The sequence below is a fragment of the Streptomyces sp. NPDC007983 genome, assembly GCF_042958345.1.
Taxonomy (GTDB): Bacteria; Actinomycetota; Actinomycetes; order Streptomycetales; family Streptomycetaceae; genus Streptomyces.
The window spans coordinates 56,576-168,201 of the sequence record NZ_JBIBJI010000012.1; the positions used below are offsets into that span (position 1 = coordinate 56,576).

The following is a 111,626-nucleotide window of genomic DNA, read 5'->3' on the forward strand; positions in this document are numbered from 1 at the left end:
CGGCACTCAGGTCGAGGCCCGCGCCCTGGTCGAGGCCCGGCTGCCGGAGCCGACCGTGCGCCGCTCCCGCGATCCGCTGCTGCGCGCCCTCCACCGGGACGGCGCGGCCGCCACCCCCGCCGGACTGCTCGCCGTCAGCCCCGACGACGCCCGGATCCTGGACCGGAACGGCCGCCCCCACCCGCGCCGCTTCGCGCTCGGCCCGCACACCGACGGCCGCTCCTCCGGCGCCTTCGCCCGGCCCCGTACCAACGCCCCCGCGTTCCGGCAGAACGACGCGACCGCGCGGGCCCTGCTGCTCGCGCTGCGCGACCTGTCCTGTCGCGCCGCGCTCACCGCCTGAGCCCGTACCTCAGCCCCTGAACCCCGCTTCCCCCTTCCTCCAAGGACCTCCCGTGTCTCTGACCTCCGATCCACCTCTCCGCAAAGCGTCCGAACGGGCCGCGCCCGAGGACTACTCCGCGCTCACGGTCGTGCCCGTACGCCACCCCTGGCGCTGGGTCGCCGTCGCCGTGACGGCCGTCCTGGTCGCCCAGTTCGCGCACGGCCTGATCACCAACCCCGGCTGGGAATGGGACGTCTTCGCCGACTTCTTCACCACCGAGACGATCCTCAAGGCCGTCTGGATCACCATCCAGCTGACGTTCTACGGCACCGCGCTCGGCTTCGCCCTCGGCATCGTGCTCGCCTTCATGCGGCTCTCCAGGAGCCCGTTCCTGAAGTCGGTCGCCTTCACCTACATCTGGGCGTTCCGCTCCATCCCGCTCATCGTCCAGCTGCTCTTCTGGTTCAACCTCACCTACCTCTACAAGCGGCTCGACTTCGGCATCCCGTTCGGGCCCGGCTTCTTCTCCTTCGACACCGCCGGACTCGTCGGCGCGATGAGCGCGGCCGTCCTCGGACTCGCCCTGCACCAGGCGGCGTACGCGGCCGAGATCGTGCGCGGCGGTGTCCTCGCCGTCGACGCCGGACAGCTGGAGGCGGCCGCCGCCCTCGGCATCCCCCGGCTGCGGCAACTGCGCCGCGTGGTGCTGCCGCAGGCGATGCGCTCGATCCTGCCGAACGCCGCGAACGAGGTCATCTCCCTCTTCAAGGGCACCTCGATCGTCTCCGTCATGGCGATCGGCGAACTCTTCTACCAGGTGCAGGTCGTCTACGGGCGCAACGGCCGCGTCGTGCCGCTCCTGATGGTCGCGACCGTCTGGTACATCATCCTGACCACGCTGCTCTCGATCGCCCAGTACTACGTCGAGCGCCACTTCTCCCGGGGAGCCACCCGATGACCGCCATGGTCGACGTCCGTTCCGTCCACAAGAGCTTCGGGTCGCTGGAGGTGCTGCGCGGCATCGACCTGGAGGTGCGCGCCGGGGAAGTGGCCGTCGTGCTCGGCCCGTCCGGTTCCGGCAAGTCCACGCTGCTGCGTGCCATCAACCACCTGGAGAAGGTCGACAGCGGCTGGATCAGCGTCGCCGGTTCGCTGGTCGGCTACCGCAAGCGGCACGACAAGCTGTACGAGCTGCGCGAACGCGACATCCTCAAGCAGCGCACCCGGATCGGCTTCGTCTTCCAGAACTTCAACCTCTTCCCGCATCTGACCGTGCTGGAAAACATCATCGAGGCCCCGATATCCGCCCTGCGCCGTCCCAGGAAGCAGGCGGTGGAGAGCGCGGAGCGGCTGCTCGCCCGGGTCGGCCTCGCGGACAAGGCGTCCGCGTACCCCCGGCAGCTCTCCGGCGGGCAGCAGCAGCGGGTGGCCATCGCCCGCGCGCTGGCCGTGGAGCCGGAGCTGCTGCTGTTCGACGAGCCGACCTCCGCCCTCGACCCGGAGCTGGTCGGTGAGGTCCTCGACGTCATCAAGGACCTGGCCGACCAGGGCACCACGATGATCGTCGTCACCCATGAGATCGGCTTCGCCCGCGAGGTCGCCGACACCGTCGTCTTCATGGACGACGGCCGGATCGTCGAGCAGGGACCGCCCGCCGAAGTGCTCGACCACCCCCGGGAGACACGCACCAAGGCGTTCCTCTCCAAGGTCCTGTGAACAAGGCCGCGTGAAACACCCCATGTACTCAAGGAGCGCCCCCGTGACCAGCCGCCGCACCCTCCTCGCCGCCGCCCTCGCCGCCGTCCCCGCCACCGCCCTGCTCAGCGCCTGCGGCGACGGTGACGCCCAGCAGACGGTGGGCGCCGACGGCAAGAAGGGCGCCGGTTTCAACGTCAGCCCCCAGCAGCACCGGATCAGAGGCACGAAGGTCGACGCGATCGCGGCCAAGGTGCCCGAGGCGATCCGCCGCCGCGGCACGCTGCGCATCGGCGGCAGCGCCGACGCCTCGCCGCCGCTCGGCTTCTACGCGACCGACGACAAGACCCGGATCGGCGTCGAGATCGACCTCGCCACCCTGGTCGCCGACACCCTCGGGCTCAAGGTCGCCTTCGACGCGGTCTCCTGGGAGAACCTCTTCGTCGGCCTGGACAGCTCCAAGTTCGACGCCGTCTTCTCCAACGTCACCGTCACCGAGGAGCGCAAGCAGAAGTACGACTTCGCGACCTACCGGCTGGACAACCTCGCCTTCGAGGCCAAGAAGGGCACCTCGTGGCGGATCAAGGGCTCCAAGGACGTGGCGGGCAGGACCATCTCCGTCTCCTCCGGCACCAACCAGGAGAAGATCCTCGTCGACTGGAGCAAGGAGAACCAGAAGGCGGGCCGCAAGCCCGTGGACATCAAGTACTTCCAGAAGGACACCGACTACTACCTCGCCCTCCAGTCCGGGCGCATCGACGCCTATCTCGGCCCCCACCCCACCGCCGCCTACCACGTGGCCTCGGCCGGTCAGACCCAGATCATCGGCACGCTCTCCGGCGGTGGCGACCTGGTGCAGGGCAAGATCGCGGCCACCACCAAGAAGGGCAGCGGACTGGTCGACGCGTACGCCGCCGCCATCGACCACATCATCCAGGACGGCTCGTACGCCCGGGTGCTGAAGCGCTGGGGGCTCGCCGGCGAGGCCGTGAAGAAGTCCGAGATCAACCCGCGCGGTCTGCCCACGTCGTGAGCATCCCCCGACCGAGGAAGGGCCCCGAACCCATGGCCACACCCACCGGCCCCCTGCATCTGGCCGCCGCCATCGACGGCGCCGGCCAGTACGCGGCGCCGTACTACATCGAGCTGGCGCGGCTCGCCGAGCGCGGCACGCTCGACTTCGTCACCCTGGACGACACGTTCGGCCCGCCGGGGGACGGGCAGGGCAGGCTCGACGCGCTCGCCGTCCTCGCGCGCGTCGCGCCCGCCACCGAGCGGATCGGCCTGGTGCCGACCGTCACCACCACCCACACCGAGCCGTTCCACGTCTCGTCCGCCGTGGCCACTCTGGACTGGGTGAGCCGCGGCCGTGCGGGCTGGACCGTCGAGGTGTCGGCCACCGAGGCGGAGGCGCGGCTGGTGGGCCGCCGCCCCGCCGCCCCCGCCCCCGAACTCTGGGCCGAGGCGGGCGAGGTGGCCGATGTCTCCGCCCGGCTGTGGGACAGCTGGGAGGACGACGCGGAGATCCGCGACACCGCCACCGGCCGCTTCATCGACCGCGACAAGCTGCACTACGTCGACTACGAGGGCGCCGGCTTCCGGGTGCGCGGACCGGCCATCGTGCCCCGGCCGCCGCAGGGCCACCCGGTGGTCGCCGTCGCCGCCACCGACCCGGTGACCTGGGACACCGCGGCCCGCCACGCCGACATCGCCTGGATACGGGCCACCCACCCGGAGGCGGCGGGCCGGGCCCGGGACGAATTGCGCCGCCGCGCGGCGGCGTACGGCCGGGACCCCGCCGCGCTCACCGTGCTCGCCGCCCTCGCGGTGGACCTGGGCGACGGCGAAGCCGACTCCGCCCGGGGCCCGCTGACCGCCCGGGACGGCGCTGCGCCGCTGTACCGCGGGGGCCCGGTCGACCTCGCGGACCTGATCGCCGGATGGCATGACGCCCGGGCCGTGGACGGCTTCCACATCACTCCCGCCGTCCCGCACCGCGACCTGGAGCGATTCGTCAACGGCACGGTCGCGCTGCTCCAGCACCGCGGGCTGTTCCGCACCTTCTATCCCGGTACGACGCTCCGTGAGCACCTGGGGCGGCCGCGCCCGGCCAACCGTTACGCCCTCGCGAGGGAGGCAGCCCGGTGAACGATCGACAGCAGCCCCGGCAGCTCCATCTGGCCGCGCATTTCCCCGGCGTCAACAACACCACGGTGTGGACGGATCCGAGGTCCGGCAGCCAGATCGACTTCAGCTCCTTCGACCATCTGGCGCGCACCGCCGAGCGCGGTCTGTTCGACTTCTTCTTCCTCGCCGAGGGGCTGCGGCTGCGCGAGCACGGCGGCCGCGTCCACGACCTCGACGTGGTCGGCAGGCCCGAGTCGATCACCGTGCTGAACGCGCTCGCCGCCGTCACCGACCGGCTCGGCCTGGCCGCCACCGTCAACGCGACCTTCAACGAGCCGTACGAACTCGCCCGCCGCCTCGCCTCGCTCGACCACCTCAGCGGGGGCCGCGCGGCCTGGAACGTCGTCACCTCCTCCGACGCGTTCACCGGCGAGAACTTCCGGCGCGGCGGCTACCTCGACCGGGCCGACCGCTACACCCGGGCCGCCGAGTTCGTCGCCGCCGCGCGCGAGCTGTGGGACTCCTGGCCGGAGGGCGGTTCGCCGCGCCCGTTCGCGCACCGGGGCGAGCAGTTCGACATCGAGGGCCGGTTCGGCGTACCGCGCTCCCCGCAGGGCCATCCGGTGGTGATCCAGGCCGGGGACTCCGACGAGGGCCGGGAGTTCGCGGCCTCCGCCGCCGACATCATCTTCACCCGGCACGGCACCCTGGAGGCGGGCCGCGCCTTCTACGCCGACGTCAAGCGGCGGCTGGCGGCGTACGGCCGGGCGCCCGGCGATCTGAAGATCATGCCCGGGGTGACCTTCGTCATCGGCGACACCGCCGCCGACGCCCAGGAGAAGGCCGCCGCGATCCGGCGGCAGCAGGTCTCGCCGCAGAACGCGATTCTCGCCCTGGAGCAGGTCTGGGGCGTCGACCTGTCCGGATACGACCCGGATGGTCCCCTTCCGGAGATCGACCCGGACCCCGGCTCCCAGCTCGTCCAGGGCCGGGTGCGGCACGCCGATCCACTGGCGCTCGCCGCCAAGTGGCGGGCGCTGTCGGAGGAGAAGGGGCTCTCCATCCGGGAGACCGTCATCGAGACGACCGGACGGCAGTCGTTCATCGGCACCCCGGATGCGGTTGCCGGGGAGATGGCGCGTTTTGTACGGGACGAGGCCGCCGACGGCTTCATCCTGGTGCCGCATCTGACCCCCGGCGGGCTCGACGAGTTCGTGGACCGGGTGGTTCCGCTGCTCCAGGAACGGGGCGTCTTCCGCACCGCGTACACCGGCCGCACCCTCCGCGACCATCTGGGGCTTTCCCGTCCGGACGCCCCGGAATAAGCGGTACCGGAGCCGGTCGTACGGGGGCGGGGCCACCGGAGCGGGGCCGAAGTGGAACCCGGCCGCCGTCGCGCTCGTCTCACCACGTGCCCGAGGGGACGGGCGCACCGCCCCAGCGGCCGAAAGGCGCCGGGGCCATGTGGCGTGTGCCCGGTGGTTTTCCGAATTGTCCTCTTGCCCTTTCCGGCCGTGGCCGCGAATACTTCCGGGCAGCGCTTGTCAGGAGCACGTCGGAATAGCCGTCCGGTGTGCTCGCTGACTGCGCCTCACGGGCCTGCCCACCCAAGCAGACCCCCGATTCCCTCGGAGGAAGAGTTGAGGATCAAGCGCACCACTACCCCCCACGGCACCCGGGCGAGACGCATCGCACTCCTCGCCGCCACGTCGGCTCTGGTGACCGGGGCGGCGCTCGCCGCTCCCGCCGCCTACGCGGGGAACGACGCGACCCGCACCTTCAGCACGGCCGAGACCAAGTCGGCGAGCGCGGCCGTGCTGAACGCCGATGTCGCGGGCACCGCCTGGTATGTCGACAAGGCGACGGGCGGCCTGGTCGTCACCGCCGACAGCACCGTCTCCCAGAGCGAGATAGCCAAGATCAAGGACGCGGCGGGCACCAACGCCGACGCGATCGAGGTCAAGCGCACCCCGGGCAAGATCCAGAAGCTGATCTCCGGCGGCGACGCCATCTACGCGAGTAGCTGGCGCTGCTCGCTCGGCTTCAACGTACGCAACAGCAGCGGGGCGAACTACTTCGTCACCGCGGGTCACTGCACCGACGGCGCGGGCACCTGGTGGTCGAACTCCGGGCACTCCACCACCATCGGCCCGACGTCCGGCTCCAGCTTCCCGACCAACGACTACGGCCTGGTCCGGTACAGCGGCTCGGTCACCCCGCAGGGCACGGTCGGCAGCCAGGACATCACCAGTGCCGCCAACCCGACCGTGGGCCAGACGGTCACCCGGCGCGGCAGCACCACCGGCATCCACAGTGGCCGGGTCACCGCGCTGAACGCCACCGTCAACTACGGCAACGGCGACATCGTGTACGGCATGATCCAGACCACCGTCTGCGCCGAGCCCGGCGACAGCGGCGGCCCCCTCTACGCCGGTTCCACCGCCCTCGGTCTCACCTCCGGTGGCAGCGGTGACTGCTCCTCCGGTGGCACCACGTTCTTCCAGCCGGTCGTCGAGGCGCTGAACGCGTACGGCGTGAGCGTCTACTAAAGACATACGGACACGGCTGTCGCACCACCTGACGCGCGCCCCCGCCCGGGCATTCCGGGCGGGGGCTGCCGGGTTGTCCGCCGCCCTCCTGGGCCGGGCGGAGTAGGGCTATCGTGGACATTGATACCCCAGGTGGGGCATCGTTCGCGATACGGACGGCAGGTGGCCGTGATGCTCGATGCACTCGTGACAGTGGTGGTGATCCTGGCCTGTATCGGTGTCGTCTGCGCCATGGCGGCGGCCCGCGTGGTCAAGCAGTACGAGCGGGGGGTGGTCTTCCGGCTCGGAAGGCTCCGTCAGGATATCCGGGGGCCCGGCTTCACCATGATCGCTCCGGCCTTCGACCGGCTCCGCAAGGTGAACATGCAGATCGTGACGATGCCCGTGCCCGGGCAGGAGGGGATCACCCGCGACAATGTGACCGTGCGGGTCGACGCGGTCGTCTACTTCAAGGTCGTGGACCCGGCCGAGGCGATCATCGCGGTCGAGGACTACCGCTTCGCGGTCTCCCAGATGGCCCAGACCTCGCTGCGTTCGATCATCGGCAAGAGCGATCTGGACGATCTGCTCTCCAACCGGGAGAAGCTCAACCAGGGGCTGGAGCTGATGATCGACAGCCCGGCCGTCGGCTGGGGCGTCCACATCGACCGCGTCGAGATCAAGGACGTGTCGCTGCCGGAGACCATGAAGCGGTCGATGGCCCGCCAGGCGGAGGCCGACCGGGAGCGCCGGGCCCGGGTGATCAACGCGGACGCGGAGCTGCAGGCGTCGAAGAAGCTCTCCGAGGCCGCCGCGCAGATGTCCGCGACCCCGTCCGCCCTCCAGCTGCGGCTGCTGCAGACGGTGATGGCGGTCGCCGCCGAGAAGAACTCCACGCTGGTCCTGCCGATACCGGTGGAGCTGCTGCGCTTCCTGGAGCGGGGCCAGCAGCCCCAGGAGGCGGCCCGGGCGGACGGCGGCGCCAAGAAGCAGAAGGAGCAGAAGGAGCAGGCCGGCGCCGCCGAGGAGCCGGAGCCCGCCGGGCCGGAGATCCCGCCCGCCATCAGGGAGGAGGCGGCGGCCCCGGCCGCTCCGGGCGTCCCCACGCTGACGGAGCGCGAACCGGGCCGTGCCGTGGAGCGGTGACCCGCTGATCCCATCAGCCCGTGCCCGCGTGCCCGTTTGGGGTGCGCGGGCACCGTCATGTCCGGATATGAGGATCGACGCTCTCTAAATTTCACGCAGATGACGTGAACGCGGTCTTGTGCGCCCCGGCGGCGCTGGGAATACTCGGCGGCGCAATTTGGCATGGACGCGCTCCCGCACGGGCAGGCGCGCCCCGTGCCGTACGCCCTCCGGGCCGGGCACCCCACTGCCTCACGGCCCAACCCCCCACTGGAGGACCGAGAGTTGAAGCACCGCCGCATACCCAAGCGCCGTGCCGCCATCGCCGGGACCGGAGCCGTGGCTCTGGTCGCCGCCGCCCTCACCCTGCAGAACGCCAACGCCGCCCCCGCCGAGCCGCAGCCCCACACGCTGTCGGTGAACGCCGCGGGCAAGCTCGCGAACACCCTCGCCTCGGCGCTCAAGAGCGACTCGGCCGGTTCGTACTACGACGCCAAGGCCAAGAAGCTCGTGGTCAACGTGGTGAACAAGGCCGCCGCCGAGCGGGTCCGCGACGCGGGCGCCGAGGCCAAGGTGGTCGAGCACACGCTGGCCCAGCTGAGGCAGGCGAGTTCCACCCTGAAGGACAAGGCGACCATTCCCGGCACCTCGTGGTCGGTCGACCCCAGAGCCAACAAGGTCGTCGTCACCGCGGACAGCAGCGTCAAGGGCAGCCGGATGGCCACCCTCGGCAAGGTCGCCAAGAGCCTGGGCGACAAGGTCGAGGTGAAGCGCTCGGCCGGTAAGTTCTCCACCTTCCTCGCGGGCGGCGACGCCATCTGGGGCGGCGGCGGGCGCTGCTCGCTGGGGTTCAACGTGGTCAAGGACGGTCAGCCGTACTTCCTGACCGCCGGGCACTGCACCGAGTCCATCAAGAGCTGGTCCGACTCGCAGGACGGTGACGAGATCGGGGCCAACGAGAGTAGCGACTTCCCCGGCAACGACTACGGCCTGGTCAAGTACACCAAGGACGTGCCGCATCCGAGCGCGGTGGACCTCTACGACGGCGACACCCAGGCCATCTCCAAGGCCGGTGAGGCCACCGTCGGCCAGAAGGTGACCCGCAGCGGCTCCACCACCCAGGTGCACGACGGCGAGGTCACCGGCCTCGACGCGACCGTCAACTACCAGGAGGGCTCGGTCAGCGGGCTGATCCAGACCAACGTCTGCGCCGAGCCCGGCGACAGCGGCGGCGCGCTCTTCGCGGGCGGCACGGCGCTCGGTCTGACCTCCGGCGGCAGCGGTGACTGCTCCTCGGGCGGCGAGACGTTCTTCCAGCCGGTGCCGGAGGCGCTGAAGGCGTACGGCGCCGAGATCGGCTGACGTACCGGCGGATCCGTCCGCGCAGGGACAGGCCCCCGGACACCCGTGGACGGTGTCCGGGGGCCTTCTTCGCTCGGCCCGCCCGGTGTGCGCGGCCCGCTCAGAACTCGAAGAGCTGGGTCACGGCCGCGTTCTTGGCGCAGTTGTTGGCGAAGGTGTGCTCGTACGTCACCCGCTGACCGTCCCAGACGCCCTCCGCGGTGACGGTGATCGGCCGCCACTCCTTGGTGCACATCCGGCCGGACTCGGTGGACTCGGTCAGGGTGGAGAACTCGCCGTTCGCGGCGCGCAGTTCGGCGCAGGCACGGGCGGGCGCCGGGTGGGTACCCGTGGGGGTGGGCTGACAGCTCAGCGTCACCGCGCGCTGCACGGCCAGTGAGGACGCGTCGTCCCCGTAGCCGACGCTGAGGACCAGCGCGGACGGCGGATACAGGCTCTTCGGCGTCGCGGGTTCGGCGTGTGCCGTGCCGCTCGCCCCCAGCCCGAGCGCGGCGCTCATGGCCAGCGCGGCACCGAGACCGGCGATCGCCCCTGTCGACTTCCGCATATCGAACACTCCCTTGCTCGTGCTTGCAGATACCGGACGGAGTTCTACGCCCCGGGGGTCGGGAACGCACATTGATCGAGCACTTCCGGTCGCTACAAGTAGTCGTTCGGTGGCTCATTGTCGCGTGTGCACGGTGTGGCCCAGGGGAACGCCGCGTGTCGACCGGGTGCGGGCTGATGTGCGGACCGGGGGAGTGCGGGGCGGGCGGCCGCCTCGTCGAACGACAGTTCAGCGCAGCTCGAATCGATTCAGGAGCGCTCGGCCGAGAGGTGTGCCGGGGGTCGCGGTGCGTGAGTGAAACCGGAGCGAGAATCTGCCAGGGCAAGCCGACCGTATCGGGACGAAGCCGGTGGCCTCTTACGGCGCCGGGCGCGCCGGGTCAGTCGAGCGCGCCGCTGAGCGGTCCGGTGTGGCGGCCCCAGCCGTACGCGTGGCCGACCCGCAGCCGCACCACCAGCCGGCGGTCGGCCACCATCGCGGCGCGGAACTCCTCCCAGTCCGGGTGGTCGCCCTGGATGGCGCGGTAGACCTCGACCAGCTCAACGGCGGTGGCGTCATGGGGGTCGGTCGTCACCGGGGTCAGCTCGGCGTCGCCCTCGGCCACCAGATAGGAGAAGCGGTCGCCGCTGGTGACGTAGAAGCTCGCGCGCGGATCGCGGCGCAGATTGCGGGTCTTGGCGCGGTCGTCGGTGACCGAGACGCGGATGAGGCGCTCGGCCGGGTCGTAGCTGTAGGCGACGTTGGACAGCTGGGGGCGGCCGTCGCGCTTGAGGGTGACGAGCGCGCCGGTGCGCTGTTCCCGTAGCAGGTCGAGCAGGGTCGGCTCCGTCATGGTGATCAGAATACGTGTGCCGATGGCCGGTTCCCTGGGGTACGACACGCGGAATGAAGAGGCGATTTGCACCCTTATGGTGGATAGGTGAAGTGGAGTGAGGAGTGTGCGATGTCGCTCGCACGCTTGTTCGAGAATGGGGTTAAGGTGGGGGCCGGGGAGGACGAGCAGAGCAGGATCGGCCAGGGGGTGTGAGCAGTGGGAGGTGCGGATGCCAGGCTTCACGCATCTGCACACCGCCTCCGGGTTCTCCATGCGGTACGGCGCCGCGCACCCGGAGCGGCTGGCGGCGCGCGCCGCCGAGCGCGGCATGGACGCCGTCGCGCTGACCGACCGCGACAGCCTCGCCGGAGCGGTGCGGTTCGCCCGGGCGAGTGAGGCCGCGGGGGTCAGGCCGCTCTTCGGGGTGGACCTCGCCGTCCAGGCGGAACCCCCGGACCCGGGGCGCACGGCCCGGCGGCGCACACCGGTGCGCGGCGGGGCGTTCATCGACGAGTCCACGCCCCGGGCGGTCTTCCTCGCCCGGGACGGCGCCGTCGGCTGGGCCGCCCTGTGCGGGCTGGTCTCCGCCGCCCACACCGGGCTCGCCCATCCCGGCTCCGCCCGCACAGGCGGCGACGGGCCGCCCCTGCTGCACTGGCGCGACCTGGTGAGCATCCCCGGGGCGCTCGCCCCCGTGACCGCGCTCCTCGGCCCGGACTCCGACGTCGGCCGCGCCCTGGCCGCCGGGCGCCCCGACCGGGCCGCACGGCTGATCGCCCCCTGGCGTGAGCTGTTCGGTGACGCGCTGCGGCTGGAGGCCGTATGGCACGGCCGCGCCGGCACCGGGCCCGGTTCGCTGCGGCTGGCCGCCCGTACCGTCGGCTTCGCCGCCGACCAGGGCGTCCGGGCCGTCCTCAGCAACGCCGTCCGCTACGCCGACCCCGGCGAGGGCCCGGTCGCCGACGTCCTGGACTCCGCCCGCCGCCTGGTCCCCATCGACCCGCGCAACCCCGCCTCGCTCGACAGCGGCGAGCGCTGGCTCAAGGGGCCGCGCGACATGGCGCGCGCCGCCGAGCGCATCGCGGAGGCGGCCGGGCTGCGGCGGGACGGCGCGCACCGGCTGCTGGAGGAGACGGCGCGCACCGCCGCCGCGTGCCTGGTCGACCCCGAGGACCACATCGGCCTCGGCACCGTCCACTTCCCCGAACCGGGCCTGGTCGGCGCCGGGCGGCGGAGCGCGGAGCGGGTGCTGCGGTCGCGCTGTGCCGCCGCCATGGTGCTGCGGGGTTACGACCGCGACCGGGTGCGCTGGGAGCGTCTCGAGGACGAGCTGCGCACCATCGAACGGCTCGGCTTCGCCTCGTACTTCCTCACCGTCGCCCGGGTCGTGGACGACACCCGCGCGCTCGGGGTGCGGGTGGCCGCCCGGGGCTCCGGCGCGGGCTCGTTCGTCAACCATCTGCTCGGCATCGCCCACGCCGACCCCGTGGCCTGCGGTCTGCTGATGGAGCGCTTCCTGTCGGTGCGGCGGGCCGCGCTGCCCGACATCGACATCGACGTGGAGTCGGCGCGCCGCCTCGACGTCTACCGCGCGATCTTCGACCGCTTCGGGGCGGAGCGGGTCGCGACCGTCTCGATGCCCGAGACCTACCGGGTGCGGCACGCCGTACGGGACGTGGGCGCGGCCCTCGGCATGGACCCGGCCGAGGTGGACCGGCTCGCCAAGTCCTTCCCGCACATCCGCGCCCGCGACGCGCGCGCGGCGCTCGCCGAACTGCCGGAGCTGAAGGAACTGCGAGAGGCGACGGCGGAGCAGGAACGGTTCGGCAAGTTCTGGGGGCTGGTCGAGGCGCTCGACGGCCTGCCCCGTGGCATCGCCATGCACCCCTGCGGGGTCCTGCTCTCGGACGCCGGGTTGCTCGCCCGCACCCCCATCGTGCCGACCAGCGGCGAGGGCTTCCCCATGTCGCAGTTCGACAAGGACGACGTCGAGGAGCTGGGGCTGCTCAAGCTCGACGTCCTCGGCGTACGCATGCAGTCCGCGATGGCGCACGCGGTCGCCGAGATCCGGCGGGCCACGGGCAGGACCGTCGACCTCGACGACCCCTCGCAGGTCCGGCCCGGTGATCCGGCGACCTACGACCTGATCCGCTCCACCGAGACGCTCGGCTGCTTCCAGATCGAGTCGCCCGGCCAGCGCGATCTCCTCGGCCGGCTCCAGCCCACCTCCTTCCACGACCTCGTGGTCGACATATCGCTCTTCCGGCCGGGCCCGGTCGCCGCCGACATGGTGCGCCCCTTCATCGACGCCCGGCACGGCCGCCACCCCGCCCGCTATCCGCATCCGGACCTGGAGGACGCGCTGCGCGAGACCTACGGGGTCGTCGTCTTCCACGAGCAGATCATCAAGATTCTGTCGATCATGACCGGATGCGAACGGGACCTCGCCGACGAGGCGCGCCGCGCGCTCTCCGACCCCGAACGGCAGGGCCGGGTGCGGGCCTGGTTCCACGCCGAGGCGGGGCGGCGGGGGTACGCGGCGGAGGTGCTGGGCCGTACCTGGGAGATCGTCGAGGCGTTCGGTTCGTACGGCTTCTGCAAGGCGCACGCGGTCGCCTTCGCGGTCCCCACGTACCAGTCCGCCTGGCTCAAGGCGCACCATCCGGCGGCCTTCTACGCGGGACTGCTCACCCATGACCCCGGGATGTACCCGAAGCGGCTGCTGCTGGCGGACGCGCGGCGGCGGGGCGTGCCGATCCTTCCGCTCGACGTGAACCGGTCGGGTCCCGACTATCGAATCGAACTGATGTCCGGGGATGGTGATGTGGGCGTCCGGCTGGCGCTGAGCGACGTCCACGGCATCAGCGAGGCCGAGACCCGGCGGATCGCCGCCGGACAGCCCTACTCCTCGCTCCAGGACCTGTGGCTGCGCGCCCACCCCGGACGGCCCGTCGCCGAACGGCTCGCCCAGGTCGGGGCGTTGGACGCGTTCGGCACGGGCCGCCGCGACCTGCTGCTGCACATCGCCGAACTGCACCGGCAGCGGGGCGGGGCCCACGACGAGGGCCAGCTCCCGCTGGCCGAAACCGGCCCGCCCGCCCCCGCCGGACTGCCCGACCTCGACGAGGGCGAACGCCTCGGCGCCGAACTCGGCATCCTCGGCATGGACGTCTCCCGCCATCTCATGGCCGACCACCGGGTCTTCCTGGACGAGCTGGGCGCGATGCCGGCGAAGCGGCTGCGGTCGGCCCGGCACGGGGAGACGGTGCTCGTCGCGGGCGCCAAGGCCGCCACCCAGACCCCGCCGATCCGCTCCGGCCGCCGGGTCATCTTCACCACCCTGGACGACGGTACGGGCCTGGTCGACTGCGCCTTCTTCGACGACAGCCACGCCGCGTGCGCGCACACCGTCTTCCACTCCTGGCTGCTGCTGGTGCGCGGCGTCGTCCAGCGCCGCGGCCCGCGCAGCCTCAGCGTCGTCGGCTCGGCCGTGTGGAACCTCGCCGAACTGGCCCGGCTGCGGAGCGAAGGCGGCCTGGAGGCGGTGGCCGCCGAGCTGGCGGGCGCGGGCGCGGGTCCGGGCGCGGGCGTGGACGCGGCCGACCCCGAATCCGGCCGCCGCATCCAGCTGTCCACCGGCTACGCCATGCACCCCTGGGCCGACCTCCAGCCCGCGGGCGACCAGTCCGCCACCGGCCGCAAGCTGTGGCACGCGAGCCCGGGGAGCGCGGGATGACCACCGAAAACCGCCACGAGCCCCACGAGCCCGGCCAGCCGGCCGACGGGCCCCCCGGCGGCGCGCCCTCTCCGGCCGCCCGTGCCGAACCTCCGGCGGACCCCAACGCGCCGGGGCGTGAGGCCGACGCGCGTTCGGCCGCGGCTGGGTCCGACGACACCGCCCGGCCCGACGCCCCGGACGACGTGCGGGCCTCCGCGCCCGCGGCACGCGATGGGACCGAGTCGGGGGAGGGTGGCGCGGCGCCCCCGGCTGCCGCTGCCGATGCCCCGGGCCCCGGCGTCGCGGCCGATGCCGCCTCGGCGGGCCGGGGCGGGGGGCCGGGTGTGGGTGGGGTGGCGCATGTGCTGTACGTGCGGTTCCAGGGGGAGGGCGTGCTCGCCGAGGACGTCTACCAGGGGCTGCTCGCGCTGCTCGGCGAGGTGACGCCCGTCGTGGAGGCGTTGCCGCCCGATGCCGCGCTCGCCGACGTCCGGGGTGCGCTGCGGTACTTCGGGCGGGACGCGGCGGGGCTCGCGGAGATCGTGCGGGTACGGGCGCTCGCCCGGTACGGCGTCGACTGCACCGTGGGCGTCGCCGCCAACCCCATGCTCGCCCGCATGGCCGCCCACGACAGCCCGCCGAACACGCCCGGCACGGTCCGTACCGTCCCCGACGACCCCGACGCCGTCGCCGGGTTCCTGGCCCGTAAGCCGCCCATAGCCCTGCCCGGCGTGGGCGCCGCGACGGCCAGGGCCCTGTGTGCGTACGGGCTCGACAGCACCGAGCGGATCGCCGCCGCGCCGCTGTCCACGCTGCAGCGGATCCTCGGCGCGGCGGCCGCGCGCCGGGTGCACGCGTGGGCGCACGGCATCGACCCCGCGCCCGTCACCCCGAACGCCCCCGCCCGCGCCATGGGGGCCGAACACCGCTTCGACCGCGATGAGCTGGACCCGGTCCGGCGGCGCCGGGCGCTGCTGACGCTCGCCGACGAACTCGGCATCCGGCTGCGGACGAGCGGGCAGATCGCGGCCCGGCTCAGCCTCACCGTCCGGTACGCCGACCGCTCCTCGACGACCCGTTCCCGGACCCTGACCGAGCCGACCGGCCACACCCCGGTGCTGACCGCCACCGCGTACGCGCTGCACGACGCGCTCGGGCTGCAGCGGGCCCGGGTGCGGTCCGTCAGCCTGCGGGCCGAGGGTCTGATGAGCGCCGAACTCGCCTCCCACCAGCTGTCCTTCGACGCCGCGGAGGACAAGGCCCGCCGCGCGGAGGCCGCCGCCGACCGGGCGCGGGCCCGCTTCGGCGTGTCCGCGGTCCGGCCCGCCGGATTCCTGGACGTCGCGTGATTCCTGGACGTCGCGTAAGGGCCGCGTGAATGTTTTTTCACCGGCGCATGGCTGGATCTCTCTGCTACTCACGCGTAATTTGATCCCCGCGCCACACGTTTGTGATCCGAGTCACAGGGTGCGCCGTCAGCGCGACTCTCTCACCACCGCGAGGAGTTCATGTGATGCTGCCCTGGAGGCATGTCCGTACCTTACTGCCCGCCCTGGCCCTGGCGGTCGCGGCGGCGACCGCGGCCCCCGCCGCCGCGACCGCCCAGTCGTCGGCGGCCGACCAGTCGTCGCAGGCCGCCAGCAGTGGCTGGAACGACTACTCCTGCAAGCCGTCCGCCCGGCACCCGAGGCCCGTCGTCCTCGTCCACGGCACCCTCGGCAACTCCGTCGACAACTGGCTCGGCCTCGCCCCGTACCTGGTCGACCGCGGCTACTGCGTCTTCTCCCTCGACTACGGCCAACTCCCCGGCGTGCCCCTCTTCTACGGGCTCGGACCCGTCGACCGGTCCGCCGGGCAGCTGTCGTCGTACGTCGACCGAGTGCTCGCCGCCACCGGCACCTCGAAGGTCGACCTGGTCGGCCACTCCCAAGGCGGGATGATGCCCCGCTACTACCTGAAGTTCCTCGGCGGCGCGGCGAAGGTGAACGCCCTGGTGGGCCTCGCCCCGTCCAACCACGGCACGACCCTGTCCGAGCTGACGAAGCTGCTGGACCACTTCCCGGGCCTCGACGACGCCATCGCCAAGGCGGCCCCGGGGCTGATGGACCAGGTGGCGGGGTCGGACTTCCTGAACCGGCTCAACGCGGGCGGCGACACCGTGCCCGGGGTGCGGTACACCGTCATCGCCACCCGGTACGACGAGGTGGTCACGCCGTACCGCAGCCAGTTCCTGACCGGGCCGGGCGTCAAGAACGTCGTGCTCCAGGACCTGTGCGCGTCCGATCTGTCCGAGCACCTGACCATCGGGATGGCCGACCGGCTCGCCTTCCACGAAGCGGCCAACGCCCTCGACCCGGATCACGCCACCCCGACCACCTGCGCTTCGAAGTAGCCGCCGCGGGGGCTACTCGGCGACCAGCTCGACCTCGATGTTGCCCCGCGTCGCCTTCGAGTACGGGCACACCTGGTGCGCCTGCTCGACCAGCTTGCGGCCGGTCTCGTTCTCCAGGTCGCCCGGCAGCTCGACGCGCAGCGTCACCTTGAGGGCGAAGCCGCCGTCCGACTCGTCCTTGCCGATGCCGACCTCGGCGGTGACGGAGATGTCCTTGGTGTCCACCTTGGCCTGGCGGCCGACGAGGCCGAGCGCGCTCGCGAAGCAGGCGGCGTAGCCCGCGGCGAACAGCTGCTCCGGGTTGGTGCCCTGGCCGTCGCCGCCGAGGGCGGGCGGCATGGCGAGGGGCAGGTCGAGCCGGCCGTCGGAGCTGACGGCGCGTCCGTCGCGGCCGTTCGCCGTGGCTACCGCGGTGTAGAGCGCATCCATGAAGACCATCCCTTCGAGTCCCGGGAGCCGGGGGGATCCGGCCGATCCGGCGGTGGCCCAAGTAGAGCACACAATTAAATTGTGCACAACTAAGAGGTACGCTGGTCATATGTCATCTCAGCCCGACCCGCTTCCCGCGCAGAGCGGGGCCGACACGGAGGACGATCCGCTCCGGCTCGATCTGCAGCTCTGCTTCGCCCTGCACGCCGCCTCGCGTGCGTTCGGCGGCATCTACCGACGGGTGCTGCGCGACACGGAGTTGACGTACCCGCAGTACCTGGCCCTGCTGGTGCTGTGGGAACACGGCGAGATGCCGGTCAAGCAGCTGGGCGAGTTCCTGCGGCTGGATTCGGGCACCCTGTCGCCGCTGCTCAAGCGCATGCAGTCGGCCGGACTCGTCGAGCGCGAGCGCAGCGCGCACGACGAGCGCTCGGTGACGGTCCGGCCGACGGCGGAGGGCGTGGCGCTCAAGGAGCGCGCCCGGGAGGTGCCCCTGAAGGTGATCCGGGCGAGCGGCCTGGACAAGGAGGAGCTGGTCGATCTGCGGTCGCGGGTGCAGCGGCTGACGGCGGCGCTCGACGCGGCGCTGGCGGACGAAGAGGCCTGAGCGCGACCCGGCATACGTGCCCTCCGCACCGGCCGCGATCACTCGCGGCCGGTGCGGAGGGGAGAGCGTTGCCACATGCCGGGAATGATTGAGCTGTGCCGGGTGCGTGGAAGGTGTCAGGCATGACCGGAAACCACCCCCGCGCGGGCGCCCGTAAGTCCGCCATCGAACTGGTCGAGACCCTCCTCGACCCCGGCAGCCGGCGCGGCTGGGACGAGCCGGTCGAGATCACGACGACCGACCCCGACTACCGGGCCGACCTGGAGCGGGCCCGCGAGCGCACCGGGCTCGACGAATCGGTGATCACGGGCGAGGGGCGCCTCGAGGGGCGCCGGGTCGCCTATGTGGCCTGCGAATTCCGCTTCCTCGCGGGCTCGATCGGGGTCGCGGCGGGCGAGCGGCTGGTCCGCGCCGTCGAGCGCGCCACGGCGGAACGGCTCCCGCTGCTGGCCGCCCCCGCCTCCGGCGGGACCCGGATGCAGGAGGGCACGGTCGCCTTCCTGCAGATGGTGAAGGTGGCGGCGGCGATAACCGGCCACAAGGCCGCGGGCCTGCCGTACCTGGTGCATGTACGCCATCCCACCACCGGCGGCGTCCTCGCCTCCTGGGGCTCCCTGGGCCATGTCACCGCCGCCGAACCGGGCGCCCTCATCGGCTTCATGGGCCCGCGGGTGCACGAGGCCCTGTACGGCGAGGAGTTCCCGGCGGGCGTGCAGGTCGCCGAGAACCTGATGAATCACGGCCTGATCGACGCGGTGCTCCCGACGAGCCGCCTCGCGGAGGTGGCGGCGAGGGTGCTGCGGGTTCTGTGCGGCGACCAGGACCTGCCGCCCCGGCCCCCCGGGGATGGATTTCGGCCGGCCGCCGACCCTCCGGTGGGGCAGGGCGCCGGAACGTCCGCGCCCGCGGACGGCCCGGCGGGGCCCGGCGCCGGGAGCGTGGGGGCCACGGCGGTGGGGCCCTCGACCGAGGAGTCGATCCGGGCCTCGCGGCGCGGGGACCGGCCCGGGGTGCGGGATCTGTTGCGGGTGGCCGCGGAGGACGTGAGTCCGCTCAGCGGGACGGGTGCGGGGGAGCACGATCCCGGGCTGCTGCTCGCCCTCGCGCGGGTCGGCGGTGTGCCCTGCGTGGTGCTCGGGCACAACCGGGGCGGGCGGCGGGGCGGTGAGCGCGCGTCGGCCCAGGACCAGCCGCTCGGGCCCGCCGGACTGCGTACGGCCCGGCGCGGCATGCACATCGCGGCCGAGCTGGGGCTGCCACTGCTCACCGTCATCGACACCGCCGGGGCGGCGCTCAGCCGCGAGGCCGAGGAGGGCGGGCTGGCGGGGGAGATCGCCCGGTGTCTCGCGGACATGGTGACGCTGCCCGCGCCCACCCTCTGTCTGCTGCTCGGCCAGGGCGCGGGCGGGGCCGCGCTCGCGCTGCTGCCCGCCGACCGGGTCGTGGCGGCGCGGCACGCCTGGCTGTCGCCGCTGCCCCCCGAGGGCGCGTCCGCCATCCTCTACCGCTCCACGGAGCGGGCGTACGAGGTCGCCGACCGGCAGGGGGTGCGCTCCGCCGACCTGCTGGCCAACGGCATCGTCGACCGCGTCGTGGAGGAGGGCGACGGGGAGGGGTTCCTGGAGCGTCTCGGCCACATCCTCGGCGCCGAACTCGCCGCCCTCCGCGCCCAGGACCCCGATGCGCGCATGGCCGCCCGCCGGGCCCGGCACCGCCGCATCGGGGTGCCGGGTTGACGCCGTAACAGGGCCAAACGGGCGCACCAGTCAGCCGAATTGGCAGTCTTAGGCATGCCTAACCTAATCTCGGCTCGTGAACGAGAATGATCTCGACACGGCACCCCGGCCGTCCTCCACCCCTGCCCACCCCGCGCCGATCCACCTGCTCGCCCTCAACCCCACCGACTCCGTTACCGAAGGCTTCCTCTCCGCCGCCGCCCGCCTCGGACTCGCCGTCACCCTCCTCACGGACCAGCCCGAGGCGCACGAGCGCGCGTACGCCCGCCACGCGGCCCGCGGCGGGCGGCTCCCCGCCACGCTCGACATCGCGCCCTGCGACGTACGGGACTTCCGCGAGGTCATCAGCCGGATCGCCGCCGCCCCCGACGGACGGCGGCCCCGGGCGGTCTTCACCAACAGCGACCACCTCCAGACCCAGGCCGCCCTCGCCGCCGCGTACTTCGACCTCCCCGGCAAGGACTGGCGCGCCGCCCTCCGCACCAAGAACAAGGCCGAGCTGCGCCGCGCCCTCGCCGCGACCGGTGCCGACACCATCTGGTCCACCGAACTCGGCACCGGCGACGACCCGTCCGCCCTCGCCGCCCTCGACGCGCCCTTCCCCTGCGTCGTCAAGCCGCGCGAGGGCGTGGCCAGCGAGGACGTCGTCCTCGTCGCCGACGCGGCCGAACTCGTCCGCGGCTGCAAGGGCATACGCGCCCACCGGCCCGGGGCGGCGCTGGTGATCGAGGAGTACCTGGACGGCGAACTGCGCACCCTCGAAACCCTCGGCGACGGCCGCACCCTCCACGTCCTCGGCGCCTTCCGCACCGACGTCTCCCCGCCCCCGCACTTCATCGAGGAACGGCTGCGCCTCCTGCCCGCCCCGCCCCCACAGCCCCACACCGATCAGGTGCTGGCCCAGCTCCGGGCGCTGGGAGTAGGATTCGGCGCTTGCCACACGGAATACGTCGTCCAGGGCGACCGGGCCCGCCTCATCGAGGTCAACTACCGTGCCATCGGCGACCAGTGCGACCTGGTGCTCGCGGAACTCCTCGGCATCCCGCTCTTCGAGCACATCCTCCGCACCCACCTCGGCGAACCGCTCCCGGCCGTCCTCGGCGCCCGCACGGACGGCCGGGTCCGCATGGAGTACGTCACGGCCGACCGTCCCGGCCGCCTCGTCGCCGCCCCGGCGGCGAGCGTGACCGAACGCGACGGCGTACGGCTCGACTACCGCCCGCTGCGCGACATCGGCGAGGAACACCCCCTCTACCGCACCAACCGCGACTTCCTCGGCGTCCTGCGCGCGACCGGCACCGACCAGCGCCGGATCGACGCGGCCGTGACGGAGTTCCTGGCCGCCCACCGTTGGGAGATCGCGTCATGAGCCGTACGGAAGGGGAGGACGCGGAGGAGGAACTTCTCGGCCGGGTGCTGGACACCCTGCTCCGGGAGGACGCGTACCAGCTGCGCAGCCGCGCCCGCACCGTACGCCGCCTGGACGGCGACTGGCTGCGCATCGCGCTGAGGGAGGGCGGAAGCGTGCTGCTGCCGGTGGAACCGGAAGGCTTCCAATGCGACATCCGCGCCCGCCGACCGGCCAGGCTGGAGTGCGAGCAGCCGTGGCCCCCGGCCGGGGGCGTCGTGCTGCGGGGGCTTGGGGCCGTGCTCGGGCGGTTGCGGGGGATCGTGGCGGGCGAGGACCGGGAGTTGTACGACGCCTTCGTCGACGAGTGCCACCAGGCGCTGGACGCCATCCGGCTGCACCACCGCATCCGGCCCGGCGTCGTCCGGGGGCTGGCCGCGCGGTACGGGGAGGCCGGGGGGTGGGCCGGGATGGGCGGGGCCGTCGCGTACGACACGCTGGCCGCCTTCCGCGACCACCCCGTCTACCCGACCAGCCGCGGCCGGTCCGTGTTCGGCGAGGACGCCCTGCGCGCCCACGCCCCCGAGTTCGCGCCCGGCTTCGCGCTGCGCTGGCTCGCGCTCCCGCGCGCGGCGGTCGGCGGCGATCCGGGGCGGCTCCCCGCGTGGTGGCCGAGCCCGGCGGAGCTGGGGCTGCCCGGGCGGCTCGACGCCGACCACCTCGCGTTCCCCGTGCACCCGCTCACCGCCGGCCGTCCCCTCACCGCCGCCCTCGAGACGACCGGGCTGCGCGGGCGGGCGCGGCTCGCCGAGCGGCCGTGGCTGGACGTACGGCCCACGCTGTCGATGCGGACCGTCGCCGTCACCGACGATCCGCTGACCCACCTCAAGCTGCCGCTCACCACCGCGACCCTGGGGCTGCGCAACCGGCGGACCGTCAAACCGGGCACGCTCGTCGACGGCGAGGTGGCGCAGCGCCTGGTGGAGGCGGTGATCGCGCGCGAGCCGCGGTTCGCGGACGCCGTGCTGCCCGCCGACGAGACGACCCACCTCCACGCCGGGCACGAACTGCTGGCCACGCTGATCCGCCGCTATCCGCCGGGTCTGGAGAACGCCCAGGTCGTGCCGCTGGCCGGGCTGCTGGCCCGGACCCCGGACGGCGGGCTCGTGGCGGACGCGCTCGCCGAGCGCCACTACGGCGGGGACCTGTTCGCCCTGCTCGACGCGTACCTCACCCTCCTCTTCGACTTCCACACCACCCTCTTCGCCTACGGCATCGCCCTGGAATCGCATCAGCAGAACACCTCCCTCGTCTTCGACGGCACCGGCGCCCCGGCCGCCACCCCACGGCTGCGGCTGCTCATCAAGGACCACGACGGGCCGCGCGTCCACGCCGTACGGCTCGCCGCGATGATCGGCGGGGCCGACGCCGCGGATCTGTGCGGATTCGACGACCGACGGATCCTGACCGGCGGCGACGGCCCGGTGGCGGACGTGTTCACCACCATCACCGTCCATCTGTGCGCCGCCGCGCTCGCCTTCGAACTGGCCGCCCTCGGCCGCGCGCCCCTGGACGTCCTGCTGCGGCAGCTGCGCGACCGGCTGACCGAGGCCGTCGACCGGCTCGGCGCGGCCTACCCCGGGGCGGCCGCCGCCCTGCTGCGCGCCCGGGTGCTGGAGGCGGACCGGCTGCCGGTCAAGGCGATGGTGACCGCGGGCACGCTGTTCACCAAGGCCCGGTCGGGCGCCGCCGACGTCAACAAGCACTACGTGACCGGGCCCAACTACCTCCTGCGGGGGCGCGGCAGATGACGGCCGCGCCCCCCACCCCCTTATCCCTCCGCCTCTCTCCTCTCCGCACCCGCTGGAGCCGCTCCATGCCAACGACCTCCTCGCCCACCACACCGCTGGTCTCCGCCGACCACGCGACCGCCCACACCCTGCTCAACTGTCTGCTGCGCGAGGTGTCGGGACCGGAACACCAGACCGTCGTGGCCGACGGCCGGTTGCGGCTGCGGCTGCCCCGCAGCGGGGTCCTGCTGCGGGTGGGGCTGCGCCGTACGTCGCTGATCGGCGCGCACCGGTTCACCGGACCGGTCAGCGAACAGCGCGACGGCATCTGGGCCGAGGTCTCCTGGCGCGGCCTGGCCGAACGCATCCACCGGGAACTCCAGCTGCGCACGGGGGTCCGGAACGACGAGTTCCTGGCGCAGGTCGCCTCCAGCCACGCGGGTATGACGGCCGCGCTGGAGGGGCGGGCGGCCCTGGAGGAGCGGGAGAAGGCCACCGGGGGCCCGGCCCCGGACGCCTATCTGGCCTCCGAGCAGTCCCTCTTCTTCGGCCACCGCTTCCACCCCACCCCCAAGGCCCGCACCGGAAGCCCCGCCTCCTGGTCGCTGTTCGCGCCCGAGGCCGGCGCCCGCTTCCCGCTGCACCACCTCGCCGTGCGCCGGGAGTTCGTACGGGAGGAGACCGCGTACGCCGGGGCCCTGGCGCCGCTGGACCGCCGGCGGCCGGTCCCGGACGGCTACCGGCTGCTGCCCGCCCACCCCTGGCAGTACGCCATGCTCCGCGAGCACCGGGTGCTGCGGGCGGCGCTCGACCGCGGCGACGTCCTCGACCTGGGGCCCGGCGGGCCGGACTTCGCGCCGACCGCCTCGGTCCGCACGCTCTACGACGGCCGGGACTTCCTCAAGTTCAGCCTGAACGTGCGCATCACCAACTGCCTCCGCAAGAACGCCGACTACGAGCTGTCCGGCGCCGTCGCCCTGACCCGGCTGCTGGAGCCGGTCGCCGCCGACCTCGCCGCCCGCTTCCCCGGCGCCGACCTGCTGCGCGAACCCGGCTACCGCACCCTCGACCTCGACGACCGCCACCTCTCCGAGGGCTTCGGTGTGATCGTCCGCGAAGGGCTGGCCGCCCGGCTGCGGCCGGGGCTGACCGGGCTGCTGGCGGCGGCCGTCGCCGACGAGTACCCGACGAGCGGCGCCCAGCTCTCCCACCTCCTCGGCGGCGCCGGGCCCGAGCACGCGCTCGCCTGGTGGCAGGCGTATCTCGACCTCCTCGTACCGCCCGTCCTGGCCGCCTACTTCGACCACGGCGTGGTCCTCGAACCCCATCTGCAGAACGTGGTCATCGGCGTGGACACCACCGGCACCCCGCGCCAGGTGCTCTTCCGCGACCTGGAGGGCACCAAGCTGGTCTCCGGCCACCACGCCGCCGCGCTCGCCGCGCTGCCCGAGGCGGTGGCCCGCCCCATGACGTACGGGCGTGAGCGCGGCTGGGACCGGGTGGTGTACTGCCTGCTGGTCAACCACCTCGCCGAGATGGTCGCCGCGCTCGCCGACCGCCACCCCCGCCTGGAGCCCGACCTGTGGTCGGCGGTCCGCCGCGTCCTGTGGACCCGCTCCGCGGCCCACGACGACCCGCCCGCGCTGCGCGCCCTGGTGGCGGGCGTCCCCCTGCCCGCCAAGGCCAACCTGCTGACCCGCTGGGGCCGCAAGGCCGACCGCGACGCCGGTTACGTCCGTATCGCCAGCCCGCTCGCCTCCGACCTGCTGTCCGAGGCGGCCCGCGTCAACGCCCCCGGGAGCGCCCGTTGAACACCCCGCTGACCACCGTCCCTCTCGCCTCTTTCGTCACCGCCCTGACCGGGGACGGCCTCCCCGCGTACGTCTACGACCTCACCGCCCTCGCCGACCACGCCCAGGAGATCCGGGCCGCGCTCCCGCGGGCCGTCGAGCTGTACTACGCGGCGAAGGCCAACCCGGCACCGCCGATCCTGCGCGCCCTCGCCCCGTACGTCACCGGCTTCGAGGTCGCCTCGGGCGGCGAGCTGGCGCACGTCCGCGAGGCCGTCCCCGAACGGCCGCTCGCCTTCGGCGGACCGGGCAAGGCGGAGGCGGAGCTGCGGCGGGCGCTGGAGCTGGGGGCGGAACGGTTCCATGTGGAGAGCGAGCACGAACTGCGGCTGCTGGCGTCCCTCGCGGGCGACCGCCCCGTGGACGTCCTGCTCCGCGTCAACCTCCCCCTGACCGACGAGGCGCTGGGCGGCGCGGCGCTCGCCATGGGCGGCCGCCCCAGCCCCTTCGGCCTCGACCCCGACCGGGTCGAACACTGCCTGCCGCTCCTCACCCCGGACGGCCCGCTCCGCCTGCGCGGCATCCACGCCCACCTCGCGAGCGGCCTCGACGCCCCCGCCCAGACCGCCGTGGCCGCGCGGATCGCCGACTGGACGCGCGAGCTGTCCACCCGCCACGGCCTGGACCTCACCGAGGTCAACGTGGGCGGGGGCATGGGCGTGGACTACACCCGCCCCGGCACCCGCTTCGACTGGAAGGCGTACGGCGAGGGCCTGGCCGATGTCGCCGAGCGGAACCCCGGCCTGACCCTGCGGATCGAGCCGGGCCGGGCGCTGACGGCGTACTGCGGCTGGTACGTCACGGAGGTCCTGGACCTCAAGCACAGCCGCGGTGAGGCGTTCGCGGTCCTCCGCGGCGGCACCCACCACCTCCGCACCCCGGCCGCCAAACAGCACGACCACCCCTTCCAGGTGCTCCCCACCGCCGACTGGGACCGGGACTGGCCCCGCCCCGCCGCCCGCGACGAACCGGTCACCCTGGCCGGCCAGCTGTGCACCCCCAAGGACGTCCTGGCCCGCGGCGTCCCGGTCGCCGAGCTACGGGCCGGCGACCGCGTCGCCTTCGCGCTGGCGGGGGCGTACGCCTGGAACATCTCGCACCACGACTTCCTCATGCACCCCAAGCCGGACTTCCACTACCTGGACGGATGATCCGGCCTCGGCCCCGTGCTGTGGCGGACGACCAGCTCGGTGGGGATGGTCACGCGGACGCCCGGCGCCGGGGAGCGGTCGAGCTGGTCGAGCATCAGGGTCAGGCAGCGGCGGCCGATCTCGGTGAAGTCGGTGCGGATCGTGGTGAGCGGCGGAAGCAGATGGGCGGCTTCGGGGATGTCGTCGTAGCCGACCACGCTGACGTCCTCGGGGACCCGGCGGCCCGCCTCGTGGAGGGCGCGCAGGACGCCGACGGCCATCTGGTCGTTGGAGACGAACAGCGCGGTCAGGCCCGGCTGCCGGGCGACGCGGCGGCCCAGGTCGTAGCCGGAGTCCGCGCTCCAGTCGCCCAGCAGCGGCTCGTGGACCTCGGCGCCCGCGGCCTCGAGGGCGGCGCGCCAGCCGTCGACGCGGGCCTCGGCGGCGATCCAGCCGGTGGGGCCCGCGATATGGCGGACGGTGCGGTGGCCGAGGCCGAGGAGGTGTTCGGTGGCCTGGCGGGCGCCGGAGGCGGAGTCGCCCGCGACGACCGGGATGTGCGCGCCGAAGCTCTTGTCCAGGGTGACCATGGGGACGCCCTGGCCCGCCTCGCCCGCCTCGACCAGGGCCTGGCCGACCGAGCGCTGGGGCGCGATGGCGATGATGCCGTCCGCGCCCTGGCCGAGCAGGCGGTCCACCGCGCCGGTGACGTCGGCCTGGTCGGCGGCGGTGAGGGCGATCGTGCTGACGAGGTAACCGGCCGCCTGCGCCGCCTCGTTGATCCCGGCGAGCGTGGCGGCCGGGCCGAAGCGGGCCGCGTCGAAGGAGATCACGCCGAGGGTGCGGCTGCGGCCGCTGGCCAGGGTGCGGGCGCTGGCCGTGGGCCGGTAGCCCAGCTCGCGCATGGCGGCGCGGACACGTTCGCGGGTCTCGGCGCGGACCCGGGGATGGTCGTTGAGGACACGGGAGACGGTCTGGTCGGAGACCCCGGCCAGCCGGGCGACATCCGCCATGACCACCTTGCCGCCGGTGGTGGGGCGGCGGCGCCTGGTGGGGGCGCGGTGTGGCTCCGCCATGTGGTTTCGGCTCCTTGGTGTGTTCACTCTGGGTGCGGGGCGTGGCCCGCACCCAGGGCTGCGGGGTCAGTCCTTCGCGGTCCAGCCCAGGTCCGGTGCGTCGACGAGGTGGGCCACCCGGGTCGTCGCCGACTGTAGCTCCAGCAGGGTCAGCTCGTTCTCGCCCGCCTTCAGGACCGGCCACGGCACGTACAGCCGCCGCTGCGGGCCGCGCGACCAGTAGCGGCCCAGGCTGAATCCGTTGACCCAGGCCACCCCCTTGGTCCAGCCCGGCAGGGCGAGATACGCGTCGGCGGGGTTCTCCACCGTGAAGGTGCCGCGGTGGAAGCCCGGGCCCGCGACCGGGGTGTCCGTGGTGCGGAAGGGCAGCGCGGGAAGCTCGTCCAGGGGGAGGCGGTGGCAGGTCCAGTTCTCCAGCGGCTCGCCGTCGAGGGTGACCGGGCCGGTGATGCCCTTGGGGTCGCCGATGTGGGTGCCGTAGTTGGCGCGGCCCATGTTCTCGACCAGGACGTCCAGCCGGGCGCCGTATTCGGGGCTGCGTATGTGCAGGCTGTTCTCGTTGCGCTCGCGCTCGACGACACCGGCCGGGGCGCCGTTCACGAACACCTGCGCCCGGTCGCCGACCCCGCCCGTGAAGTGCAGCACGTGGTCGCCGATGGCGGGCAGCTCGGTGCCGTAGAGGACGAAGCCGTAACCCTGGCCCAGCGCCTCCATGGTGGGCGGGTCGGCGAAGTGCTCCGCCGGGGACAGGAACTCGGCGCAGACCAGGGCGTTCGCCGAGGCGGTCAGCCGGACCCCGGTGGGCGGCAGCTTGGGCGACGGCTCCGGAAGCGGTTCGTCCGGTACGGCCGCGTGGCGGGCGATGACCTCACGGAACGCCGCGTACTTGGGGCCCGGGTCGCCGCATTCGGTCAGCACCGCGTCGTAGTCGTAGGAGGTGACGGCGGGAGCGTAGGCGTGATCGTGGTTCGCGCCGCTGGTGAAGGCGAAGTTGGTGCCGCCGTGGAACATGTAGATGTTCACCGACGCCCCCGCCGACAGCAGCGCGTCCAGATCGGCGGCCGCGTCGTCCGCCGCCCGCACATGGTGCGGCTCGCCCCAGTGGTCGAACCAGCCGATCCAGAACTCCGAGCACATCAGCGGCCCGCTCTCCTGGTGGGCGCGCAGCGTCTCCAGCGCGTCGCCGACCCGGCTGCCGAAGGTGCCGGTGGAGAGCACCCCGGGCAGGCTTCCGGCCGCCAGCATGGCCTTGTCGGCCTGGTCGCAGGTGAACAGCAGCTCCTCGACGCCGCGCTTGCGCAGGGCGTCGGCCAGATGCGCGAGATAGGCGCGGTCCTCGCCGTACGCGCCGTACTCGTTCTCCACCTGGACCGCGATGACCGGGCCGCCGGACGCCGCCATGTACGGGGCGAGCGGCGGCAGCAGCAGATCGAGGTACGCGTCCACGGCGCCGGTGAACCGCGGATCGCTGCTGCGCTGCCGGACGTTCGGGTCCGCCGTCAGCCAGAAGGGCAGCCCGCCGCCCTCCCACTCGGCGCAGATGTACGGGCCGGGGCGCAGCAGCACGTACAGTCCCTCGGCTTGGGCGAGTTCCAGGAAGCGGGGGAGGTCGAGCAGGCCGTCGAGGTCGAGCGGGCCGTCCGGGGCGGGCTGGTGCAGATTCCAGGGGACGTACGTCTCGACCGTGTTGAGCCCCAGCAGCCGGGCCTTGCGCAGCCGGTCGGCCCACTGGTCGGGGTGGGTGCGGAAGTAGTGGAAGCCGCCGGAGAGGATCCGGAAGGGCTTGCCGTGGAGCAGGAAGCCGTCATGGGCGAGCGTCAGGGCGGGCATGTGCCGGAAGTCCTTTCGGCCGCACGGGCGGGAGCGGGTGCGGCGGGGGTGGTGTTCGCAGGGGATACGGACGAGGACGTGGCGCGGATCAGCCAGCCGGTGGTGATCAGGCAGACGGCCGATACGCCGCCCAGGACGAGCGGTACGGCACGGATGCCCGACAGCTCGATCGCCTTGCCGAGCACGGGCCCCGCGGCCACCCCGCCGACCATCGAGGCGGCGATCACCAGCGCCCCCGCCCGGCGGGCGCGCGGCGCCGCCTGGCCCAGCCAGGGCAGACCGGTGGGGAAGACCGGCGCGATGAACAGGCCGACGCCCGCGTACGCGTACGGGGCCAGCGCCGGGATCGCGGCGAGCAGCAGACAGACGGTCATGCCCGCACAGCTGACCGCGATGATCACCGGGGCGGGTTGGCGCAGCGCGAGCGGAACGGCCAGGAAGCGGCCGACGGTCATCATCAGCCAGTACACGGAGGTCGCGGAGGCGGCGGCGGTCGCGCCGTACCCGACGGTCTCCAGATGCGTGGGCTCCCAGCCCCCGACCCCGGCCTCGACGCCGACATGGAGGACGTAGAGCAGCACGAACGCGCCCAGGACGGTGACGAGGCCGCGGTTACGGGCGGTCTTGCCGGCGGTGTCCGCCCCGGCGCCGCCGCGCGCCGGTGCCTCGTCCCGTACCCCGGCCAGACACAGCACCAGCGGCAGCGTCAGCGCGGCGAAACCCAGGAACACCACGGTGTAGTGCTCCGCCCCGACCAGGCCGATGAGGGCGGGGCCGAGGATCGCGCCGATGCCGAAATGGGCGTTGAGGACGTTGAGCATGGCGGCGCTGCGCCGCCCGAAGCCGATCGCGAACAGCTGGTTGAGCCCGTAGTCGATACCGCCGAAGCCGAGCCCCGCGACCAGCGCCAGAGCCAACGCGAGCGGCCAATTGGGGGCCAGCGCGAACCCGGCCGCGCCGCCCGCCATCAGCAGATACGAGCAGCCGAGCATCGTGCGGTTGCCGACCCGGCCGAAGAGCCGGTCGAAGCCGAGGACACCCGCGACACCGCCGACGAAGTGCGCGCTCAGGGCCAGCCCGGCAGCCGACGGCGACAGCCCGTAGTCGTCGCGGAAGGCGGGGATCGCCGGGCCGTAGAGGGCCTGCAGCGCGCCGATGAGGATGAAGCCGGCGCACGACGCGACCACCGCGGCCCGGCTGAACAGCGGTGGTCCGGGAGGCGATGGGGCCTGGCCTACGTGCTTGTCCGCAGTGTCCACGAAGGGAGTGTTACCGCTAACATTTCTGCCGTCAAGACAACCGCCGCCGACGTATCCGGCTGATTCAGCCCGCCGCGGCGCCCCACCCCACGACGAGATCCACGACGTACGGCTCGGTGAGCACCCCGTCCGGGAACAGCGCGAGCAGATCCGCCCGCTCCGCGTTCAGCACCGCCTCGGCCTCCCCGGCGTCCATCACCGCCAGATAGGAGTGGCTGTTGAGGGAACGCAGCCGGTCCTCGACGCCGATGCTCCGCGACCAGCGGACGCGACGACCCGCCGTCCGCACCCCGAACGGCGCGAGCCGCCCGGCCACGGTGCCCGGGAAACCCGGCGGCCGGTAGGCCGGGCAGCGGGCGGCGAGCCGCTCCTCCTGCCGCGCCACCCAGGGGACGTCGAGGTCCGGCTGGTTCCACCACATCGCGAGCGCCGCGCCGGGGCGCAGCACCCGCAGCGCCTCGGGGACGGAGCGCCGCGGATCGGTCCAGTGCCAGGACTGGGCGTACGTGATCAGGTCGGCGGCCCCGTCGCGGAAGGGCAGCGCGTCGCCGTCGCCCCGTACGAGCCGGACGTCCGGCGCGGCGGCGCGCAGCTGCGCCGCCATGCCCTCGCCCGGCTCGACGGCGGTGACGCGCGCGCCGCGCGCGGCCAGCAGCCGGGTCGCGATGCCCGTGCCCGCCCCCACGTCCAGCACCTCCGCCCCGGCCAGCGCCCGGCCCGTGACCTCCTCCACCGCCTCGAACAGCGCGGCCGGATACCCGGGGCGGGCCGCCGCGTACTGCGCGGCGACGGCGTTGAACGACGAGGCGAGGGCGGCGTGCGGCGGCGATGACATGCCCCCATGGTCCCCCGCGCGCCGGGCGCTGTCAGCGTGCGCGTCGATCCAGCGGTCGCCGGCGGGCGTTGTCAGTGGGGGATGCGACGATTCGCCGTATGTGCGCCGAGGGATCGACCGCCGGTCAGGGGACCGCCGACTACACCGCCGACTACACCGCCGACTACTGGGACGCCGCCGCGGCCGGATTCGACGACGAGCCCGATCACGGGCTGCGCGATCCGGCCGTGCGGGAGGCGTGGGCCGGGCGATTGCGCGACTGGCTGCCCGAGCACCCCTGCGATGTGCTCGACCTCGGCTGCGGCACGGGCAGCCTGGCCCGCCTCGCGGCCGAGCAGGGCCACCGGGTGACGGGCGTCGACCGGTCGCCCCGGATGGCCGAGCGCGCTCGCGCCAAGCTCGCCGGGACCGACGCCACCGTGCTCGTCGGGGACGCGGCGGCGCCGCCGGTCGGGGAGGGCGGCTTCGACATCGTCCTGGCGCGCCATCTGCTGTGGCTGCTGCCGGATCAGGAGGCGGTGCTGCGGCGGTGGGCCCGGCTGCTGCGGCCGGGCGGGGCGCTGGTGCTGGTCGAGGGGCGGTGGGGCGAGTCGGATCCGGTCGGGCTGACGGCCGGTGACCTGCTGCGCATGGTCGAGCCGCTGGCGTCCCGTACGCATGTCGAACAGCTGGCGGCGGACGCGGCGCTGTGGGGGAAGCCGGTGCGCGACGAGCGCTATGTGCTGCGCGCGCACCCCGCCCCGCCCCGGCGGCACGCCGAGATCGTCGACGTCCATCTGCTGCTGCGGCGCGGCGGCGAGATCCTGCTCACGCGCCGCGCGGGCACGGGATACGCGGACGGGCTGCTGCACGCGCCGTCCGGCCACGTCGAGGACGGCGAGGACGTACGGACCGCGGTGATCCGCGAGGCGGCCGAGGAGATCGGCGTCCGGCTCACCCCGGACGAGGTGCGGGTGGCTCTCGTCATGCAGCACAAGTCGCCCACGGGCACGGCCCGTACGGGCTGGTTCTTCGAGGCGGAGCCGGCGGACGGCGCGCAGCAGCCGGTGAACCGGGAGCCCGACAAGTGCTCGGAGATCGGGTGGTTCGCGCTGGACGCCCTGCCGGAGGACATGGTGGCGTACTGCAGGGCGGGCGTGGAGGCGTACCGGGCGGGGGAGCGGTTCGCCGTGCACTGGCACGAACCGGGGGACGCCATCGCGTTCGCCCCGGACGGCCCGGACCGGCTGGTGGTGCTGGAGGCGTCGGGCTGACGGCTGGTGCGTCCAGGGAGGCGGCGGATGCCGGGCCGCCGACGGGGCTCGGCCGGGCCCGTTCAGCGGCAGCCCGATGACGGCCCGGCGGCCCAGCACCAGGGCGCGCGCCCGGCGGGCCAACGCCACGGTGCGCCCGGAGGCAAGCGGTCAGGGACGCAGCTCGCGTACGTAACGCCGCTCCACACAGGCCCCGGCGTAGCCGAGCCGGGCGTTGATCGCCAGCATCGGGCCGTTCTCGCTGTCGTTGCCTGTGAACGCCTCGGCGCACCCCGCCGCACGCGCCCGGCGCAGCGAATGGGTCTTGGCCAGCCTCGCCAGGCCCCGGCCGCGGTAGGCGCGCAGCGTGCCGGTCATGCCCGACCAGTAGCGGCCGCGGCCGTCCGTATGGGCGAGGCTGAACGCCGCGACCCTGCCGTCCACGACGGCCAGCGAGGTCAGTTCGTGGTCCAGCGCGGGATGGTCCCAGGTCCGGGCCAGCCACTCGGCGTACGGCATCCGGCCCTCCAGCACATCGGCGGGCTCGTCCGCCATCACCGCCACGTCCGTCTCGTACAGCGGACGCGGATCGTCGGCGAGGTCCGCCGCGGTCCGCAGCTCCACGCCGTCCGGCAGGGCGTCCGCGGCCGGCGGCGGCAGGACCGCCCTCGCGAGGTCCAGCCGCTGGATGCGGGACGACCGGCTGCGCCGGTAGCCGCGGCGCTCGGCGAAGGCGAGGGAGGCGGGCTCGTCCAGGGTCCACGCGAACACCTTGGCGGCGCCCAGCCCCGCCGCGTACTCCTCCGCCGCGGTCACCAGCGCCGAACCGGCGCCCCGGCCCCGCGCGTCGGCGCGCACCGAGGTGTTGGCGCAGGCCACATCCGGCCCCTCGCCGTGCGCGTCCGGGAAGAGGCCCAGTTCGCAGGAGCCCACCACCCGGCCGTCCGCCTCGGCGACCAGCAGCCGGTAGCGGCGGGCCTCCGGCGCGCTCGCCACCTCCCACGCCACGGTCCGGGGCGTCGTCACGAGGTAGGGGAAGGCGGAGCGTCGCGCCTCCGCGACGGCGGCCGCGTCGGCGGCCCGGAAATCGCGCACGATCACGGTCATGGGCGCGCAGACTACGGCCTGCCCACCCGGCCCGCCTCCGAATTTCCGGACCGGCCCGGGGCGGCACACAATGGGTGCGACAAAGCCTGTACGCACCCCAGGAGCCCCACGTGGCCTTGCAGATCACCGTCGACCCCGACGCGGCGACCGCCCCCTTCGAGCAGATCCGCGCGCAGATCGCCGAGCAGGCCAGGTCCGGGCGGCTGCCCGTGGGCTACAAGCTGCCGACCGTACGCGGCTTCGCCGAGGAGCTGGGGCTGGCGGCGAACACCGTCGCCAAGGCGTACCGCGCGCTGGAGTCGGACGGGGTGATCGAGACCCGTGGCCGCCACGGCACGTTCGTCGCGGCGGCCGGTGACGCGGCCGGGCGCCAGGCGGCCGAGGCGGCGCAGACGTACGCCCAGCGGGCCCGGCGGCTCGGCCTGGACCGCGCGGCGGCGCTCGCCGCCGTCGAGGAGGCGCTGCGGGCGGCGTACGGTGAGTGACCCGAAAAGAGGGGAAGCCATGACCACCAGCCGCATAGCCCTGGTCCGCCGCCCGAGCCCGCGTCTCGCCGACGGGCTCGTCACGCACATCGACCGCAAGCCGGTCGACGCCGCGCTCGCGCTGCGGCAGTGGGAGGCGTACGTGACCGCCCTGCGGACGCACGGCTGGGAGGCGGTGGAGGCGGATCCGGTCGACGCGTGCCCGGACGGTGTCTTCGTCGAGGACACGATGGTCCTCTACCGGAACGTCGCGCTGATCTCGCGCCCCGGCGCCGAGTCCCGCCGTCCCGAGACCGCGGCCGCCGAGGCGGCCGTGACCGCGCTCGGCTGCTCGGTCAACCGGGTGCGGGAGCCGGGGACGCTGGAGGGCGGCGATGTGCTGAAGATCGGCGACACGGTGTACGTCGGGCGCGGCGGCCGCACGAACGGCGAGGGGGTGCGGCAGGTGCGTGCCGCGTTCGAGCCGCTGGGGGCGCGGGTGGTGGCCGTACCGGTCAGCAAGGTGCTGCATCTGAAGTCGGCGGTCACGGCGTTGCCGGACGGGACCGTGATCGGGTATCCGCCGCTGGTCGACGACCCGGCCGTCTTTCCGCGCTTCCTTCCGGTGCCCGAGGAGCCGGGCGCGCATGTGGTGCTGCTGGGCGGCGGCAGGCTGCTGATGGCGGCGAGCGCGCCGCGCAGCGCGGCGCTCTTCGCCGACCTCGGGTATGAGCCGGTGCCGGTGGACATCGGCGAGTTCGAGAAGATGGAGGGCTGCGTGACCTGCCTGTCGGTGCGGCTGCGGGAGCTGTACGTATAGGGGCGTCTACAGGTACAGCCCCGCGTCCGTCTCGCCCGGCTGGATGGGGACCGAGGCGGGGCGGGTGCCGCGGCGCAGCGCGAACAGCTCCGCGAGCGTCGCGCCGTCCCGGCCGATGCCCTCCTCCGCGCCGAGCCAGTTGACCGCCTCCGTACGGTTCAGCTTGCCGACCTCGATGCGGGCGAGGCAGCGGCCGGGGCGGACCACCGCCGGGTGCAGCCGCTCCAGGTCCTCGTTGGTGGTCACCCCGACCAGGACGTTGCGCCCCTGTCCCAGCAGACCGTCCGTCAGGTTGAGCAGCCGGGACAGCGCCTGGCCCGCGGTGTGCTTGGCCTCGCCGCGGATCAGCTCGTCGCAGTCCTCCAGCAGCAGCAGCCGCCAGCGGCCCTTGGCCGAGCCGTCGTCCTCGCCGATGGCGATGTCCATCAGATAGCCGACGTCGGTGAACAGCCGCTCCGGGTCCAGGACGCAGTCCACCTGGCACCAGTCGCGCCAGGAGCGGGCGAGGGTGCGCAGCGCGGAGGTCTTGCCGGTGCCGGGCGGGCCGTGCAGCAGAAGGAGGCGGCCCGCGATGTCGTCCGGGGTGACCTTCATCAGCCCGTCCATGGCCTCGGCGACCGGCGCCGTGTAGTTGTCGCGGATCTCCTCCCAGGTCCCGGCCGCGATCTGGCGGGTGGTGCGGTGCGGGCCGCGGCGCGGCGAGACGTACCAGAAGCCCATCGACACGTTCTCCGGCTGCGGCTCGGGCTCGTCCTCGGCGCCGTCGACCGCCTGCCGCAGCACCGTTTCGGCAAGGTCGTCCTGGACGGCGGTCACCGTCACGTCCGCGCCCCGGTTCCACCGGGACACCAGCAGAGTCCAGCCGTCGCCCTCGGCGAGCGTGGCGCTGCGGTCGTCGTCGCGGGCCGCGCGCAGCACGGTCGCGGCGGGCGGCAGCAGCGTGGCGCCCGACTTCACCCGGTCGACGGAGTGGCTGCGGGCATACGGCTGCTCTCCGGTCGCGAACCGGCCGAGGAAGAGCGCGTCGACGACATCCGACGGCGAATCGCTGTCATCGACGTTCAGCCGGATCGGAAGGGACTGTTCGGCGGGTGTAGCGGGCAGGGTCTGCCTCCTGAGCGAGCGGTCCGGTGCGGCGGTCGGCGCACCCGGCCCCATGATCCAGCACGAGGGGCGTCGGCGCACCGGGGTTTACGGCCGTTTACCGAGCTGTTCCGCAGAAGCCCACCGGAATGGGGGCGTCCAGGCCCTGGAGACTCGCCGCCGCAGCCCCGGCAGGCGCACGCCACCGTGGGCCCGTCAAACGGAGAATGTGTCGCGAAGTGGCCATGTGGGAGCGCGTGGTTGAGCGCCCACCAAGAGGTGCGCGCGCTGTGCGCGCCAGGCGCGCGCCAGAGACTGCGCGTGGGATTCACCCTTTTGAGTGATCGAAAGATTTTGGACAGCTACACGCATAGATCATGTTTTTCGGCGGCATGACATAGCCATGTCACATCGCCGATATATGCACGGTGGCGTGATTGACGGTTTCGAACGCGAGTGCCCCGCTTCGGGGTGGTCGCGCCTCACATCGGCACAGGAGTGATCCTGCTAGGGAGATTCGAATGAAACTGTCCAGACTCACGGCGGCCTTAGGGTCGTTCGTCGTCGGCGCCGTCCTCGTCCTCACCGGGGCCGGCGCCGCCCACGCCACCGGGCAGAGCGCCGGACCCGCCTATGTGGCGCTCGGCGACTCGTACTCGTCCGGGGTCGGCGCGGGCAGCTACGACAGCGCCAGCGGCGCCTGCAAGCGCAGCACCAAGGCGTACCCCGCGCTCTGGGCCGCCGCCCACTCCCCCTCCAGCTTCGCCTTCACCGCCTGCTCGGGCGCCAAGACCGGGGATGTGCTCAGCGGTCAGCTCGGACCGCTCAACTCGTCCACCGGGCTGGTCAGCATCAGCATCGGCGGCAACGACGCCGGGTTCGCGAGCGTGATGACCACCTGTGCGCTGCAGGGCGAGAGCGCCTGTCTCACCGCCGTGGCCAACGCCCGTACGTACGCCCAGAACACCCTGCCCGGCAAGCTCGACCAGGTGTACGACGCCATCAGCGCCAAGGCCCCGTCCGCCCATGTCGTCGTCCTCGGCTACCCGCGCTTCTACAAGCTGAGCGGCTCCTGCCTCCTGGGCCTCAGCGAGGCCTCGCGCACCGCCATCAACAACGCCGCCGACCTCCTCAACTCCGAGACCGCCAAGCGCGCCGCCGACCACGGCTTCGCCTTCGGTGACGTCACCACGACCTTCACCGGCCACGAAATCTGCTCCGGCAGCCCCTGGCTGAACAGCGTCACCCTCCCCATCGAGGAGTCCTACCACCCGACCGCCGCCGGCCAGTCCGGTGGCTACCTCCCCGTGTTCACCTCCGCTGCTTGATCCGATTGATCCGGCGCATCGGAGGAGGCCCCGTCCGTCGGGGCCTCCTCGCACGTCGTGGCGAAGTCGACGCGCGAGGACGTCACGCCCTTCGGGCCCTTCGTCTCCACGGCGATCCAGTCCTCGTGGCGGCCGCCCGCCTGGTACGACGGCTCGGTGTGGCGCACGGTGTGCGCCGTGCGGCCGCTGCCGAAGCGGGCCGACTTCCAGCCACCGTCCGACACCCGGCCGCTGCCGGTGATCCAGCGGTATTCGACCGTCGCGGGAGCGTGGTTCACGGAGAGGGTCGCGGTGAACGAGGGCGCCTTGTCGGGCGGCGGCGGGCAGGCTCCTTCGTAGGAGTCGCGCTCGGCCTTGATGACGACCGTGATGGTGACCGCGGGCGCGGTGGTCCCGGTGCGGGGGGTGTCACCGGCGGCGTCCGTACGGTGCGTGCCGGTGGCGGTCGTGGCCGTCGTACCGCCGCCGGTGCCGCGGTTCTTGTCGTCCTGGCCGTCGTCGTCCAGCAGCGCCCAGGTCAGCCCGGCCAGCGCCAGCACGCCCAGCAGTGCCCCCGCCGCGACCGCGGCCACCGCCCGCCGGGGAACCTCCGGCCGGGGCTGATCGTCGGCGGGCCCGGTGGGGCCGACGGGGCGGGGAGCGGCCGGATAGCCGCTCGGCGGCGCGGACGCCACCAGGGGCCGCGTGGGCGCCGTGGATGCCGTGGGTGCCGTGCGGCCGGTGTCCGATGGTGGCCGTACGCCGCCGGGCGTGCCGCCCGCGGCCACCAGCCGCAGCTGCCGCTCCGCCTCCGCGGCCGGCGTCCGCTGCCGCGGGTCCTTCCGCAGCAGCCCCTCCAGTACGGGCCTCAGCGGCCCGGCCCAGCGGGGCGGCGGTAACGACGCGTCCACCACGGCCCGCAGCGTCGACAGCGGCGTGTCCTGCCGGAACGGCGAGAAGCCCTCCACCGCCGCGTACAGCATCACGCCCAGCGACCACAGATCCGCCCCCGGGCCCGGCGGCTGCCCGAGCGCCCGCTCCGGGGCGAGGAATTCCGGCGAGCCGATCAGCTCCCCGGTCAGCGTCAGCGCCGCGTCACCCTCCACCAGGGCGATCCCGAAGTCGGAGAGCACCACGCGGCCGTCGTTCCCCAGCAGGACGTTGCCGGGCTTCACGTCCCGGTGCAGAACGCCCACCGCGTGCGCGGCCCGCAGCGCCGCCAGCACCTCGGCGCCCACGGAAGCGGCCCGCGCGGGCGGCACCGAACCCTCCGCCTCCAGCACGTCCGCGAAGGACAGCCCGCGCACCAGCTCCATGACGATCCACGGGCGGCCGCCCTCCATCGCCACGTCGTACACCGTGACCACATTGCGGTGCGAGACCCGCGCCGCCGCCCGGCCCTCCCGCTCCAGCCGGGCGTACAGCCGGTCGATGTCGCGGTCGCCGAGCCCGGCCGGGGCCCGCACCTCCTTGATGGCCACTTCGCGGCCCAGCGCCTCGTCGTACGCCCGCCACACCACGCCCATGCCGCCGCGGCCCAGTTCGCCGAGGAGGCGGTAACGCCCCCCGGCCAGCTGCTCACCCCGTCGGCCGAAACCCTCTTCGCTCATGGCCGAAGCCCTCCCCCCAACCGAGCAATTCGGGCTGAATGTACCTCAACCGAGTGTTGTTGCCGCCCCCCTGAGCACCAATCCGCAGCCGAGCGCGAGGACGACGGCGGCCGTCCCGAACGGCGACGCGCGGTGCAGCGCGCCCAGGAGCTTGTGGCCCCGGCCCGCCCGCTCCCGGCGGGCCATGAGCCGTTCGGCGGCCTCCTGGCCCACGCGTACCGCCGTGAACCCGGCCGCCGTGAGGGTCAGCGCCAGCCCGATCCCGTACGCCACCACCAGTACGACCCCGAACCACGCCTGGCCGAGCGCGGCCGCGCCGACGAGCACGACGACGGCGGAGGGGCTGGGGACCATACCGCCCGCGAAGCCCATCAGGAGGGTGCCGCGGAGGGTGGGGCGGAGCTCATGGGTGTGGGTGTGGCCGTCTCCGTGGTCGTGGGTGTGCCCGTGCCCGTGGGTGTGTCCGTGTTCGTGCTCGTGGTCATGGTGGTGATGGTGCTGGTGGGCCTTCACATGGCGATGCCTGCGCACCGCCTTGCGCAGCAGCCCCGCGCCCGTCAGCGCGACCAGCGCCCCGCTCGCGATGCCCAGCCAGGAGATCACCGAGGGCGCGGCCGCCGAACCCGCCGTCACCAGCAGCCCCAGGGCGAACACCCCCATCGTGTGGGTGACCGTCACCGAAGCGCCCAGCGCCAGCACATCGCGCAGCGCGCTGCGCCCGCCCGCCGCGGCGGCCGCCGCCATCATCGTCTTCCCGTGGCCCGGGGCGAGCGCGTGCATCGCGCCCAGCATGACCGCGATGCCGAAGGCGGTGAGCGCGAAGCCGAAGGTGATGTCGTGCCGTGCCACCATCGAGGTGAGCGCCTGCGTCCAGCGGTCCGCGCCGCGCGGCAGCACCGACGAACCCACCGCGTCGTCCCGGTCGGACGCCGGGGTCGTCGCGGCGAGCGCCGGGCCGCCCGGCTCCACCCGGAGGGTGGCCGTGCGCTGGTCCAGCGGCGAGGAGAGCTGGCCCTTGGGGTAGCTGGTCAGCCGGTGGGAGACCGAGCGGGTGGGGGCGGTCGAGTCGGTGAGCGTCATCCGGTCGCCCCGGGCCGTCAGCTCGCGCCAGCCGGGGCCGGTGCCGACGTCGTGGGGGCGGTAGCCGATGGCCGCCTTCCGCGCGTGCGCCAGCTTCGCCGTCAGCCGGCAGCTCACCCGCAGCGTGGGCAGCCCGGCCTGGCCGGGACGGCTGCGGGCCGCGCTGCTCCGGACACGTACGGCGGTCCTGCGGCCGTCCACGGTCAGCCGGGCCTTGTCCGCGGCGGTCGCGCAGCGGGTCTCGGCCCAGGTGGCCAGCTCGCTCCGGGAGAGCGCGTCGTCGCCGTTCCGGTCGATCTGTGGCTTCGCCTGCGCGGACGGGATCTCGGCCAGGTCCTCGACGTGGTCGACGCGGACGGCGTCCTGCGCGATGACCAGGCCGTCGTAGCGGTTGACGGTGAAGTTGCCGAGCGGATGCGCCTCGGCGCTCCCGGCGGGCACCAGCACCGCCGCCACGGCCCCCACCAACACGCCGGCCGCCGCCAGCCGCCGCCGCAAGCGCCGCCGCGCCGGGGGTGTGGGAGTGGAGCCGCCGTCGTGGGGGGCCGGGGGCTTGCCCACGGTTCGGGAAGGGGCGGGGTGGGGAAAGGTCATCGCACACCACCCAGCCGCTCCAGCGCCGCCTTCGCGTCACGCGCACCCGTCGGCGAGAACCCCGGGTTGAGGTCGAGGGCGTCGGCGAGGTGGCCGCGGGCGGCCTTCTCGTCGCCCAGGGACTTCTCGATCATGCCCCGGTGGTAGAGGAACGCCGCATTGCGGTAGCCCGGTCCGGCGGCCCGCTCGGCGGCGTCCAGGGCCTCGCGGTCCTTGCCGTTGCGGTGCAGCGCCCAGGCCAGCGCGTCGGCGGTGTGCACGGTCTGCCGCCGGTCCCATTCGGCGCGGGCCGCGTTCAGGGCCTCCTTGACGTCGCCGTGGTCGGCCGCCACGAGGGCGCTGTCGAGGTCGGTCGCCACCCCGTTCGCGCGGGCCAGGGTGATCCAGGTGTCGACCACCGCGTACTGCTGCTTCGCCTTCGCCGCGTCGCCACGCGCCTCGTACGCCTCGCCCAGCGCGGCCAGCTGGGCGGGCAGCGGGGAGCGCCGTACGACCTCCTCGAGATCGCGTATACCGGCGCTCACACGGCCCTCCGCGACCGCCGTGCGGCCGCGGTACTCCAGGGCCGGGAGATAGCCGGGTACGGCCCGCAGGGCGGTGCCGAAGGCGCGCCGCGCGGTGTCGTAGCGGCCCTGGCCCCACGCGAGTTGGCCGATCGAGGTGGAGACGTAGGCGATGTCGCTGGGCGAGGTCGCGGACTCCCGCGCGCGCTCCAGGACCTCGCGCGCCCCCTTCGGATCGCCGCGCAGCTCCATGACGTAGGCGAGCCGCGTGAAGACGGGGATGCCGGGCCGCACCGAGTCGGCGTGCTCGGCGGCGGCGTAGGCGTCCTTGTAGCGGCCCAGCTCCACCAGGGCGTCGATCCGGACGGCCATCGCCGCCTGACCGTAGGAGTTGATCTTCAGCGCCTTGTCGGCGTCCCGCAGCGCGCTCGTGAAGTCGTGCCGGGCGGCGGCGAGGGAGGCGCGCCCGGCGAGCGCCTCGTCGTTGTCGCGCGGCTGGACGGCGAGCGAGCGGGCGAAGGTCTTCTCCGCCTGCGGATAGCGGGTGGGGTCGCCGGTGCTGCGGGCCTGTTCGATGTAGGCGGCCCCCAGCCCGGACCAGCCGGAGGCGTCCTTCGGCTGGGCGCGCAGATGCTTCTGCAGGGTGCTGATCCGGCCTGCCAGGCCGTCCGCCGAGGCCTGCTGGAGCGCTGCCGGCGCCCCGGCGGCGCTCAGCGACACCGGTCCGGCGGGCCGGTCGCCCGGCGTCCCGCCGAGTACGGACGAGGCGGCGGTCAGACCCACCGCGAGGGTGCAGACGACGGCCGCCGTGCGGACCGTGCGGGGGAGGGGTGGCCGGAGAGCCATGGTGGACAGCTGCCTTTCGCCGGGACGGTGGAGTTCGCCGGGACGGTGGAGAGGGGGCGCGGTCCACACGGCTGGGAGCGTGCGATGGGGGCGGGACCGCGCCCGCGGGGTGGTGCGAGTGGCGACGGGCGCTGGTCAGTGCCGGCGCGCGCGGGCGGGACGGCGCGACTTGCGCATCCAGAGCAGGCCGAGGCCCAGCAGCAGTACGGCGCCACCGCCGGCCGCCGCGGACCCGGCGAGCATCATCGTGTCCTCGGAGGAGCCACCGATGCCCGAGCCGCCCTCCAGCAGGGACGAACCGGCGCTCTTCGAGACGGCCTTGGCGTCCGAACCGGAGCTGGGCAGCGCGAGGAACGGGAAGGCGCCGTAGAACTCCTGGTCGTTCTTGTCGACCGCGTCGCCCAGGTCGTTCTTCTTGCCCAGCAGTTCGCCCTCCACGGCCTGCAGCGAGATGTCCAGGACGTCGTCGAGCGGCCGCCGCCCGTTGGGGAACCCGGCGTTGTCGCCGTCGAGCACGCCCAGCCGCTTGGGGTCCTTGGCGGGCTCGATGGAGGTGTTGAGCCGCAGCATCTCCGAGGGGCGGACGTGCGGCGGCTGGTTGAGCTTCGGCACACCGGTCAGGAAGACCTGCACGAGGTCGTTACGCGGGGTGTCCGGGGCCTCGATCTTGTAGATCTGCTCGATCAGCTTGGGGAGCTCGGGGTCCTGGACGGCCCCCGCGAACTGCCCGTCGTCCCACGGGGCCGAGGCGTTGAACTTGTCCTTGTCCTTGCGCGGGATGACGACCTCGTTGACCAGCGGGTTGCCGAGCCGGGAGACCTGCGCCCAGCCGCCGCGCGCGGTCTTGCGGTGGACGGTGGACCACACGCCGATCACCGGCTGGTCCTTGGACTCGACCAGCGCCTTGGTCGGCACCTCGAGGGCGAGGGACTGGACGTTGTATCCCTTGAGGGTGTCGTTGCCGATCTCGGACATGTCGCCGCCGTAGAGCAGGTCGAAGACGCGCAGATCGGCGAAGAAGGGGTCGTCGGCCTGACCGGCGAAGCTGGTCGAGCCGCCGCTGTAGCCGATTTCCTGCACGGCCTGGTCGCGGAGCTTCTTGTAGTCGGGCATGGACGCCTTGCCGACGTTCGACGGGGCGACCGGCAGGTCGTCGGCGAGCTTGGCCCGGGCGACGGCCCGCTGGTTCTTCAGCTTGAAGACCTCGAGGTCGTAGCTCTGGGTGAAGTTGAGGTCCGGGTCGTCGAGCGAGTCGACCGGGCCGGTGTTGTAGAGGAACGTGTCCCCGTTCTTCAGGTGGTCCTTGAACGTCCAGCGGAAGAGCAGATCGCCCTGGCCGTCGCCGTCGTTGTCGATGTGCAGGTCGTATCGGGCGTCCGTGCCGAACTTGTAGAAGTTCGGGCCGCCGGCCGGGTCCTGGAACGGCAGGAAGTTCGTTATCAGGGTGGTCTTGTCCGGCTTGTCGGGGCTTTGGAACGCGTACACGTCCGTCGCGTCGTACTGCGGCTGCCCCGAGATCAGTGGTGCCTCGCGGTGGCTGGAGGCTTCGGCCGTCTGCGGCTGCAGCGCCGCCACCCCGGCGGCCGTGAGCGCGCCCGCGGCCAGCGAGCAGCAGACGAGCCCGGCCAAGCTCCTGGTGATTGCGGTCATCGTGTCGGTCCTTCGCACCTTGCCGGATGTTCCTTCATGCGGCTATTCGGGGCGGAGGGCCGAATGGCTTGGCGCGTTCTGTAATTTGTCACGAAACGCAAAGGGGCTCCCACCGGGGCCGATCTTCACTGTATGGGCGTCAACACCCTTGACGTGGTGGTGAATCAGCGACCTGGGATGCGCGGGTGACGGTTCGGGGAGGTAGGGTTACTCTGCCCGGGGCGGGTGCCCTCGTACGGGTGGGGAGTGACAATGGAGCAGATAACGGTACGCAGCAGGCCTCGAGTGCCTGCCATTCATTGCGGGAGCGGAGCGTCCAGCGCGCGCCTCGACCGCCATCTCGCGGTGCTGGGCGGCCCGGCCGTCCCAGAGCGGGAGGCCGAGGGCGCGACGGTGCTGATGCAGGAGCTGATCGCGCGCGATCACGCACGCGCGAAGAACAACCGGGGCGCCCGGGTGTCGCTGTTCGCGCCGCTGCGCCGGCTGCGGCGTTCGCTGTTCGGCAACCACGCCTGACCCACCGCGCCCGACCGCCCCTGCCAGGCGCGTCACACCCGCGCGCCCCAGCGCATCCGCATCCCGGGCAGGCACCGGACGCACCGGCCCGCTCCAGCCGGTGCTCCGTGCTGTGAGGTACGGCACACCGTCGGCTTCCCGGGATGCGCGGCGCCCCGCGTCGTAGCGCTGGTCACAGCAGCGCGAACTGGCCCTCCGGCCCCTCCTCCTGGTGATCCAGCACGGACGCCGGGCGGCGGGCCGCGGCGGGCACCGGCAGCACCCCGGCGGCGCGCAGCTCCTCCGGCCCGACCAGCGGCCCTCCGGCCACCCGGTCGGCCAGCGCCTCCCGGGCCGGGCGCAGCTCGGCGAGCAGCGCCAGCACGGTGATCAGCTCCAGCAGCTCGGAGGTCCAGGCCCGCGGCCACCCGGCCGGTGCGCCGACCGCCTCCAGCGTGCCCGGTTCGGCACCCGCCGTACGCCGCTCGAACCACGCCTCCAGCACCCGCACCCCGCCCGCGTGGGCCTCCCACGCGGCCCGCGGTACGGGGGAGATGCGCCCCGCGCCCAGATACAGGGCCGCCTCGTCCGGGTCGTAACCGATCGTGTCCGGCATCCCGCGCTCGGGCAGCGCGGCGCGCACATACGGGCGCTGGCCGCCCGGCATGCGCGGGCGCTCACCACTGTGCGTCCCGCGCGTGTGCAGCCACAGCGCACGGCGGCCCAGCTCCACGCCCGTCTCCCAGGTTTCGGGATCGGCGGTCAGCGGTACGGCGCACGGCGCGCCCCGGTGCGCGGCGGCGGCCCAGGCGAGGAAGTCCTCGGCGGCGACCGGCCGCCCGAGCCGCTCACCGAGGTGGTCGAGCAGTCCCGGCGCGAGATTGGGCTCGCGTCCGCCGGGACGGCGGTACAGCGGGCGGATGTGCCCGGGGCGCCCGGCGGGGGAGTGGCCGTCCGGCAGCAGCGCCGAGAAGGTGAGCGCCGGGTCGGGGTCGGGCCCGCCCGCCTCCACCACATGGATCTGCCGGTCGTCCGCGACCCGCCACAGCTCGGGGCGCGCGGCGTCGAGCAGCCGGTGATCCGGTATCAGCCACAGCTGGTCGAACGGCCCGTGCGCGATCCGCACCGGCTCCGGACACGGCCCGTCCTCGCGGGCCAGCCGGGTGGTCGAGGTGGCCTGGCCGGGCAGCTGGCTCACGGAGGTGTGCGGCGTACGGGCGCGGCTCGGCCGGAAGAGCGCCGCCCGCTCCGCCTCGTCCCCGGCGCCCACCAGCCGCGCCCAGCGGGCCCGCAGCGCCCCCTCGTCCGGCCCCACGACCCAGCCCCGCCCGAACCGTGGCGGCCGCACGGACCAGGGCATGAGATCCGCCAGCAGCGATGCGTCTCGGGTAGCCGTCACCCTGCCGCCTTTCACCCGGCACGTACGTCGGTCAGCCAACGCATCGTAGCTGTGTCTTCGGGGCTCGGTTCGCCGTGCCGCATGCCGCGGTCAGTCGGCGTGGACCGTCACCGAGAACGAGAAGCGGTCGCCGCGGTAGTGGATGCGGGCCACGTCGACCACGCGGCCCGTGTCGTCGTACGTCACCCCCGTGTAGTGGAGGATCGGGCTGAGCAGCGGGATCTGGAGGAGGCGGGCGGTCTCCGGGTCGGCCAGGCGCGCTTCCACGGTGTCGGTGATGCGGCTGATCCGTACCCCCACCGCGTCCCGCAACACCTTCGTCATCGGCCAGCGCGCCAGGTCGGCGAGGTCGATGCGGGCGGCGAGTTCGGGGCGGACCAGGTTCTCGGCCCAGTTCGTGGGCTCGTCGCCGCGCTCGTCCCGGCGCAGCCTGCGGTAGGAGGCGGCCTCCTCCAGACCGGGGAAGTACCCGGCCAGTTCCGCCGGGACCGGCGCCGGGCCGTGCTCCAGCACCGTGGTCCGCTCGCCGGACTGCTGGGCCACGATCGCGTCCACCGAGCCCAGCAGCCGCACCGGTGTGCCGCGCCGCGCGCTGGGTTCGATGAAGGTGCCGCGCCGCCGGTGGCGGCTGATCAGGCCCTCCGACTCCAGCTCCTTCAGCGCCTGCCGCATGGTGAGGACGCTGACGCCGTAGTGCTCGGCGAGCCGGTCCTCGGTCGGCAGCCGCAGCGGCTCATCGGGCCCGCGGCCGAGTATGGAGGCGCGCAGCGACTGCGAGACCTGGTACCAGAGCGGCAGCTTGCGGTTGAGGGCGAGGGAGTCGGGGGCGAAGGTGGTCACGACGCGGCTCTCCGGTAACGGTCACAGCGGGCCTGACGGCATCACGCGCGGAAGTGGCGCTCCAGACCCTGCCACACCGCGTCATACGCCCCCTGGAGCCGGTCCGACTCCAGCGCCTGCCGGGTGGCCGTCACCGGCCACCGCGTCTCGAACATGAAGGCCAGCCCGTCGTCCAGCTTCCGGGGCGTCAGCTCGGCCGCGCTCGCCGCCTCGAAGGTGTCGTGGTCGGGGCCGTGCGCCGACATCATGTTGTGCAGCGAGCCGCCGCCCGGTACGAAGCCGCCCGGACCGGCCGTCTTGGCGTCGTACGCGCCCTCGATCAGGCCCATGTACTCGCTCATCACATTGCGGTGGAAGTACGGCGGCCGGAAGGTGTCCTCGCCGACCAGCCAGCGCGGCGCGAAGACCACGAAGTCGACGCCCGCGAGCCCGGGGGTGTCGGACGGCGAAGTGAGCACCGTGAAGATGGACGGGTCGGGGTGGTCGTAGCTGATGGTGCCCATGACGTTGAAACGCCGCAGGTCGTACACGTACGGCACATGGTTGCCGTGCCAGGCGACGACGTCGAGCGGGGAGTGGTCGTACGTCGCGGCCCACAGGTTGCCGCAGAACTTGCTGACCACCTCCACCGGCCGCTCCACGTCCTCGTACGCGGCGACCGGGGCCAGGAAGTCGCGGGCGTTGGCCAGCCCGTTGGCGCCGATCGGGCCGAGTTCGGGGAGGACGAAGGGGCGGCCGTAGTTCTCGCAGACGTATCCGCGGACGCACGGATCCAGCGGCTCGACCCGGAACCGCACCCCGCGCGGGATGAGCGCGACATGGCCCGGATCGGCGCGCAGCAGCCCCAGCTCGGTGCGGAGCAGCAGCCCGCCGCGCTCGGGGACGATCAGCAGCTCGCCGTCCGCGTCGCTGAAGACCCGGTCGGTCATGGGCGCGTTGGCGACGTAGAGGTGGATCGCCATGCCGGTGCGCTGCGCGGCGTCCCCGTTGCCGCCCAGCGTCCACAGGCCGGAGAGGAAGTCGGTGGGGGCGGCGGGCTCCGGCAGCGGGTCCCAGCGCAGCCGGTTGGGGTCGGGGGTGGAGTCGGTGAAGGGGGCGCCGCCCAGGGTGCCGTTGTCGACGCGGACGAACGGCGGGTGCGCGGCCGAGGGGCGGATGCGGTACAGCCAGGAGCGGCGGTTGTGGGCGCGCGGCTCGGTGAAGGCGGTGCCGCTCAGCTGCTCCGCGTACAGCCCGAGCGGGGCGCGCTGGGGCGCGTTGCGGCCGACGGGCAGCGCGCCGGGGACCGCCTCGCTGCTGTGCTCGTTGCCGAACCCGGAGGCGTAGAGCAGCTCTTCGGCCGCCTTGCGTGCTCGCTCGATCCCCGTGCCCTCGCCCATGGCGTGCTCCCGACGCTCCGACGAATCCTCTGTCCGACCATAGGAATCGAAGACGGGGTACGTCAATGATCGGGCAGGATGGTGGCGTGCCCATACCGCCTCTCCGCCGCCCACCGGTCCAGCGCCGCAGCGCCGAACGCCTCGGCCGGATCCTCGACGCCTGCGCCGAGCTGCTCGACGAGATGAGCTATGAGCAGCTGAGCACCCGCGCGGTAGCCGAACGCGCCCAGGTGCCCATCGGCTCCGTCTACCGCTTCTTCTCCAACAAACGGGCGATGGCCGAGGCCCTGGCCCACCGCAACCTCGACGAGTACACCGCGCGCATCACCCGCCGGCTGGCCGGGGCCGGGCCGGGCGAGGGCGACTGGCGCGCGGCGATGGACGTCGTCGTGGACGAGTATCTGGAGATGAAGCGCGGCGCGCCGGGCTTCGCGCTCATCGAGTTCGGCAGGCCGGTCCCGGCGACCGGCCTGCCCGACCAGCCCAACCACCTGGTGGCCGACCGGCTCCGCGCCATCCTCGCCGAACCCCTCGGCATCGACGGCACCGCCGAGGCCGACGAGCGCCTGCGGGTCGCCTTCCTGCTCGCGGTCGAGACGGCCGACGCCCTGCTCCGGCTCGCCTTCCGGGTCGACCCGGAGGGCGACCCGGCGGTCGTGGCCGAGACGAAGGAGCTGCTGCGGGCGTATCTGGCGCGCGTGCTGGACTGAGGGGGCGTCCTGCCCGGTGTCCTATCCGGCCGTCTTGGCCCCGGTCGCGCAGGCGGGGTGGCCCCAGCCGTCGGGGTTCTTCGCGATGAGCTCGCCCTTGGCGTACGGCTGGCCGCAGCGGCAGCGGCCGGGGAACTTCGCCTTGATCGAACCACCGCCCGAGCGGGCGGCGGCCCGCGGGCGCGTCGGGCGGCTGCGGCTCGCCGTGCGGGGGGCCGTCTGGGGCTCCGGCGGCGGCAGGGCGGAGCCGAGCGAGGTTCCGGCGGCCTGCTGGGTGCGGGCCGTGTGGCTGGCGGCCGCGTCAGCGGCGGCGTTGAAGGGGTCGCCGTCGACCTGGTGTGCGGGAACGTAGACGAAATCGACGGTGCGGCCGTCCAGCAGTTCGTCGATGCGCACCACGAGGTCCCGGTTGGCCACCGGTGAGCCGGAGGAGGTCTTCCAGCCCTTCCTCCGCCACCCGGGCAGCCAGGTGGTGACGGCCTTCATCGCGTACTGGGAGTCCATCCGCACCTGCAGCGGCGCGGCCGGGTCGGTGGCCTCCAGCAGCTCTCGAAGCGCGGTCAGCTCGGCCACGTTGTTGGTGGCGTTGCCCAGGGGGCCGGCTTCCCAGCGCTCCACCTCGCTTCCGCTCCCGGCGATGACCCATGCCCAGGCCGCGGGCCCGGGGTTCCCCTTCGACGCCCCGTCACACGCGGCGATGATCTGCTCAGCCATGCCCCGATACTGTCATCGCTTCCCTCGTGCTCAGTGCCGCGCCGGCCGCCCACGGGTACTGACCTGGGGTTTTGCGCTTATTGCTCACACGTCAAGACCTTGTTAACGCCAAGTTGCGCCACCTAACGTCGCCCCGACCGCCAAATCTGGGGGAGTTCAAAGGCGAACGTGAGGTAGCCACATGCTGACAATCCTCGGTTTCGTCATGATCGCAACATTCCTTGTTTTGATCATGATGAAAAAGATGTCCCCGATGGGCGCGCTGGTGCTCATCCCGGCGCTCTTCTGCGTCCTCGTCGGGAAGGGGGCGCACCTCGGGGACTACGTCCTCGACGGCGTCGGGGATCTGGCGCCCACCGCGGCCATGCTGATGTTCGCGATCATCTACTTCGGGGTGATGATCGACGTCGGCCTCTTCGACCCGATCGTCCGCGTCATCCTGCGGTTCTGCAAAGCGGACCCGATGCGGGTCGTGGTCGGCACCGCGGTGCTCGCGGCGATCGTCTCCCTCGACGGCGACGGTTCCACCACCTTCATGATCACGGTGTCGGCCATGGTGCCGCTCTACCGGAAGCTGAAGATGAGCCTGGTCGTGATGACCGGTGTCGCCGCCATGGCCAACGGTGTCATGAACACGCTCCCCTGGGGCGGTCCCACCGCCCGCGCCGCCGCCGCGCTCAAGGTCGACGCGAGCGACATCTTCGTCCCGATGATCCCCGCCCTCGCGGTCGGTCTGCTCTTCGTCTTCGCCCTCTCGTACGGCCTCGGGCTGCGCGAGCGCAAGCGCCTCGGCGTGCTGACGCTCGACGAGGTCACCGAGGGCGACCCGGAGACGGTGCTCGTCGGCGCGGGTGCGGGAGCCGAGGGCGCCAAGGGCGCGGGCAAGCGTGTCGGCCTGGGCAAGCGCACCGGCGGTGCCGGTGGCGGTACGGACGCCGAGGCCCCCGCGGGCGGCCCGGCCGAGGCCGACGACGAGTTCAAGGGCCTCGACCCGAACCGCGCCACCCTGCGCCCCAAGCTCTACTGGTTCAACGCGGCGCTCACCGTCACCCTGCTGGCCCTGATGATCACCGAGACGCTGGACATCCCGGTCCTCTTCCTGCTGGCCGCCGCCGTCGCGCTCACCGTCAACTTCCCGCGCATCGCCGACCAGAAGGCCCGGATCGCCGCCCACGCCGAGAACGTCGTCAACGTCTCCGGCATGGTCTTCGCCGCGGCCGTCTTCACCGGCGTCCTCACCGGCACCGGCATGGTCGAGCACATGGCCCGCTGGCTGGTCGACGGCGTCCCCGACGCCATGGGCCCGCAGATGGGCCTGGTCACCGGCGTGCTGTCGATCCCGCTCACGTACTTCATGTCCAACGACGGCTTCTACTTCGGCATCGTGCCGATCCTCGCCGAGGCCGGTCACGCCCACGGCGTCGGCGCACTGGAGATCGCCCGCGCCTCGCTCGTCGGCCAGGCCCTGCACATGTCGAGCCCGCTGGTCCCCGCCGTCTACGTGCTCGTCGGCATGGCCAAGGTCGAATTCGGCGACCACACCCGCTTCACGGTGAAGTGGGCGGTGCTCACCTCCCTGGTGGTGCTGGCCGCCGGACTGGCGTTCGGCATCATCTGACCGTGACGACTTCGGAGCCCGGTAGGGGCTGGCTGCTGCGCCTGGTCATCGCCTTCTCCTTCGCGCAGGGGGCGGTGAACATGGCGAGACCGGCCGTCTCCTACCGGGCTCTCGCGCTGGGCGCCGACGCCCGCGCGGTCGGGGTGATCGCGGGCGTCTACGCGCTGCTGCCGCTGTTCGCCGCCGTACCGCTCGGGCGGCGCACCGACCACGGCCGGTGCGCTCCGCTGCTGCCGGTCGGCGTGGTGCTCATCGCCGCCGGATGCGGACTCAGCGGCACGGCGGACTCGCTGCCCGCCATGGCCGCGTGGAGTGGGGTGATGGGACTTGGTCATCTGTCATTCGTCATCGGTGCGCAGTCACTCGTCGCCCGTCAGAGCGCCCCGGCCGACCAGGACCGCAACTTCGGCCACTTCACCGTCGGCGCCTCGCTCGGCCAGCTCATCGGGCCGATCGCCGCCGGGCAGCTCGTCTCCGGCCACGACGGCGCGCTGGCCCGCACCAGCGCCGCCGCGCTCTTCGTCGCCGCCGTCGTCGCGGCCTGTTCGTTCACCTCGCTGTGGCGGATCGAGCACCGCCCGCCCGAGGGGTGGGCGAAGAAGCCCGCCGAGGCGTCCCCCGGCCGGCGGGTGCCGGTGTTCCGCATCCTGCGCACCCGCGGGGTCGCCTCCGGCATCTTCATCAGCCTCGCCGTGCTGTCCGCCACCGACGTCCTGACCGCCTATCTGCCCGTCGTCGGTGAACAGCGCGCCATCTCGCCCGCCGTCGTCGGCCTGCTGCTCAGCCTGCGCGCCGCCGCCACCGTCGCCTGCCGCCTGGTGATGACCCCGATGATCCGGGTGCTGGGCCGCACCGTGCTGATGGCCGTCAGCTGTCTGGGCGCCGGGCTGCTGTGCGCGGCCGTCGCCCTGCCGGTGCCCGCCTGGGCGCTCGGCGTGCTGCTCGCCGCGCTCGGCTTCTGCCTCGGCGTCGGCCAGCCGCTGTCCATGACCACGGTCGTCCAGGCCGCGCCCGACCAGGCGCGCAGCACCGCCCTCGCGCTGCGGCTCACCGGCAACCGCCTCGGCCAGGTCGCCGCGCCCGCCTCGGCCGGACTGCTCGCCGGACTCGCGGGCACCGCCGCCCCCTTCGTCATGCTCGGCGTGCTGCTGCTCGCCTCGGCGGCGATAGCCGTACGGCCCCTGCGGCGGGCCCCCGGCGCGGTGACCCTCCCGGCGGCGCGCGACCCCCGGCGCGGGCCTGGGGCGGAGCGGAGCGCGGTTTCGGGGAGGTACGGGCCGGGGGAGGAAACCTCGGCCCGCACCGACCCCGAGGAGCCCACACCATGACCCGCGCCGCCGTCCTCCCCTCCCTCCGCACGCCGCTGCGCGTCCAGGACATCGACATCCCCGAGCCCGGACCGGCACACGTGCGGGTGCGGCTCGCCGCGGCCGGGGTGTGCCACTCGGATCTGTCGCTGTCCGACGGAACGCTCCGCCAGCCCGTCCCCGCCGTCCTCGGCCACGAGGGCTCGGGCACCGTCACGGCGGTCGGCGACGGCGTGACGGGGATCGCCCCGGGTGACTCCGTGATCCTCAACTGGGCCCCGTCCTGCGGGAGATGCCACTACTGCGGGCTCGGCGAGCCCTGGCTGTGCGCCAGGGCCGGGGACGCCGCGGCGCTGCCGTACGCCACGCTCACCGCCGACGGCCGCGCGCTGTACCCGGGGCTGGGCACGGCCGCGTTCGCCGAGGAGACCGTCGTACCGGCGCACGCCGTGCTCCCCCTGCCGGACGGCGTACCGCTCACCGACGCCGCGCTGCTGGGGTGCGCGGTGCTCACCGGGTACGGCGCCGTCCACCACAGCGCGCGGGTGCGCCCCGGCGAGTCCGTCGCCGTCTTCGGCGTCGGCGGGGTCGGCCTCGCCGCGCTCCAGGCGGCGCGCATCGCGGGTGCCGGGGCGATCGTCGCGGTGGACGTGTCACCGGAGAAGGAGGCACTGGCCCGGGCGGCGGGCGCGACCGAGTTCGTCGTCACCGGTGACGGTGACGGTGACCGTGACGCCGCCCCGGCCAAGCGGATCCGCGCCCTCACCGGCGGCCATGGCGCCGACGTCGCCGTCGAATGCGTCGGCCGCGCCGACACCATCCGCACCGCCTGGTCCGCCACCCGCCGCGGCGGCCGGACGACCGTCGTCGGCATCGGCGGCAAGGACCAGCAGGTCACCTTCTCGGCGCTGGAGCTGTTCTACTTCGGCCGTACCCTCTCCGGCTGCGTCTACGGCAACAGCGACCCCGCCCGCGACCTCCCCGTCCTGGCCGACCACATCCGCGCGGGACGGCTCGACCTGTCGGCCATGGTGACCGAACGGATCGGCCTGGACGGCATCCCGGCGGCCTTCGACGCGATGCTCGCGGGACGCGGAGGGCGGGCCCTCGTGGTTTTCTAAGCGGCGTGCCCGTCCGCCACCATCGCCAGCCAGGGCCGGTACGCCTCCCCGAACGGTTCGGTGCCGCCCTTGACCGCCTCCATCAGCCACCGCCCGGCCGCCTCCGCCCGCGCGATGACGTCCGCCGGATACCCGTACCGCACCTGGTGCTCCGCGAACTCGTCCTCGTCCACCAGCAGGGTCGCCCCGTCGGCCCGCTTCCGGAGCACGTCCAGATCCAGGTCGACCATGGTGACCTCGTCCGGGGAGACCCACTCCACCGGAGTGGTGATGTCGCAGTACACCTCGGTCGGGCGCGGCGGGGCGTTGAACACGGCCGTCCACCACGTCCCGCGCGGGAAGAGGATCACGTGCGCGCACTCGATGGGCACCTCGGGGCCGTACCCCTTACGCGTCACCGAGTTGGCGGGCAGCCCCAGCCAGACCCCGTGTTCGTCCTCACCCAGCCTGCGCATGCGCATGTTCCAGTGCAGAGATCCGTCGTACTTCCGGTAGTTGACCTGGACCAAAGACGCCATGGGGCGATCCTAGCCTCCGCCGGAACCCCGCCCCGAGCCGTGTCCTAAGCGCTTGCTCACCCTCCGTGTAGGGTGTCCGCCATGGACGTGGAGCGCAAGAACGCCGGGGGACGGGCCGAGGCGTGGGGGGACATTACGCCGGACGCGGCCCGGCGGCTGGTGAGTGCCGCCGTGCACGCCTTCGCCGAGCGGGGCTATCACGCCACCACCACGCGGGACATCGCCGGGCGCGCCGGGATGAGCCCGGCCGCCCTCTACATCCACTACAAGACCAAGGAAGAGCTGCTCTACCAGATCAGCAAGGTCGGCCACCGGCTGGCGCTGGACATCCTGGAGGAGGCGCGGGACGGGGGCGGAACACCCGCCGAGCGGCTGGCCGCCGCGGTGCGGGGATTCGTGCGGTGGCACGCGGAGCACCATACGACCGCGCGGGTCGTGCAGTACGAGCTGGGCGCGCTCGGGGAGGAGCACCACGCCGAGGTCATCGCCATGCGCCGGGACACGGACGCGGCGGTGCGCTCGATCATCGAGGACGGGGTGCGGGCGGGCGACTTCGACGTGCCGGACGTACGCGGCACCACGGTCGCGGTGTTGTCGCTGTGCATCGACGTCGCCCGCTGGTTCAACGCGCGGGGGCGCAGCACCCCCGACGAGGTCGGTGACCTCTACGCCGGGCTGGTGCTGCGCATGGTCGGCGCGGAAGGCGCGGACGGCAGGGGTCAGAGGTAGAAGCGGGACACCGTCTCCGCCACGCAGGCCGGTTTGGCGCCGCCCTCGCTCTCGACGGTGACCGTGAGCGTCAGCTGGATTCCGTCCTTCACCTCGGCCACCTCGGCGATGCGGCCCGTGGCGCGCAGCCGGGAGCCGACCGGGACGGGGGAGGGGAAGCGGACCTTGTTGGTGCCGTAGTTGACGCCCATCCGCACGCCCTCGACGCGCAGCAGCTGCGGGCTGAAGTACGGCAGCAGGGACAGGGTCAGATAGCCGTGGGCGATGGTCGTGCCGAAGGGGCCGGCGGCGGCCTTCTCGGCGTCGACGTGGATCCACTGGTGGTCGCCGGTCGCCTCGGCGAACTGGTCGATCCGCTTCTGGTCGATCTCCAGCCAGTCGCTGGGGCCGAGTTCCTCACCGACCGCGGCGCGCAGTTCGTCGGGTGAGGTGAAGATCCTGGGCTCTGCCATGTGTGCTGCCTCCCGGGCGACTCGCGATGCGGCTAAGCGACTGCTCAGCATGCTCGGGTGGCCAGGCTCCTGTCAACGCGCCGTGCGCGGCCCCCCATGGTGGAGCCACTGTTCGGGGCGCGCCCGCCGGGCACCGGCGAGCGCGCCCCCGGCCCGGGGCCGGGCAGCCTCAGGCCGCCGCGTACCGCGTCACCGTCGCGCAGCCGGCGCGCCGGGAGGCCGCCAGCGCCTCGGTGGTGAGCAGCGGGACCGGCACCACGATGCCGCAGTCCTCGCAGACCGGTCCGGCCGCGGGATAGCGGTCCAGGTCCTCGCGCCAGACCAGCCGTTCCTGGGCGCAGACCGGGCAGGCCGATCCCGGGCCCGCTTCCATGGCGACGATCAGCCGCCGCAGGACGTCGGCGAGGCGGCCGTCGGGGTGGGTCGAGGGAGATTCGCACGGCATGATGTCGCAACCGCCCCAGGTGCGCAGGTGCCAGTCGTCGACGGCGCTGGGCTGCCGGATGCCGTGGTGTTTCTCCAGCCTGCGCCGGGCGGCGAAGTCCGCCTCGTACGCGAGCCACAGGGTGCGGGCCTCCTCGAGTTCTTCGAGTGCCGTGATCAAACGTGTGGGTTCAGGCTGACGGTCCTCCGGGATGATCCCGGTCCTGGCGCACAGATGGTGCCAGGTCGCCCGGTGCCCGTACGGCGCGAACCGTTCCAGGCATTTGCGCAGCGAGGTGCGCCGGGCGGTGACGTGTCTGCGTGGATTGCGAACCTCTCGTGCGAGTGCTCTGAAACCGGCCACTTCTTACCACCTCCGCGAGTGCGGACCCGACTCGTTGTCGAATGGACGTAACGCAGCGCGATCCGGATCCATCGTGTTTCCAGAAACTCGCGAAGCAATCGGAACAAGGAAGTTGACGGCCGCTCATCTTCCGGCGTTGTTGTACCGCCGGTAACCTCCCCCTCAACTGCATCCGGGAGGAGCGGATATGCGTTTCAGAACCGGCAAGCTCACCCGTGTCGCCGTGGCCGCGGCCGCGGTATTGGCGCTCGGCGCCACGTTCGCGGCCCCGCTGCCGCAAGAGGCCCAGGCGGCGCCCGCCGCGCAAGCCCCCACCGACTACTGCGGGGGGCAGTGTTCCGACATCCTGCCGCCCGGCGCGACCGGCAACGCGACACTGGCCGACATCCTCGCCAACCGGGTGTTCGGCACCCACCCCGCGCACAGCGCCGACCAGCTCGGCCCGTACGCCGACCTGGCCCAGGGCTATCCGACGCTCACCGACGACAAGCTGAACACCTTCTTCAACGACTCGTCGTTCGGCGTCCCGGCGGACCAGGTCGAGTCGGTCACCAAGCCCCGCGACGACGTCACGATCACCCGGGACAAGAAGACCGGCGTCCCGCACATCCAGGGCACCACCCGCGAGGGCACCGAATTCGGCGCCGGATACGCCGCCGGCCAGGACCGGCTGTGGCTGATGGACCTGTTCCGGCACGTGGGGCGCGGCGAGCTGACCTCGTTCGCCGGTGGCGCGCCCGCCAACCAGGGCCTGGAGCAGGACTTCTTCCGCCAGGCGCCGTACACCGAGGCGGACTATCAGGCGCAGATCGACTACATCCTGGCCACCGGCGGCGAGCGCGGGAAGCAGGCGCTGGCCGACGCCCAGGCGTACGTCGACGGGATCAACGCCTACGCCAAGAAGGCGAAGGACGCCCGCAACTTCCCCGGCGAGTACGTGCTCACCGGGCACATCGACGCGATCACCAACGCCGGTGAGATCCAGCCGTTCAAGCTCACCGACCTGATAGCCCTGGCCTCCGTCGTCGGCGCGCTCTTCGGCAACGGCGGCGGCGGCGAGGTGGAGGGCGCGCTGTCGATGCTCGCCGCCCAGCAGAAATACGGCCTCGAGGAGGGCACCAAGGTCTGGGAGTCCTTCCGGCAGCGCAACGATCCGGAGGCCGTGCTGACCGTCCACGACGGCAAGAGCTTCCCGTACGCGGACAAGCCCGCTACGCCTAAGGGCACCGCGATGCCCGACCCGGGCTCCGTCACCCCCGAACAGCTCGTGTACGACCGCGAGGGCAGCGCCACCCCGGCCAAGGCCGGGGACCGCACCACGGTCAAGGCGCCCGCCAAGCTCGACAAGCTGCGCGGCATCTACGACGACGGGGTGCTGCCCCGCGATCTGTTCAGCCGCAAGAAGGGCATGTCCAACGCGCTCGTGGTCTCCGGCAAGTACACCGCCGGCGGCCACCCCGTCGCCGTCTTCGGGCCGCAGACCGGCTACTTCGCCCCGCAGCTGCTGATGCTCCAGGAGATCCAGGGCCCCGGCATCAGCGCCCGCGGCGCGTCCTTCGCGGGCGTCGGGATGTACGTCCAGCTCGGGCGCGGCCAGGACTACGCGTGGAGCGCCACCACCTCCGCGCAGGACGTCACCGACACCTACGCGGTCGAGCTGTGCTCACCGGACGGCTCCACGCCGGGCAAGGACGCGACGTACTACCGCTACCACGGCGACTGCCTGCCCATGGACAAGCTGGAGCGGCGCAACGCCTGGAAGCCCACCGTCGCCGACTCCACCGCCGCGGGCTCCTACCGGATGCAGGTCTACCGGACCAAGTACGGCCTCGTCACCCATCGCGCCACGGTCGGCGGCAAACCCGTCGCCTACACCTCGCTGCGCGCCACCTACCGCCACGAGGCCGACTCGATCGTCGGCTTCCAGATGTTCAACGACCCGGGCTACGTGACCGACGCGAAATCCTTCCAGAGCGCCGCCCAGCACATCAACTACACCTTCAACTGGTTCTACGCCGACTCCCGGCAGGCCGCCTACTTCAACAGCGGGCTCAACATGCGGCGCGCCGACGGCGTCGACCCGTCGCTGCCCGTCAAGGCCGAGAAGGCGTACGAATGGCGGGACTTCGACCCGGCGGACAACACCGCCGCGTACACCCCGGCCGCCGAACACCCCCAGTCCATCGACCAGGACTACTACATCAGCTGGAACAACAAGCTCGCCAAGGACTACGGCGCGGCGGGCTTCGGTGACGGCTCCGTGCACCGCGGCAACCTCCTCGACGACCGGGTGCGCGCCCTGGTCAAGAAGGGCGGGGTGACCCGCGCCGCGCTCGCCCGGGCGATGGGCGAGGCCGCCGTCACCGACCTGCGCGGCGAGGACGTGCTGCCCGAGCTGCTGAAGGTGCTGCGCAGCAAGCCGATCGACGACCCGGCGCTCACCACCGCCGTGCAGCGGCTGGAGTCCTGGCAGGCGGCCGGTTCACAGCGCCGCGAGACGAGCGCGGGCTCGCACACCTACGGCCACGCCGACGCGGTGCGCATCATGGACGCCTGGTGGCCGCTGCTGGTCGAGGCCGAGTTCAAGCCCGGCCTCGGCGGCGAGCTGTACGACGCGCTGCGCACCAATCTGAGCGTGGACGAATCGCCCTCGGCGGGCCACGGGCCGACAGGTTCGCACGCCGGATCGTCCTTCCAGTACGGCTGGTGGTCCTACGTCGACAAGGATCTGCGCGCGGTCCTCGGTGAGGACGTCAAGGGGCCGCTCGCCAAGCCGTACTGCGGCGGCGGCGACCTGAGCGCCTGCCGTGACGTCCTGCTCGCCAGCCTCAAGCAGGCCGCCGCCAAGTCCGCCGCCGAGGTCTACCCCGGCGACGACAACTGCGCGGTGGGCGACCAGTGGTGCGCCGACTCCATCATCCAGCGCACCGTCGGCGGACTCACCCACGACAAGATCAGCTGGCAGAACCGTCCCACCTTCCAGCAAGTGGTGGAGTTCGCCCGCCACCGCTGAACGCCTGCCCCGGTCATTTCTGAAGTTCTCGTGCTTCTCGCGGTTTCCCTCGTGAATTCCGGAATATCCCTGCCAGGTCCGGACCAGGAATAGCGCCGAAGACGCTGCACTATGCTTCGAAACGTCAGGACGCGTTTTCTTGTACGGGGGAGCAGAAGACCGGAATGTCCTCAAGCGATCGGTGGCAGTACCCCGCGGCGCTGCTGGACACCACAATGGATCAACTCCGCACACTGCTCGCGGTCCATGAGACCGGTACGGCGCTGGGCGCCGCCCGGCTCCTGGGCCGCGAGCAGTCCAGCGTTCAGAAACAGCTCGACACGATGAACCGGAACTTCGGCACCCTGTGCGGAGAACCGCTCGTCCTCAAACGGGGCCGCAGCCGGAATGTGCTCTTCACCGCCACCGGCGAGAGCCTCGCCGAACTCGCCCGCGGCACGCTGAACGGATGGCAGGACGAACTGCGCGACTGCCGCCGCCGGCTCGGCGGCCGGCTGGCCGTCGGCTCCACCCGCTACACCCTCGGCTTTCTGCTGAACGCCGTGGAACTGGTCACCGCGGACTTCGGGAGCCGCGGCGTCGAGCTGAAGGTCGAGCACGTCCGCACCAGGGACCTGCTCGACCGGCTCGGCTCCAAGGAACTCGACCTGGTCTGCGGCAGCGTGCTGGCCACCGGAAGCGAGAACCGCGGGCTGGAGGACTTCGAGGTGATGGAGTGGCGGCGCAGCGGCCTGTCCCTGGTCACCAACCTCGGCGCCGGTGAACTGCCGGACCCCGCCGTCGCGGTGAGCGCCCTGCCCGGGGTGCCGCTCGCGGTCTCCGCCGACGGCCTCATCCCCGGCTTCCTGCGCGGCTGGTTCGGCGGCCGCTACCGCCAGGAGCTGCACATCGCGGCCGAGATCGACACCGTGCAGTACGGCCTCGAACTGCTCTCCTCGGGCGTGCTGCGCGGCGGGGTGCTCGTCACCCAGGGGATCGGCGACGCGGTGGCCGACGGACGGCTGCGGACCGGTGCCGGGCTGCGCACGCTGGAACTGGCCGATGACATCGCGCCGGAGCTGGAGGTGCTCGTCGGGGTCTTCGTACGGGCCGGGGAGCGCGCCGCGCAGGACGATCACCATCCGCTCAACGTGCTGTGGGACGCCCTGGCGGGGGAGAACGCCCGCTGGCGCCGGGTCATCGGAGACCAGCGCCCCCGGAGCCCGCGCGACCGGTGAGCCGCCCCCCGATCGTCATCCACCGGTCGGCCGATCGCCCTCTTCCGTTCCACATACCGACTGGTTAGTCTGCCGGTGCGGCCGGGCCGATCCGGGCCGACGGCCGCGCCGCACCCGAGGAGCGTCTCAATCGTGGAAACCGTGCGTGGAGCGCGAGTTGTCGTCACCGGGGCGGGAGGCGGCATCGGCGCCGCCCTGGCCCGCCGCTTCGCCGCCGAGGGCGCCCAGGTCGTCGTCAACGACCTCGATGCGGCCGGGGCGGAGGCCGTCGCCGCCGAGATCGGCGGCACCGCCGTCCCCGGTGACGCCTCCGGCGTGGTGCCCGCCGCCCGGGACGCGCTCGGCGGCACCGTCGACATCTTCTGCGCCAACGCGGGCGTCGGCCACGGCGGCGGCCCGGAGGCCGACGAGGAGCTGTGGGCCGAGTCCTGGGACGTCAACGTGATGGCCCATGTCCGGGCCGCCCGCGCGCTGCTGCCCGACTGGCTGGAGCGCGGGGAGGGGCGCTTCGTGTCCACCGTGTCCGCGGCCGGGATGCTCACCATGGTCGGCTCGGCGCCGTACAGCGTCTCCAAGCACGCGGCGCTCGCCTTCGCCGAATGGCTCTCGGCCACCTACCGCCACCGGGGTGTCCAGGTGCACGCCGTCTGCCCGCAGGGCGTGCGCACCAACATGCTGGGGGATTCCGGAAGCGCCGGAGACCTGGTGCTCGTGCCCACCGCGATCGAACCGGAGGAGGTCGCGGACGCCACCCTCAAGGGCATCGCCGAGAACCGGTTCCTGATCCTGCCGCACCCCGAGGTGGCCGGCTACTACGCCACCCGCGCCGCCGACACCGATCGGTGGCTGCGGAGCATGAACCGCGTCCAGCGCACCCTGGAAGAGACCGAAGAGAGGCCGCCCCGATGACGTCGTACCAGGACCAGCCGTGGCTCGCCCAGCTCACCGAGAAGCAGCGCCGGCCGATCACCCCGCGCCCCAGCGTGCTGCACGCCTTCCGGGAGGCCGTGCGCGACGCCCCGGACCACCCCGCGATCGCCTACTTCGACGGCCGGATCACCTACCGGGAGCTGGACGAGCTGTCGGACGGGCTCGCGGGCCACCTCGCCGGGCGCGGCTTCGCCCCCGGCGACCGGCTCGCGATCATGCTGCAGAACACCCCGCACTTCGTGATCGCGCTGCTCGGCGCGTGGAAGGCGGGCGCGGCCGTGGTCCCCGTCAACCCCATGTACAAGGGCGGCGAACTCACCCACATCCTGACCGACGCCGAGGTCACCGCGCTGGTGTGCGCCCGCACCGGCTGGGAGGCGTACATACGGGAGACGGCCGCGGGCACCCCGGTGCGCATCGCGCTCACCGCCGACGCGTACGACTTCCAGACCCGCAACGACGAGCGGGTGCTGCGCGACGAGCGCGTCCCGGTGCCCGAGGACACCGAGGACCTCCTGGTGGCCGCCCGCGCCGGGGCCCGGCCGCCCGCCGTCCCCGAGCCCGCCCCCGGCGACATCGCGCTGATCAGCTACACGTCCGGGACCAGCGGCACCCCCAAGGGCGCCATCAACACCCATGTCAACGTCTCCTACAACGCCGACCGGCAGCACCTCCTCCACGAGCTGCCCCCGGGCTCGGTGATCTTCGCGCTGGCGCCGCTGTTCCACATCACCGGCATGGTCTGCGAGCTGGGCGCGAGCCTCGCCGGGGCCGGGACGCTCGCGCTGGCGTACCGCTTCGAGACCGGGGTCGTCCTGGACGCGTTCGCCGAGCACCGCCCCGCGTACACCGTGGGCCCCTCCACCGCCTTCATGGCGCTGATGGCCCATCCGCAGGCGACCCGCGACCACTTCTCGTCCTTCCGGATCATCTCCTCCGGCGGTGCCCCGCTGCCGCCCGCGCTGGTCGACCGGTTCGAATCGGCCCTCGGCCCGTATCTGCACAACGGCTACGGACTCACCGAGTGCACCGCCCCCTGCGCCAGCGTCCCGCCCGGCGTACGGGCCCCCGTCGACCCGCTCTCCGGCACCCTGGCGGTCGGCGTGCCCGGCGCGGACACCGTCGTACGGATCGCCGGTGACGACGGCAAGGACCTGCCGTTCGGCGAGCCCGGCGAGATCGTGGTGAGCGGCCCCATGGTCGTCCCCGGCTACTGGCGCCGCCCCGACGCCACCGAGGCCGGTATGCCCGGCGGCGAACTGCGCACCGGGGACATCGGCTTCATGGACGAGGGCGGCTGGCTGTATGTCGTCGACCGCAAGAAGGACATGATCAACGCCTCCGGGTTCAAGGTGTGGCCGCGCGAGGTCGAGGACGTGCTCTACACTCACCCCGCCGTCCGTGAGGCGGCCGTCGTCGGTAAGCCGCACCCCTACCGGGGCGAAACGGTCAAGGCGTATGTGAGTCTGCGGCCGGGGGCCGAGGCCACGTCGGACGAGCTGGCCGCGTACTGCGCGGACCGGCTCGCCGCGTACAAGTACCCGCGGGAGGTCGACATCCTGCCCGAGCTCCCGAAGACGACCAGTGGCAAGATCCTCCGACGAGAACTGCGAGGATGAGAGAAGCGGGTGGCGACCATGGCCAGAACGACGAACGGCGACGGACAGCCGGTGCCGCGGCGGCTGCTGGCCGCCGCGACCCGCCTCTTCGCGGAGCGCGGGTTCGACCGGACGTCCGTCCAGGAGATCGTCGAGGCGGCGGGGGTCACCAAGGGAGCCCTGTACCACTACTTCGGCTCCAAGGACGATCTGCTCCATGAGATCTACGGCCGGGTGCTCCGCCTCCAGCAGGAACGGCTCGACGCCTTCGCGGACGCGGACGCTCCCGTGGAGCGGCGGCTGCGGGACGCGGCGGCCGACGTCGTCGTGACCACCATCGAGAACCTCGACGACACCACGATCTTCTTCCGGTCGATGCACCATCTGAGCCCGGAGAAGTACAAGCAGGTACGGGCCGAGCGGCGCCGCTACCACGAGCGGTTCCGCGCGCTCGTCGAGGAGGGCCAGCGGACCGGGGTGTTCAGCGCCGACACCCCGGCGGACCTGGTGGTCGACTACCACTTCGGCTCCGTGCACCACCTGGGCACCTGGTACCGCCCCGGCGGCCCCCTCGGCCCCCAGCAGGTGGCCGACCACCTGGCCGACCTCCTGCTGCGCGCGCTGCGGCCGTAAGGAGACGCAGCGGAGGGGCGCCCACACCGTGGGCGCCCCCTCCGCTCGGCGCCGCCGCTACAGGTACCGCTTCAACTCCCGCCGCGCCAGCGACCGCTGATGCACCTCATCCGGACCGTCGGCCAACCGCAGCGTACGGGCGGCCGCCCACAGTTCCGCCAGCGGGAAGTCCTGGCTGACCCCGCCCGCGCCGTGCAACTGCACCGCCTGGTCCAGGATCCCCACCACCGTCCGCGGTGTGGCGATCTTGATGGCCTGGATCTCGGTGTGCGCCTCCCGGTTGCCCACCGTGTCCATCATCCAGGCCGTCTTGAGGACCAGCAGCCGCAGCTGCTCGACCGCCACCCGGGCGTCCGCGATCCACTCGTGGACCTGGCCCTGCTGGGCGAGCGCCTTGCCGAAGGCCTGCCGGTCCACCGCGCGGCGGCACATCAGCTCGATCGCCCGCTCGGCCATGCCGATCAGCCGCATGCAGTGGTGGATACGGCCGGGGCCCAGCCGGGCCTGGGCGATGGCGAAGCCGCCGCCCTCCTCGCCGATGAGGTTCGCGGCCGGGACCCGGGCCCCGTGGAAGACGACCTCGGCGTGGCCGCCGTGGTAGTGGTCCTCGTAGCCGTACACCTGCATCGCCCGCCGCACCTCGACCCCGGGCGTATCGCGCGGCACCAGCACCATCGACTGCTGGCGGCGCACATCCGCGCCCTCCGGGTCGGTCTTGCCCATCACGATGAAGATCTTGCAGTCGGGGTTCATCGCCCCGGAGATGTACCACTTGCGCCCGGTGACGACGTAGTCGTCGCCGTCCCGCTCGATCCGGGTCTCGATGTTGGTGGCGTCGGAGGAGGCCACCTCCGGCTCGGTCATCGCGAAGGCCGACCGGATCTCGCCCGCGAGCAGCGGCTCCAGCCACTGCTTGCGCTGCTGCTCGTTGCCGAACTGGGTGAGCACCTCCATGTTGCCGGTGTCCGGCGCGGCGCAGTTGAGGGCGGTGGGGGCGAGCTGGGGGCTGCGGCCGGTGATCTCGGCGAGCGGGGCGTACTGGAGGTTGGTCAGCCCGGCCCCGTACTCGGCGTCGGGCAGGAACAGGTTCCACAGCCCCTGCTTGCGGGCCTCGGCCTTCAGCTCCGTCACGACGGCCGGGGTCTCCCAGGGCGAGCCGAGCAGGGCGCGCTGCTCGCCCGCGATCGCCTCGGCCGGGTAGACGTGCTCGTCCATGAAGGTCAGGAGCTTGGCGCGGAGTTCTTCGGTGCGGGCGTCGAATGCGAAGTCCATGAGGTGTCTCAGTTCTCCTGGAGGGTGGTGAGGCCGTTGTGGATGAAGCCCGGGACGATGGCGCCGATGCGGTCGAAGCCCGTGCCCAGGGTCTGTCCGAGGGTGAAGCGGTAGTGGATGCCCTCCAAGATCACCGCGAGCTTGAAGTAGGCGAAAGCGGTGTACCAGGCGATGCCGCCGACGTCCCGGCCCGAACCCTCGGCGTACCGCTGGACCAGCTCGTCCGTCCCCGGGTGCCCGGGGGCGCCCTGGGTGGAGGAGATGGGCGCGTCGTCCAGCGTGGGGTGCTCGCTGTACATCACGATCAGGCCGAGGTCGGTCAGCGGATCGCCGAGCGTGGACATCTCCCAGTCGAGGATCGCCTTGATCCGGTCGTCGGCGCCCACCAGGACGTTGTCCAGGCGGTAGTCGCCGTGCACCACGGTGGGCGCGGGGGAGGCTGGCAGCGCCTTGGCGAGCCGGGTGTGCAGCTCGTCGATGCCGGGCAGTTCGCGGCTGCGCGAGGCCTGCAGCTGCTTGCCCCAGCGCCGCAGCTGCCGCTCCAGGAAGCCCTCCGGCCGCCCGAAGTCGCCGAGCCCGACCTCGGCGGGATCCACGGAGTGCAGCGCGACGAGCGTGTCCACCAGGGACAGCACCACGCCCCGGGTGCGCTCCGGACCGATCGCGGCCAGCTGCTCGGCCGTACGGTACGGAGTGCCCTCCACGAAATCCATGACGTAGAACGGCGCCCCGGCCACCGCCTCGTCCTCGCACAGCAGCACCGGCTCCGGCACCGGCACGCTGGTCGGATACAGCGCGCTGATGACCCGGTGCTCGCGCCGCATGTCATGGGCGGTGGCCAGCACATGCCCCAGCGGCGGGCGACGGACCACCCAGCGGGAGGCGCCGTCGGTGACGGCGTAGGTGAGATTCGACCGGCCGCCCTCGATCAGCTCCGCGCTCAGCGGGCCGCCCACCAGCCCCGGCCGCTCGCGGTCGAGATGGGCGCGGAGCCGCGTCAGATCGAGTCCCGGCGGATTGCCTGCGTTCATCGAATCTCTTCTTCCCTGGGAGGCGGGCGGCGTACGGTTCACTCCATGTCCACCTCATGATGCCGACCAGTCGGTATGTAGTCCAGTGTGCGGCCGTCACCGGTTCCCTCCCGCCGCCGCTCGGCGCGCTCCTGGGCCGCCGCGACCGCGTCGCCGTGCTCGATGCCCCAGGAGCCCAGCGCCTCGACGGGGCCCAGCAGGGTGTGGCCGAGCGGCGTCAGCGCGTACTCGACGCGCGGCGGCGCCTCCGCGTACCGGTGCCGTTCCACCAGCCCGTCGTCCTCCAGGCGGCGCAGCGTCTCGTTGAGCACCTTGGCGCTGATGCCGCCGATCGCCGCGCGCAGCTCACCGGGGCGGCGCGGCCCCTAGCGCAGCCCGAAGATCACCACGGCGGTCCAGGTCCGGGTCAGCAGATCGAAGCCGATCCGGGCCCGGCAGTCGGCGATGAACCGACCGGTGGGCGAAGGGTGCGGGGTCGTCGTCACTCATGCCTCCTGGGGCTGACGTACGGGCCGTCCTAGCGCATCCGTTGGGCACCACGGGGTGCGCAACGGACTTCCTAGTGTCCTGTCCGGAGCGGGCGGCACCAGCCGCTCGCGAGCGATGAGGAGGCCGCACGATGCGGATCGGAGTGCTGGGCACGGGAACCATGGCCGAGGGGCTGGCGGGGCAGTGGGCGCGGGCGGGCCACACGGTGTTCATCGGCGGCCGCACGCCCGCCAACGCGCGGGCCCTGGCGGAGCGGATCCGCCACGGGGCACGGGCCGGATCGCTGCGCGAGGCCGCCGGGTTCGGGGAGGTGACGCTGCTCGCGGTCGCGTACGAAGGGGTGTCGGCCACCCTGGAGGCGGCGGGCGCGGGGGAGGGGACGCTGAGCGGCCGGGCGCTGATCGACTGCACCAACGCGATCGTCCCCGGCCGGTTCGTCCTCGCCACCGGCGGCGGCCCGGGGGTGGCCGAGCGGATCGCCGCACAGGCGGTCGGGGCGCGGGTGGTGAAGGGGTTCAACCTGTGCGCGGACTCGGTGTGGCGGATGACCCCGCCGGTCTTCGCGGACGGCCCCCTCGCGGTGCCGCTGTGCGGGGACGACGAGGGCGCGCTGGAGGCCGTACGGACCCTCGTGCGCGACATGGGCTGCGTACCGCTGGACGGCGGCGGCCTGGAGCGGGCCCGGCACCTGGAGGCGACGGCCGCGTTCCTGCTCGGCTTCTGGTTCGCCGGGGCGGAGCCGCGGGCCGCGCTGCCCCCGGCGGCGGCCCAGGTCCCGTACCGCGTTCGGGCCTGAACCCGCGCGGGCTGGATTTGCGGTGCCGGTTCCCGAGCAGGAGCGTCGGTAGGGGGAAAGCGCCCGGCGATCGATACCAGGAACCGCAAGGAGCAGCCACCATGAAGGCCATCAGCTACCGCCGCTACGGCGGCCCCGAGGTCCTCGAATTCGGCGAGGTCCGGGACCCCAAGGTCGGGCCCGACTCGGTGCTGATCCGGGTCAGGGCCGCCGCCGTGAACCCCGTCGACTGGAAGGCGCAGGCCGGATATCTCGACCCCGTCCTGGACGCCGTCTTCCCGGTCATCCCGGGCTGGGACGTCGCCGGGGTGGTGGAGCAGACCGGACCGGCGGTGACCGGGTTCCGGGCCGGGGACGAGGTGATCGGGTACGTGCGCGAGGACTTCCTGTCCCGCGGCACCTGCGCCGAGTACGTGGCCGCGCCCCTGCGCACGATCGCCCGCAAGCCGCGGAACCTCACCTTCGAGCAGGCCGCGGGCATTCCGCTGGCGGGGCTGACGGCCTACCAGTCGCTGGTCGGCGCGCTGCGGGTCGGCGAGGGCGACACGGTGCTGGTGCACGCGGCCGCCGGGGGCGTCGGCTCGATGGCGGTGCAGCTGGCCCGGCATCTGGGCGCCCGCGTCATCGGGACCGCCGGTGAGCACAACCACGAGTATCTGCGGGCGCTGGGCGCCGAGCCGACCGTGTACGGGGAGGGGCTCGCCGAGCGGGTGCGGGAGCTCGCCCCCGACGGGGTGCAGGCCGCGTTCGACCTGGTCGGCGGCGACGCCCTCACCGCCTCCACCGAGGTGCTGGCCCCCGGCGGCCGGCTGGCGTCCATCGCCGATCCGGCGGTCCTCGGCGCCGGCGGCAGCTATGTCTTCGTCCGCCCCGACCCCGACGACCTCCAGGACCTGACCGACCTCGCCGAACGCGGCGCGCTGGGGGTCGAGGTGTCGGCGACGTACCCGCTGGAGCGGACGGCGGAGGCGCAGCAGCGCAGCGCGGAGGGCCACACCCGCGGCAAGATCGTCATCACGGTCGATCAGCCCTAGTGCAGCATCGCCGCACCGCACACCGCCGCGCCCATCACGCAGACCACCGCGGCCGCCGCGGCGCGCGGGGTCAGAAGCGGCGGGCGCGGGGCGTGCAGATGGCGGACGCGGCGGTGGGCCACGGCCAGGAAGGCCAGCCAGGACAGGACGACCAGCGACAGGGCGAGGGCCGAGAGCGTGCCCGGCCCCGCGTGCAGGGTCTGCCGCCCGGCGAGCGAGGCGGCCACGGCGCAGGCCAGCGTCGTACGCCGCCACGCCAGCCGGGTGCGCTCCGGCTGCAGCCCGGGGTCCCGCGCCGGTTCGGTCACCCGCCCCACCCCACGGCGACGACGATCACCATCAGCAGCGCGACCACCCCGACGGCGAGCCCCAGCGTCACCGGGAAGCGCGACACCGGCAGGTCCTCGCCGCGCCGCATGGCCCGCTCGCAGCGGATCCAGTGGTTGATGGCGCGCAGGGCGCACACCGCGCCGCCCGCGAGCAGGACGAGCGCGAGCGCCAGCCGGAGCGGGCGGCCGGTGTCCGGCAGGAACTGGTCGACCGCGAAACCGCCGCCCACCAGGGCCATCGCGGTGCGCAGCCAGGCCAGGAAGGTGCGCTCGTTGGCGAGCGAGAAGCGGTAGTCGGGGGTGTCGCCCTCCTCGCGGAGCCGTTCGGGCGCGAACCACAGCCGGACGCTCGCCATGGCGGCCCCGACTCTGCCTCCGGTCACGGGGTGGGCCTCTCGCGGCGCCATTCCAGGAGCCGCTGGTACGCCTCCGCGCCGTCCGGCACCCACTCCCACTCGGTGAGCCGCCGCTCCAGCTCCTCGTCGGTGAGGAAGGTGTGCCAGGCGATCTCGTCGGCCTGCGGTGCGACGGGAAGGTCGCAGCGGACCTCGTAGACCCGGGACCACCAGGTGTGCTCGGGGGTGTCGTAGAGGAAGGAGAACAGCGGTACGGGCGCGGGGAGCCCCTGGACGCCCAGCTCCTCCTCCGCCTCCCGCAGCGCCGCCTCGTCGTAGCTCTCGCCCGCCGCGACGACCCCGCCGACGAACATGTCGTACAGCGAGGGGAAGACCAGCTTCCGGTCGGTGCGGCGGTGGACGAAGACGCGGCCCTCGGGGTCGCGCGCGAGGACGAAGACGCATCGGTGGCGCAGCCGGTGGGCGGTGGCGTCACCGCGACGGGCCTGGCTTATCACCCGGTCCCGCTCGTCCACGATGTCCAGCAGTTCGTCGGCGGAAAGCGGCTCCTGATCAGGCATGTGGCCATACAAGCAGATGGCGCCCGGGTCAGCGCGAGGGGCCACCGCCGTGGGGGCCGCCCTGCCCGCCGCCGTACGGGCCGGAGCCGGAGCCCTGGCCGTAGGGCCCCTGCCCCTGGCCGTACGGACCGGAGCCGCCGCCCGGGTAGCCGCCGTTCCCCTGGCCGTTCCCCCAGCCTCCCTGGCCCTGGCCCTGACCCTGACCGCCTTGTCCCTGACCGCCTTGTCCCTGACCGCCTTGTCCCTGACCGCCTTGTCCCTGGCCGCCCTGGCCCTGGCCGTCGGCCTGCCGCCGGGCCTGCTCACCGGCCCACTGCCGCCAGGCCTCGGCCCGCTCCCGCCACTGCTCGGCCGCCTCGGACCAGGCGGGCTCGGTGCGCTGGCCGGAGGACGGGGTGCGGGGCTCGGCGGCGGGGGCGGCCGGGGCCCGCGTCGCCGGCTCGGCGGCGGGCGCGGGGGCCGCGGGCTCGGTGGTGCGCGAACCGCGCAGCGGCTTGTCGCCGACGGCCGACCCGGCGACCGCGGCGGACTTCGGCTCGGGCTCGTCGGGGGCGGTGGGCGAGGCCTCGGGCCCCGGGGCGGCCTGCGCCTGGCGCGCGTCCTTGCCCATGAGCATGAACAGCGCGGTGGCGGCGCCGGTGGCCGACAGCAGGATCGCCCCGGCGGCCGCCTTGCGCCGCGGGTCGATGCGGCGACGGCGGGCGTGCCGGGGGCCGATGATCTCGCCCTGGAGGATGTGCGGGGTGACGGGGGAGTCACCGGCCTCGATGGGCTGGGGACCGGGGGTGACAAGTGTCGGATTCACGATGCGCTTGTCCGCCTGGTACGGCGGCCCGGGTTGCTCAACGGAGCGGTCAGCCATGGTCGTTGATGATGCCGGTTTGGCTGAACCCTGTCCAATAGGGGTGAGGGATTGTTCCGTTTTGCTGCACAAGAGAGCTATAGCCTGGGAGTGACGGTGTCCGGAAAGCGCTCTCACCCCTGGCTCCCGGACCAGTTGACGCCGTACTGACCGGTAGGCAGGATCGCATCCGACGACTCCGTCGACCGGCTGACGAGGACGGGATACCACCAACCATGGCGTACGACGCGGACGTGATCGTGGTCGGAGCGGGCCTGGCGGGCCTCGCGGCCACCGCCGAGCTGGCCGACGCGGGCCGCAAGGTCATCCTGCTCGACCAGGAGCCCGAGCAGTCGCTCGGCGGCCAGGCCCACTGGTCCTTCGGCGGTCTCTTCCTCGTCGACTCCCCCGAGCAGCGCCGGCTGCGCGTCCGCGACAGCCGCGAACTCGCCTGGCAGGACTGGCTCGGCACGGCCGGTTTCGACCGCGAGGAGGACCACTGGCCGCGCCGCTGGGCCGAGGCGTACGTGGACTTCGCGGCGGGCGAGAAGCGGTCCTGGCTGCACGCCCAGGGGCTGCGGCTGTTCCCCCTCGTCGGCTGGGCCGAGCGCGGCGGCTACGACGCGACCGGGCACGGCAACTCCGTACCCCGCTTCCACATCACCTGGGGCACCGGCCCCGGCGTCGTCGCCCCCTTCGAGCGCCGGGTGCGCGCCGCGGCCGCCCGCGGCCTGGTCGACCTGCGCTTCCGGCACCGGGTCACCGGGCTCTCGCGGAGCGCGGGCGCCGTCGACACCGTCACCGGCGAGGTGCTGGAGCCGAGCCGCGCCGAGCGGGGCACGGCCAGCAGCCGCGAGGTGACCGGCTCCTTCGAGCTGCGCGCCCAGGCCGTGATCATCACCTCCGGCGGCATCGGCGGCAATCACGACCTCGTCCGCGCCAACTGGCCCGAGCGGCTGGGCTCCCCGCCCGAGCGGATGATCTCCGGCGTCCCCGCGCATGTGGACGGCAAGATGCTCGGCGTCGCGGAGGCGGCGGGCGGCCGCCTCATCAACCGCGACCGGATGTGGCACTACACCGAGGGCATCGAGAACTGGAACCCGATCTGGCCCCGGCACGGCATCCGCATCCTGCCCGGTCCCTCCTCGCTCTGGTTCGACGCCCGCGGCAGGCGGCTCCCGGTCCCGCTCTTCCCCGGCTTCGACACCCTCGGCACCCTCGAACACATCATGCGGACCGGATACGACTACACCTGGTTCGTCCTCACCCGGAAGATCATCGAGAAGGAGTTCGCGCTCTCCGGCTCCGAGCAGAACCCGGACCTGACGGGCAAGAGCGTCCGCGACGTGCTCGGGCGCGGGCGGGCCGGGGCGCCGGGCCCGGTCCAGGCGTTCATGGACCACGGCGCGGACTTCATCGTCGAGCGCTCGCTGCCCGCCCTCGTACGGCGGATGAACGAACTGACCGAGGACCCGCTCATCGACGAGGCCGAGCTGCGCCGCGAGATCGTCGCCCGGGACCGCGAGATCGCCAACCCCTACACCAAGGACCTCCAGGTCACCGCCCTGCGCGGGACCCGTAAGTACATCGCCGACCGCCTCATCCGCACCGCCGCCCCGCACCGCATCCTCGACCCCAAGGCGGGCCCGCTGATCGCCGTGCGGCTGAACATCCTCACCCGCAAGACCCTGGGCGGCCTGGAGACGGATCTGTCGTCGCGGGTGCTGACCGACGGCGGGGAGCCGCTGCCGGGCGTCTACGCGGCGGGCGAGGCGGCGGGCTTCGGCGGCGGGGGCGTGCACGGCTATCGGTCCCTGGAGGGCACCTTCCTGGGCGGCTGCCTCTTCTCGGGGCGGACGGCGGGGCGTGCCGCGGCCAAGGCGGTGTCGTAAGCACCCCGCACACCGCGCCGGGCGTTCAGATCTGACGGAAGTCTGACGAAAACCCACAGACGATGGCGCGCCACGCCGCCCGGTGGTGTCATCAGGGCATGGACGCAACCCCCGGCGACGACGAGCGCGGCACACCCGTCGGCCGCCGCATCCTGCTCGGCATGCTCGGCCTCGGCGCCGCCGGTATGGCCGTCGCTCCCTGGGCGCAGCGCGGGCTGGAGAACACCCTCGGCGCGGTGTCCGGCAAGGACCCCACCGGGGTGACCGGGCTGCTGCCCAACGGCGGCGGGTTCCGGTACTACTCCGTGACGTCCTCCGTCCCGCACAAGGACGCCACGAGCTACCGCCTCACCGTGGGCGGCCTCGTCGACAAGCCCGCCGACTACCGGCTCGCCGAGCTGCGCGCGCTCCCGCAGGCCCGGCTCGTCCGGGACGTCCAGTGCGTCACCGGTTGGCGGGTGCCGAGGACGCCGTTCGAGGGGGTGCGGCTGTCGACGCTGCTGGACGCCGCCGGGGTGAGCCCGCGCGCCAGGGCGGTCCGGTTCACCTGCTTCGACGGCGCGTACTCCGAGAGCCTCACCCTCGACCAGGCGCGCCGCCCGGACGTCCTGGTGGCGCTGCGGATGCGGGACGAGCCGCTGGGCCACGCGCACGGCGGCCCGGTCCGGCTCTATGTCGCGCCCATGTACTTCTACAAGTCGGCGAAGTGGCTCTCCGGCATCACCGTCACCGACGAGGTGCGCCCCGGCTACTGGGAGGACCGGGGGTACGACGTGGACGCCTGGGTCGGCAGATCGAACGGACGCGATGATGACCCCACTGCCTGAGACCCCACTGCCCGAGACCGCCGCGGCCCCGGCCGCCACCGCGCGCCGGGTGCGCCGCTTCACGCCCGCCGAGCGCTGGATCCACCGCACCACGGCCGCGCTCCTGGGGGCGTGCGTGGTCAGCGCGGCCTGTCTGTACGTACCCGCCCTCGCCGAACTCGTCGGCCGCCGCGCGCTGGTGGTCATCGTCCACGAGTGGACCGGCGTCCTGACGCCCGTCCCGGCCCTGCTCGGTCTCGCCTCCCGCGCCTTCCGGGCCGACCTGGGCCGCCTCAACCGCTTCGGACCGCACGACCGCCGCTGGCTGCGGGCCGCGCTGCGCCGCGACCACAGCAGGGCGGAGCGCCCGGCGGGCAAGTTCAACGCGGGCCAGAAGGTGTACGCCGCCTGGACCGCGGGCGCGGTGCTGGTGATGGCGGCCACCGGATCGCTGATGTGGTTCACCGGACTGGCCCCGCTCATGTGGCGTACCAGCGCCACGTTCGTCCACGACTGGCTGGCGCTGGCCGTCGGCATCGTGGTGATCGGGCACATCGGGAAGGCGCTCGCCGATCCGGAGGCGCGGCGCGGGATGCGCACCGGCCGGGTCGACCCGCGGTGGGCCGCCCGCGAGCATCCGCTGTGGCGTACGGAGGACCCGCGTACGCAGGACGACGGCCACGACAGCGACCGGAACGGCGACAACGAACGCGACGTCCGCTGAACCGGCGGCACCCGGTGCCATGATGCCTCGCATGCGCGAGAGATATCCAGGTAAGTCTGTTATGCGTCGATTGCTGACGGTCGCCGCATGCGGTGCCGTGGCCATGGCACCGCTGAGCGGATGCCAGCTGTCCGACCCTCCGCCGCGGCGGAGCGGGCTCTGGGTGAACCCGAACGGCCCGGCCGCCCGGCACGTCCGTGCGCGGGAGGAAGAGGGGAAGAACGGAGCGAAGAGCAACGACGCCGAGCTGATCCGGCGGATCGCACAGCAGCCGGTCGCCGAATGGCTCGGCCCGCAGCCCCCTCGCGAACGGGTGCGCTTCATCACCGAGTCCGCGGCCCGGACCGGCACCACCCCGGTGCTGGTTGCCTACAACATCCCGTACCGGGACTGCGGCGGGCACTCGGCGGGCGGCGCGGCGAACGGCGCGGCCTACCGCAGGTGGATCGAGCAGATCGCCCTCGGCATCGGCGACCGCAAGGCGATCGTCGTGCTGGAGCCCGACGCGGTGGCGCAGGTCGTCGACCGCTGTGTGCCCCGCCGCGTGGTCGGCCCCCGGCTGGCGCTGCTGCGCGACGCGGTCGCCGCGTTCGCCGCGCTGCCCCGCGTACGCGTGTACCTGGACGCCGGGAACGCGGGCTGGATCACGAACCCCGCCCGGCTGATGGTGCCGCTGCTCAAGAGCGGCATCGAGCAGGCGGACGGCTTCTCCCTGAACGTCGCCAACTTCCAGCGCACCGGCCGCACCAAGGCTTACGGCCACCGGCTGTCCCGCGCGGTCGGCGGAGCGCACTTCGTCATCGACACCAGCCGCAACGGCAACGGCCCGCTGCGGCGCGGCGGCGCGGCCCGGCACGAGCCCCGGACGGAGAAGGCCTGGTGCAACCCGCCGGGGCGGGCGCTGGGCCATCCGCCGAGCACCCGCACCGGGGACCGGCTGGTGGACGCGTACCTGTGGATCAAGCGGCCCGGCGAATCCGACGGGACGTGCAACGGCGGGCCCCCGGCGGGCCGCTGGTGGCCCGAGTACGCGCTCGGCCTGGCCCGGAACGCCGACGGCCCGGGCCGCCACTGAGGCGCGCCGCTTGGCGGTATCACAGGGCGCACACCGCGTCCGGGTCCGTGGCCGGGGCGCACGGGCCCGGGCTGTCCGCACGCGCGGTCGGTACGGCCGGCGCCGTCACGCGGCGCCGGCCCCGCACCACCCCGCCGTACCAGATGACCACCGGCGCCAGGCACAGCGCGAGCGCCAGGACGGCCCACGCCCGCATCGCCGCATGCGTGTGCCCCAGGAAGAACGAGGCCGCGAGCGAGGCGCCGAAGAGCCCGCCCCACAGCAGATGGATACGGAACGTGGAGAGCCGGTCCGGGCTGGACGAGTCGCCCTTGGGCGTGACCACGAACCGGCTCCTGCGCCGCAGCGCCGCGTCGAACAGCGACTTGACGTAGATCGGCGCGGACAGGGCCGAGAGCAGCATTCCGGCGAGCCCGCCCGACCCCTCGGGCTCATGCGGGGAGACGTTGTGGCGGCGGTTCCAGATGTACAGCCCGATCTGCAGCATGGCGGCGTCGCTGTAGAGCATCATCCACAGCTCGGCCGGGATGTCGATCCCGGCCGCGCCCAGCATCAGGAACAGCGTGCAGGACAGCGCCGAGAGCACCCAGTTGACCGCCGTCATCGGGTAGTACGTGATCAGCAGCGTGTAGTTGAGCAGCTTCCCCGGGGACAGCGTGAACGGGGCCTTCCAGAACTGCTTGAGCACCGTCTCGTAGGTGCCCCGGCTCCACCGCATCTGCTGGGTGAAGAAGTCCGTCCAGGAGCTGGGGCCCTCACCGACCGCCAGCACGTCCGGGGTGTAGACCGAGCGCCACTTCTTGCCGGTGGCCGGGTTGCGGTGGCGGTGCAGCTCGAAGCCGGTGGCCATGTCCTCGGTGATCGAGTCGTACAGCCCGCCGATGGAGCGCAGCGCGCTGATCCGCACCGCGTTGTTGGTGCCCACGAACATCGGGCTGCCATACGCGTTCCCGGCCCGCTGGATCAGCGCGTGGAACAGGAACTGCTGGCTTTCGGCGGCCTTGGTGACGGCGGTGTCGTAGTTTCCGTACACCTGCGGGCCCACCACGAAGGACACGTCCGGATCGCGGAAGTAACCGAGCATGCGCTCCAGGAAGTTGGGCAGCGGCACATGGTCGGTGTCCACGCACGCCATGAATGCGTAATCGTCGCCGTGCGCGTCCAGCCAGGCGTTGTAATTCCCGTGCTTCGTCCTCGCCCGGAAAGCGCCCTTCGGCTGGTTCCACTTCTCGATTCCCTTGCGGGAGAAGTGGTGTACGCCGAGCCGCGCGCACAGCTCCTTGACCTCCGCGTCGTCCCCCTCGTCCAGCAGCCAGACGTCCAGCGTCCCCTGGTGCCGGATGCGCACCGCGCCCTCCAGCGTGGCCCGGACCATCGCGATCGGCTCCTTGCCGGGCACGAAACTGGTCAGGAACGCCACCCGGGTGCCGGGCTCGGCGGTCACCGGCACCGGGTCCCGGGCCACCAGCGTCGCGTGCGCGTTGGAGACGACCGTGACCAGCCGGAACGTCTCGATCAGCGCGATCGAGACCAGCATCGCGACATCCGCCGCGGTCTCCCACGCCGTCACATAGGGGCGAGCCGCCCAGTGGTCCGGCCGCAGCAGCCAGAGCAGCAGCAGCGCCGAGCACACCGGCGCCCCGCACAGCAGCAGCGCCGCCCGGAACCGGTGCGGCTCCTGCGCCAGCAGGCTGCGGCTGTGCACCCGGTACGGGCGGCCGGCGGGCGGCTCGGTCAGCGGGCCCGCCAGTTCGCTGTACCGCTTGTACTCGTACACCGCGGCCGGGCGGGAGTGCGCGGCATCCGGGGCGGGGCGCGCGTGCGGGGGTGCGGCGGCGCGCCCGGGCACGTGCCCGGCGGCGGGGGCGACTCCACGGCGCGCGTCTCGTGCGTTTCTCGAATCTCTGACGGGGGTCTGTGCAGACATGGGCACTCCCGCGGGCTGTCTGGAACCGGGTTCATTCGAAAACCGGCTGACTTGGAACCGGATGTCGCGCCGCGATGACCCGAACGGACCACATTCGTCATGTCATCGCGCGAGATGAGAAGGTAACAATCGGATGAGGCGGTATCGCGTACATCGGATTTTCGGCGCGCCCCTGGTGGGCCGGGTGGTGACGGGCCGCGAAAGAGCCACCCTGACGGCCCATCAATGCGCGTCTTACGTGATTTACATCCCGCCCTCTGGCAAGGTCGGAGATCGCGTGAAAAACGCGCAACCACGAATCCACGGCTGCACGACGGAGGATGGGGCGGGGTCGCCCGATGAGAGTTCTGCACATCATCTCCCGCCTCGGTGCGGGCGGCGCCGAGCAGCAACTACGGCTGCTGCTGCGCCATGTGCCGGTGCGCTGCGACGTGGTCGCCCTCACCGCACCGGGCAGAACCGCTCACGGCATCCGCGCCGACGGCATCCCGGTCACCCATCTGCCCCTGGACGGCCGCGCGGGCGAGCTGCGGGCGCTGCCCGCCCTGGTGCGCACGATCCGCTCCGGCGGCTACGACCTGGTGCACACCCACCTCTACCGGGCCTGTGTCTACGGCCGGATCGCCGCCCGGCTGGCGGGCGTACGGGCCGTGATCGCCACCGAACACGCCCTGGGCGAGCGCAGCGTCGACGGCCACCCCCTGAGCCCCGCCGTCCGCGCCCGCTATCTGGCCGCCGAACGGCTGGGCTCGGCGACCGTCGCCGTCTCTGCCGCCGTCGCCGACCGGCTGCGCGACTGGGGCGTGCCCAACCACCGCATCCATCTGGTGCCCAACGCCATCGACGCCCGCCACTTCCGCTTCACCCCCGCCGCCCGCGCCACCGCCCGCGCCCGCCTGGCCATCCCCGAACGGGCCTTCGTCGTCGGCGCGGTCGGGCGGCTGGTGGCGGCCAAGCGGTTCGAGGTGGCGGTGCGGGCCGTGGCCGCCGTACCCGGCGCCCGGCTGCTGCTGGTCGGCGAGGGGCCCGAGCGCGCCGCCCTGGAGGACCTGGCCACCCGGCTCGGCGCGGCCGACCGGATCCGGCTGCTGGGGGAGCGGGACGGGGCCGTGGCCCCGTCCGACGACCGGCCCGCCGGGCTGCCGGGGCTGCTGGCCGCCATGGACGTGCTGGTCGCGCCATCCGCCGAGGAGGCGTTCGGGCTCGCGGCCCTGGAAGCCCTCGCGGCCGGACTGCCGGTGCTCCACACCGGCTGCCCGGCCCTCGACGAACTCCCCGCGGGCGCCGCCCCCGCCGCCCGCCGCATCGCCCCCGGCCCGGCCGCCCTCACCGACGCGCTGCGCCACCGGCTGGCCGCGGGCCCCCGGCGGTACCCGGTGCCGGACGCGGTCGAGCGGTACGACATCGCCCGCGGCGTCCGCCGCCTCATGGACCTCTACGACCGCACCACCACCTGCGGCCCGGACGCCTGCCTGCGCGTCCCGCCGGTCAGCCTGCGGACGGCGCGGCGCGGCGAGCGCGGTGCTCCCGCGGGCTGACGCCGCGTACCCGCTTGAACGCCGCGGACAGCGCGAAGGCGCTGCCGTACCCCACCCGCCGGGCCACCGCCGCCAGCGTCGCGTCCGGCTCGCGCAGCAGATCGGCCGCGAGCGCCAGCCGCCAGCCGGTCAGATACGCCATCGGCGGCTCGCCCACCAGTGCGGTGAAGCGCCGGGCCAGCGCCGCCCGCGAGACGCCCGCCTCCGCGGCCAGCCCCGCCACCGTCCACGGATGCGCCGGATGGTTCTGCAGCAGCCGCAGCGCCCGGCCCACCACCGGATCGCCCAGCGCCCGGTACCAGGCCGGGGCCCGCGCCTCCGGCCGGGAGAACCAGGCCCGCAGCACGGCGATCAGCAGCAGGTCCAGCAACCGGTCCAGCACCGCCGACTGCCCCGCCTCGTCCTTCACGATCTCCTCGCCGAGCCAGGGCATCAGCGGGCAGTCCCACACCTCCCCGGTCAGCACCAGCAGCGGCGGCAGCGCGTCCAGCAGCCGCCCGCTGATCTCCCCGTCCAGCAGATAGGTCCCGATGAGCATCGTCGTCGAGCCGTCCGCGCGGTTGCCCCAGGTGCGCACCCCCAGCGCCATCGCCTCGGCCAGATCCCGGCCGTCCGCCGTCCGGCACTCCTCGCCCGGCAGGATCCACGCCTGGGGCGGGGTGTCCGGGGAGTCCGCCACCGTGTACGGATCCGGGCCGCGCACCACCGCCACGTCCCCCGGGCGCAGCAGCCGCGGTTCACCGGCGCCGGGCACCACCCACGCCTCGCCGCGCGCCATCGTCATCACACACAGCGGGGCCCGGTCCTCGATCCGCACCGACCACGGCGGCTCCATCACGGCCCGGAGCAGAAACGCCTCCCGGGCCCGCGGCCCGTCCAGCAGGTTCGCCAGCGCGTCCATGCCGCACATCGTAGACGCGCGCGTATGCGAACGAGCCGATCGGCCATGTCCCGTCTCACCGCAGCCCAGTTGACTGTTCGCATGACAACACCGCACACAACACGGCAACGCCCGACCGTCCTGGTGCTCGGCGGCACCGGAAAGACCGGCCGCCGGGTCGCCGAGCGGCTGACGGCCGCCGGACGGCCCGTACGGATCGGCTCCCGCGACGGCGAGCCGCGCTTCGACTGGGAGGACCGCGCCACCTGGGCGCCCGCGCTGCGCGGCACCGGCGCGGCGTACCTCGCGTACTACCCCGACATCGCCGACCCGGGCGCCGCCGCCACCCTCCGGGCCTTCGCCGAACAGGCCGTCCGGGGCGGCACCCGGCGGCTGGTGCTGCTCTCCGCGCGCGGCGTGGACGCGACCCTGCCCGCCGAGCGGGCGGTGGCGGTGGACGGCGCCGAGTGGACCGTCATCCGGGCGAGCTGGTTCTTCCAGAACTTCAGCGAGGGCATCCTGCGCGACGGGGTCCTCGGCGGCGAGATCGTCTTCCCCGCCGGGGACGTCAAGGAGCCCTTCGTCGACGCCGACGACGTCGCGGAGGTCGCGGTCGCCGCCCTGACCGGGGACGGGCACGCGGGGCGGATCCACGACCTCACCGGCCCGCGGCCGCTGACCTTCGCCGAGGCCGCCGCGGAGATCGCCCGGGCGAGCGGACGCGAGGTGCGCTACGCGCCGGTCTCCGTGGCGGAATACGGGGCGACACTGGGCGGCCACGGGCTCCCGGACGACCTCGTCACCTTCCTGACGGAGCTGTTCGGCACGCTCCTGGACGGCCGCAACGCGCGGGTGACCGACGGCGTCCGCCGCGCCCTCGGCCGCGCGCCGCGCGACCTCGCCGACTTCGCGCGCGAGGCGGCGGCGGACGGCGCGTGGGGCCGACCAGGGGTCAGGGCAGCAGCTTGTCGCAGGTGATCGGCAGATCGCGCACCCGCACGCCGGTCGCATGGTGCACGGCGTTGGCGATGGCGGCGGCGGTGCCGACGATGCACACCTCGCCGACGCCCTTGGAGCCCATCACATTGGTGTGCGGGTCCGTCTCGTCCACCCAGTGCGCCTCGATCGTGTGCACATCGGCGTTGGCGGCGATGTGGTACTGCGCGAAGTCCTGGTTGACCACATGGCCGAAGCGCGGGTCCAGCACGCTGTGTTCGTACAGCGCCATCGAGACGCCCTGCGTCATGCCGCCCAGCAGCTGGGAGCGGGCGGTCCTGGGGTTGATGACCCGGCCCACGTCGAACATCCCGAGCAGCCGCGGCACCCGGATCTCCCCGGTGTCCGCGTCCACCCGGACCTCGGCGAACTGCGCGCCGAAGCTGTGCATCGCGTACCGCTCGGCGTCGGGGTTCACCGGCATGTCGGCGGTGACCTCCAGGCCGTCCGGCGGAACCACATCGCCGTGCTCGGTCGCAAGGAGCGTGCGCAACCGGCGGGCGGCCTCAGCGAGCGACGAGCCCCAGCTGTTGATGCCGGAGGAGAAACCGGCGGGGGAGGCGTTCGGCAGGGTGGTGTCCCCGATGCGCAACTCCACCCGTTCGACCGGCACGCCGAGCGCGTCCGCGGCGATCTGGGTGAGCGCCGTCCAGGTGCCGGTGCCCAGGTCGGCGGCGGCGATCAGCGCCGTGTAGTGCCCGTCAGGGGTGACCCGGACCGTCGCCGCGTTGCCCGGGAGGCGCGGCGAGGGGTAGGTGGAGGCGGCCACGCCGGTTCCGATCAGCCAGCGGCCCATCCGGCGCGCCCGGGGCGTCGGATCGCGCCGCTCCCATCCGGCACGGCGGGCGCCCTCGCGCAGACAGGCCACCAGATGGCGGCTGGAGAACGGCAGTCCGGACTCGGGATGGACGTCCGGCTCGTTGCGGACGCGGAACTCCACCGGGTCCATGCCGCACGCGAGCGCCATCTCGTCCATCGCCGACTCCAGCGCGAACATGCCCTGCCCCTCGCCCGGCGCCCGCATGATCGTCGGCACCGGGATGTCCAGCGGGGCCAGCCGGTGGGTGGTGCGCCGGTGCGGGGCGGCGTACATCAGCCGGGTGCACACGGCGACCTGGTCGGCGTACCCCTTGGCCCGCGCGGTCTGCTCGACCACGTCATGGGTGACGGCGGTGAGCCGGCCCTCGGCGTCGGCGCCCAGCCGGATCCGCTGGATCGACGCCGGGCGGAAGCCCACCAGCGCGAACATCTGCTGTCGGGTCAGCGCGAACTTGACCGGCCGGCGCACGGTCCGCGAGGCCATCGCGGCGAGCACCGCGTACGTGTGCGGATACACCTTCGACCCGAAGCCGCCGCCGACGTGCGGGGACACCACCCGCACCCGTCCCTGTCCGAGCCCCAGGGTGGCGGCGATCAGATCGCGGCTCATCGTCGCGCCCTGGGTGGAGCAGTACACCAGCAGCTCGCCGTCGGTCCAGGTGACCACGGCGGTGTGCGGCTCCATCGGGTTGTTGTGGTACATCGGCGTGGTGTACCTGGCGTCCAGCACGGTGTGCGCGGCGGCCAGCGCCGTATCGGCGTCGCCGACGACGCTGTCGGCGGGGGAGCCGTCCTGGAGTTCGCCACCGCCCTGCCCGAACTGGGCCGCGTCCACCGGCTTGTACAGGTCGTCGCGGTCCTCGCGCAGCGCCACATCGGGCGGGCGCTGCTCGTAGGTGAACCGCACCAGGCCCGCCGCGTACCGGGCGGTCTCCGGGGTCTCCGCGACCACCGCGCCGGTGAACTGCCCGCGCCAGGCCACCTCGTCGGACTGCAGGACCGCCAGCTCCGGATCGCCCGTCACGGTCAGCCGCGGCGCGGTGAGATGGGTGAGCACGGCCAGCACCCCCGGCTCGGCCTCCGCCGCGGCGGTGTCCACCCCGGTGATCCGCCCGGCGGCGATGGTGGCCTGCAGCGGATGGAGATAGGCGGGGTGCTCGACGGGCCACTCGAAGGCGTAGGTGGCGGTGCCGGTGACCTTCTGCGCGCCGTCGATCCGGCGCAGCGGCGCGCCGACCGCCCGCGGCCGCTCCCTGACCTCGCTGACCTCGCTCATCGGGCGACCTCCAGCAGATCGAGCAGCGTGGCGACGAGGGTGTTGCGGGCGAGCGCCACCTTGAAGGCGTTGCCCGGCAGCGGGTCCGCCTGGGCCAGTTCGGCCGCGGCGGCGTCCCGGAAGCCGTCCCACGTCGCGGGCGCGCCGCGCAGCGACTCCTCGGCCTTCCACGCCCGCCACGGTTTGTGCGCCACACCGCCGAGCGCGATGCGTACGTCGCGTACGGTCCCCCCGTCCGCGACGTCCAGCGCGGCGGCGACCGACACCAGCGCGAAGGCGTACGAGGCGCGGTCGCGCACCTTGCGGTAGCGGGAGGTGGCGGTGAAGTCGGGCGGCGGCAGCTCCACGGCCGTGATCAGCTCCCCGCGCCGCAGCACCGTGTCCCGCTCGGGGGTGTCGCCCGGCAGCCGGTGCAGCTCGGTCAGCGGGACGCGCCGCTCGCCGTTCGGCCCCTGGGGGCCCTGGACGCACACCACGGCGTCGAGCGCCGCCAGCGCGACCGCCATGTCGGAGGGGTGGGTGGCCACACAGGAGGGCGAGGCGCCGAGGATCGCCGTATCGCGCTGATAGCCCTCCAGCGCCGAACAGCCCGACCCCGGCTCGCGCTTGTTACATGGGGTGGTCACGTTCTGGAAGTACGGGCAGCGGGTGCGCTGCAACAGGTTCCCGCCGGTGGTGGCGAGGTTGCGCAACTGGCCCGAGGCGCCCGACAGCACGGCCTGCGAGAGCACCGGATAGCGCCGCCGGACCCGCCGGTCGGCGGCCAGATCGCTGTTGGGGACGGCGGCGCCGATGCGCAGGGCCCCGTCCGGCAGCTCCTCGATCCGGTCCGAGGTGAGCCGCCGGACGTCGACCAGCACCTCCGGGGTCGCCACCTCCAGCCGCATCAGGTCCACCAGGTTGGTGCCACCGGCCAGATACGCCGCCTCCGGCTCCTCGGCCAGCGCGGTCACCGCCGCCGACACGGTGTCGGCATGCTCGTAGCGGAAGGGCTTCATCGGCGTGTCCCCTCGTCCCGGTGTGCCACGTCGGCGATGGCCGGGACGATGTTGGCGTACGCGGCGCAGCGGCACAGGTTGCCGCTCATGCGCTCGGCGATCTCCTCGTCGTCCAGCACCACGTCGGCGGCGTTCGGATCCTTGGCCACGGCGCTCGGCCAGCCCGCCGCCGCCTCGCGCAGCATGCCCACCGCCGAGCAGATCTGGCCGGGGGTGCAGTAGCCGCACTGAAAGGCGTCATGGGCGATGAAGGAGCGCTGGAGCGGATGCAGGCCGTCGCCCTCGCCGCGTTCCCCGTCGCCGCCGTTCATGAGACCGGCGGCCGTGACGATGTCGGCGCCCTGGTGGGCCACCGCCAGCGCCAGACAGGCGAGGGCGCGGCGGCCGTCGAGCAGGATGGTGCAGGCCCCGCACTGGCCATGGTCACAGCCCTTCTTGGGGCTGGTGTTCCCCAGCCGCTCGCGGAGGGCGTCCAGCAGGGTCGTACGGGTGTCGACGGTGAGCCGGTGGTCCGTACCGTCCACCCGGAGCGTGATCTCCACGTCCATGCTTCACATCATCGGACATATGTGCACTGATCGCCTGTTCTCGCCTCAGTGCATCGGTGGCGCCGACGGCGCGGCAGGCCCGCCGCGCGGTCGGCGCCACCGGCTCCGCGCGCTGTTCAGGACCGCTCGGCGCCGCCGTCGACGGACGTCAGCACACCGTCCAGATGCGGCAGGTAGTGGTCCATCCGCTCCCGCTTGGTCAGCAGGTAGGGCAGGTTCTCCTCGCACGGCTCGATCAGCAGCGGAACCTGTTCGCTGATCTTGATGCCGTGGCGCAGCAGCGCCTCCCGCTTGCGCGGGTTGTTGGAGAGCAGCCGTATGGAGCGCACCTCGAGGTCGTGCAGCATCTCCGCCGCCACCTGGTAGTCGCGGGCGTCGTCCGGGAGGCCGAGCGCGAGGTTGGCCTCGACCGTGTCCAGGCCCTCCGCCTGCAGCTGCATCGCCTGGAGCTTGGCCAGCAGGCCGATGCCCCGGCCCTCGTGGCCGCGGAGGTAGACGAGGATGCCCCGCCCCTCGTTCACGATGGCGCGCAGCGCCGCGGACAGTTGGTCGCCGCATTCGCAGTGCCGGGAACCGAAGGCGTCTCCGGTCAGGCACTCGGAATGCACGCGCGTCAGTGCGTCCTCGCCCTTGACGTCGCCGTATACCAGCGCGATCTGTTCATCTCCGCGTTTGTGGTCCTGGTAGCCGAAAGCGAGAAAATCGCCGTGCACGGTGGACAGCCGGAGATTCACCACTCGTTCGACATTCGATCGACGAGCGCTGTCGACCAACACGCTATCACTTGCTGTCATGTTGCAACCCTATCTGGTGAACGCCGGGTGGCGTAGGGGAAAATGGGAAAGTCGGCCGGGTGATTGGCCGCGCATCCGTAGCAGGAAGCACGCAGCACGAAGAACGAAAGGCCGGAAGAACATGAGCGATTCGGAAACGCCGGACCAGTGGGCCTCGGGGCTCCTGCCGCCGACGACCACGGAGGAGGTGCGGGCCCGGCGGGCCGGTGTCGCCGTCCTGCCCATCGGCAGCTTCGAGCAACACGGCGCGTATCTCCCGCTGGTGACGGACACGGTCATCGCCTGCACCATCGCCCGGGAGATCGCCGCGGCGTATCCGGTCCAGCTCCTCCCGCCCGTCACCGTCTCCTGCTCGCACGAGCACGCGGACTGGCCGGGCACCGTCTCCATATCCGCCGCGACCCTCTACTCCGTGGTGCGCGACATCGCCGGATCGCTGCGCCGCTCCGGTATCGGTTCGCTGATTCTGGTGAACGGGCACGGCGGAAATTACGTCCTGCGCAACATTGTTCAGGAATCCGCCGGCACCGGTACCCGCATGGCGCTTTTCCCGGGCTCGGCCGACTGGGACACGGCCCGCGGCAGGGCCGGTGTCCTGACCCCCTCGTACAGCGATATGCACGCCGGGGAAGTGGAGACCTCCATCCTGTTGCATGCCCATCCCGAACTCGTCCGTCCCGGTTATGAAACCTCCGATTGTCTCGCCGACAACCGGAAGCATCTGCTGACCCTCGGTATGGCCGAGTACACCGGGTCCGGAGTCATCGGCCGCCCTTCCCTGGCATCCGCGGGGAAGGGAAAGGAACTACTCGCCGCGCTCACCGAATCCTTCGCCGAGTACCTTTCCGTCGTCGGCGAGTCGGTTGTCGGCGAGCGACAGGAAACGGAGACGCGATGACGACCCTGGACACCGCACAGGCGTGGGAGCGGCTGTGCTCCATACGGACCGTGGCCGAGGCCCGGGCCGCCGGACTGGTGCGCGGCGCGGACGGCGCCGTGCGCTGGTCGCGGGACGCCACCCCGGGGGCGGACGAACTCGCCGACCGCTATCTGCCGCTCTGCCTGGCCGGGCCGCGGCTGACGATCGCCCAGCTCGGGCAGAGCCTCGACGGTTTCATCGCGACCCGCACCGGCGACGCCGACTACGTCACCGGCGAGGAGGACCGGTGCCATCTGCACCGGCTGCGCGCCCTCACCGACGCCGTCGTGGTCGGGGCCGGGACCGCCGTCGCGGACGACCCCCAGCTCACCGTGCGCGCCTGCTCCGGACCGCATCCGGTGCGCGTCGTCCTCGATCCCCACGGCCGGGTACCTCCGCATCGCCGGGTCTTCACCGACGGCTCAGCGCCGACCCTGTGGGTGGTGGGGGCGGACGCCCACGACGGGCGGACGGCGCCGGACGGCGTTGACGTACTGACCCTGCCGGACCGTGCCGCGTTCACGCCGCAGCGCCTGGTGGAGGCGCTTGCGGCGCGTGGCCTCGGCCGGGTGCTGATCGAGGGCGGCGGCGTCACGGTGTCGCGCTTTCTGCACGACGGCGCGCTGCACCGGCTGTACGTCACCGTGGCACCGGTGCTGCTCGGCGACGGCATCCCCGGGCTGCGCTTCGACGGCACCCCCGTCATGCGCGACGCCCTGCGGCCCCGGACCCGCCGGGCCCGCCTCGGCGAGGACACCCTCTTCGAACTCGACCTGGGGACGCCGCAGCCGGACGGCCCACTGCCCGACCAGCACACCCAGACCGGGCAGGCTCGCGGCGAAGGTGAGCACCCCGTACACGACGGCGACCGTCAGCCCCTGCGCGGCGCCCAGGCCCGCGGCGCCGAAGGCCCACGCGGTGACGCCCTCGCGGGGGCCCCAGCCGCCGACGTTCAGCGGCAGCGCCATGGCGAGCAGGGCCAGCACCATGATGGGCACCAGCCGGGCCGCCGGGGCGGTTGATCCCGCCGCCCGCGCGGCCAGCAGGAACATCCCGAGATAGCCCGCCAGCACCACCGCGGACGAGATCACGACCCCCGGCCAGCTCGCGCGGGCCAGCAGCCCGAGCCGCGCCTCGCTGAGCGCGGCGCGCAGCGCCCGGCGCCCCCGCGAGGTGCCGGGCCCGCGGCGCAGCCGTACGACGGCCACGGCCCCGAGCCCGCACACCGCGATCAGCGCGGCCGCGGCGCCGGGCGTCGTGGCCACGGCGTGGAGCACCCGGCCGGTCTCGGACAGGGCGAGGGAGGGCCGGGCGAACAGCAGCGCCACGCCGGCCATCACCAGCACCACCTGACCCGCGGTCCGCTCCAGCACCACGGCGCGCACACCCCGGGCCACATCGCCCTCGGTCCGCCCGTGTCGTACCGCGCGGTGCACATCGCCGAGGACGCCGCCGGGCAGCGCCGCGTTGAGGAACTGCGAGCGGTAGTAGTCGCCGACGGCCTGGACCAGGGGCAGCCGGATGCGCAGCGCCCGCGCCACCACACACCAGCGCCAGGCGCTGAACACGGTGGTCAGCAGGCCGAGTCCGAGGGCGGCCAGCAGGGTGAGGCCGTCGATGCGGCGCACGCCCTCCAGGAAGGCGCCGGTGCCCATCTGCCACAGCAGCACCGCGATGATGGCCGCCCCGGCGAGTGTGCCGAGCCGCGCCCGGATCGACGCGCTCATGACACTCCACCCGTCGGCCCGGGGCTCACCGGCCGGGGCAGCGCGAGCAGATCGTCGTGGTGCACCACCACCCGCAGCTCGCCCGCCGCACACTCCGCCAGCCGCCGCCGCAGATACGTCTCGGCACGGGGTTCCAGATCCGGCCGGTGCTCCACCGCAGCGCCCACCCAGCCCCGCAGCCACTCCGCCGCCAGCGCGGACTCCCCGGGCCCCAGCAGCCAGGGGCTGGCGTGCGTCCGTACCGTCGCGCCGTGCCGGGCGAACGCCTCGGAGGCCACCGCGACGGCGTCCGGCCCCAGCAGGCCGGAGCGGCGCTGATGGGCGTTGAACGCCTCCGCGATCTCCGCGTCCAGCGGATCCTCCGGGGCCAGCTCGACCCGCCCCGCCACCGACAGCGCCAGCAGCACCGGACACCCCGCCCCGGCACAGGCCGCGGCGAGCCCTTCCATCTCCTCCGCCGTCAGCACATCCAGCAGCGCCGAGGCCGTCACCAGCGACGCGCCCACCAGATCGTCCGTGGTCAGCGAGCCCAGGTCACCGCGGCGCGTGCGCACCGTGACCGGGCTGCCGTCGGCGGCCGTACGGGGCGCCCGCTCGGCGGCCAGCTCCAGCAGACCGGGATCGTGATCGTGCAGCACCCACTCCTGCGGGCCGTCCAGCCGGGGCGCGAGCCACCGGCCCAGGGAACCGGTGCCGCAGCCGAGGTCGTGGATCACGCGTACGGTGCCCTCGTCCGGGCGGGTACGCAGCGGCTCCAGCAGTTCGGGCGCGCGGGCGGCGGCGTCCGCGCCCTCGCGCAACTCCAGCCACTCGGGCGCGTATCGAGGCGTATCGGTGGTGGTCACGCGGCCCTCCGGGGTTCGCGGCGAAGTCGTTCCAGCGCACCGGCCAGATCCGTTGCGGTCGTCCGCCAGCCGTCCAGCGCGGTGCGCCGGCCGCGGGCGGCCGTGATCAGCCGGCGGCGTACATCGGGATCGCCCAGCCAGCGGCGCAGCGCCGCCCCGAGCGCGGCCGGATCGTCCGGCGGTACGAGCAGGCCCGGCACACTGCCCTCGGGCGCGTACCCAAGCGCCTCCGGAATCCCGCCCACGGCGGTGGCCAGCACCGGAACGCCGTGCGCCAGCGCCTCGGTCACCACCATCCCGTACGTCTCGGCGTACGAGGCGAGCACCAGCAGATCGGCACCGGCGTAGCTCGCCTCCAGCTCAGCGCCGCCGCGCGGGCCGGTGAGCCGCACCCGGTCGCCGAGCCCGGATGTCCCGATCAGCTCGCGCAGCCGGTCCACATAGCCGGGGTCCTGCTCCAGAGCGCCGACGCACTCCAGCGTCCACGGCACGTCGGAGACCTCGGCCAGCGCCTCCACCAGCCGGAGCTGGCCCTTGCGCGGGGTCACCGAGGCGACGCACAGCAGCCGCGTGCCCTCGTCCGTGCCGGCCGCCTGCGGCGCCACATCGGCCCCGGGCGCCGCCACATGGACCCGGCCCGGGGCCAGCCCGTGGTGCGCCACGAGCCGGCGGGCCGCCCAGCCGCTGGTGGCCACGACCGCGGGCACCGCGTTCAGCGTCTTGCGCTCCAGCGCGTCCAGGTCCGCCGCCCGGCCCGGGGCGAGCCCCGTCTCCTCACCCAGCGGCAGGTGCACCAGCACCGCGAGCCGCAGCCGTTCCGCCTCGGGAACGACGAGGTAGGGGACGGCGCAGGCGACGAGGCCGTCGAGGAGGACGATGCTGCCGTCCGGCAGCTCCGCCAGCAGCCGGGCCAGCTCCGCGCGCGCCGCGGGCCCGGCCTGCGGCCAGCCGCCCGCGATCGTGTGCTCGTGAACCTCCCAGCCGATGCCGGGCAGCTCCCGGCAGATCCGCCGGTCGTACGTATTGCCGCCGCTCGGCGTGGCCGGGTCGGCCACCCCGCCGGGCATGACGACATGCACCGCGCGCAGCGGCGGCGGGACGGCACCGCCGCCGATACCCAGCAGGCTTCCGGGGCTCTCCACGTGCGCGGTCACAGCTCACGCTCGTAACTCGCCCAGGCGACATGCGATTCGTGCAGGGTCACCTGGAGCCCGGACAGGCCGCGCGCGCCCTCGCCGAGCGCCCCGGCGTGCACCCGCTCCGCGAGCCGGTCGGCGATGACCTTGGCCAGGAACTCGGTGGAGGTGTTGATCCCCTTGAAGGCGGGCTCGTCATCCAGGTTGCGGTAGTTGAGGTCGCCGACCACCGAGCCCAGTTCCTGGGTGGCCAGTCCGATGTCGACGACGATGTTGTCGTCGTCCAGCGCGGCACGCCGGAAGGTGGCGTCCACCAGGAACGTGGCTCCGTGCAGACGCTGCGCGGGTCCGAAGACCTCTCCGCTGAAGCTGTGGGCGACCATCAAGTGATCGCGGACGGTGATGCTGAACAACGGCCCTCCCGGTCCGGCTGGCACATCTCGGCTTCTAGTACGGCCGATGCCTTCCCCGTGTTCAGCCCCAGCTCAGCCTTGTTCGGACGGGTTTTCGCGCCGCGCTCCACCCCGCGACGACCGCGCCCTCACCGTCCGCTCTCCTGGCGTACCCTTCCGGCACACCTCACCGCAACGCACCCTCGTACCGCACCCGGTGGCACAGCCCCGGCAGCTCACCGGCGGCGATCCGGGCCATCACCCCCGGCAGCTCCTCGAACGCGCATTCCCCGGTGACCAGCGCGTCCAGCGCCGGGTCGGCGAGCAGTTCCAGCGCGAGCGCCAGCCGGTCCGCGTAGCCGCGGCGGCCGCCCCGGGCCGGGGACACCGTCCCCACCTGACTGCTGCGCACGGTCAGCCGCCGGGAGTGGAACGCCTCGCCGAGCGGCACGCTGATCCGGCGGTCGCCGTACCAGCTCAGCTCGATGACCGTGCCCTCCGGGGCGAGGAGTTCCAGGGAGCGGGCCAGCCCGGCCTCGCTCGCGCTGGCGTGCACCACGAGATCCCGGTCGCCCTCGGCGTCCTCCGGCAGCGCGAAACCGACACCGAGCGCCTTGGCGATCTCAGCGCGCGCCGGGTCGGCGTCCACCAGCTGGACCCGTACGGCCGGATAGCGGGCCAGCAGCGCCGCGACCGACGCCCCGACCATCCCCGCCCCCACCACCGCGATCCGGTCCCCGAGCAGCGGCGCCGCGTCCCACAGGGCGTTCACCGCGGTCTCCACCGTCCCGGCCAGCACCGCCCGCTCGGCGGGCACGCCCTCCGGCACGGGCGTCACGGCGCTCGCCGGAACCACGTACCGCGTCTGATGCGGGAAGAGACAGAAGACCGTACGGCCGACCAGCTCCCGTGGCCCCTCCTCGACCACCCCCACATTCAGGTAGCCGTACTTCACCGGCCCGGGGAAGTCGCCCTCCTGGAACGGCGCCCGCATCGCGCCGTACTGGCTCTCCGGCACCCCGCCCCGGAACACCAGCGCCTCCGTGCCGCGGCTCACACCGGAGCACAGCGAGCGCACCACCACCTCGCCCTCCGCGGGCTCGGGCAGCACCACATCCCGTATCCCGCCGTGACCGGGGGAGTCGAGCCAGAAAGCACGGGCGACGCGCTCCATCGGCGTCCTCCTCATGGAATCGAGCAGAATCTCTGCGCTGAGCAACGGGCCGCACATCACGCTGAACAAACGGGGGATGCGCCACGTACGGGACATCATCAAGCCGCGCACACGGTACGCGGCACCATTCGACACTGTCACACAGCCGGAGGGGTGCCCGGTGGCCCTGAACCACACACACAACGCGAGGCTGTTGCGGCAGGAGACGGCCGCCGGCGCGGGCGTGCAGATCCTCCTGCTGACGCTTCTGGGCGCCTCGCTCGGCCTGGGACCCGCGGGCTGGCTCACGGGCCTCGCCTTCGCGGCCGTCACCTGGGCCGTGCTCACCCGCGCCGTCTCCCGCTCCTGGCTGTCCTCCTTCGGGCCCGCCAACCGCGTCACCCTGGCCCGGGCCACCCTCGTCGGGGGCGTGACCGCGCTGGTCGCCGACTCCTTCACCAACCCGCCCCGGGTCGTGGTCCTCACCGCGCTCACCGCGGTGGCCCTGATCCTCGACGCGGTCGACGGCCAGGTGGCCCGCCGCACCGGAACCTCCTCGCCGCTGGGCGCGCGGTTCGACATGGAGGTCGACGCCATCCTCATCCTGGTGCTCAGCGTCTACGTCGCCACCGCGCTGGGCCCCTGGGTGCTGCTGATCGGTGCCATGCGCTACGCCTTCGTCGCCGCCGCCCGCTTCCTGCCCTGGCTGAGCGCGCCCCTCCCGCACAGCATGGCCCGCAAGACGGTGGCCGCGCTCCAGGGCGTGGCCCTCCTCGTGGCCGCCACCGGTCTCCTCCCGGCCCCCGCGGACCTCGCGGTCGTCCTGCTGGCGCTGACCTCGCTGATCTGGTCCTTCGCCCGGGACATCGGATGGCTGTGGACCACCGCCCGGGCCGCGGCCCGGACGCCCCCCGCACCTGCCGTCACCCGCGTCGCCCGGATCGCACACCTCGCCCGCCCGGTGCCCCGCGTGGCCACCGAGGAGCCGCTCCCCGCGCGCAGCGCGTGAGCGCCCTCCCGGCGCTCCCGATTCAGCGCGTCCTCACTCCTGCGACCAGCGGGCGACGCGCACCTGCTCGGGCCGCGGCGGGAGAAGCCAGGTGGCGATCCTGTCCTGGGGAATGCCGTGGAGGCGGGCCATGAGCACCGCGGCGTCGTCGTGATGGCTGTCGGGGCGCTGTCGCCATAGGAGGGCGTCGCATGCTTCCTCCAGCGAAAGGTGGGGGGCCGTGAGGCTGCGGCGCACGGCGAACAGTCCCTCCTCGATGTCCTTCTCGCGGGTCTCCACCAGACCGTCGGTACACATGAGGAGAAGGCTGCCGGGGTCGATGGACAGCTCCAATGTGTCGAAGGCGATGCTTCCCACACCGATCGGCGCGCTGACGGGCACCTCGAGCAGTTCGTCCTTGCCGTCCGGGCTGACCAGGATGGGTGGCAGGTGCCCGGCACTGGCAAAGGTGGCCCGGCGGGCGAGGGGATCATAGATGCCGTACAGACAGGTGGCCAGGATCGTGTGGTCGAGCCCTTGGGCGAATTGATCAAGGCGCAGCAGCAACTGCGCGGGGGCAAGGTCCAAGGTGGCGAGGGCTTTGACCGCGGTGCGCAGTTGGCCCATCGCCACGGCCGCGTGCAGTCCATGGCCTGCCACATCACCGATGACCAGGCCGACCCGGTGGCCGGGCAGCCGGATGGCGTCCAGCCAGTCGCCGCCCACCTGTGTGGTGGGGCTGTACGGGCGGTACCGGTAGGCGATTTCCACCCCCGGCAGGTGGGACGGCAGCATGGGCAGGAGACTGCGCCGCAACACGGCTGACGTTCTGGCCTGGTGGCGGTAGAGGCGGGCGTTGTGCAGGGACAGGGCCGCCCGCTGGGCCATCTCCTGGCAGGCGGCCAGGTCCGCCGGGACGAACGCGGGGCGCTCCGGTTTGCGTCCGAAGACCAGGAAGCCGAGAACCGAGTCCCGCACGGTCAGCGGCACCAGCATGACGGAAGAGTCAGTGAGCACCGACCGCGCGGATGGGCTGTCGAGCTCCGCCGGCAGCTTCCGCAGGATGTCCTGGTCGACCCGGGGGATGAGGACAGGCTCGATGAGTGCGAGAAACCGGGCCATGGCTGTGCCGGATGAGTAGGCGAACGTCTGCCCCGCCTGAAGTTCCTCCCCGCGCCCCGGATCGTCATGGTGGACCGCGGCCACGCGGTGCATCACCGAGGCGGCCTGCGGATTCCGTGCGATGGAGTCGTCTTCCGATGCGGTTACGTGATCGTGGAGATGGACCGAAGCGAAGTCGGCGAACCCCGGAACAGCCGAGGCGGCCAGGAGATGAGCCGCGCGGTCGAGGTTCAACGTGGTGCCGATGTCACTGATCGTCCGTTGAAGGAACGCCAGCCTGGCCGCCTCTCCCTCCATGTGTGCGTCGGCCGTATCGTGCCGATCGGGCACGCTGCGGTTCGGAACGCTCTGTGGTGCCTGCAACTAGGCCCCCTTGACGTGGTGTCGGGCAGCGGTGGCGCCCCTGTGACGACGAGGAGATTGGCGACCGACGCGCATCCGTAAAGGGCCCGGATCGTCCGACAAGACCGTATCGCCTGAATCGCTCCAAGGTGGTCACTCGAAGGAGTGGTCTCACGGGGAGAGAAGTGACGCATGCCTCGCCGTCCGGTCCGGCGGCGCAGGTCTGCGTCATTGGACGACGACGGTGATCGTGCCGATGCCGCCTGCGCGCTGGTTCGCCGCTTCGGCTTCCTGGTAGGTGACGTACTGGCGGACGGTGCCGTCCGGCAGGGTGCGAGGGTCACGGTCACACCGGCGGGATGCACGGCCGCAGGGTGGCAGTCGAGGTGACGGTGGTGCCGCCGACGACGGCAGTCGCCTGGTAGGTGGTGTTGATGATCTGCAGGAGGGCGAGGTTCACCGGGAGGGTGGCGGTGCCCGTCGCGTCGGTCGTCGCCGTCCCCACGGGCACACCGCCCACGAGGAACTGCACCGGAAATACCCGCGGCCGCCGGTGTCACCGTGGCCGTCAGTGTGGTCGGGAAGACGGTCGGGTTGAGCAGGTTGATCCGCCAGCAGGCGGGGAGGGCCTGCAGCGCTCCCGGCGGTGTCGTCGCCCCGGGCAGGACGACGATGGGGAGGGGGAGGGATGTGGTTCCGGTGCAGTTGCAGGTGGTGCCGGCGGGGGTGGCGGTGGCGGTGGCGGTGGCGGTGGCGGTGGCGGTGGTGGCTCCGGCGGTGGGGAAGGTGACCGTTGCCGAAGCCTGGCCGGAGGCGTTGGTCGTGCCGGTGCCGAGGGTGCCACTCGGGCTGGAGAAGGTGACCGTGGCACCGCTGACGGGCAGGCCGTTGCACAGCACGAGGGCGGAGAGGGTGGTGGGCTGACCTGCGGTGGCGATGCCGGCCGTGGGCAGGAGCAGGACCGTGCACAGGCTCGTGGTGACCGGGACGAAGACGCACGCGGGGCAGGTTCCGGCAGCCGCTACGAAGGTGGCCGTCACCGACTGACCCGACGTCAGCAGCACCCCGAGGTTGACCGGGGTCACGACGCCGTTGATCACAGGCGTCGATACCGTCCCCCCGCCGGGCAGGGTGTACTGGATCGTGCCGTTGAGCGACGTCGCGTCTCCGCCGCAGGTGAGCGTGGTGCTGGCCTGCGTGGTCGTGCCCACGACGGTCAGGGTGGTCGAGATCGTCCCGTCGGGTGCGGGAGTGATGGTGATCGGAACGATCTCGGCGCCGGTGACCGCGGCGCCGCTGGTGTACACCACGGTGACGGTTTGGGAGCCGGATCCCGCGGCCGTGAAGGTGACCGGAGGGGTGGTCCCGCCAGCGGCGACGGTCGCGGTTTGGGTCTGGCCGTCGTAGGTGAAGGTGGCGGTGTTTCCGGCGCCCACCCCGGCAGGGGTGGAGGTGACCTGGGCCGTGAACGTGGTACAGGCCACGGGCGTGGGGGGAGTGAAAGCAACGGGCGTGGTGCAGCCCCTTCGATTCGGTGTGGTGCGGGGCTGCCACTCGCTGCCGGAGTGCCCAAGGGAACGGAAGGGAACGTGAAGACGATCTCCGTCCTGCCCCCGACAAGGAGATGGGCACCCCATAGTCGGTAGGGGCCAGTACAGCTGTGTCGGGGATGGTTCACCACACTGGGCACAGGAAACCACCCCCTTTGGCCTAGTGCCCTGAGTCGTTGATTCGCTGCCTGAGCTGGTGATTGTTCGGCATGATGGCCGGGGGCGAGGATGGGACGGCCGAAGGACGAGCTGGTACTGACCGACGATGAGCGCGAGACGTTGACCCGCTGGGCCAGGCGTCGTACCTCTTCGCAGGCCCTGGCCCTGCGGTGCCGGATCGTGCTGGAGAGCGCGACCGGGGCGACGAACAAAGACGTCGCCGCCCGGCTCGGCATCGAAGCGCACACGGTCAGCCGGTGGCGGGCCCGCTTCGTGCATGACCGGCTGGAAGGGCTGAGCGACGAGCCGCGTCCCGGTGCCCCCAGGAAGATCACCGACGAGCAGGTCGAGGAGTGATCGTCAAAACTCTGGAGGCCATCCCGAAGGACGCCACGCACTGGTCATCGCGCTCGATGGCCGCCGAGGTGGGCCTGTCGCAGTCGGCCGTCTCCCGGATCCGGCGGACTTTCGGCCTCAAGTCGCACCTGGGGGACCTTCATCGAGAAGGTCCGCGACGTGGTCGGCCTGTATCTCGCCCCACCCGAACACGCCTTGGTGCTCAGCGTGGATGAGAAGACCCAGATCCAGGCGCTGGACCGGTCGGCGCCGGTGCTGCCGATGCCGGGGATGCCCGAGCGCCGTTTCCACGTCCACTTCACCTCCACCAGCTCCTCCTGGCTCAACCAGGTCGAGCGGTGGTTCGCCCTGCTGACGACGAAGCAGATACCGCGAGGCGTCGACAAGAACGTACAGGCCCTGGAGAGTCGGAAGCGGCCAGTAGCCTCATTCGCCATGGGCATTCAGATCGATGTAGTGGTGGGTTACCCGATCAACGATGAGGTGGAGAGGGTGCTCGGGTTGGCCGAGGCGGTCGGCGAGCCCGTCACGGTCACGTTCATGTGGGAGGGGGGCGGAGAGGCGGAACGCGCGGTGCTGGTGCCCGCGGCCACGCTGGCGCTCTGGGAGCATTGGGCCCCCACCGCCTACCCGGCGAGTGGCGCTGAGGAAGAGAACCGTGCTGTGGCGGAGGAGCCGGAACTGGCCCACCCAGCGGAATTCGGCGCGTTCACGCTCTTTCGTCGTCGCGTAGGCGGGCGCACGGCGGTTGCTCGCGAAGGCGTGGTGGTCGCCGAGCTACTGGACCCCGACGAGGCGCACTGGCTCCAGGAGAAGGCCCGCAATGTCCGCCAAGGCTTCATGGATCCGAAGCAGAAGGCGGCGTTCGAGGAGTTCCTCGCCCGCCAGGCATCCCGCGATGATCAGTGACACGCAGCCTCAGGCTCTGGCTCAACTTTTGTGGTGCCACGTCTCGTTGGTGGTTCCCGGATTCTTGGGTGCCGAACTGGTCCGGCAAGCAGCAGCGGCCGGGCACACGACGGCCGCGACCTGCGCGACCAGGCCCGGGAGTACGCGAGAGGTCGCGTGGCACGCCCGGAGACGGGGGTTCTTCTCGTGCATCCGGACGCCGTGGTCCCCGTACCTCGCTGATCATCGGTGACGGGAAGTCCGTACACGAAAGTCTGTCCCTTTCGCGTGGTGGGAGGCGCGGGTCGTCAGCAGCGCCGAAGGTGCCTTCTGATGCGGGGGCCAGGCGCATCGCAGTGCTGGACATCGTGGGGCTCACCCTCTCTCCGGGCGGCAACCGCCCGGCCCATCGCCGAAGGTAAGAACCCGAGCACACTGACGATTCCCGAGCAGCGGTTCGGAGAGGGCTCGCCGCTGTGGAACGTCCGTCAGTAAGCGGGAAGCGCGTACGCGCCCACGTGTGTCCGGGGCTGGGTGGCGGACAACGAGGGCAAGCTGGCTCAGCACCCGGCTCATTCAGCCACTGGCCTTCCGACCGCGGGCACTGCTGGCGTGCAGTTACGTCAGCGGGCGGCCCTCCGCGTCTTCTGGACGTGTCGTCCGGGGCGCGGCCGGTGGCGGCGGGGCTTCGGCGTGCCGGGCGAGGCGGCGTTGCAGGTCGATGTGGCGGAACTGGTAGACGGGGCCGACCTGCCGCAGGACGCCGCGCACTTGGTGGGCGTCGGCGAGGAAGGCCATGAAGTGGCGTGGCAAGGCGCCCCCGTGCCGGGCAGCCAGGTAGAGACGGCTCAGAGTGAAGTCGCCCCAGGCGGTGCGGTGGAGGGCGGCGGCCAGACCAAGGACGAGCCCGCTCCAGAAGCCGATGCCGCAGCCGAACACAGCGCTGCCGCCCAGTGCGTCAAGGGGGTCGACGTCTTGCAGGTCACCGTTCAGATACCCCAGCAGGATGCCCAGGAGGAACCCTGCCAGAAGACCGAGGAGGGCGCCGGTGCGCACGAAACTCCAGAAAGCCCTGCGGTCCAGCCGGAGCAGTTCCTGTGGACTCGTCACCGAGGCGAGGTCGGCTGGGGTCACGCTCCATGCTGTGACCAGCCAGCACGCAAGCCCGGCCACGGCACCCCAGCCGACGCCGGCCACCGAGTCGAGGAGAAAGTCGAGTACCGTGCCGACGAGGATCGCGGTCCCGAGCCCCAGCAAGACGGAGCGGCGGTTCCAGGACCAGCGGTCCCGCACTGCCGGGGTGTTTCGTTCTCGCCGCCGGAACACGTGGCTGAGGAGCCATCCCGCGGGCAGGTAGGCGGCGCACACGGCCAACACCCAGATCAGGGACCCCGGCAGGCCACCGTCCCAGCCCCCGTAAAGAAGCAGGAGCATGGGCGCGGCGCAGAACAGCGCCAGCAGGTCCCCGAGGCCGTCCTCTGCGAAAAGACCCAGAACGGTAAGGCCAAAGCTCAGGAGCGTCAGCAGGAACATCGCCGCACCCAGGGCCGCGCCCGGCAGCAGCCGCCGTGTGGTCTCGGGCACCGCCAGCCGCAGCTGCCACCAGGCGAGGTCGGCTTCGCCGTGCAGGTCGTCTTCCAAGTGTCTGGCCAGGAAGGCCAGTGTCTGCTGGGCCTGGCGGCTTGTCCACCGCGCCTGGTGGCCGGGAAGGGGGCGGTAGACGGCGGGGATGAATCCGTCGAAGAGCTGGGCGCGGATGGCCGCGGCGGTGGGGAAGCGGGTGGTGTCGCACAGTTCGGCCGGGTCGGGTAACGCCATGGGGCGTTCGCCGGGGCGCGGGTTGTAGATCGTTCGGGCCAGGAACAGCGTCAGGGGGGTGCGCAGGGCCTGGCTGACGGGGGTGCCGGTGGGCAGGCGGCTGAGTACGGGCCGCCAGCGCCCCGCGGAAGGGGTGTCCTCACCGCCGGCGTCGCGGCGCAGATAGGCGGCGGCCTCTTCGGAGTTCACGGATTCGAGTTCGATGCCGGCTGCCCTGGCGAGCCGTACGGGAACGCCTGCGTTGGCGGGCGGATCGACGGCGGCCCGGTACTCGGCGGTGCGGCTGGTCAGGACGAGCGGGGTTCCCGGAGGCAGGGTGCGGTTGATGGCGTCCAGGGCCACGGCGCGGGTGTGTGCGGGCAGTTCGTCCAATCCGTCGAGCAGGGGAATGATCAGACGCTGGTCCAGCAGCGCGCGGGCACGCGACGTGACGTGGCCGGGTCCGCCGCCTGCGGCCGGAGCGGGAGCTGGTGCGGCAAGGCCCGGGTAGTCGGTGGCGAGGCGTTCGGCCAGCCATGCGTCGAGTTCCCGGCGGTCGGGGTCCCAGGAAGCCAAGGGGAAGATGACCGGGACCGGTGAGCCCGGCTCGCGCGACTGGAGCAGGCCCAGCAGGAGGCGTACGAGCATCATCGTCTTGCCCGCGCCCGGCTCACCGAGGATCAGCAGGCGTCTGCCCGGTACGCGGACGGTGAATACCTCGACGATCTCGTCGTCGCTGCCGGCCAGGCACTCGGGGCCGCCGGACCAGGCGGGCGGCCGTGCGGCTTGGCCGGCGGGTGTTCTGGTGGAAGTACGCACGAGAATGGCCCACGGTTCCACCACGTCGGCGCGGGCAGGTTGCCAGGGGACAGGCAGTGCATACGGTTCGTCGAGGCGCCGGACCCTCGCCTCGGCCTGCCACTGGGTGCGCACCGCCAGCGCCAGTTCGTCGGTCATGGCCGTCAGATCGAGGCTGTCAGCGTGTTCGCGCCGGTCGGCCCGGTAGCCGAGCCACGAAATGTAAAGCGACGCCACACCGACGACGAGGCCCACGGCGGTGCCGGCGACCCCCAGCAGGTGTTCCGCGCTCGCTCCGCCGCGCCAGTGAGCCGGCCTCGCGAAGATCAGCCCGACGGCCGCGACAGCTCCCGTAACCAGGGCCCATGCTCTGTAGTGTCCGCGCCTGCTGTTGCCGCCGTCGCCACGTAGGTCCCCCGTTCGCATGGGCACGAGGATGCCGCATCGTGCTGCAGGGCGACAGGACGAAGTCGGACGAGTGGACCCCGGCGTACGCCCTCTCGTCGCAGTGTCAGTTCGCGCGAGGCGCCGCCGCGGCTGCGTGACCAGCCACTAGATCATGCTGCTTTGCCTTCACCGGTCTCGGGCCGGGCTCAGCCGGAGTGCTGGTCGCCCTGCACGTCGTGCAAGGAGGGGGCGTAGGAAATACCGACGATCAAGCCGTCCGCGGTGAGAAGCCTGGCCACCGTCTGGCCCCACGGCTCGGTGCGGGCCTGGTGCACCAGGTCGAAACCCGCGCGCTGAAGCTCGGCACCGGCGGCGGTGACGGCTTCCGCGTTCGCCACCTCGAACTCGATCGATGCCTGTGGGACGACCCGGTCGGCGGGCCACTGGGCCGTGCCGAAGCACGCCTCGGCTGCCTGCGAGAGGGGCCACAGGCCGAAGTGCTTGCTGCCGGGGACGTTCCCGCTGGAGTAGTAGCCGTTGCCTTCCCCCTCCAGGGGGAGGCCAAGAGCTTCGATGAACAGCTTGCGGCTCAGCGGCGGGTCGGCGACGACCGCCGCCACGCTCGTGATGAAGAGAACGTCCATGCCGGTGGTGGCACTCCCTGCTGCGACTGGACCGCGGGGCCGGAGATTCGGCCTGGTCGGCACCGCCTGCCGCGACCGGATCGCGCTCAACCTATCCGCCTGCTCCCCAAGGGCCGGGACACCCGCGCCCACCACCAGCGTCGAGTCACCCGATCGGGCCGACTGACATGCGCACTCACGCGCGACCCGAAAACGACAATCCCCACGGTCGACAAGCAACCGTGGGGAAGGGGTACGTGTCCGAGGGGGGACTTGAACCCCCACGCCCGATAAAGGGCACTAGCACCTCAAGCTAGCGCGTCTGCCATTCCGCCACCCGGACCAGGTGTCTGCCGTCCGACCCGCGGCCGTTCCGACGTGGAAAACCATAGCAAACATCAGAGCGTGCTCGATCACGCGGACGGTTGCGCGGAGGGCGGCGGCCGGCGGTCCGTCGCTGTGTGACGGGAGCATGACGGCAGCATTGCGGCCTTGGGCTGCGGCGTCGGGAGGGGGAGGATGGCGGGATAGCCCCGCGGCGGGCCGGTCCGGGTGGACCCGGCCCGGGGGCAGGGAACGATGAGGAGGCAGCGTGAGTGAGTCGCAAGCGGGCGGGACGAAAGCCGGAACGGTCAAAGGCGAGGACGAGGTCGTCGATCTGTGCCGTGATCTGATCCGGATCGACACCAGTAACTACGGCCCCGACCACTCCGGCCCCGGCGAGCGGGCCGCCGCCGAGTACGTCGCCGAGAAGCTCGCCGAGGTGGGGCTCGAACCGCAGATCTTCGAGTCGCGCAAGGGCCGGGCCTCGACCGTGGCGCGCATCGAGGGCGAGGACCCGTCCCGGCCCGCGCTGCTCATCCACGGCCACACCGATGTCGTCCCGGCCAACGCCGAGGACTGGACCCACCACCCCTTCTCCGGCGAGATCGTCGACGACTGCGTCTGGGGCCGGGGCGCGGTGGACATGAAGGACATGGACGCCATGACGCTCGCGGTCGTACGGGAGCGGCTGCGCACCGGCCGCAAGCCCCCGCGCGACATCGTGCTCGCCTTCCTCGCCGACGAGGAGGCCGGTGGCGTGTTCGGCGCGCGGCACCTGGTGAACCAGCACCCGGAGCTGTTCGAGGGCGTGACGGAGGCGATCGGCGAGGTCGGCGGCTTCTCCTTCACCGTCAATGAGGACCTGCGGCTGTACCTGATCGAGACCGCCCAGAAGGGCATGCACTGGATGCGGCTCACGGTGGACGGCACCGCGGGCCACGGCTCGATGACCAACAACGACAACGCCATCACCGAGCTGTCGGAGGCGGTCGGGCGGCTCGGCCGGCACAAGTTCCCGATCCGGGTGACCAAGACCGTACGGTCCTTCCTGGACGAGCTGTCCGACGCGCTCGGTACCCCGCTCGACCCGGAGAACATGGACGAGACGCTGGCCAAGCTCGGCGGGATCGCGAAGCTCATCGGGGCGACGCTGCAGAACACCGCCGCGCCGACCATGCTCGGCGCCGGTTACAAGGTCAACGTGATCCCCGGGCAGGCGACGGCCCATGTGGACGGCCGTTTCCTGCCGGGTCTGGAGGACGAGTTCCTGGCCGACCTCGACCGCATCCTCGGCCCGCGGGTCAAGCGCGAGGACGTGCACGCGGACAAGGCACTGGAGACGAGCTTCGACGGGGCGCTGGTCGAGGCCATGCAGACGGCGCTCAAGGCCGAGGACCCGATCGCGCGCGCGGTGCCGTACTGCCTCTCCGGCGGTACGGACGCCAAGTCCTTCGACGACCTCGGCATCCGCTGCTTCGGCTTCGCGCCGCTGCGGCTGCCCCCGGAGCTGGACTTCGCCGGGATGTTCCACGGGGTGGACGAGCGGGTGCCGGTGGACGGGCTGAAGTTCGGCGTGCGGGTCCTCGACCGGTTCCTGGACGGGTGCTGAGCCCTTCCCGGATGGCCTAATCGATCACACATACCGAATGCATCACAAAGGGTGAATGCTGTCGTAGCTTGATAGCTTGATTGCTCCCTCCTCGTTACATGGGGTGTGCGGCTCGTGACCGGGCCGCGATGCCGAAGAGGGGGCGGGATGAAGAACCCCGGCCTTCGGCGACTACCGCATCGATCACGTGACGTTGAGTCACGGTCCACCGGAACGTGATCCCGGCGGGCCCGGAGTGTGCGCCACGCACTCCGGGGCCGCCCGGGCATGGGGGTGCGGGCGACACCGCCCGCACGCGTTCCGGCCGGGCCACCGGCAGGGGAGCGAAGAGTTATGCGACAGGTTGCGAAAAAGGGCCTGATCACCGTAGCGGCGGCGAGCGGCGTGCTGGCCGTGACCGGGGGCTACGCCCATGCGGATTCGGGGGCGAACGGCGGCGCCGGGTACTCGCCCGGGGTCGTGTCGGGCAACAACATCCAGGCTCCGGTGCATGTGCCGGTGAGCCTGTGCGGGAACACCGTGAACGTCCTCGGGTTCATGAACGAGGCCCGGTGCGGCGGCGGTGCGCAGGCGGGCTCCGGGGGCTCGGGCAGCGGCTCCGGCGGATCCGGCAGTTCGGCCAGTGGCTCCCAGGCGGGGGGCTCCTCCGCCCAGGGCGCCACCCAGACCTCGCCGGGGGTCGGCTCCGGCAACAACATCCAGGCTCCGGTGCACGTTCCGGTCCATGTGTGCGGGAACAACATCGGTGTGATCGCGGCCGGGAACAGCAGCGGGGGCGACTGCGACGGCGTGGTCGACGCCGTACCGAACAACCCGGGCAACCCCGGGATCCCCGGCAACCCGGGGAATCCTGGTAACCCCGGCAACCCGGGAAACCCTGGTAACCCCGGGAATCCTGGTAACCCCGGAACCCCGGGCAACCCCGGTAACCCGGGTCAGCCCGGTACCCCCGGCCAGCCGAACCACCCGGGCCAGCCGGGCGATGACACCCCAGGCAACCACGGCAACAACGGTGGCAACGGCAACGGCAACGGCCACGGCAACGGCAACGGGAACGGGAACGGGAACGGCCAGAACGGAGCGCACGGCGCCGACCAGGCCGCGAACCTCGGCGGTTCCCACCTCACGGGCAGCGAGCAGCTCGCCCACACCGGTGCCGGACCGATGGAACTGGCCATTCCGGCCGCCGCGGGCATGCTGCTCGCGGGCACGGTGATCTACCGCCGGGCGCGCGTCGCCCGGCGCTGATCTCGCCTACCCTGTCTGACCTGGTCTGATCCGGTCCGATCGCAGCGGGCCCCGCATCGTGCGGGGCCCGCTGTGCGTCACCAGGTGGCGCGGAGCTGGCGGATGATGCGGCGCCGCAGCCGCACTCTTCGGCTGCCGTCGGGGTTGAGTCTCAGTCGATCCAACTCCCAGTGTCCGTATTCGGCATGGTCGGTGAGCAGGCGGGTAGTGGCGTTGCGGGACACCCCGCGTGGCACATACACGTCGCAGAATTCGTATTCCGGCATCGCATCTATTGTGCGGGAACTGCCCTGGTACGGATAGCGTCTGCACTATGTCTGATGCTGCGCAGCCATCCGCTGCCGAGGTACGCGCCGCCGCCGAAGCGGTGAAAGTCGCACTGGACCGTCACCTCGACGCCGTCGAACGCCGGTCGGGGGAAGGCGACCCGGCCGTCTACGCCGCATTCAACGAATTGGCGGCGGCAGCCGAGGTCTACGACGAGCTGCTCTACGACACCTACGACGAAGTCACGCCCTTCGAGATCCCGGGCGACGACACCCTGCCCGCCTACGCGGGACCGGACGAACCCAGCGCGCTCAGCGTGCTGATCCGCCGGGACTACGCGGTCGTCGAACCGCAGCGGCTGCTGTCGCAGGCCCAGCGCATCGTCGACCTCGATCCGGACCTCGACACCGGGGGCGGCCGCCTGGGCGGTGGGACGGCCGGCGCCGGTGAAAGCGTCCACGCCGCCCTCGGGGTCGTCTTCGGCGAGTTCGAGCCGGACGAGATCGCCTCCCGGCACAAGGAGTTCGGCCTGGAGGAGGGCGACTCGACCCTCTGGGTCTCGGCCGTCGAGGAGACGGCCGAACCGGGCGAATGGCTGTCCGCCCCGTTCGACCAGGCCGACCCGGAGCAGATCGTGTGCCGTTTCGACGTCAGCTCGGTCTTCGACGAGGAGCTGGACGAGGAGGACGAGGACGATCTCGAGGTGCTGGGCCCGGGGAGCTGAACCCGGCCGCACCACGCCGCACCCCGGGCCCTCCGGCCGCGCGCCCCGCGGCCCGAGGGCCCGTATCGCCCGTCATCCCGGGGGCGGCGTCTGGGTCTGGAGCAGGGACCGCAGGCGCGTGGTGCGGTCCTTGAACGGGATCTCCGCGACCGCCCGTGGCAGCGCCGCCTCGGCGCCGTGCACCACGGACAGATGCCGCTCACCCCGGCTGAAGGCCGTGTAGACCCAGGCCCGGGTCAGCCCGGCCGCCGCGTCCCCCGGCAGCACCACGACCGCCGCGGACCAGCGCATTCCGGCCGCCTGGTGCGCGGTGAGGGCCCAGCCGTGCCGCACCAGGTCGCCGACCTGCTCACGGGGCACCACCACCGGCGCACCCGCGCAGTCCAGCCGCAGCCCCTCGGCGTCCGCCGACACCACGGTGCCCGGGAGGGCACGGCCCGGCGCCGGGGTGTAGGCGACGCGGTCGCCAGGGTCGAATCCGGCGAACCGGCCGGGGCCGGGGTTCAGCCGCTCCTTCAGGGCGGCGTTGAGGGCCCGCGTCCCGGCCGCGCCACCATGGCCCGGAGTGATCACCTGCGTCTGCTCCGACGGCACGCCGATCGCTCGCGGCACCGAGGCCGCGACCAGCTGCACGGTGCGGTGCACCGCCTCGCCCGCGTCGCGCACGGGGACGATCACGACCTCCTTGCCCGGTGCCTCCACCTGGTTCAGCTCACCGATGCCGATGCCCGAGACCAGCTCGCCGATCGGCCCCGGGTCGGGCGTCCGGGAGACGACCTGCGGGCAGCGGCGGGCCGCCACCAGGTCCGCGAAGACCCGGCCGGGCCCGGCCGACCACAGCACGCCCGGATCCCCGCTCAGCACCAGCCGGGCGCCGTCCGGCAGGGATTCGACGAGCATCGCCGCCGTCTCCACGTCCAGCTGGGGGGCGTCCAGCACGGCGATCAGGTCGACCGCCAGCGCACCCTCCTCGTCGCGCCCCGGGCCCTCGCTGCCGGAGAGCAGCCCGGCGACGGTGACGGCCGCGTCGGCGCCGACCTCCGTGGCCAGCCGCCGCCTGCCGTCCTCGCTGTGCGCGGCGGCGCAGACCCGCAGCCCCATCGACTGCGCGGCGGCGACCAGCGCCGCCGGTTCGGCCCGGGCGGCCTCGCCGCCGCTGTGCGTGACCAGGCCGTGTGCCGCGGCGGTACGGATCAGCTCCGCCGCGGACGGGGACGGCGCGGCGGTGGCGGCCGCCTCCCAGCCCGGCGCGGACTCGTGCGCGTCGACGAAGGTGCTGATCAGCCGCGCGAACCCGTCCGCCAGGCTCTCCTCGGCCAGCGCGTACCGGTCGAGCCCCAGCAGCACCCGGACCGGCTGCTCGGCCTCCTCGTCGTCGGGCGCGGCGGGTGTGGCGGGCCGGGCGCCCGCAGGCGCCTCCAGGGCGTCCTGGAAGACCAGCACCCCGCCGCCCGCGATGGCCGTCCGCAGCGCCTCGTCCGGGTCCGGTACGGACACCTTGGCGAGCGCGGCCCGCAGGGCGGACGACTCCAGCGCGGTGTGCCCTTCGAGGGCGGCGCGCTCCAGCAACCACCCGGTGAGCGCCTGCGAGCGGCGCTCGTCGCCCGGCCCGCAGTCCGGCCCCAGCAGGGCACGGGCGAACCCATCGGCCTGCTCGGGGCGCACCCCGGGCACGGCGAGCAGCTGCCAGGGGTCCTCGCGCAACGCCTCGGCGGCGCGCTCGCCCAGGGTCTCGGCGACCGGGACGGCGAGCGCCTCGGGCGCCCCGCCCGCCGCCAGCACCTCCCGGACTCCGTCGACTCCCGCCGCCGCAGGCCGCACCGGCGGCGGGACGGGAGCCGGGCCGGGGGTACGGGCCGGTTCGCGCGCGGGAGCGGCGGCCGCGCGTGGCCGGGCGGGCGCGGCCGGACGGGGCTCGTTGAAGAACGACGCCGCCGACCGCTCCCCGCTCTCCACGGCCCGCACGGCGGCGGCCAGCGCCTCGGCGGCAGCCGACCGCCCGCCGGACCCCGCCCCGCCCGCCGGAGCGGCTCCGGCGGACGTCTGCCCGGGGGCGTCCGCGTCCTCCGAGCCGCCGGACCCCGCCGCACGCCCGTCGCCCGCGTCCGGGCCCCCCGGTGCGGTGCTCTCGTCGCCGGACCGGCCGGGCTCTGCCGTAGTGCCCTCCGCGTCCGCTGTACCGGCCCCGGCGGCGTCCCCGGTGGGGCCGGGCTGCTCGGGGCCTTCCGGCGCGGCCGCTGATGCCGGTGCGTTTGATGCCGGTGCGTTCGGCGAACCGGCCCCGCCGGGTGTCTGCCCGGGGACATCCGCAGGAGCCGGGCCCCCCGGTGCGGCGGTGCCGGTCCCCGCCGGCTCGGCATCGGCCCCGGACTCGGCGTCCGCGTCTGCGTCCCCGGGGGCGCCGCCCCCGGCCTCGGGCTGGAGCGATCCTGCCGTGGCGCTGTCCGCGTCCGCGGGGGCGGCCTCATCCGGCTCGCCGCCCGGCCGGGCGGCTGCTGACGCGGCGTCGGGCCCGTCGGCGGGGCTCCCCGGCGCCGACGGCGCCGCTTGGGCATCGGCGGGCGCGGCGCGGTCCGCGCTCGCCTCGGTGGCCTCCTCGGGCGGGGGGTCGCCGGCGAGGTGGTCGGTCGTCACAGCGTGCTCCAGTCCTGATCGGGATAGCGGTGCACGGGCGCCGACACATCGTCGAGCGCCTGGCAGATCTCGTCCGGAAGACTAAGGGCCTCCACCGACAGCGCCGTGCGCAACTGCTGGGCGTTGCGCGCGCCCACGATGGGCGCGGTCACGCCCGGGCGGTCGCGCACCCAGGCGAGCGCGACATGCAGGGCGCTGGTGGCCAGGCCGTCGGCGGCGATGGCCACGGCGTCGACGATCCGGCTCGCCTCCTCGTCGAGGTACGGGGCGACGAAGGCGGCGAGCTCGGAGGCGCCACGGGAGTCGGAGGGCGTCATGTGGCGGTACTTTCCGGTCAGTACGCCACGCCCCAGGGGCGAGGAGGGCAGCAGGCCGATGCCGAGGTCCAGGGCGGCGGGGAGCACTTCGCGCTCGACGCCGCGCTGGAGCAGCGAATACTCCATCTGGGTGCTGGCGAGCCGGGTGTGGGCACCGGAGGAGGCCAGCTGCCAGGTGGCGGCCTTGGCGAGCTGCCAGCCGCAGAAGTTGGACACGCCGACATACCGCGCCCGCCCGCTGCTGACCGCTATGTCGAGTGCCTGCAGGGTCTCCTCGAGCGGGGTGACGGGGTCGAAGGCGTGCACCTGCCACAGGTCGACGTGGTCCGTGCCCAGCCGCTCCAGCGAGGCGTCCAGGGCCGCCAGGAGATGGCCGCGGGAGCCGTCGAAGCGGCGGTCCGGGTGGGGGACGCTGCCCGCCTTGGTGGCGATCTGCAGATCGCGCCGCGGCACCAGCCCCTCCAGCAGCCGCCCGAGCAGATACTCCGCCTCTCCGCCCGCGTACACATCGGCGGTGTCGACCAGCGTCCCGCCCGCCTCCCAGAACGCCTTGAGCTGGTCCGCCGCCTCATGTTCGCCGGTGTCCCGCCCCCAGGTGAGCGTGCCGAGCCCGAGCCGGGATACGCGCAGGCCGGTGCGGCCCAGGTGCCTTAGCTCCATGTACGTCGCTCCATGAACATCGAGATTACTGGCCGGAAAGCGGACCGTGTCAGCCTGTGGATAACCCACCCCTGACGTACCGCGGGTTCGCGCGCTAGAGTCCCCGGAACAGCGACGTTACTGATCAGTAAGAGGTGCGGCACCATGGGTATGCGGCTCGGAATCAACCTCGGCTACTGGGGCGCCGGGATGGACGCGGACAACCTCGCGGTGGCGCGCGAGGCCGACCGGCTCGGCTACTCGGTCTGCTGGGCCGCGGAGGCGTACGGATCGGATGCCGCCACCGTGCTCTCGTGGGTCGCCGCGCAGACCGAGCGCATCGACGTCGGCTCGGCCATCTTCCAGATCCCGGCCCGTACGCCCGCGATGACGGCGATGACCGCCGCCACCCTCGACTCCCTCTCCGGCGGCCGGTTCCGCCTCGGCCTCGGCGTCTCGGGGCCGCAGGTCTCGGAGGGCTGGTACGGCGTGCGGTTCGACAAGCCGCTCGCCCGCACCCGCGAGTACGTGGAGATCATCCGCAAGGCGATGTCGCGCGAGCGGCTGACCCACGAGGGCGCCAACTGGACCCTGCCGCTGCCCGGCGGTCCGGGCAAGCCCATCAAGCTCACCGTGCACCCGGTGCGCGAGTACATCCCGCTCTACATCGCGGCCATCGGCCCGAAGAACCTGGAGCAGACCGGCGAGATCGCCGACGGCGCGCTGGTCATCTTCTTCGCCCCCGAGCACGCCGAGGCGACCACCCTCGGCTCGCTGCGGGCGGGCCGGGAGAAGGCGGGCAAGACCCTCGACGGCTTCGACCTGGTGCCCACCGTCCCGCTCGCGGTGGGCGAGGACGTCCGCGGCCTCGCCGACCAGTTCCGCCCGTACACCGCGCTCTACGTGGGCGGCATGGGCAGCGCCAAGCAGAACTTCTACAACAAGCTCGCCCAGCGCATGGGGTACGAGAAGGAGGCCGCCGAGATCCAGGAGAAGTACCTGGCCGGGGACAAGGAGGGCGCTGCCGCGGCCGTCCCGCACGAGCTGATCGACTCCACCACGCTGCTCGGCCCGGTCGAGCGCATCGCCGACCGGATGCGGGCGTACGCCGAGGCCGGTGTCACCACCCTGTCGCTCAGCCCCGCGGGATTCACGCTGGAGGAGCGGGTGGCCGGGCTGCGGGCCGGTGTCGAGGCGCTGGAGCGCGCGGGGCTGGCGTAGCCGGGCTCGCGCGGCGGATGTTTCCGCGGCCGTGGTGGGGGCTCGGGGGTCTTCCCCGCCACGGCCGTCACCGAGCACAACGCCTCCGGTGCCGCCGGGTTACGCGTCCGGCGGGGCCCTCCGTATTCGCTCGTGATTCCCTCGTACGGATGAGCCGGACGCCCCACCTGTTGCCACTGCCGATACCCGGCATTTGACTCTTTTCAGTGCGGACATCGCGACCATCGCGCATGCCGTGCCCGGAGGTGGCAGTCATGCTCTCGGCGAAAAGCGTCTTCCAGGAGATCCTCGGGAACGACGAGTCGTTCCGGCTGTTCTGCTCCATCGCGGCCAGCGGCGAGGCGCAGGGCGGCTGGGAGAACGGCCGGATCGCCGCGCTCGTGCCCGACAGCCAGCGTGCCCTCGCGCCCAAGATCATCCGCCATGGCGCGGACGAGGACAAGCACGGCCGGATCTTCAACGCCCTGCTCCGCAAGCGCGGCCTGGAACCGGTGGAGGTGCCGTGGGCGACGGACTACACCATGCTGCTGGAGGCCCGCGGCGTCGGCCTCGCCCACGAGAAGCTGCGCCGCGACGAACCGCTCACCGAGCACGACATCGTCCTCTACCTCGCCCACAGCCGGGTCACCGAGCAGCGCGCCGCCGCGCAGATGACCATGTTGCGCGACTGCTTCGGCGACCATCCGGAGGTCGGCCGGGCGGTCACGATGATCGCCAAGGACGAGGAGAACCACCTCGCCTACTGCCACGAGGAGTTGCTGCGGCTGGCCGCCGCCGGGTACGGCCGGACCATCCAGCGGGCGCTACGGGAGTGCGCGCTCGTCGAAATGGAGGTTCACCGGTGCGTCAGCCTCGCCGTGCTGACGCAGATGGGGCGCATCCTCGGCTGGTCGAAACGGAAGACCTCGGTGCTGACGGCGGGCATCAAGGCCGGGTACGGGTACGAGCGGCTGGGCGCCTGGCGCCGCATGGTGACGCTGCGGATGCCCGAGCGGCGGGACGCGATGGGGGCCACGGAGACGGCCGCCCCCGAGGCGCCCGAGTTCGCCTGAGCCGACCCCGCCCCCACGGCGACCTGCGGCGGCGTACGGGCCGCGTACGGCCCGTTCAGAGCCAGCCGACGGCCCGTTCAGAGCCAGCCGCGCCGCTTGAACATGCGGTACAGCAGCGCGATCACTCCGGCCATCAGCCCCAGCGCGGCCGGATAGCCCCACGGCTGGCGCAGCTCCCACATGTGCGTGAAGTTCATGCCGTAGATGCCGGCGATCAGCGTCGGCACCGCCGCCATCGCCGCCCACGCGGAGATCTTCCGCATGTCGTCGTTCTGCCGCACGCCCATCTGCGCCAGATGGGCCGAGAGGATGTCCGACAGCAGCCGGTCCAGGCCCTCCACATGCTCGTTCACCCGGGTCAGATGGTCGCTGACGTCGCGGAAGAACGGCCGCGAGCCCTCGTGGACGAACGGCACCCCCGCGCCCGCGAGCCGGGTCATCGGCTCCGCCAACGGGCCCGTGGCGCGGCGGAATTCGAGCACCTCGCGCTTGAAGGCGTAGATCCGGCCCGCCGTGTTCTGGCCCCCGCTGCCGTCCGGTGCGAACACCTCGGTCTCCAGGCCGTCCAGGTCCTCGTGGAGGGCGTCCGCGACGTCCAGGTAGTGGTCCACGACCGCGTCGGCGACCGCGTACATCACCGCCGTCGGACCGTGCTGGAGCACATCGGGGGTCTGCTCCAGCCGCTCCCGCACCGTGCTCAGCGGATTGGCCTCGCCGTGCCGTACGGTCACCACGAAGGAGTCACCGACGAACACCATCAGCTCACCGGCGGTGACGGTCCCGGCCTTCTCCTCGTACTGGACCGGCTTGAGCACGAGGAACAGCGAGTCGTCATAGATCTCCAGCTTGGGCCGCTGGTGCGCGGTCAGCGCGTCCTCCACGGCCAGCGGGTGCAGCCCGAACTCGCTGGTGACCAGCTCGAACTCCTTCTCCGTCGGCTCGTGCAGCCCGATCCAGAGGAAGGAGTCCCCGGTCAGACGCGCCTGGTCCAGGGCGTCGGAGAAGTCGGCGGGTCCCTCGGTGCGGCACCCGTCCTGGTAGATGGCACAATCCACGATCACGCGGGGCATTGTGCCTCGCCCGGGTAAGAAGCGCACCGGGGGGAAGCGCACACGACGGGCGCACACCCTCCCTGAGCGGGCCCGGAGGGGTCGTAGGGTGGCAGGCATGCCCACGCTGATCCTCGTCCGGCACGGCCGGTCCACCGCGAACACGGCCGGCGTCCTCGCGGGCTGGACCCCCGGCGTCGCCCTCGACGAGCGCGGCGCCGCCCAGGCCGCGGCGCTCCCCGGGCGGCTCGCCGGGCTGCCGCTCGCCGCCGCCGTCGCCAGCCCGCTCCAGCGCTGCCAGGAGACGCTGGCCCCGCTGCTCGCCGCCCGCCCCGAACTGCCGCTGCACGCCGAGGAGCGGATCGGGGAGTGCCACTACGGCGACTGGTCGGGCCGCAAACTCGCCGAGCTGGCCGATGAACCGCTGATGAACATCGTCCAGCAGCATCCGTCCGCCGCCGCCTTCCCCGGGGGCGAGTCCATGCGCGCCATGCAGGCGCGCGCGGTCGACGCGGTGCGCGACTGGAACGCCCGGGTCGAGGAGGAGCACGGCGCCGACGCGACCTACCTGATGTGCTCGCACGGCGACATCATCAAGGCGATCGTTGCGGACGCGCTCGGCCTCCACCTCGACCTCTTCCAGCGGATCTCGGTCGAGCCCTGCTCGGTCACCGCGATCCGCTACACCCCCACCCGCCCCTTCGTCGTACGGCTGGGGGACACCGGCGACTTCGCGGGGCTCGCGCCCCGGGCGGACGCCCCCGCCGACCGTGGCGGGGACGCGGCGGTGGGCGGCGACGCGGGGGCACCATGATCTCCGGGCGCAGTAGGGTGGTCCCGCGGCGCGGCCGCGCCGCGGCAGCCGCGACCCCGTAGTCAACCAGCCGACCCGTCGACGCAAATGGAGCAGGACGTTGTCCCGTCAGGTGTTCCTCTATGACCCGCCGGACCGATTCGTCGCCGGTACGGTCGGGCTGCCTGGCCGCCGTACCTTTTTCCTGCAGGCGTCCGCGGGTGGCCGAACCACCAGCGTGGCACTGGAGAAGACCCAGGTCGCGGCGCTTGCCGAGCGGATAGACGAGCTGCTCGACGAGGTGGTGCGGCGCACCGGCGGCAATGCGCCGGTACCGGCCGTCGCCCCCTCCGAACTCAGCGACACCGCACCGCTGGACGCCCCCGTGGAAGAGGAATTCCGCGTCGGCACCATGGCCCTCGCCTGGGACGGCGAGGAGCAGCGCATGATCGTGGAGGCGCAGGCGCTCGTCGAGCTGGAAGCCGAGTCCGAGGAGGACCTCGCCGAGGCCGAGGAACGGCTCCTGCAGGACGACGTGAACGGGCCTCCCATGCTGCGGGTGCGGCTCACCGGCACCCAGGCACGCGCCTTCGCCAAGCGGGCGCTGGACGTCGTCAACGCCGGCCGGCCGCCCTGCCCGCTGTGCAGCCTGCCGCTCGACCCGGAAGGACACGTATGTCCGCGCCAGAACGGATACCGCCGCGAAGCCTGACGCCCCCCGAGCCGTCCGAGCTGCTGGCCCGGGGCGAGCTGACGGTGCGCGGCCGGGTCCGCGAGGCGTCCAACGCGGTGCTCTACTGCACGGTCGAGTACGAGGGCCACAGCGCCCCCTGCGTCTACAAGCCGGTGGCGGGGGAGCGGCCGCTGTGGGACTTTCCGGACGGCACGCTCGCGCAGCGCGAGGTCGCGGCGTACGAGATTTCCGAGGCGACCGGCTGGGGCCTGGTCCCGCCCACCGTGCTGCGCGACGGGCCGTACGGGCAGGGCATGTGCCAGCTGTGGGTCGAGGTGGCCGACGGCGAGCCCCAGGGCTCCGATGAGTTCGACGGCACCGGCGAGTCGGCCGCCGACGGAACCGAACTGCTCGCGCTCGTCGAGGGCGACGAGCCGGGCCCCGGCTGGAAGGCGGTCGGCTTCGCGGAGGTCGGCGAGGGCCGCACCGCGCTGCTGGTGCACGCCGATGACGTACGGCTGCGGCGGCTGGCCGTACTCGACGCGGTGATCAACAACGGCGACCGCAAGGGCGGCCATCTGCTGCCCGCCGCGGGTGGCCGGCTCTATGCGATTGATCACGGTGTGACCTTCA

The 111,626-nt window shown here is 72.9% G+C and carries 98 protein-coding genes, 1 tRNA gene and 5 pseudogenes (2 of these 104 running past the window's edge); 57 read left to right on the plus strand and 47 right to left on the minus strand.

Features of this window, described 5'->3' with window-relative positions; genetic code table 11:
- The 9 genes from ACFZCY_RS30550 to ACFZCY_RS30590 all read left to right on the plus strand — a co-directional run.
- Positions 1-343, plus strand: the end of a protein-coding gene (locus ACFZCY_RS30550; protein WP_391180335.1) for an FAD/NAD(P)-binding protein. 1,559 nt of this gene lie to the left of the window's left edge; only the last 343 of its 1,902 coding nucleotides appear in the window; its start codon lies off the left edge, out of view; the stop codon is at positions 341-343.
- A gap of 52 nt (positions 344-395) precedes the next feature.
- Complete coding sequence (locus ACFZCY_RS30555; protein WP_391180337.1) at positions 396-1,283, plus strand: ABC transporter permease subunit; 888 nt, start codon at positions 396-398, stop codon at positions 1,281-1,283.
- Positions 1,284-1,288: 5 nt separating this feature from the next.
- Positions 1,289-2,041, plus strand: a complete 753-nt coding sequence (locus ACFZCY_RS30560; RefSeq protein WP_391180763.1) for an ATP-binding cassette domain-containing protein — start codon at positions 1,289-1,291, stop codon at positions 2,039-2,041.
- A 22-nt stretch (positions 2,042-2,063) separates the two neighbouring features.
- Positions 2,064-3,053, plus strand: a complete 990-nt coding sequence (locus ACFZCY_RS30565; RefSeq protein ID WP_391180340.1) for a transporter substrate-binding domain-containing protein — start codon at positions 2,064-2,066, stop codon at positions 3,051-3,053.
- Between the two features lie 32 nt (positions 3,054-3,085).
- Positions 3,086-4,168, plus strand: a complete 1,083-nt coding sequence (locus tag ACFZCY_RS30570; protein ID WP_391180343.1) for an LLM class flavin-dependent oxidoreductase — start codon at positions 3,086-3,088, stop codon at positions 4,166-4,168.
- Positions 4,165-5,472: an NtaA/DmoA family FMN-dependent monooxygenase gene (locus ACFZCY_RS30575; protein WP_391180345.1), complete on the plus strand. Its 1,308-nt coding sequence runs from the start codon at positions 4,165-4,167 to the stop codon at positions 5,470-5,472. Before ACFZCY_RS30570 ends, ACFZCY_RS30575 begins: the two co-directional genes overlap by 4 nt.
- Positions 5,473-5,787: 315 nt before the next feature.
- Positions 5,788-6,696 carry a trypsin-like serine protease gene (locus tag ACFZCY_RS30580; RefSeq protein WP_391180348.1) on the plus strand — a complete coding sequence of 303 codons (909 nt, stop codon included), beginning with the start codon at positions 5,788-5,790 and terminating at the stop codon, positions 6,694-6,696.
- A 171-nt stretch (positions 6,697-6,867) separates the two neighbouring features.
- A complete protein-coding gene (locus ACFZCY_RS30585) occupies positions 6,868-7,821 on the plus strand; it encodes an SPFH domain-containing protein (RefSeq protein WP_391180350.1) in 954 nt (317 codons plus the stop codon).
- Positions 7,822-8,085: 264 nt separating this feature from the next.
- Complete coding sequence (locus ACFZCY_RS30590; RefSeq protein ID WP_391180352.1) at positions 8,086-9,162, plus strand: alpha-lytic protease prodomain-containing protein; 1,077 nt, start codon at positions 8,086-8,088, stop codon at positions 9,160-9,162.
- 100 nt (positions 9,163-9,262) lie between these two features.
- On the opposite strand, the gene ACFZCY_RS30595 is transcribed toward ACFZCY_RS30590, so the two are convergent.
- Together ACFZCY_RS30595 and ACFZCY_RS30600 are read right to left on the minus strand one after the other, a co-directional pair.
- Positions 9,263-9,709: an SSI family serine proteinase inhibitor gene (locus tag ACFZCY_RS30595; protein WP_391180355.1), complete on the minus strand. Its 447-nt coding sequence runs from the start codon at positions 9,707-9,709 to the stop codon at positions 9,263-9,265.
- 379 nt (positions 9,710-10,088) lie between these two features.
- Positions 10,089-10,541 carry a TIGR03618 family F420-dependent PPOX class oxidoreductase gene (locus ACFZCY_RS30600; RefSeq protein WP_391180359.1) on the minus strand — a complete coding sequence of 151 codons (453 nt, stop codon included), beginning with the start codon at positions 10,539-10,541 and terminating at the stop codon, positions 10,089-10,091.
- 211 nt (positions 10,542-10,752) lie between these two features.
- Between ACFZCY_RS30600 and ACFZCY_RS30605 the strand changes: the two genes are divergently transcribed.
- The 3 genes from ACFZCY_RS30605 to ACFZCY_RS30615 all read left to right on the plus strand — a co-directional run bounded on the left by ACFZCY_RS30605 (position 10,753) and on the right by ACFZCY_RS30615 (position 16,633).
- Positions 10,753-14,259, plus strand: coding sequence for a DNA polymerase III subunit alpha (locus ACFZCY_RS30605; RefSeq protein WP_391180362.1), 3,507 nt, complete (start codon positions 10,753-10,755; stop codon positions 14,257-14,259).
- 326 nt (positions 14,260-14,585) lie between these two features.
- Positions 14,586-15,590: a hypothetical protein gene (locus ACFZCY_RS30610; RefSeq protein ID WP_391180766.1), complete on the plus strand. Its 1,005-nt coding sequence runs from the start codon at positions 14,586-14,588 to the stop codon at positions 15,588-15,590.
- A 164-nt stretch (positions 15,591-15,754) separates the two neighbouring features.
- Positions 15,755-16,633: an alpha/beta fold hydrolase gene (locus ACFZCY_RS30615; protein ID WP_391180364.1), complete on the plus strand. Its 879-nt coding sequence runs from the start codon at positions 15,755-15,757 to the stop codon at positions 16,631-16,633.
- 12 nt (positions 16,634-16,645) lie between these two features.
- Here the strand turns inward: ACFZCY_RS30615 and ACFZCY_RS30620 are convergent, their stop codons facing one another.
- The gene (locus ACFZCY_RS30620) at positions 16,646-17,062 is read right to left on the minus strand and encodes an Ohr family peroxiredoxin (protein ID WP_391180367.1); all 417 of its coding nucleotides are present in this window, start codon (positions 17,060-17,062) and stop codon (positions 16,646-16,648) included.
- Between the two features lie 109 nt (positions 17,063-17,171).
- Here ACFZCY_RS30620 and ACFZCY_RS30625 point away from each other — a divergent pair, with 109 nt between their 5' ends.
- The 6 genes from ACFZCY_RS30625 to ACFZCY_RS30650 all read left to right on the plus strand — a co-directional run bounded on the left by ACFZCY_RS30625 (position 17,172) and on the right by ACFZCY_RS30650 (position 25,544).
- Positions 17,172-17,669 (plus strand): MarR family transcriptional regulator, encoded by a 498-nt coding sequence (locus ACFZCY_RS30625; protein ID WP_391180369.1) that lies wholly within the window; start codon positions 17,172-17,174, stop codon positions 17,667-17,669.
- A 122-nt stretch (positions 17,670-17,791) separates the two neighbouring features.
- Positions 17,792-19,405, plus strand: coding sequence for a carboxyl transferase domain-containing protein (locus ACFZCY_RS30630; protein WP_391180372.1), 1,614 nt, complete (start codon positions 17,792-17,794; stop codon positions 19,403-19,405).
- Positions 19,406-19,544: 139 nt separating this feature from the next.
- Positions 19,545-20,774 carry an ATP-grasp domain-containing protein gene (locus ACFZCY_RS30635; protein WP_391180769.1) on the plus strand — a complete coding sequence of 410 codons (1,230 nt, stop codon included), beginning with the start codon at positions 19,545-19,547 and terminating at the stop codon, positions 20,772-20,774.
- Positions 20,771-22,564 carry an IucA/IucC family protein gene (locus tag ACFZCY_RS30640; RefSeq protein ID WP_391180375.1) on the plus strand — a complete coding sequence of 598 codons (1,794 nt, stop codon included), beginning with the start codon at positions 20,771-20,773 and terminating at the stop codon, positions 22,562-22,564. The genes ACFZCY_RS30635 and ACFZCY_RS30640 overlap by 4 nt, the downstream gene beginning before the upstream one ends.
- A 65-nt stretch (positions 22,565-22,629) precedes the next feature.
- On the plus strand, positions 22,630-24,354 hold the full coding sequence (locus ACFZCY_RS30645) for an IucA/IucC family protein (protein ID WP_391180377.1): 1,725 nt from the start codon (positions 22,630-22,632) through the stop codon (positions 24,352-24,354).
- Positions 24,351-25,544: an alanine racemase gene (locus ACFZCY_RS30650; RefSeq protein ID WP_391180380.1), complete on the plus strand. Its 1,194-nt coding sequence runs from the start codon at positions 24,351-24,353 to the stop codon at positions 25,542-25,544. The genes ACFZCY_RS30645 and ACFZCY_RS30650 overlap by 4 nt, the downstream gene beginning before the upstream one ends.
- Here ACFZCY_RS30650 and ACFZCY_RS30655 read toward each other — a convergent pair.
- From ACFZCY_RS30655 to ACFZCY_RS30670, 4 genes are all read right to left on the minus strand, one after another.
- Positions 25,529-26,599 carry a substrate-binding domain-containing protein gene (locus ACFZCY_RS30655; protein WP_391180383.1) on the minus strand — a complete coding sequence of 357 codons (1,071 nt, stop codon included), beginning with the start codon at positions 26,597-26,599 and terminating at the stop codon, positions 25,529-25,531. The genes ACFZCY_RS30650 and ACFZCY_RS30655 overlap by 16 nt on opposite strands.
- Before the next feature lie 66 nt (positions 26,600-26,665).
- On the minus strand, positions 26,666-28,429 hold the full coding sequence (locus ACFZCY_RS30660) for a beta-galactosidase (RefSeq protein WP_391180386.1): 1,764 nt from the start codon (positions 28,427-28,429) through the stop codon (positions 26,666-26,668).
- Positions 28,417-29,688 (minus strand): MFS transporter, encoded by a 1,272-nt coding sequence (locus tag ACFZCY_RS30665; protein WP_391180389.1) that lies wholly within the window; start codon positions 29,686-29,688, stop codon positions 28,417-28,419. The genes ACFZCY_RS30660 and ACFZCY_RS30665 overlap by 13 nt, the downstream gene beginning before the upstream one ends.
- A 64-nt stretch (positions 29,689-29,752) precedes the next feature.
- A complete protein-coding gene (locus tag ACFZCY_RS30670; protein WP_391180391.1) occupies positions 29,753-30,523 on the minus strand; it encodes a methyltransferase domain-containing protein in 771 nt (256 codons plus the stop codon).
- 98 nt (positions 30,524-30,621) lie between these two features.
- Between ACFZCY_RS30670 and ACFZCY_RS30675 the strand changes: the two genes are divergently transcribed.
- A complete protein-coding gene (locus ACFZCY_RS30675) occupies positions 30,622-31,776 on the plus strand; it encodes a methyltransferase domain-containing protein (protein ID WP_391180394.1) in 1,155 nt (384 codons plus the stop codon).
- Positions 31,777-31,926: 150 nt separating this feature from the next.
- Here the strand turns inward: ACFZCY_RS30675 and ACFZCY_RS30680 are convergent, their stop codons facing one another.
- Positions 31,927-32,862, minus strand: a complete 936-nt coding sequence (locus ACFZCY_RS30680; RefSeq protein ID WP_391180398.1) for a GNAT family N-acetyltransferase — start codon at positions 32,860-32,862, stop codon at positions 31,927-31,929.
- 110 nt (positions 32,863-32,972) lie between these two features.
- Here ACFZCY_RS30680 and ACFZCY_RS30685 point away from each other — a divergent pair, with 110 nt between their 5' ends.
- Both ACFZCY_RS30685 and ddaH read left to right on the plus strand, forming a co-directional pair.
- The gene (locus tag ACFZCY_RS30685) at positions 32,973-33,347 is read left to right on the plus strand and encodes a GntR family transcriptional regulator (protein ID WP_391180401.1); all 375 of its coding nucleotides are present in this window, start codon (positions 32,973-32,975) and stop codon (positions 33,345-33,347) included.
- A gap of 19 nt (positions 33,348-33,366) precedes the next feature.
- A complete protein-coding gene (gene ddaH, locus ACFZCY_RS30690) occupies positions 33,367-34,146 on the plus strand; it encodes a dimethylargininase (protein WP_391180404.1) in 780 nt (259 codons plus the stop codon).
- A gap of 6 nt (positions 34,147-34,152) precedes the next feature.
- On the opposite strand, the gene ACFZCY_RS30695 is transcribed toward ddaH, so the two are convergent.
- The gene (locus ACFZCY_RS30695) at positions 34,153-35,304 is read right to left on the minus strand and encodes a DUF5925 domain-containing protein (RefSeq protein WP_391180406.1); all 1,152 of its coding nucleotides are present in this window, start codon (positions 35,302-35,304) and stop codon (positions 34,153-34,155) included.
- Between the two features lie 446 nt (positions 35,305-35,750).
- Here ACFZCY_RS30695 and ACFZCY_RS30700 point away from each other — a divergent pair, with 446 nt between their 5' ends.
- Positions 35,751-36,557: a GDSL-type esterase/lipase family protein gene (locus tag ACFZCY_RS30700; protein ID WP_391180409.1), complete on the plus strand. Its 807-nt coding sequence runs from the start codon at positions 35,751-35,753 to the stop codon at positions 36,555-36,557.
- Here the strand turns inward: ACFZCY_RS30700 and ACFZCY_RS30705 are convergent.
- The 4 genes from ACFZCY_RS30705 to ACFZCY_RS30720 all read right to left on the minus strand — a co-directional run bounded on the left by ACFZCY_RS30705 (position 36,527) and on the right by ACFZCY_RS30720 (position 42,819).
- A complete protein-coding gene (locus ACFZCY_RS30705; RefSeq protein ID WP_391180413.1) occupies positions 36,527-38,146 on the minus strand; it encodes a protein kinase in 1,620 nt (539 codons plus the stop codon). The genes ACFZCY_RS30700 and ACFZCY_RS30705 overlap by 31 nt on opposite strands.
- A 45-nt stretch (positions 38,147-38,191) precedes the next feature.
- Positions 38,192-39,820: a nickel transporter gene (locus tag ACFZCY_RS30710; protein ID WP_391180416.1), complete on the minus strand. Its 1,629-nt coding sequence runs from the start codon at positions 39,818-39,820 to the stop codon at positions 38,192-38,194.
- Positions 39,817-41,169, minus strand: coding sequence for a tetratricopeptide repeat protein (locus ACFZCY_RS30715; RefSeq protein WP_391180419.1), 1,353 nt, complete (start codon positions 41,167-41,169; stop codon positions 39,817-39,819). The genes ACFZCY_RS30710 and ACFZCY_RS30715 overlap by 4 nt, the downstream gene beginning before the upstream one ends.
- A 135-nt stretch (positions 41,170-41,304) precedes the next feature.
- On the minus strand, positions 41,305-42,819 hold the full coding sequence (locus ACFZCY_RS30720) for a DUF4331 family protein (protein ID WP_391180421.1): 1,515 nt from the start codon (positions 42,817-42,819) through the stop codon (positions 41,305-41,307).
- Between the two features lie 252 nt (positions 42,820-43,071).
- Here ACFZCY_RS30720 and ACFZCY_RS30725 point away from each other — a divergent pair, with 252 nt between their 5' ends.
- The gene (locus ACFZCY_RS30725) at positions 43,072-43,335 is read left to right on the plus strand and encodes a hypothetical protein (protein WP_361490135.1); all 264 of its coding nucleotides are present in this window, start codon (positions 43,072-43,074) and stop codon (positions 43,333-43,335) included.
- 172 nt (positions 43,336-43,507) lie between these two features.
- Here ACFZCY_RS30725 and ACFZCY_RS30730 read toward each other — a convergent pair whose 3' ends face one another.
- From ACFZCY_RS30730 to hmgA, 3 genes are all read right to left on the minus strand, one after another.
- Complete coding sequence (locus tag ACFZCY_RS30730) at positions 43,508-44,674, minus strand: type ISP restriction/modification enzyme (RefSeq protein WP_391180772.1); 1,167 nt, start codon at positions 44,672-44,674, stop codon at positions 43,508-43,510.
- Positions 44,675-44,803: 129 nt separating this feature from the next.
- Positions 44,804-45,553 carry a UTRA domain-containing protein gene (locus ACFZCY_RS30735; RefSeq protein ID WP_391180424.1) on the minus strand — a complete coding sequence of 250 codons (750 nt, stop codon included), beginning with the start codon at positions 45,551-45,553 and terminating at the stop codon, positions 44,804-44,806.
- A gap of 41 nt (positions 45,554-45,594) precedes the next feature.
- Positions 45,595-46,932 (minus strand): homogentisate 1,2-dioxygenase, encoded by a 1,338-nt coding sequence (gene hmgA / locus ACFZCY_RS30740; RefSeq protein ID WP_391180426.1) that lies wholly within the window; start codon positions 46,930-46,932, stop codon positions 45,595-45,597.
- 65 nt (positions 46,933-46,997) lie between these two features.
- Here hmgA and ACFZCY_RS30745 point away from each other — a divergent pair, with 65 nt between their 5' ends.
- Positions 46,998-47,642, plus strand: a complete 645-nt coding sequence (locus ACFZCY_RS30745; protein WP_391180428.1) for a TetR family transcriptional regulator — start codon at positions 46,998-47,000, stop codon at positions 47,640-47,642.
- 21 nt (positions 47,643-47,663) lie between these two features.
- On the opposite strand, the gene ACFZCY_RS30750 is transcribed toward ACFZCY_RS30745, so the two are convergent.
- Positions 47,664-48,356, minus strand: a complete 693-nt coding sequence (locus tag ACFZCY_RS30750; RefSeq protein WP_391180431.1) for an RNase H family protein — start codon at positions 48,354-48,356, stop codon at positions 47,664-47,666.
- Positions 48,357-48,537: 181 nt separating this feature from the next.
- Here ACFZCY_RS30750 and ACFZCY_RS30755 point away from each other — a divergent pair, with 181 nt between their 5' ends.
- From ACFZCY_RS30755 to ACFZCY_RS30765, 3 genes are all read left to right on the plus strand, one after another.
- Positions 48,538-49,974, plus strand: a complete 1,437-nt coding sequence (locus tag ACFZCY_RS30755; RefSeq protein ID WP_391180434.1) for a citrate:proton symporter — start codon at positions 48,538-48,540, stop codon at positions 49,972-49,974.
- Positions 49,975-50,054: 80 nt separating this feature from the next.
- A complete protein-coding gene (locus ACFZCY_RS30760; protein ID WP_391180776.1) occupies positions 50,055-51,302 on the plus strand; it encodes an MFS transporter in 1,248 nt (415 codons plus the stop codon).
- Complete coding sequence (locus ACFZCY_RS30765) at positions 51,299-52,402, plus strand: zinc-binding dehydrogenase (protein ID WP_391180436.1); 1,104 nt, start codon at positions 51,299-51,301, stop codon at positions 52,400-52,402. Before ACFZCY_RS30760 ends, ACFZCY_RS30765 begins: the two co-directional genes overlap by 4 nt.
- On the opposite strand, the gene ACFZCY_RS30770 is transcribed toward ACFZCY_RS30765, so the two are convergent.
- On the minus strand, positions 52,399-52,920 hold the full coding sequence (locus ACFZCY_RS30770; RefSeq protein WP_391180439.1) for a DUF402 domain-containing protein: 522 nt from the start codon (positions 52,918-52,920) through the stop codon (positions 52,399-52,401). The genes ACFZCY_RS30765 and ACFZCY_RS30770 overlap by 4 nt on opposite strands.
- Positions 52,921-53,001: 81 nt before the next feature.
- Between ACFZCY_RS30770 and ACFZCY_RS30775 the strand changes: the two genes are divergently transcribed.
- On the plus strand, positions 53,002-53,649 hold the full coding sequence (locus ACFZCY_RS30775; protein ID WP_391180441.1) for a TetR family transcriptional regulator: 648 nt from the start codon (positions 53,002-53,004) through the stop codon (positions 53,647-53,649).
- Here ACFZCY_RS30775 and ACFZCY_RS30780 read toward each other — a convergent pair.
- The gene (locus tag ACFZCY_RS30780; RefSeq protein ID WP_391180443.1) at positions 53,640-54,101 is read right to left on the minus strand and encodes a MaoC/PaaZ C-terminal domain-containing protein; all 462 of its coding nucleotides are present in this window, start codon (positions 54,099-54,101) and stop codon (positions 53,640-53,642) included. The genes ACFZCY_RS30775 and ACFZCY_RS30780 overlap by 10 nt on opposite strands.
- A 169-nt stretch (positions 54,102-54,270) precedes the next feature.
- Positions 54,271-54,888, minus strand: coding sequence for a hypothetical protein (locus ACFZCY_RS30785; RefSeq protein WP_391180445.1), 618 nt, complete (start codon positions 54,886-54,888; stop codon positions 54,271-54,273).
- A gap of 187 nt (positions 54,889-55,075) precedes the next feature.
- Between ACFZCY_RS30785 and ACFZCY_RS30790 the strand changes: the two genes are divergently transcribed.
- The 5 genes from ACFZCY_RS30790 (at position 55,076) to ACFZCY_RS30810 (ending at position 62,279) form a co-directional block, all read left to right on the plus strand.
- Complete coding sequence (locus tag ACFZCY_RS30790) at positions 55,076-57,901, plus strand: penicillin acylase family protein (RefSeq protein WP_391180448.1); 2,826 nt, start codon at positions 55,076-55,078, stop codon at positions 57,899-57,901.
- Positions 57,902-58,065: 164 nt separating this feature from the next.
- Positions 58,066-59,118: a LysR family transcriptional regulator gene (locus ACFZCY_RS30795; RefSeq protein ID WP_391180450.1), complete on the plus strand. Its 1,053-nt coding sequence runs from the start codon at positions 58,066-58,068 to the stop codon at positions 59,116-59,118.
- Positions 59,119-59,250: 132 nt separating this feature from the next.
- Positions 59,251-60,027 (plus strand): SDR family NAD(P)-dependent oxidoreductase, encoded by a 777-nt coding sequence (locus tag ACFZCY_RS30800; protein ID WP_391180454.1) that lies wholly within the window; start codon positions 59,251-59,253, stop codon positions 60,025-60,027.
- A complete protein-coding gene (locus tag ACFZCY_RS30805) occupies positions 60,024-61,667 on the plus strand; it encodes an AMP-binding protein (RefSeq protein WP_391180457.1) in 1,644 nt (547 codons plus the stop codon). Before ACFZCY_RS30800 ends, ACFZCY_RS30805 begins: the two co-directional genes overlap by 4 nt.
- 18 nt (positions 61,668-61,685) lie before the next feature.
- A complete protein-coding gene (locus tag ACFZCY_RS30810) occupies positions 61,686-62,279 on the plus strand; it encodes a TetR family transcriptional regulator (RefSeq protein ID WP_391180460.1) in 594 nt (197 codons plus the stop codon).
- Positions 62,280-62,336: 57 nt separating this feature from the next.
- On the opposite strand, the gene ACFZCY_RS30815 is transcribed toward ACFZCY_RS30810, so the two are convergent.
- The 3 genes and pseudogenes from ACFZCY_RS30815 to ACFZCY_RS30825 all read right to left on the minus strand — a co-directional run bounded on the left by ACFZCY_RS30815 (position 62,337) and on the right by ACFZCY_RS30825 (position 65,067).
- Positions 62,337-63,551 (minus strand): acyl-CoA dehydrogenase family protein, encoded by a 1,215-nt coding sequence (locus ACFZCY_RS30815; RefSeq protein WP_391180462.1) that lies wholly within the window; start codon positions 63,549-63,551, stop codon positions 62,337-62,339.
- 8 nt (positions 63,552-63,559) lie between these two features.
- The gene (locus tag ACFZCY_RS30820) at positions 63,560-64,582 is read right to left on the minus strand and encodes a phosphotransferase (RefSeq protein WP_391180464.1); all 1,023 of its coding nucleotides are present in this window, start codon (positions 64,580-64,582) and stop codon (positions 63,560-63,562) included.
- Positions 64,583-64,620: 38 nt separating this feature from the next.
- Positions 64,621-65,067 (minus strand): annotated as a pseudogene (locus ACFZCY_RS30825) (winged helix-turn-helix transcriptional regulator).
- A gap of 134 nt (positions 65,068-65,201) precedes the next feature.
- Here ACFZCY_RS30825 and ACFZCY_RS30830 point away from each other — a divergent pair.
- Together ACFZCY_RS30830 and ACFZCY_RS30835 are read left to right on the plus strand one after the other, a co-directional pair.
- On the plus strand, positions 65,202-65,867 hold the full coding sequence (locus ACFZCY_RS30830) for an NAD(P)-binding domain-containing protein (protein ID WP_391180466.1): 666 nt from the start codon (positions 65,202-65,204) through the stop codon (positions 65,865-65,867).
- A 101-nt stretch (positions 65,868-65,968) separates the two neighbouring features.
- The gene (locus ACFZCY_RS30835) at positions 65,969-66,901 is read left to right on the plus strand and encodes a zinc-binding dehydrogenase (protein ID WP_391180469.1); all 933 of its coding nucleotides are present in this window, start codon (positions 65,969-65,971) and stop codon (positions 66,899-66,901) included.
- On the opposite strand, the gene ACFZCY_RS30840 is transcribed toward ACFZCY_RS30835, so the two are convergent.
- Genes ACFZCY_RS30840 through ACFZCY_RS30855 form a run of 4 tightly spaced genes read right to left on the minus strand, consistent with a single transcriptional unit; the run spans position 66,898 to position 69,008 of the window.
- Complete coding sequence (locus ACFZCY_RS30840; protein ID WP_391180472.1) at positions 66,898-67,218, minus strand: DUF202 domain-containing protein; 321 nt, start codon at positions 67,216-67,218, stop codon at positions 66,898-66,900. The genes ACFZCY_RS30835 and ACFZCY_RS30840 overlap by 4 nt on opposite strands.
- Positions 67,206-67,586 carry a DUF202 domain-containing protein gene (locus tag ACFZCY_RS30845; protein WP_391180779.1) on the minus strand — a complete coding sequence of 127 codons (381 nt, stop codon included), beginning with the start codon at positions 67,584-67,586 and terminating at the stop codon, positions 67,206-67,208. The genes ACFZCY_RS30840 and ACFZCY_RS30845 overlap by 13 nt, the downstream gene beginning before the upstream one ends.
- A 23-nt stretch (positions 67,587-67,609) precedes the next feature.
- The gene (locus ACFZCY_RS30850; RefSeq protein ID WP_391180475.1) at positions 67,610-68,146 is read right to left on the minus strand and encodes an NUDIX domain-containing protein; all 537 of its coding nucleotides are present in this window, start codon (positions 68,144-68,146) and stop codon (positions 67,610-67,612) included.
- Between the two features lie 28 nt (positions 68,147-68,174).
- Complete coding sequence (locus ACFZCY_RS30855) at positions 68,175-69,008, minus strand: hypothetical protein (RefSeq protein WP_391180478.1); 834 nt, start codon at positions 69,006-69,008, stop codon at positions 68,175-68,177.
- A 215-nt stretch (positions 69,009-69,223) separates the two neighbouring features.
- Here ACFZCY_RS30855 and ACFZCY_RS30860 point away from each other — a divergent pair, with 215 nt between their 5' ends.
- The 4 genes from ACFZCY_RS30860 to ACFZCY_RS30875 all read left to right on the plus strand — a co-directional run bounded on the left by ACFZCY_RS30860 (position 69,224) and on the right by ACFZCY_RS30875 (position 73,484).
- Positions 69,224-70,879, plus strand: coding sequence for an FAD-binding dehydrogenase (locus ACFZCY_RS30860; protein ID WP_391180480.1), 1,656 nt, complete (start codon positions 69,224-69,226; stop codon positions 70,877-70,879).
- A gap of 98 nt (positions 70,880-70,977) precedes the next feature.
- The gene (locus ACFZCY_RS30865; protein ID WP_391180483.1) at positions 70,978-71,706 is read left to right on the plus strand and encodes a molybdopterin-dependent oxidoreductase; all 729 of its coding nucleotides are present in this window, start codon (positions 70,978-70,980) and stop codon (positions 71,704-71,706) included.
- The gene (locus ACFZCY_RS30870; protein WP_391180487.1) at positions 71,690-72,409 is read left to right on the plus strand and encodes a cytochrome b/b6 domain-containing protein; all 720 of its coding nucleotides are present in this window, start codon (positions 71,690-71,692) and stop codon (positions 72,407-72,409) included. Before ACFZCY_RS30865 ends, ACFZCY_RS30870 begins: the two co-directional genes overlap by 17 nt.
- Before the next feature lie 31 nt (positions 72,410-72,440).
- Positions 72,441-73,484, plus strand: a complete 1,044-nt coding sequence (locus ACFZCY_RS30875; RefSeq protein WP_391180489.1) for a glycoside hydrolase family 6 protein — start codon at positions 72,441-72,443, stop codon at positions 73,482-73,484.
- A 19-nt stretch (positions 73,485-73,503) separates the two neighbouring features.
- Here ACFZCY_RS30875 and ACFZCY_RS30880 read toward each other — a convergent pair whose 3' ends face one another.
- Positions 73,504-75,411 carry a glycosyltransferase family 2 protein gene (locus ACFZCY_RS30880; RefSeq protein WP_391180491.1) on the minus strand — a complete coding sequence of 636 codons (1,908 nt, stop codon included), beginning with the start codon at positions 75,409-75,411 and terminating at the stop codon, positions 73,504-73,506.
- A gap of 338 nt (positions 75,412-75,749) precedes the next feature.
- Between ACFZCY_RS30880 and ACFZCY_RS30885 the strand changes: the two genes are divergently transcribed.
- Complete coding sequence (locus ACFZCY_RS30885; RefSeq protein WP_391180494.1) at positions 75,750-76,949, plus strand: glycosyltransferase; 1,200 nt, start codon at positions 75,750-75,752, stop codon at positions 76,947-76,949.
- Here ACFZCY_RS30885 and ACFZCY_RS30890 read toward each other — a convergent pair.
- Positions 76,900-77,850, minus strand: a complete 951-nt coding sequence (locus ACFZCY_RS30890) for a cupin domain-containing protein (protein ID WP_391180497.1) — start codon at positions 77,848-77,850, stop codon at positions 76,900-76,902. The two genes, ACFZCY_RS30885 and ACFZCY_RS30890, sit on opposite strands and share 50 nt — an antisense overlap.
- A gap of 81 nt (positions 77,851-77,931) precedes the next feature.
- Here ACFZCY_RS30890 and ACFZCY_RS30895 point away from each other — a divergent pair, with 81 nt between their 5' ends.
- Positions 77,932-78,807 (plus strand): NmrA family transcriptional regulator, encoded by an 876-nt coding sequence (locus ACFZCY_RS30895; RefSeq protein ID WP_391180499.1) that lies wholly within the window; start codon positions 77,932-77,934, stop codon positions 78,805-78,807.
- Here the strand turns inward: ACFZCY_RS30895 and ACFZCY_RS30900 are convergent.
- From ACFZCY_RS30900 to ribA, 4 genes are all read right to left on the minus strand, one after another.
- Positions 78,782-80,920: a molybdopterin cofactor-binding domain-containing protein gene (locus ACFZCY_RS30900; RefSeq protein ID WP_391180502.1), complete on the minus strand. Its 2,139-nt coding sequence runs from the start codon at positions 80,918-80,920 to the stop codon at positions 78,782-78,784. The genes ACFZCY_RS30895 and ACFZCY_RS30900 overlap by 26 nt on opposite strands.
- On the minus strand, positions 80,917-81,918 hold the full coding sequence (locus ACFZCY_RS30905; protein WP_391180505.1) for an FAD binding domain-containing protein: 1,002 nt from the start codon (positions 81,916-81,918) through the stop codon (positions 80,917-80,919). The genes ACFZCY_RS30900 and ACFZCY_RS30905 overlap by 4 nt, the downstream gene beginning before the upstream one ends.
- Positions 81,915-82,466, minus strand: coding sequence for a 2Fe-2S iron-sulfur cluster-binding protein (locus ACFZCY_RS30910; RefSeq protein WP_391180508.1), 552 nt, complete (start codon positions 82,464-82,466; stop codon positions 81,915-81,917). Before ACFZCY_RS30910 ends, ACFZCY_RS30905 begins: the two co-directional genes overlap by 4 nt.
- Positions 82,467-82,582: 116 nt before the next feature.
- Entirely contained in the window at positions 82,583-83,260 is a 678-nt protein-coding gene (ribA, locus tag ACFZCY_RS30915; RefSeq protein WP_391180511.1) for a GTP cyclohydrolase II, read from the minus strand.
- Between the two features lie 121 nt (positions 83,261-83,381).
- On the opposite strand from ribA, the gene ACFZCY_RS30920 reads away from it, so the two are divergent.
- Positions 83,382-84,158, plus strand: a complete 777-nt coding sequence (locus ACFZCY_RS30920) for a creatininase family protein (protein ID WP_391180514.1) — start codon at positions 83,382-83,384, stop codon at positions 84,156-84,158.
- Positions 84,155-84,796, plus strand: a pseudogene (locus ACFZCY_RS30925) (RibD family protein); the annotation flags it as partial. The gene ACFZCY_RS30920 and the pseudogene ACFZCY_RS30925, both read left to right, overlap by 4 nt.
- 270 nt (positions 84,797-85,066) lie before the next feature.
- Here the strand turns inward: ACFZCY_RS30925 and ACFZCY_RS30930 are convergent.
- The 5 genes and pseudogenes from ACFZCY_RS30930 to ACFZCY_RS30950 all read right to left on the minus strand — a co-directional run.
- A pseudogene (locus ACFZCY_RS30930) lies at positions 85,067-85,906 on the minus strand (lysylphosphatidylglycerol synthase transmembrane domain-containing protein); the annotation flags it as partial.
- Positions 85,903-86,751 (minus strand): methyltransferase domain-containing protein, encoded by an 849-nt coding sequence (locus ACFZCY_RS30935; protein ID WP_391180516.1) that lies wholly within the window; start codon positions 86,749-86,751, stop codon positions 85,903-85,905. The pseudogene ACFZCY_RS30930 and the gene ACFZCY_RS30935, both read right to left, overlap by 4 nt.
- Positions 86,748-87,818, minus strand: coding sequence for a glycosyltransferase (locus ACFZCY_RS30940; protein ID WP_391180782.1), 1,071 nt, complete (start codon positions 87,816-87,818; stop codon positions 86,748-86,750). Before ACFZCY_RS30940 ends, ACFZCY_RS30935 begins: the two co-directional genes overlap by 4 nt.
- 83 nt (positions 87,819-87,901) lie before the next feature.
- Positions 87,902-88,300 (minus strand): 6-carboxytetrahydropterin synthase, encoded by a 399-nt coding sequence (locus ACFZCY_RS30945; RefSeq protein ID WP_391180519.1) that lies wholly within the window; start codon positions 88,298-88,300, stop codon positions 87,902-87,904.
- Positions 88,301-88,466: 166 nt separating this feature from the next.
- Positions 88,467-89,453 (minus strand): zinc-binding alcohol dehydrogenase, encoded by a 987-nt coding sequence (locus tag ACFZCY_RS30950; RefSeq protein WP_391180522.1) that lies wholly within the window; start codon positions 89,451-89,453, stop codon positions 88,467-88,469.
- Between the two features lie 160 nt (positions 89,454-89,613).
- On the opposite strand from ACFZCY_RS30950, the gene ACFZCY_RS30955 reads away from it, so the two are divergent.
- The gene (locus ACFZCY_RS30955; RefSeq protein ID WP_391180525.1) at positions 89,614-90,441 is read left to right on the plus strand and encodes a CDP-alcohol phosphatidyltransferase family protein; all 828 of its coding nucleotides are present in this window, start codon (positions 89,614-89,616) and stop codon (positions 90,439-90,441) included.
- 33 nt (positions 90,442-90,474) lie between these two features.
- On the opposite strand, the gene ACFZCY_RS30960 is transcribed toward ACFZCY_RS30955, so the two are convergent.
- Positions 90,475-91,872 (minus strand): SpoIIE family protein phosphatase, encoded by a 1,398-nt coding sequence (locus ACFZCY_RS30960; protein ID WP_391180528.1) that lies wholly within the window; start codon positions 91,870-91,872, stop codon positions 90,475-90,477.
- A gap of 358 nt (positions 91,873-92,230) precedes the next feature.
- Positions 92,231-92,416, minus strand: a complete 186-nt coding sequence (locus tag ACFZCY_RS30965; RefSeq protein WP_391180531.1) for a hypothetical protein — start codon at positions 92,414-92,416, stop codon at positions 92,231-92,233.
- A 167-nt stretch (positions 92,417-92,583) separates the two neighbouring features.
- On the opposite strand from ACFZCY_RS30965, the gene ACFZCY_RS30970 reads away from it, so the two are divergent.
- The 5 genes and pseudogenes from ACFZCY_RS30970 to ACFZCY_RS30990 all read left to right on the plus strand — a co-directional run.
- Positions 92,584-92,808: a hypothetical protein gene (locus tag ACFZCY_RS30970; RefSeq protein ID WP_391180534.1), complete on the plus strand. Its 225-nt coding sequence runs from the start codon at positions 92,584-92,586 to the stop codon at positions 92,806-92,808.
- A 147-nt stretch (positions 92,809-92,955) separates the two neighbouring features.
- The gene (locus ACFZCY_RS30975; RefSeq protein ID WP_391180537.1) at positions 92,956-93,291 is read left to right on the plus strand and encodes a hypothetical protein; all 336 of its coding nucleotides are present in this window, start codon (positions 92,956-92,958) and stop codon (positions 93,289-93,291) included.
- A 371-nt stretch (positions 93,292-93,662) separates the two neighbouring features.
- Positions 93,663-94,358: pseudogene (locus ACFZCY_RS30980) on the plus strand (helix-turn-helix domain-containing protein); the annotation flags it as partial.
- A 27-nt stretch (positions 94,359-94,385) separates the two neighbouring features.
- Positions 94,386-94,859 (plus strand): hypothetical protein, encoded by a 474-nt coding sequence (locus ACFZCY_RS30985; RefSeq protein ID WP_391180785.1) that lies wholly within the window; start codon positions 94,386-94,388, stop codon positions 94,857-94,859.
- A 33-nt stretch (positions 94,860-94,892) separates the two neighbouring features.
- Positions 94,893-95,022: pseudogene (locus ACFZCY_RS30990) on the plus strand (dTDP-4-dehydrorhamnose reductase); the annotation flags it as partial.
- A gap of 434 nt (positions 95,023-95,456) precedes the next feature.
- On the opposite strand, the gene ACFZCY_RS30995 reads toward ACFZCY_RS30990, so the two are convergent.
- The 3 genes from ACFZCY_RS30995 to ACFZCY_RS31005 form a co-directional block, all read right to left on the minus strand.
- On the minus strand, positions 95,457-97,592 hold the full coding sequence (locus tag ACFZCY_RS30995) for an NACHT domain-containing protein (protein WP_391180539.1): 2,136 nt from the start codon (positions 97,590-97,592) through the stop codon (positions 95,457-95,459).
- Between the two features lie 434 nt (positions 97,593-98,026).
- Positions 98,027-98,464 carry a VOC family protein gene (locus tag ACFZCY_RS31000; protein WP_391180542.1) on the minus strand — a complete coding sequence of 146 codons (438 nt, stop codon included), beginning with the start codon at positions 98,462-98,464 and terminating at the stop codon, positions 98,027-98,029.
- 237 nt (positions 98,465-98,701) lie between these two features.
- Positions 98,702-98,786: transfer RNA gene (locus tag ACFZCY_RS31005), tRNA-Leu, on the minus strand.
- Positions 98,787-99,035: 249 nt separating this feature from the next.
- On the opposite strand from ACFZCY_RS31005, the gene ACFZCY_RS31010 reads away from it, so the two are divergent.
- Together ACFZCY_RS31010 and ACFZCY_RS31015 are read left to right on the plus strand one after the other, a co-directional pair.
- Complete coding sequence (locus tag ACFZCY_RS31010; RefSeq protein ID WP_391180545.1) at positions 99,036-100,376, plus strand: M20/M25/M40 family metallo-hydrolase; 1,341 nt, start codon at positions 99,036-99,038, stop codon at positions 100,374-100,376.
- Between the two features lie 333 nt (positions 100,377-100,709).
- On the plus strand, positions 100,710-101,624 hold the full coding sequence (locus tag ACFZCY_RS31015) for a chaplin family protein (protein ID WP_391180547.1): 915 nt from the start codon (positions 100,710-100,712) through the stop codon (positions 101,622-101,624).
- A gap of 77 nt (positions 101,625-101,701) precedes the next feature.
- On the opposite strand, the gene ACFZCY_RS31020 is transcribed toward ACFZCY_RS31015, so the two are convergent.
- Positions 101,702-101,890 (minus strand): DUF5703 family protein, encoded by a 189-nt coding sequence (locus ACFZCY_RS31020; protein ID WP_079152252.1) that lies wholly within the window; start codon positions 101,888-101,890, stop codon positions 101,702-101,704.
- Positions 101,891-101,937: 47 nt separating this feature from the next.
- Here ACFZCY_RS31020 and ACFZCY_RS31025 point away from each other — a divergent pair, with 47 nt between their 5' ends.
- Positions 101,938-102,615, plus strand: a complete 678-nt coding sequence (locus ACFZCY_RS31025; protein ID WP_391180550.1) for a hypothetical protein — start codon at positions 101,938-101,940, stop codon at positions 102,613-102,615.
- Positions 102,616-102,687: 72 nt separating this feature from the next.
- Here the strand turns inward: ACFZCY_RS31025 and ACFZCY_RS31030 are convergent, their stop codons facing one another.
- On the minus strand, positions 102,688-105,249 hold the full coding sequence (locus tag ACFZCY_RS31030; protein WP_391180553.1) for a helix-hairpin-helix domain-containing protein: 2,562 nt from the start codon (positions 105,247-105,249) through the stop codon (positions 102,688-102,690).
- Positions 105,246-106,226: an aldo/keto reductase gene (locus tag ACFZCY_RS31035; RefSeq protein WP_391180556.1), complete on the minus strand. Its 981-nt coding sequence runs from the start codon at positions 106,224-106,226 to the stop codon at positions 105,246-105,248. The genes ACFZCY_RS31030 and ACFZCY_RS31035 overlap by 4 nt, the downstream gene beginning before the upstream one ends.
- A gap of 150 nt (positions 106,227-106,376) precedes the next feature.
- Between ACFZCY_RS31035 and ACFZCY_RS31040 the strand changes: the two genes are divergently transcribed.
- Positions 106,377-107,426: an LLM class F420-dependent oxidoreductase gene (locus ACFZCY_RS31040; RefSeq protein WP_391180788.1), complete on the plus strand. Its 1,050-nt coding sequence runs from the start codon at positions 106,377-106,379 to the stop codon at positions 107,424-107,426.
- 254 nt (positions 107,427-107,680) lie between these two features.
- Positions 107,681-108,478, plus strand: coding sequence for a ferritin-like domain-containing protein (locus ACFZCY_RS31045; RefSeq protein ID WP_391180559.1), 798 nt, complete (start codon positions 107,681-107,683; stop codon positions 108,476-108,478).
- 77 nt (positions 108,479-108,555) lie between these two features.
- Here the strand turns inward: ACFZCY_RS31045 and ACFZCY_RS31050 are convergent, their stop codons facing one another.
- Positions 108,556-109,548 (minus strand): CorA family divalent cation transporter, encoded by a 993-nt coding sequence (locus ACFZCY_RS31050; RefSeq protein ID WP_391180562.1) that lies wholly within the window; start codon positions 109,546-109,548, stop codon positions 108,556-108,558.
- Between the two features lie 97 nt (positions 109,549-109,645).
- Here ACFZCY_RS31050 and ACFZCY_RS31055 point away from each other — a divergent pair, with 97 nt between their 5' ends.
- The 3 genes from ACFZCY_RS31055 to ACFZCY_RS31065 form a co-directional block, all read left to right on the plus strand.
- Positions 109,646-110,341, plus strand: a complete 696-nt coding sequence (locus ACFZCY_RS31055) for an MSMEG_4193 family putative phosphomutase (protein ID WP_391180564.1) — start codon at positions 109,646-109,648, stop codon at positions 110,339-110,341.
- Between the two features lie 100 nt (positions 110,342-110,441).
- Positions 110,442-111,032 carry a DUF3090 domain-containing protein gene (locus ACFZCY_RS31060; protein WP_055553352.1) on the plus strand — a complete coding sequence of 197 codons (591 nt, stop codon included), beginning with the start codon at positions 110,442-110,444 and terminating at the stop codon, positions 111,030-111,032.
- Positions 110,996-111,626 carry the 5' portion of an SCO1664 family protein gene (locus tag ACFZCY_RS31065; protein ID WP_391180569.1) on the plus strand. The gene runs 251 nt beyond the window's last position, so only the first 631 of its 882 coding nucleotides appear in the window; its start codon is at positions 110,996-110,998; the stop codon falls past the right edge of the window. Before ACFZCY_RS31060 ends, ACFZCY_RS31065 begins: the two co-directional genes overlap by 37 nt.

Excerpts from the sequence above, each read along its gene's own strand:
- ACFZCY_RS30560 (WP_391180763.1), top strand. The coding sequence starts at position 1,289 with ATGGTCGACGTCCGTTCCGTCCACAAGAGCTTCGGGTCGCTGGAGGTG.
- ACFZCY_RS30565 (WP_391180340.1), top strand. The coding sequence starts at position 2,064 with ATGTACTCAAGGAGCGCCCCCGTGACCAGCCGCCGCACCCTCCTCGCC.
- ACFZCY_RS30570 (WP_391180343.1), top strand. The coding sequence starts at position 3,086 with ATGGCCACACCCACCGGCCCCCTGCATCTGGCCGCCGCCATCGACGGC.
- ACFZCY_RS30585 (WP_391180350.1), top strand. The coding sequence starts at position 6,868 with ATGCTCGATGCACTCGTGACAGTGGTGGTGATCCTGGCCTGTATCGGT.
- ACFZCY_RS30595 (WP_391180355.1), bottom strand. The coding sequence starts at position 9,709 with ATGCGGAAGTCGACAGGGGCGATCGCCGGTCTCGGTGCCGCGCTGGCC.
- ACFZCY_RS30600 (WP_391180359.1), bottom strand. The coding sequence starts at position 10,541 with ATGACGGAGCCGACCCTGCTCGACCTGCTACGGGAACAGCGCACCGGC.
- ACFZCY_RS30605 (WP_391180362.1), top strand. The coding sequence starts at position 10,753 with ATGCCAGGCTTCACGCATCTGCACACCGCCTCCGGGTTCTCCATGCGG.
- ACFZCY_RS30615 (WP_391180364.1), top strand. The coding sequence starts at position 15,755 with ATGCTGCCCTGGAGGCATGTCCGTACCTTACTGCCCGCCCTGGCCCTG.
- ACFZCY_RS30620 (WP_391180367.1), bottom strand. The coding sequence starts at position 17,062 with ATGGATGCGCTCTACACCGCGGTAGCCACGGCGAACGGCCGCGACGGA.
- ACFZCY_RS30625 (WP_391180369.1), top strand. The coding sequence starts at position 17,172 with ATGTCATCTCAGCCCGACCCGCTTCCCGCGCAGAGCGGGGCCGACACG.
- ACFZCY_RS30630 (WP_391180372.1), top strand. The coding sequence starts at position 17,792 with ATGACCGGAAACCACCCCCGCGCGGGCGCCCGTAAGTCCGCCATCGAA.
- ACFZCY_RS30640 (WP_391180375.1), top strand. The coding sequence starts at position 20,771 with ATGAGCCGTACGGAAGGGGAGGACGCGGAGGAGGAACTTCTCGGCCGG.
- ACFZCY_RS30645 (WP_391180377.1), top strand. The coding sequence starts at position 22,630 with ATGCCAACGACCTCCTCGCCCACCACACCGCTGGTCTCCGCCGACCAC.
- ACFZCY_RS30655 (WP_391180383.1), bottom strand. The coding sequence starts at position 26,599 with ATGGCGGAGCCACACCGCGCCCCCACCAGGCGCCGCCGCCCCACCACC.
- ACFZCY_RS30660 (WP_391180386.1), bottom strand. The coding sequence starts at position 28,429 with ATGCCCGCCCTGACGCTCGCCCATGACGGCTTCCTGCTCCACGGCAAG.
- ACFZCY_RS30670 (WP_391180391.1), bottom strand. The coding sequence starts at position 30,523 with ATGTCATCGCCGCCGCACGCCGCCCTCGCCTCGTCGTTCAACGCCGTC.
- ACFZCY_RS30675 (WP_391180394.1), top strand. The coding sequence starts at position 30,622 with ATGTGCGCCGAGGGATCGACCGCCGGTCAGGGGACCGCCGACTACACC.
- ACFZCY_RS30680 (WP_391180398.1), bottom strand. The coding sequence starts at position 32,862 with ATGACCGTGATCGTGCGCGATTTCCGGGCCGCCGACGCGGCCGCCGTC.
- ddaH (WP_391180404.1), top strand. The coding sequence starts at position 33,367 with ATGACCACCAGCCGCATAGCCCTGGTCCGCCGCCCGAGCCCGCGTCTC.
- ACFZCY_RS30695 (WP_391180406.1), bottom strand. The coding sequence starts at position 35,304 with ATGGGGCCGGGTGCGCCGACCGCCGCACCGGACCGCTCGCTCAGGAGG.
- ACFZCY_RS30700 (WP_391180409.1), top strand. The coding sequence starts at position 35,751 with ATGAAACTGTCCAGACTCACGGCGGCCTTAGGGTCGTTCGTCGTCGGC.
- ACFZCY_RS30705 (WP_391180413.1), bottom strand. The coding sequence starts at position 38,146 with ATGAGCGAAGAGGGTTTCGGCCGACGGGGTGAGCAGCTGGCCGGGGGG.
- ACFZCY_RS30710 (WP_391180416.1), bottom strand. The coding sequence starts at position 39,820 with ATGACCTTTCCCCACCCCGCCCCTTCCCGAACCGTGGGCAAGCCCCCG.
- ACFZCY_RS30715 (WP_391180419.1), bottom strand. The coding sequence starts at position 41,169 with ATGGCTCTCCGGCCACCCCTCCCCCGCACGGTCCGCACGGCGGCCGTC.
- ACFZCY_RS30720 (WP_391180421.1), bottom strand. The coding sequence starts at position 42,819 with ATGACCGCAATCACCAGGAGCTTGGCCGGGCTCGTCTGCTGCTCGCTG.
- ACFZCY_RS30725 (WP_361490135.1), top strand. The coding sequence starts at position 43,072 with ATGGAGCAGATAACGGTACGCAGCAGGCCTCGAGTGCCTGCCATTCAT.
- ACFZCY_RS30730 (WP_391180772.1), bottom strand. The coding sequence starts at position 44,674 with ATGCCCTGGTCCGTGCGGCCGCCACGGTTCGGGCGGGGCTGGGTCGTG.
- hmgA (WP_391180426.1), bottom strand. The coding sequence starts at position 46,932 with ATGGGCGAGGGCACGGGGATCGAGCGAGCACGCAAGGCGGCCGAAGAG.
- ACFZCY_RS30745 (WP_391180428.1), top strand. The coding sequence starts at position 46,998 with ATGATCGGGCAGGATGGTGGCGTGCCCATACCGCCTCTCCGCCGCCCA.
- ACFZCY_RS30750 (WP_391180431.1), bottom strand. The coding sequence starts at position 48,356 with ATGGCTGAGCAGATCATCGCCGCGTGTGACGGGGCGTCGAAGGGGAAC.
- ACFZCY_RS30755 (WP_391180434.1), top strand. The coding sequence starts at position 48,538 with ATGCTGACAATCCTCGGTTTCGTCATGATCGCAACATTCCTTGTTTTG.
- ACFZCY_RS30760 (WP_391180776.1), top strand. The coding sequence starts at position 50,055 with ATGGCGAGACCGGCCGTCTCCTACCGGGCTCTCGCGCTGGGCGCCGAC.
- ACFZCY_RS30765 (WP_391180436.1), top strand. The coding sequence starts at position 51,299 with ATGACCCGCGCCGCCGTCCTCCCCTCCCTCCGCACGCCGCTGCGCGTC.
- ACFZCY_RS30770 (WP_391180439.1), bottom strand. The coding sequence starts at position 52,920 with ATGGCGTCTTTGGTCCAGGTCAACTACCGGAAGTACGACGGATCTCTG.
- ACFZCY_RS30775 (WP_391180441.1), top strand. The coding sequence starts at position 53,002 with ATGGACGTGGAGCGCAAGAACGCCGGGGGACGGGCCGAGGCGTGGGGG.
- ACFZCY_RS30780 (WP_391180443.1), bottom strand. The coding sequence starts at position 54,101 with ATGGCAGAGCCCAGGATCTTCACCTCACCCGACGAACTGCGCGCCGCG.
- ACFZCY_RS30790 (WP_391180448.1), top strand. The coding sequence starts at position 55,076 with ATGCGTTTCAGAACCGGCAAGCTCACCCGTGTCGCCGTGGCCGCGGCC.
- ACFZCY_RS30795 (WP_391180450.1), top strand. The coding sequence starts at position 58,066 with ATGTCCTCAAGCGATCGGTGGCAGTACCCCGCGGCGCTGCTGGACACC.
- ACFZCY_RS30805 (WP_391180457.1), top strand. The coding sequence starts at position 60,024 with ATGACGTCGTACCAGGACCAGCCGTGGCTCGCCCAGCTCACCGAGAAG.
- ACFZCY_RS30810 (WP_391180460.1), top strand. The coding sequence starts at position 61,686 with ATGGCCAGAACGACGAACGGCGACGGACAGCCGGTGCCGCGGCGGCTG.
- ACFZCY_RS30815 (WP_391180462.1), bottom strand. The coding sequence starts at position 63,551 with ATGGACTTCGCATTCGACGCCCGCACCGAAGAACTCCGCGCCAAGCTC.
- ACFZCY_RS30820 (WP_391180464.1), bottom strand. The coding sequence starts at position 64,582 with ATGAACGCAGGCAATCCGCCGGGACTCGATCTGACGCGGCTCCGCGCC.
- ACFZCY_RS30830 (WP_391180466.1), top strand. The coding sequence starts at position 65,202 with ATGCGGATCGGAGTGCTGGGCACGGGAACCATGGCCGAGGGGCTGGCG.
- ACFZCY_RS30835 (WP_391180469.1), top strand. The coding sequence starts at position 65,969 with ATGAAGGCCATCAGCTACCGCCGCTACGGCGGCCCCGAGGTCCTCGAA.
- ACFZCY_RS30845 (WP_391180779.1), bottom strand. The coding sequence starts at position 67,586 with ATGGCGAGCGTCCGGCTGTGGTTCGCGCCCGAACGGCTCCGCGAGGAG.
- ACFZCY_RS30850 (WP_391180475.1), bottom strand. The coding sequence starts at position 68,146 with ATGCCTGATCAGGAGCCGCTTTCCGCCGACGAACTGCTGGACATCGTG.
- ACFZCY_RS30855 (WP_391180478.1), bottom strand. The coding sequence starts at position 69,008 with ATGGCTGACCGCTCCGTTGAGCAACCCGGGCCGCCGTACCAGGCGGAC.
- ACFZCY_RS30860 (WP_391180480.1), top strand. The coding sequence starts at position 69,224 with ATGGCGTACGACGCGGACGTGATCGTGGTCGGAGCGGGCCTGGCGGGC.
- ACFZCY_RS30865 (WP_391180483.1), top strand. The coding sequence starts at position 70,978 with ATGGACGCAACCCCCGGCGACGACGAGCGCGGCACACCCGTCGGCCGC.
- ACFZCY_RS30870 (WP_391180487.1), top strand. The coding sequence starts at position 71,690 with ATGACCCCACTGCCTGAGACCCCACTGCCCGAGACCGCCGCGGCCCCG.
- ACFZCY_RS30875 (WP_391180489.1), top strand. The coding sequence starts at position 72,441 with ATGCGCGAGAGATATCCAGGTAAGTCTGTTATGCGTCGATTGCTGACG.
- ACFZCY_RS30880 (WP_391180491.1), bottom strand. The coding sequence starts at position 75,411 with ATGTCTGCACAGACCCCCGTCAGAGATTCGAGAAACGCACGAGACGCG.
- ACFZCY_RS30885 (WP_391180494.1), top strand. The coding sequence starts at position 75,750 with ATGAGAGTTCTGCACATCATCTCCCGCCTCGGTGCGGGCGGCGCCGAG.
- ACFZCY_RS30890 (WP_391180497.1), bottom strand. The coding sequence starts at position 77,850 with ATGGACGCGCTGGCGAACCTGCTGGACGGGCCGCGGGCCCGGGAGGCG.
- ACFZCY_RS30895 (WP_391180499.1), top strand. The coding sequence starts at position 77,932 with ATGACAACACCGCACACAACACGGCAACGCCCGACCGTCCTGGTGCTC.
- ACFZCY_RS30900 (WP_391180502.1), bottom strand. The coding sequence starts at position 80,920 with ATGAGCGAGGTCAGCGAGGTCAGGGAGCGGCCGCGGGCGGTCGGCGCG.
- ACFZCY_RS30905 (WP_391180505.1), bottom strand. The coding sequence starts at position 81,918 with ATGAAGCCCTTCCGCTACGAGCATGCCGACACCGTGTCGGCGGCGGTG.
- ACFZCY_RS30910 (WP_391180508.1), bottom strand. The coding sequence starts at position 82,466 with ATGGACGTGGAGATCACGCTCCGGGTGGACGGTACGGACCACCGGCTC.
- ribA (WP_391180511.1), bottom strand. The coding sequence starts at position 83,260 with ATGACAGCAAGTGATAGCGTGTTGGTCGACAGCGCTCGTCGATCGAAT.
- ACFZCY_RS30920 (WP_391180514.1), top strand. The coding sequence starts at position 83,382 with ATGAGCGATTCGGAAACGCCGGACCAGTGGGCCTCGGGGCTCCTGCCG.
- ACFZCY_RS30940 (WP_391180782.1), bottom strand. The coding sequence starts at position 87,818 with ATGCCCGGCGGGGTGGCCGACCCGGCCACGCCGAGCGGCGGCAATACG.
- ACFZCY_RS30950 (WP_391180522.1), bottom strand. The coding sequence starts at position 89,453 with ATGGAGCGCGTCGCCCGTGCTTTCTGGCTCGACTCCCCCGGTCACGGC.
- ACFZCY_RS30985 (WP_391180785.1), top strand. The coding sequence starts at position 94,386 with ATGGGCATTCAGATCGATGTAGTGGTGGGTTACCCGATCAACGATGAG.
- ACFZCY_RS30995 (WP_391180539.1), bottom strand. The coding sequence starts at position 97,592 with ATGACCGACGAACTGGCGCTGGCGGTGCGCACCCAGTGGCAGGCCGAG.
- ACFZCY_RS31000 (WP_391180542.1), bottom strand. The coding sequence starts at position 98,464 with ATGGACGTTCTCTTCATCACGAGCGTGGCGGCGGTCGTCGCCGACCCG.
- ACFZCY_RS31015 (WP_391180547.1), top strand. The coding sequence starts at position 100,710 with ATGCGACAGGTTGCGAAAAAGGGCCTGATCACCGTAGCGGCGGCGAGC.
- ACFZCY_RS31020 (WP_079152252.1), bottom strand. The coding sequence starts at position 101,890 with ATGCCGGAATACGAATTCTGCGACGTGTATGTGCCACGCGGGGTGTCC.
- ACFZCY_RS31025 (WP_391180550.1), top strand. The coding sequence starts at position 101,938 with ATGTCTGATGCTGCGCAGCCATCCGCTGCCGAGGTACGCGCCGCCGCC.
- ACFZCY_RS31035 (WP_391180556.1), bottom strand. The coding sequence starts at position 106,226 with ATGGAGCTAAGGCACCTGGGCCGCACCGGCCTGCGCGTATCCCGGCTC.
- ACFZCY_RS31040 (WP_391180788.1), top strand. The coding sequence starts at position 106,377 with ATGCGGCTCGGAATCAACCTCGGCTACTGGGGCGCCGGGATGGACGCG.
- ACFZCY_RS31045 (WP_391180559.1), top strand. The coding sequence starts at position 107,681 with ATGCTCTCGGCGAAAAGCGTCTTCCAGGAGATCCTCGGGAACGACGAG.
- ACFZCY_RS31050 (WP_391180562.1), bottom strand. The coding sequence starts at position 109,548 with ATGCCCCGCGTGATCGTGGATTGTGCCATCTACCAGGACGGGTGCCGC.
- ACFZCY_RS31055 (WP_391180564.1), top strand. The coding sequence starts at position 109,646 with ATGCCCACGCTGATCCTCGTCCGGCACGGCCGGTCCACCGCGAACACG.